Consider the following 109,680-nt stretch of genomic DNA (forward strand, 5'->3'; position numbering starts at 1 on the left):
TCTGGTTGGTCACGGTGTTGTGGTCCGGGTCCTCACCCGAGGCGGAGGCCACGTTCACCACGGCGCCGGTGTCCATGTCGAACTGGGTGATGACGTAGGGGTTGGTGGCCGCGCAGCTGGTGCTGTCGTTCGGGAGCAGCTTCGTGGCCGGGCAGGTCACGGCACCGGCCTTCGGGTCACTGATGGCCAGGTTGTCGATGGTGACGGTGCCGGTGTTGGTGACGGTGAAGGTGTAGTCGATGGTGTCCCCGGCATCGTGGCCGTTGCCRTCGAGGTCGTTGACSGCGCTGGCCTGCTTGAGCARGGACAGGGAGGGTGCSGGGGTCAGGACCGTGTGCGTGGTGTCTGCTGGGGAGGTGACCGGGTTGTTCTTCGAGTCCTGACCGGTGGCGGTGGCGGTGTTGTCGACCTTGCCGGTGTCCATGTCGGGCTGGGTGATGACGTAGGGGTTGGTGGCCGCGCAGCTGGTGCTGTCGTTCGGGASCAGCTTCGYGGCCTGGCAGGTCACGGCACCGGCCTTCGGGTCACTGATGGCCAGGTTGTCGATGGTGACGGTGCCGGTGTTGGTGACGGTGAAGGTGTAGTCGATGGTGTCCCCGGCATCGGTCCTACCGGTGCCGTTGGCATCGTTCACGGGCGAGGCCTTCTTCACAAGCCCCAGGCTGGCGGCCGGAGTCAACGGGGTCGTGGTGCGGTCTCCGGTGCCTGCAGGGTTGGTCACCGTGTTCCCCGCCAGGTCCTCACCGGTCACGGACGCGATGTTGACGACAGCTCCGGCGTCCATGTCGGTCTGCTGGATCACATACGGATTGGTAGCCGCACACGACGTGGACGCGGTGGCTGCGAGCGTCGTCGCCAGGCAGGTGACCGGACCGGCCAGGGTGTCGGTGATCGCCAAGCCGTTGATCGTCGTCGTGCCGGTGTTGGTGACCTTGAAGGTGTAGTCGATGGTGTCGCCGGCATCGGTCTTGCCGTTGCCGTTGGCATCGTTCACGGGCGAGGCGGTCTTCAGCAGCGCCAGCAGGGTCGTCCGCGAAGTCGCGGTGACTGTCGAGTCGGAGTTCGACTGGACCGGGGCGGAGAACGGGTCGGTCGCGGAAGCGGTGGCGGTGTTCATCACCGCGCCGGCGTCGACGTCTCCCTGCTGGATCACGTAGGGGTTGTTCGCGGTACAGGTCGTCGTGGCGGTGGACAGGAGGACCGACACCGGACATGTGACCGGACCGGCGAGCGAGTCGGTCACCGCGAGGTTCGACAACGTCGCCGCACCGGTGTTCTCGAGGTCGAATGCGTACAGGAGCTGGTCACCGGTATCGGTCAGACCGTTTCCGTTCACGTCGACCCAGGAGGCGACGCGCTTGTCGAGCGCGAGGCTGGCCGTCTGCGAGAGCGGGACGTCGGTGTCGCTGGCCGAGCTGTTCGAGGAGTCCGGGTCGGGCACGTTCGCCGGGGTGGTGGCGGTCGCGGTGTTGGTGAGGTTGCCGTTCGCGGTCCCGGAGACGGAGCCGGTGATCGTGAAGGTCACCGAACCGCCGCTCGGCAGCGACGGGATCACGATGCCGCTGCCCTGCATCTGGGGGACGGTGGTGGTGAGCGGCGTCGAGCAGGTGGCACCACCGCTGGCGCCCCCGCAGCTGACGTTCGTGGCGAGGAAGTTGGCGATCGCGGGGTCCTTGAAGACCGCGTTGAAGACCGCCGAGGGACCGTTGTTCGTGACGACGACCGTGTAGGTGAGCACCTGGCCGGGCAGGTAGGCGGACTTGCCGTCGGTCTTCGTGACGACGAGGTCGGCCGGCCCGGGCGTGTTGCTGAAGGTGCAGGTCAGGGTGTCGCCGCTCGCAGGCACGACGGAGAACGACGTGCCCGTACCGCTCGGGGTCTGACCGCCGGGAAGGGCGTTCGTGCAGCTCCACGTGGTGGCGTAGTTGCCGAGGCTCGCCCCCAGGGCGCCGGCCTCGGTGAAGGTGTAGGTGCTGCCGGGGAGCGCGTTGGCCATCGTGGCCGAACCGCTCGCGGTGGTTCCGGAGCCCGTGGTGACGGCGCTCTGGCTGCCGCTGGGACCGGCGATGGAGAGTGCGAACTGGTCGCCGGAAGCGGCGCGCCCGTTCGGCAGCGCCTTGTTGACCGTGAGCGTCGCCGGCACGTCGATGGTCAGTCGGTAGTCCTCGACCTCACCCGAGTCGGCGGCGCCGGTGGGGGACTGGGTCTGGGCCGCGTTGTACCCGATCCGGAAGCGCGCGTAGGTCACGCCGTTGGTCAGGCCGCTGAGGCCGGCCCAGTTCAGGGTGGCCGAGGTCGCACCGGCAGCGAACGCCGAGCAGGCGCGCTCAGCCACGGCGAACGTGCCGCCCCGGTTGAAGTCCACCCAGCCGCACACGGTGCCGGCCTTGCTCGCGCCGCTGATCGCGACGGTCGTCGAGTACGTCGTCGCGTTGGTGAGCAGGGTGCCCAGGGTCACGCCGTCGTCGGAGCCGTCGTTCGCCGCGGTCGCGCCGGCCAGGGGAGAGGTGGCGCTGTTCGACACGCTGGTGTTGTCCTCGCTGACGCCGGATCCGAGGGTCACGTCCGAGAGCACCGCGCGGGCGGCGTTGCCGGCGTCGTACGTCGCAGGAGCGTCCCCGAAGTCCTCGGGGACGGTCACGACCACGGCGAACCCGTCGCCGCTGCCCGGCGTGTTGTACGGCGCGACGCCCGCCTGGGTCTGGGTGAACATGGCGCTGACGTTGAACGTGGCGCTCGTGACGGTGCCGTTGATCCGGAAGCTGCCGCACACGGCGGTGGCCTGGGACGCCAGCGAGCCTGCGATCGTGGTGCTGTCGCAGGCGGTTCCGGTGCTGTCGTTGGTCGCGCCGACGGTCGTCCCGCCGGTGACGGCGAGGTTGCCGCCGCTGACCTTCGAGACGGTGAGGCCGGCGGTCGCGAGCGTCAGCACGGCGTGGAGCTGGGACTGTCCGTCGATCACTCCGGCGGTCGTCCGGGTCGACGCGCCGCCCATCCCGGAGATGTGCAGCACGGGATTGCGCACGGGCTGGTTGAAGGTGACGGTCATCGTGCCGCGTCCGGCGCACGGGCCGGTGGTCGGGCACGATCCGGTGTCCACCAGCATGTTCGCGCCGGGCGTCGCCGACGGGACCGTCGGGGTGAAGTCGCTCGCGACGTACCCGCGGGAACCGAGCGTCGTGCCCGCGGCCTGCGCACTGGTGAGGCCGGTGCCGCCGACCGCGACAGTTAGCCCGGAGCCCGGGAAGGTCGAGGTCGCCGCACCGCCGGCCACCGTCGGAGCGGCGGTCGGGAGCTGGTAGCCGTCCGCCGGGCTCAGCGTGATCGCGGGCAGCAGCACGACGTTGGCGGCGAGGAGGAGGCCGGCCAGCGCGATGCGCGCGATCCGTCCCGCGTTCGAGGGCGATGGGCGTCGGCCCGCCCGGTGCTCCGGCTGGTACTTGGTCTCGAGCACTGGGGCTCCCCTTCGTGGCTGGTGGTGCGTCGTGAGGAGGACGTCACCGGATACGGCCCTGTTACGGGTGAGGCGCCTTGACATAGGCAGGTAATTACCTGCATATTGAGGTCATGGTGGACGACAAGGGGATGGATGCGGTGTTCAAGGCACTGGCCGATCCGACCCGTCGTCTGCTGCTCGACCGGCTGCGGGAGCAGAACGGGCAGACCCTGAGCGAGCTCTGCGGTCGGCTCTCGATGACCCGGCAGTCGGCGACGCAGCACCTGGACCTGCTCCGGGACGCCACGTTGGTGACCGTCGTACGACGGGGGAGGGAGCGGTTGCACTACCTCAACCCCGCCCCGATCCACGAGATCCGCGAACGCTGGATCTCGGAGTTCGACAGTCCCCGGCTGGAAGCCCTCAGTGCCGTCAAGCGCCAGGCAGAGGAGTACGCCATGAGCATCAACGAGGTCGAGACCGTTCCCGACTACGTCTACGTCACCTACATCCGGGCCACCGCGCCCGACGTCTGGAAGGCGCTGACCGACGCCGACCTGACCGCCCGCTACTGGGGCCACCGCAACGTCTCGGACTGGCAGCCGGGATCGGCGTGGGAGCACCACAACGTCGAGTCCGGCAACCTCGACATCGTCGGCACCGTCCTGGAGGCGGACGAGCCGCGCCGCCTGGTGGTCACGTTCGCCGACCCGGCGAACCTGGACCCGCCCGGCGGCCAGTCCGTGGTCACGTTCCTCCTGGAGGAGGACACCGACGTCGTCCGGCTGACGGTGACCCACGAGAACCTGCCCTCGATGGGCATGTACGGCGGCATCTCGCAGGGGTGGCCGGCTGTGCTGGCCAACCTCAAGTCGCTGCTGGAGACCGGCGACGTGCTCCCGCGCAGCCCGTGGGGGATGGTGCAGTCATGAGCACCATCCGCCACCGGATCGGTGTCCGGAACGCCGCCCCGCAGACGGTGTACGACGCCCTCGCCACGATCGACGGGCTGGCCGGCTGGTGGGCGGTCGACACCAGCGGCGACCCGGCGGTCGACGGGGTGATCGCCTTCCGGTTCAGCACCGGCGGCTTCGACATGCTGGTCCGCGAGCTGGTGCCGGCGAAGTCCGTGCGCTGGGAGGTCGTCGACGGACCGGAGGAGTGGATCGGTACGGAGGTGTCGTTCGAGCTGCGTCAGGAGGACGGGTTCACGGTCGTGCTGTTCGAGCACCGCGGCTGGACCGAGCCGGTCGAGTTCATGTACCACTGCAGCACCAAGTGGGCGTCCTTCCTGCTCAGCCTCAAGGAGCTGCTCGAGACCGGCGCGGGGCGACCCGACCCGCACGACCTGCGGATCAGCGACTGGCACTGAACCGCCGGCGTCAGCCTCCCGGCGGCGGCACCTGATCGCGCACCGGGAGGCCCATCGCCCTGGCCGCCCGCGCGATCCCGGGGGAGGCCCGCTCAGCCAGGGCCGCGATCGTCAGCGACGGGTTCACGGTCAGCGAGGTCGGCACCGCGCTGCCGTCGGTGACGAAGAGTCCCGGCAGGCCGCGCACCTGGTGGTCGGCCTGGAGCGCGGACGTCGCCGGGTCGTCGCCGAGGCGGCAGGAGGCCAGCGGGTGCGCCGAGAGCACCGGCTGACCTCCGGTCCAGTCGAGGTGCTTGCCGAGGCCGTCCTTCTCGACGATCGACCGGAGGGCGGCGTCCGAGGCGGCGAACCCGCGCAGCGTGTTCGCGTTCGGTCGGTAGGTCAAGGAGCTGACCACCGCGGACGACGCGATCCGGAGGAAGTTGCCGGTCGGCGGCAGCGCACCCCAGGACCCTTCGTTGTCGTCCTCGGTGAGGGCGAGCAGCGTCAGCCAGGAACGCCACCTCTTCGCCAGCAGCTTCTTGTCGACGCCGAACCAGTCCGGTGCGCCCGGGGTGCCGTCCTCGGGAAGGATGTTCGTGATCGCCGGGAAGTAGATCTGCTGCAGCCCGAAGCGCTCGAACTCCGGTCGGGCCGGGTCCAGGTAGTCGTAGCTCATCGAGCCGATCGGCTTCCCGATCGGGAACGCGTCGTACGCCGTCCCGGGCGAGCGCTGCAGGCCGAGCACGTCGCGGATCCGGGCCTCGTCCATCACTGCCATCGAGACACGGTCGCCGTTGGGGGAGAAGTACTTGCCGACCGCGCCCGGCATCGTCCCCAGGGCGAGCCGCGAGCGCCGCAGGATCACGGGCGTGCCCATCGTGCCGGCCGCGACGACGACGATCTTCGCCTCGATCGCACCGGTCCCGGTGGTCTGCCGGTAGTCGTTCTCGTTCACGACCGTGTAGTCGACCCGGTAGCGGTACCCGGGCGTGAGCGAGGGGGAGATGCACTGGACCTCGTGCAGCGGCCGCACCTGGGCGCCGTACGCGCGGGCGGCGGGCAGGTAGTTGAGCAGCATCGAGCGCTTCGCGTCGAACCGGCAGCCGTTGAGCATCCAGTTGCAGTTCGTGCAGCGGTCCAGGTCGACGGCGACGGGGACCGGGTTGCAGGTGTGGCCGGCGTTCGAGCAGGCGGCGGCGAACAAGCCGCCCGGGTACGGGACGTCGTTCCAGTCCTGCTGCGCGACCGGGATCGTCGCCTCGACGCGGTCGTACCAGGGGTCGAGGGCCTGGCGCGTGAGGGCGCCGGGCCAGAGCCGGCGGCCGGTCGACCCGCGGCGCTCGAAGACGAACGACGGCGCCCGCAGCGAAGCCGCGAAGTAGACGACGCTGGAGCCGCCGACGCAGTTCCCGGCGACGACCTGGACGCCGGTGCCGGTGATGAGGTCGACGATCCGGGTGTACCCGCCGATCTCGAGACTCTGGGTGAAGTCGCTCGCCCCGAGCTCCGGGCCGCGCTCCAGCATGATCACCTTGGCGCCGCCGGCGGCGAGGTTGTACGCCGGGATGGCACCCCCGAAGCCGGTGCCGATCACCAGGACGTCGGTGCGCTCGACGCTCATGCCGGGTTCCCGCTCGCGGTCGTGGCCGGGTGGGCAGGCGCGAGGGCGCGACGGTAGCTGAACTCGGGGAACCGCCAGATCTCGTCCGGGTCGGGATCCGGGAACCCGAGCCAGGCCAGGCCGGGGTGACGGTTGCGGACGGCGGTCGCGGTGTCGAGGTGCGCGGCCGTGTGGAAGGCGAGGGTGGCCATCGCGGCCAGGGCGTACCAGAGCAGCTGGACCACGCCCTCGCCCTGGACGAGCTGCTGGACGACGGCGGTGCGGCCCTTGAGGTCGAGGTTGACGAACGCCGGCTCGGTCACGTCGAGCAGACGACCCGCCTGCCCGTGCAGCGTCGCCCAGGTGGTCGCCTCCACGTTGATCAGGGTGGCCAGTGCCGGGAGAACTCCGGCGAGTCCGATGTCCGGGTCCTGGTAGAGCGCCCAGGCGCCGGCCTGGACCGCGCCCGGACCGGGGGCGGCGCCGAGGACGACCTTGTCGCCGGGGTAGCGCTTCTCGCCGGGAACGATCGTGTCCGCCCAGGCCTCCATGGTCGCCCGGGTGAAGTCGGCACTCGCGCCGGCATCGCCAGGCGTGGCGACCGGGAGGACCACGGCCGCCGCGGCGACGGCTTGGAGCAAGCGGCGGCGGCTGAGCCCGGGGACCTGGAGTGCGGTCATCGGAGGCAGAGCGGGTTGAGCGGCAGGCCAAGGCTGGCAGCTGCCCCGTCTCCGCCCTGGCCGTACTGGAGGAGGGCGTCGGCCAGCGCAGGCAGGAGCGGGCGCAGGAACTTCGCCGCCTCGGCCAGGGTCGCGGGCTGACCGAGGACGGTGAGACCAGTGATCCGCGCGCCGGCCTTCCCGCTGCCGAGGTCGAACCAGTAGCTGCCGTCCCAGCGGACGATGGGCGTCATACCGGGGGCGAGCTGAACGCTCCAGTGGTCCTTCTGCCAGTACTGGCAGGCGCCGCCAGCGATGAGGAGGCGGGCCGGCTCGGCGACGGCGAAGCTCACGGCACCGCCGGTGAGGACGGTGATGTCCCGCTTGGCGTACTCGACGCACAGCGGCTGGTCCTTCAGCGTCAGCGGCGGGGCCACGCCTTCGCCGTACTGGCGGAACGTGCAGCTGGCCGCGAAGGGCGGGTCGGCGTACGGCGTCACACCAGGGGAGTCGGCCACGGCCGGCACGGGCAGGACCAGGGCGACGACCAGGGAGAGGACCACGGCGGCGAGGGCGGCGATCTTGGTCACGAGCATCGGGCACACTCCTGGGAGGGGGCTGTGTACCTTCTGAGTATGCAAAGTAATCGGACGTGACACAAGAGTCCTCGCGAGTACAGTAAGGACCATGACCACCGACGTCGTCTCCGTGGACCTGTCGGCGCTGATCGCCAACGGGGAGGCCTTCGGGCTGTCGCCCGAGGACTTCCTGACCCGTTCGAGCGCCACTCAGCGGGGACGACTCCTGGTCGCGGCGACACTGGTGGTCGCCGAGCGCGGGTACGCCAAGGCGAGCGTGAGCGACATCGTCACCGCCGCGGGGGTGTCCCGGTCGACCTTCTACGAGAACTTCCAGGGCAAGGACGACTGCCTGGTCGCGGCGTACCAGGCTGCGATCACCGTCACGATGAGCCGGATGGCGGAGGTGGCCACCGCGGCGGCCGCGGACGGGTGGCACGCGGCACTGGTGGCCGGGGTCCACTCGGTGTTCGACGACGTCAGGGCGCGGCCGGCGGTGGCCCGGGCGATCTACGTCGAGCTGGGTGCCGCCGGAGCGGGCGTCCTGGTGAGCCGGCGTGAGGGCAACGACAGGTTCGCCGAGCACGTGCACGCGCTGGCCGCGCTGGTGCGGCAGGTGAACCCGGAGATGCCTGAGATCAGCGTCGGCCGGATCCAGCTGCTGATCTCCGGGCTGGATCTGCGGATCGCGTACGCGATCAACGAAGGCTCGGACGATCAGCTCGATGCGGTGGCCGACCTGGCGATCGAGTCGATCGATGCGATGTACAGCCCGGTGCTGGCCGCGAGCGGGGGTTAGGAACCGGGGCGGGGCCGCTCAGGGAACTCTCCTTTGATTGACATAATGTTCCTTATCGGCGACATGAGCACGCGGCGGCGTAAGTCAGGCCGGCAGCCGGAAGAGCGTTCGGACCGAGAGATTCCACCAGGCTGAAGTTCTCGAGGTCGTCCGAGTTCCTGCTCGCGGATCTGCGGCAACCACCGGAACCGCTGTGCCAGGTGGTCGTAGGCGGCACGGAACAGCACGCTGCTCGACGAGGGCCCGAATCCGGCCGGCGCGAGCAGGCCTGTCAGCTGCTCCTCCACGGCGACCCGGAAGTCCTCGTAAGTTGACATAATCCAACTCGGGAACAGCGTCTCAGCCGCACACGCTGATCGCGAGCACCGAGTACGTCCGAGACGTCGACGGGACCGAGGTCCAGGTCGTCGACCCGAAGTTGCGTTCGGTCGTCACCCAAGCGGTTCCCCCGGTGACGGCCGCGGTGAGGGTGGCGCTGGTCCCCGACACGGTCGCGGTGGACGCTCCCCCGGTGCCGTAGTGCAGCGTGTACGACGTCGCTCCCGGGACCGCCGTCCAGGTGAAGCTGACGCTGAAGAAGCCGATCGCGCCACAGGTGAAGGGCGCCGGCGCCGGGATCACCGCGGCTGTGAACGTCGAGCCGGTGGTGCCCACGCTGTCGACCCACGCAGCGCTGGTCGGACTGCTGCTCCCGGCGACCGCACCCGCTGCGCCGACGCCGACCACGACGGCGAGGGCCGACGCCGAGACCCGCCTGCGGCCGGCAGGGTGCACGGGCCGCCGGAGCAGCAGCACGCAGAGGAAAGCGGCGTACAGGCCGAGGAGGAACAGGCCGATCGGGCTGGCCAGCGCCGCCGCGGCGTACCCGAGGAGCGGGACGGCGAACCAGACCCGATCCGCCTTCGCCACTTGGTAGGGCTGGGCGTCCGCGACCCGGTTGCCGTCCCCGCGGAGCACCAGCCGCGCCCGCGCGYCCTCGTGGTCGACGGCGACGATCCGGTGCGTCACCCGGCTGCCGGTGTCCGTCCGCACCGACACGACATCGCCGACCCGCAGCTCGCCCGCCGGGACCGGACGAGCGACCGCGAGTGCTCCGGTGTCGATCGCCGGCGACATCGATCCCGAGCGGAAGGTGAGCAGCCGCAGGTCCAGGACAACTGTGAGGACTGCCAGGAGAACGGCCAGCGTGCCCGCGACGGCGGCCAGGTTGAGTGCGAGCCTGCCGACGCCCCCGACAAAGCGCTTTCCGGGACCCGTCATGAGAGGTCGGACGTCCCGGAGAAGGTGAGTGTCGCGCTCGTCGTCCCGCCCTGCAGCGCCGAGGCCGCCGTCGCGGGCAGGGTGACCTGGACGCAGAGCGTCTCGGAGGCCCCGGCCGTCAGCAACCGCCCGGTGCCGACGAGGCTCCCGGTGAGCGAGGTGCCGGTCCCGGCCAGCGCTGAACCCGCACAGGTCCGGCTCGGCGGGGCCCCGGTGGTGGCGCTGTCCGCGGTCACCTTGACGACCAGTGCACCGGCCAGGTTCTTGCCGTCCGCGTTGGTCGCCGCCGACGTCGCGGTGTACTTCAGCGGCGCCGTGCCCGCGTTCTTGACGGTCAGCACTCCTGCGGCGGTGTTGCCCGGCACCATCCCGCTGAGGCTGATCGTGCTGAAGTCGGCGGCGGAGTCGACGTTGTTCACCTTGAGATCGATCGTGCCGGCGCTGAACGTGGCGCCGGTGACGGTGACCGCGTCGGTCCAGAACGCGTGCGTGCTGATCGTGCCGGTGCCGAGCAGCACGCCCAGCCCGAGGGCAGCACGGAGCCGGACGGGTACCCGAGTGCGACGTGGAGCGCGGTGCTCACCGGGTCGGGTGCGAGGCGCGGTCATCATGAATCGTCCTTTCGGAGAGTCGAGGAGCGCGCGTTGCGCAGGACGGTCGTGCCGGCCACGACCAGCGCGATCCCGGCCAGCAGGACCCAGCGTTCGAAGCCGCCGGTGTCGGGCAGCAGACCAGGTCCGCCACCGCCACCGCCGTCCTCGCCGGGCGCCGCGACCGGGATCACCTGACTGAGCAGCACCTGGAAGTCGAACAGCAGCTGCCGGCTCTGCGAGATGTTGGCCGACGCCGCCCTGAAGGTGGCGCGGACGGTGATCCGATCCTCGGCGCCGGCGGCCAGCACGGCGGTACCGAGGCGGTGGGGTGCCCCGTCCGCGGCGACGGTGTTCCACCCGCTGCTCCCCCGTCGCACCTCGAGCGCGACGTCGCCGCGCGCCAGCAGCCCACCGAGGTCCCGTGCGTGGGCGGCCAAGGTCAGGGTGCCGGCGTCGGCAGAGTGGTTGGCGACGAAGAACGAGGCCGAGCGCACGTCGCCGGGGACCCAGCGCTCCCCCGGGGTGAACAGCGGCTGGTCGAGGGCCGTGGACCAGGTGACGCCGTCGGTGCTGACCAGGATCCGGCCGGTGGCGTTGGCCGTACCGGCCGGGGTCAGGATAACCAGGAGGACCGGCAGGAGTGCCAGCACGAGGCGGCACCTCATCGGCGCGCCCGCCGGTCCATCAGGGTCCCGGCCAGCATCAGGGCGGCGTACGCGAAGAGCCCGAGCGCCACCACGACGGTGGCGCGGTGGCGCTGCTCGCCCGAGATCCAGGAGTTCGCCCGGCCGAGGTACGGCACCGCGTACCAGACCCGTCCCTTCACCTGGACGGGCCGGACCCACAGGGCGTCCGGCACCGGGTTGGCGTCCCCCTGGGTGCGCCAGCGCGCGGTGCCGTCCGTCGCCGTGCCGACCTCGACCACCCGGTGGGTGACGACCGGTCTTTCACCCGACGCGAGCTGGTAGGTGATCACCGTGCCGACGTGGACGTCCGCGGGACGGACCGGCTTGGCCACGACCAAAGTCCCGGGGGGCAGGTGTGGCCGCATCGATCCCGTCAGGATCGTGTACGGCGTCGCCCCGCCGATCCGGGGTACCAGCACGGCGACCGTGACGGCCGCCGTGCTGACGACGATGACCGCCCACGCGACCACCTGCCCGAACCGGCGCATGCCGCTGTCAGCCGTGGATCTGGTTCAACGTCACGGCGTAGCTGCTCAGCGAGGCCGCCTGCAGCTGCGTCGTGTTGCCCGACGTCGGCACGAACGCGACCGAGATCTTGGCGGTCAGCGTCTTCCCGTCGTCCGCCGCGGTGATCGAGGTGACCGGTGCACCCGCGACGTCGAAGGTGCCCCCCACGGTCAGGGCCGGTGCCAGGGAGCCGGATGCGGCCCCGCCGGACGCGGTGACGTTCGCCCGCAGGTGCGTGCCGACCGCGCCGATCGTGTAGGTGCAGCTCTTCGTGAGCACGTCGCCCGGGACGAGGGTGTCCGTGACCGGGTCGAAGGCGGCGCCGGCGGGGCTCTCCGCGCCGTCCAGGGTCCAGGATGCGGCAGCACACCCACCGGTGGTGGTGTCGGTCAGGGTCAGCTTGCCGCTGTTGAGCGCTCCGCCGGCGACGGTGGCGGCGTCGGTCCAGTAGGCAAGCGAGCCGGCACCGCCCAGCAGCAGCACGGCGCCGGCAGCGGCGGCCAGTGCGCCCTTCGTCGACTTGTTCATCTTCTCCCCCTCGGGTCACGCCGGGAGCGCGAGTCACCCCGGTCACAGGGATAGACCTGCCGGAAACGCGCGCCATTACGGACCGCGAGCAGATCGTTTCCGAAAGCGCGTAAGCCCGGTCACGGCCGCGGAGTCATATCCACGAACAGTCGATCGAGGAGGCCACTCATGCACGACACGTCCACGCAAGTGCTCGGCCTCGTCCTGATGGTCGTCATGTTCGGCCTGGGGCTGCACCTCCGCGTGCACGACTTCACGCGCGTCGCCCGCACCCCGCGCGTCGTCGCGGTCGCCCTGGGACTCCAGCTGGTCGTCCTGCCCGGGATCTGCATCGGGATCGTCACCCTCCTCTCGCTCCCGTCGTCGCTCGCCGTGGGCATGGTCCTGCTGGCGGCGTCGCCGGGCGGGACGACCGCAAACCTCTTCAGCCACCTGTTCCGCGGCGACGTGGCGCTGAACATCACCCTCACCGCGGTCAACTCGGTGGTCGCGGTGGTGAGCCTGCCGGCAGCGGTCAACCTGGCCGCGCGGCTGTTCGGACCGCAGGGGGCCGACCCGGTCAGCCTCGACCTCGCCGAGACGGTCAAGGTGTTCGTGCTGATCCTGGTGCCGACAGCCCTCGGCATGGTCGTACGGCGAGCGGCGCCGGGGTTCGCGGACCGGATGGAGCGCCCGGTGCGGGTGCTCTCCGCGGTCGCCCTGTTCGCGGTCATCACCGCGTCGGTGCTCGCGCAGCACGACGTGGTCCTGGACCACCTCGGCAGTGTCGGGCTCGCGGCCGTGCTCTTCTGCCTGACGAGCCTCGGCCTGGGCTACCTGGTGCCCCGGCTGTTCCGGATCGAGCGGGCGCAGGCGGTCGCTTCGATGTTCGAGATCGGAATCCACAACGCGACGCTCGCGATGACGATCGCCCTCACGGTGCTCGACGACGACGAGCTCGCGATCCCGGCCGCCGTCTACGGCCTGGTCATGTTCCCGTGCGCGGTCCTGTTCGGCCGCGCCGTCGCGCGACGCACCGCCGACCGCGAGCTCTCCTCGCTCCCCCACTGAAGAAGGGTGTTGCCCGTGTTCAACCTCGCCGTCCTCCTCCGCGAGTCCGCCGGCTCGTTCCCCGACAAGGTCGTCGCCCGCTTCCCCGGCGGGGCCCTGACCTACGCGGACCTCGACCGGCGCAGCGACTCCCTCGCCGCCGGTCTGGCCCGTCGTGGGATCGAGCCCGGCGACGCGGTCGGTCTGCACCTCCCGAACGTCCCGGAGTTCCTGGTCGCGTACTTCGGCATCCTCAAGGCCGGCGCCGTCGTCGTCCCGATGAACCCGTTGCTGAAATCGGCCGAGGTCGCGCACCAGCTCGGCGACTCGGGTGCCCGCGCCGTGATCACCTGGGCGACCTTCGCCGAGGAGGCAGCAGCCGCGGCGGCCGCGGTCGACGTCGACCAGGTCTTCGTCGCCGGCGGCGAACCGGGAGGACCGGGGATCCCGTTCCAGGACCTGTACGCCGGCCCGGACGGCGCCCGTCCGTTCGCTGCTCGCGGGCTCGAGGACACCGCCGTGATCATCTACACCTCCGGAACGACCGGGGTGCCCAAGGGCGCCGAGCTGACCCACGGCCAGCTGTACCTCAACTGCGACATCCCGGGCCGGCTCTTCGGGATCTCCCCGGACGACGTGATGCTCGCCGTCCTGCCGCTGTTCCACGTCTTCGCGCTGTCCTCGGTGCTGAACCTGGTGGTGCGTGCCGGGGCGTCGTTGTCTCTGGTGCCGCGCTTCGAGCCAGGCGTCGTCCTCGACACCATCGGCCGGGACCGGGTGAGCATCGTGKCGGGGGTGCCGACGATGTTCGTCGCGCTGCTCGGCCAGCTCGACCAGGGCGCGTACGACGTGAGCTCGCTGAGGGTGGCGATCTCCGGCGGCGCAGCGATCCCGGCCGAGGTGATGGACGCGTTCGAGAGCCGGTTCGGCGTGACGGTGCTCGAGGGCTACGGCCTGACCGAGACCGCGGCCACGACGACGTTCAACCGGTCCGCGACGGAGCGGCGGGCCTACTCGGTGGGCAAGCCGATCTGGGGCACCGAGCTGGAGATCTGGGACGAGACCGGGTCCGCGCTCCCCCGCGGGCGGGAGCACGTCGGCGAGATCGTGACCCGCGGCTTCCACGTCATGAAGGGGTACCACCGCCAGCCCGAGGCCACGGCCGAGGCGTTCCAGGGCGGGTGGTTCCACACCGGCGACCTGGGCTACGTCGACGACGACGGGTTCGTCTTCGTCGTGGACCGCAAGAAGGAGCTCGTCATCCGCGGCGGCTACAACGTCTACCCGCGCGAGGTCGAGGAAGCGCTCTACGGGCATCCCGCCGTGGCCGAGGCGGCGGTCGTCGGCGTCCCCCACGAGCGGCTCGGCGAGGAGGTGAAGGCGTACGTCGCCCTCAAGCCGGGCCACGCTGTCACGCCCGACGAGCTGGTCGGCTACTGCCGCGACCGGCTGGCGGCGTACAAGTACCCGCGGAGCGTCGAGGTCCTCGACGAGCTCCCGAAGAACGCGACCGGAAAGATCAGCAAGCGGGAGCTGCCCCGATGATGCAGCTCAGCGGCCTGGACGCCACCTTCCTGTCCATGGAGACGGCGACGACCACCGGTCATGTCGGCAGCGTGCAGGTGCTCGACCCGGCGACCGCGTCGGAGCCGTTGACCCTCGATTCCTTCACCCGCGCGATCGCGCCGCGGATCGACCTGGTCCCGATGTGCCGGCGCAAGCTCGTCACGGTGCCGCTCGGCCTGGACAACCCGTACTGGATCGACGACCCGGACTTCGACATCGAGTTCCACGTGCGCGAGCTCGCGCTGCCGGCGCCGGGCAGCGAGAAGCAGCTGACCGAGCAGGTCGCCCGGCTGCACGCGCGTCCGCTGGACCGCAACCACCCGCTCTGGGAGATGTACCTGATCACCGGTCTCGCGGAGGGCCGGGCGGCGATCTACACGAAGATCCACCACGCGGCGATCGACGGGGTCTCGGGCAACGAGATCCTCGAGGTGCTGCTCGACACCACGCCGGCGGGTCGCGTGGTCGGACCTCCCCCGGACCGGGCAACGGGTTCCCAGCTCGGGCCGGCACGACTCCTGCTGCGCGGCGCCGTCGCGCTGTCGCGGCAACCGGCGCGGGTCCTCCGGCTGTCGGGCGCGCTGGCGCGCAGTGCGCCGTCGTTCGCCGCCGCGCACCTGCCTGACGTCCCGGTGGTGAGCCGGCTGCTGGCCCCGCTCGCCCCGGAGGACCGTCCCGGAGCCCTGCGGGCCCCGGAGACTCCGTTCAACGGTCCCATCTCCCGGCACCGCAAGGTCGCCTTCGGCAGCGTCCCCCTCGCCGGGGTGAAGTCGATCCGGGCCGCGGGCGGTGCGACGCTCAACGACGTGGTGCTGGCGATGTGCGCCGGCGGCCTGCGGACCTGGCTGGCCGATCAGCGCGCGCTGCCGATGGTGCCGCTGATCGGCGGTGTGCCGGTCTCGGTCCGGTCCGACGACGAGCGCGGCGCCGGGGGGAACCGGGTCTCGATGATGTTCACCCCGCTCCCGACGCACCTGTCGGACCCCGTCGAGCGGTTGACCAGCACCCGGGACGCCACCGCGGCGGCCAAGGAGCGGTTCGAAGCCGTCCCGGCGACGCTGCTGATGGAGATGACGGCGCTCACCTTCCCGAGCCTGGCCAACCAGGCGTTCCGTCTCGGCGCTCAGCTGCGGGTGCTGGAGCGGGTCCGGCCGTTCAACGTGATCATCTCGAACGTCCCCGGCCCCCGGGTGCCGCTGTACATCGCCGGGGCCGAGCTCGTCGCCTACTATCCCGTCTCGGCGATCGCCGACGGGCAGGGCCTGAACATCACGGTGTTCAGCTATCGCGACACCCTCGCCTTCGGGCTCGTCGCCTGCCGTGAGCTGGTCCCGGACCTGGACGCACTCGTGGCCTGCATCGTCGCGGAGTTCCACACCCTGCTCGACGCGGTGGGTCCGTCGTGACCGTCGAGACCGACCCGGCGATGCGCCGCCGGATGCCGTCGCTGGCCCGCGGGCTCGGCGAACCTTTCCGCACCGCCGGCCGGGTCGCCACGCTCCCGCTCGCCGCGCCGGTCGCGGCGTGCGCTCCCCGCGGCGACGGGCACACGGTGGTCGTGCTCCCGGGTCTGCTCGGGGGCGACGGCAGCACCCGCCCGCTGCGGTCGTTCCTGCAGGCTGCCGGCTACCGGGCGCGCCCGTGGGAGCTCGGCCGCAACATCGGCCCGACCCCGGAGATCCTGGACGGCATCCGGGAGCTGCTCCTGGCCGCCGCGGAGCCGACCGCGCCGGTCTCGCTGATCGGCTGGAGCCTGGGCGGCATCTACGCCCGCGAGCTGGCCCGCGAGCACCCCGCGCTGGTGCGTCAGGTGATCACGCTGGTCAGTCCGTTCGCGCTCCGTGCCGAGAGCCGGAGCCGCGCGCACTGGGCGTACCGCCGGTTCGAGCACCGGCACGCGAGGCCGGGCCTCGACCCGGACGGCATCAACCGCCCGATCCCGGTGCCGTCCACGTCGGTCTACTCCCGGGCCGACGGAATCGTCGACTGGCGCGACTGCATCGGTGCCGCCGGGCCGCACCACGAGAACATCGCGGTCCGCTCCGGGCACTTCGGCGCCGGCGTCGACCCGCTGGTGATGTGGTTGGTGGCGGACCGTCTCGCCCAGCCGCTCGGGACGTGGCGCCCGTTCGTCCCGCCGCGCGCACTCCGGCTCGGGTACCGGGTCGGGCCGTAGGAATCCGTCAGCGCGCCAGCATCATCGGCATCAGGCCGTGCACCTGGGCGTCGAGCTCGTCGAGCACCTCGGTGCGGCCGCAGAGGTTCCCGAAGAGCGCCTGCTGGAACAGCCCGTCCAGGATCCCGTACGCCGACCGCGGATCGATTCCCGGCTCGGCACCGGACAGCTCGGCGTACCGGGTGATCACCCGCCAGACCATCTGCTCCAGGGTCTTGTCGATCGCCAGTGCCGCGGCACGCAGCTCGGGCTCGAACATCGCCTGGGTCCGGAAGTCGTACCAGAGCCGGTGCATCGCCGCGTCCTCGGTGATCGTCTGCCGCAGCTTCGCGGAGAATCCGTCGAGCAGCTCGGCCGGCGTCGTCGAGGTCGCGACGACGCCGTCGTACCGGGTCACGCAGGTGGCCTTGTAGTGCCGGACGCAGTGGATGATCAGCTCGAGCTTGTCGCGGAAGTAGTAGTGCACGACGCCGTGGGAGAACTCGGAGTTGTTGGCGATCTCGCGCAGGCTCGACCTCGCGTACCCGAGCTCGCCCAACGTCACCAGTGCTGCCTCGGCAAGTGCGCGCCGCCGGTCCTCGTGCTTGTCCGCGGAGCTGCGACGCGCTGCGGTGGTCGTCATCTCGACTCCTCCCGACCGTCCTTCGGTCGAGTGTCAAGTTTTCTCTGGCCAACCGTCAAGGGAACTGGCCAGGATCGGAACGAAAAGCGTGAAATTCGTGCCGGAACGTGCGGTTCGCCTCACATCTTCCGGGTGATCTCCCCGGCGCCGTGGGTCCCGGACCCCGTGGGGCGGCGCCAGCTCACCAGGTGGAAGTACCCGATCACCATGATCGTGCCGAGCGCGATCCCGCTCAGCTCGAAGTTGTCGGTGATGGTGAGCGTGACCCCGCCGATGCCGGCGACCAGACCGGCAGCGAGACCGACCAGGTTGACCGGGTCGCCGAAATCGACCCGGTTCTCGACCCAGATCTTCGCGCCGACCAGGCCGATCATGCCGTAGAGGACGATGGTGATCCCGCCCAGTACGCCGCCGGGGGTCGCGCTCACGACGGCGCCGAATTTCGGACAGAGGCCGAGCATGATCGCCACCAGGCCGGCCACGTAGTACGCGGCGGTCGAGTACACCTTGGTCGCGCTCATCACGCCGATGTTCTCGGCGTACGTCGTCGTCGGGGACCCGCCGAACGCACTGGCGAACGCCGTCGCGGCGCCGTCGGCGGTGATCGCGCGGCCGAGGTACCCGTCGAGGTCGTCCCCGGTCATCTCGGCCACCGCCTTGACGTGGCCGGTGTTCTCGGCGATCAGCGCGATCACGCCCGGCAGGACCAGGAGCACGAAGGTGAGCGAGACCGACGGTCCGTGCACGACCGAGACGCCGTCGGGAAGCTTGCCGCTCGGGAACCCGAACCAGCTCGCGCTGCTGACCTGGTCCCAGCTGATCCGCGGGTGCTCGACGGGCTTGCCACCGCTCGTCGGCGTCACCGAGTAGATGTCGCCGAAGAGCAGGTCGGCGATCCAGGAGACCAGGTAGCCGAAGACCAGGCCGAGGAAGATCGAGATCCGGCCCCAGAAGCCGGGCAGCAGGACCGCGGCGCAGACCACGAAGGTGGCGGTCATCAGGGCGATCCACTGATCCTGCGGCCAGTAGATGCCGGCGACGACCGGCGCGAGGTTGAAGCCGATGAGCATGACGACGGCGCCGGTGACCGCGGGCGGCAGCACTTTGTGCACCACCGCTCCCCCGGCGAAGTGGATGAGCAGTCCGATCGCCGCGAGCACGAGACCGGCGACCATGATCGCCCCGGTCACGTCGGCGGAATTACCGCCCTGGGCCCGGATCGCGGCGACGCTGGCCACGAACGACGCGCTCGTGCCGAGGTACGACGGCACCTTGTTGTGGCAGGCCAGCAGGAACCCGATGGTGCAGATCCCGGAGAACATGATCGCCAGGTTGGGGTCCAGGCCCATGACGACCGGGAACACGAAGGTGGCGCCGAACATGGCGACCACGTGCTGGGCGCCGAGCCCGATCGTGCGGCCCCACGGCAGCCGTTGCCGCGGACCGACCGGCTGTCCGGGCGCCGGGTCGACGACCTCCCAGGCGAACATCGACATGGCGTCTCCTCCTCGGTCGGGCGGCTCTCCCCGGCGTCAGCCCAGCATGCCGGTCAGCGCGGGTGCGGCTCCGTCGCCTCGCTGCGCGGGTCGATCAGGATCTTCGCGTGCGTCTCCGGGTCGGCCAGGGCCTGGAAGGCACCGGCGACGCCGCCGAGGCCGACGACACCGGTGACCAGGGGTTTCGGGTCGACCTTGCCTTCACCGAGCAGGCGCAGCGAGTCGCTGAACTCGAGCGGCGTGTAGCCGAGGACGAAGCGGAGGTCGATCTCCTTGTTGATCGCCATCGACGGGCGGATCAGGTCGGGCTCCATGCAGACGCCCACGACGACCACCCGGGCGTAGACCGGGGCGTGGCTGATGATCTCCTCCAGGACGCCGGGGACGCCGACGCACTCGAAGACGACCGGGTGCTTCGGGGTGGCGGCACCGACCTTGTCGGCGGCGCGCCAGACCGACTGCCACGGCACGAACGGGAGCTTGCGGAGCTTCTCGACGGTGGAGACGCCGAGCTCGAAGACGTCCGGCGCGTGGTCGAGGTGGCCGTGGCCCTGGGCCGCCGACCACGGCGAATCCACGGCCGGGTCGACCACCACGTCGGCGCCGCAGGTCGCGGCGAGCGCCCGGCGGCCGGGCGAGTAGTCGCTGGCGATGACGGTCCGCACGCCCTGGGCCTTGAGCATCGAGACGACCGCGAGGCCGACGGGGCCGCACCCGATCACGATGGCGACCTGACCCTTGGACACCTCGCCGCGGTTCACCGCGTGCAGGCCGACAGCCATCGGTTCGTTGAGCGCGGCCAGGTCTGCGGGCAGCCCGTTCGGGATCGGCAGGGTGAGCGCGTCCTCGACCAGGACCTGCTCGGCGTAGCCGCCGGGCGCGTGCGGTGAGAGGCCGGTGGTGTGCACGCCGCCGTCGGCGCGCAGCAGCGGGAACGAGACGACCGGCGTGCCCTCGGCGAGCTTGCTGCCCTTGCCGCGCTCGGTGACCACGCCGGAGAACTCGTGACCGAGCACGATCCGGTCGGAGGTGCGCATCAGGCCGTCGTACCCGATCTCGGCGGCGACGTCGGCGAGTGCGTCCGCGTGCACCCGCGAGTGCAGGTCCGAGCCGCAGATGCCGCACCGGGTGACGTCCAGGACGAGCTGTCCCTTGCCGGGGCGCGGAGCCGGCACGTCCTCGACGGTGAGCGCGGTGTCCGCGCAGATGACTGCCTTCATGGTCGGGTTCCTGTCTGTGTGGTCGTCAGGACGCGTCGGCGGACTCGGCGATCGCCTTGATCCGCTCGAGGGTCTGCCGCATGCCGCGCTCGTTGGTGCGCCCGCGCGCCCAGCCCAGCAGCGTCCAGTAGAGCTTCGACCAGGCCTGGGTCTCCAGGGCGAAGGACTCGGTGACCTCGGTCCCGCCGGGGACCGCCTTGAGCCGGTAGCGCCAGTGGTTGACGTCGCGGTCGCCGACGACGACGGTGAAGCCGAAGTCCTCCAGCGGCACGCACTGGTCGACCCGGCACTTCGTCCAGTAGACGGGTCCGACGCCGTTCCGCTTCACGTGCCCCTTGAAGTAGGCCCCCACCGCGGGGCCGGTGGCACCGCCGCTCCACCGCGCCTCGAAGGTCTCCGGGGAGAACTCCCCGATCCGGGTCACGTCGCTGACGAGGTCCCAGACGACCTCGGGCGGGGCGGCCATAGTCACGGTCACGGATCCACGCATGCCGGGAAACCTAGCAGCGATCAGGCCCGGTTCACCGGGGCCGCCAGCGCTTCCAGATGGCGGTCACCTCGGCGCGCGGCTTGCCGTCCCACTCCAGACGGACCGCGGCGGTCATCTCGGCCTCGCTGGCCGCGGTGACCTCCGCGACCAGCCCGACCTCCTCGGCGAGCGGGGCCGGGCGCAGGTAGCGCACGTCGAGGCCCGCGGTCACGTACGGCAGCGCCGCACCCGGGAGCGGCGGCCACCCGCGCCGGAACGCCTCGTGCGTGACGGCCGCGGCGCTGTGGCAGTCGAGCAGGGTCGCGATGATCCCGCCGTTCAGGTAGCCGAGCCCGTTGTCGTGCTCCGGCCAGGGCAGGAACCGGGCCCGCACCAGACCGTCCTCCGCCACGTGGCTACGCAACCGCAGGCCGCGCTCGTTGGCGGGCCCGCAGCCGAAGCACGGGAGATCGGGGAAGTACTGCTCCTGGAGGCTGAGGTCGGTCATGTCCCCATCATCACGCGAGGCAGGGACGTGATCTCGAGCGGGCACCTCAGGCTGCGTCGAGCACGCTCGCGATCAGCTCCATCAGCTCGCTCATCGGCGCACCCTTGACCACGTAGCGGTCCGCGCCGGCGGCCAGCGCCTCCTGCTCGAGGGTCCCCTGGTTGAAGCCGGAGAGCACGATCACCCGGACGTCGGGCACCGCGTCGCGGATCAGCGGCAACGCCTGCAGGCCGTCCATCCGCGGCATCGCCATGTCCAGCAGAACGAGGTGCGGCTGGAGCTCCCGGGCCTGGTCGACCGCGTCGACCCCGTCGACCGCCTCCCCCACGACGTCGTACGACGACTGCGCGCTGAGCTTCATCCGCAGCAGCATCCGGATGTCCTCGGCGTCGTCGACGATGAGGATCCGGTGGGCGGGGGCCGGAGGACCCGAGGGCTCCTCCTCGGGGAGGACCGTGCGCGCCGGCCCGATCGCCGTCGCCGTGCTGCGAACCAGGTCGCCGGGGCGGAGGTTCTGCCCGCTCGGTTCCAGGAGGTCGTCCATCATGTCGCGCGCGGCACCGAGGGTCCGGGACAGGTAGGAGTGCGCCGAGGGGCCGTCGTCCTGGTCGAGGGCGTACAGCGCCGAGGTGAGTCCCTGGACGACGTTGTCGTTGATCTCCAGCGCCTGCCGGCGGCGCTGGTGGACCTCGCCGAGGCGTTCCGCCATCGCCTCGCGCTCGAGGCGGGGGGCGGCGTCGCTGAGGAAGACGGCCGTCCGGGGCTCGCCGTCGTCCTGGCTGAGCCCGGTCCGGACGACGTCCAGGACCAGATCCTCACCGTCCAGCCGGACCGCGGGCACCGCCTGCCCGGTCTCGTGGCCACCGGGGAGGATCTCGCCGACGTGGCGCCCGGTCGGGTCGGCGCCCAGGAGCTCCGCCGCGCGCGGGTTGCCGAGCAGGACGCGGCCCTCGGCGCCGAAGACCAGGATGGCCTGCGGCGCGGACTCGACCAGCCCGCGGAACTGCCCGTCGACCCGTTCGCGCTCGCGCTCCGCGAGGACCCGCTCGGTGATGTCGATGCAGGTTCCGCGCATCCGGACCGGGGTTCCCTGGGCGTCCATGATCACCTCGCCGTTGGAGGACAGGTAGCGGGTCTCGCCGTCGGGCCGGACGATCCGCTCGATCATCTGGTACGGCTCACCGGTCGCGTAGGCCTGCTGGTGCAAGGCCTGGATCCGCTCCCGGTCGTCGGGGTGGATGGCGGACAGGAACCGCTCGTAGCTCGCGTTGAACGACTGCGGCTCGTGCCCGTAGATCCGGTAGAGCTGGTCGCTCCACCGGTTGGTGTCGGTCGGGATGTGCCAGTCGTAGTCGCCCATCGAGGCGAGGTGCTGGGCGTTGTCGACGCGCTGGCTGAGGTCGGCCAGCTCCCGGGCCGTCTCCAGCCGGACGGTCGCGGCCGTGAACGTGTCCAGCGCGGCCTCGAGCACGGGATCGGTGTCCGGGGCGTGCTCGGTCCAGGCGACCAGCAGGGTGCCGCACCGGCCGGCCAGCGGCTGTGCCAGGACCCGGGTGACGCCGAGCGCGGACCAGGAGGCCGGGACGGGCACGTCGCCACCCGGAACCTCGACGGGTTCCGGCGGCAGGGCCGTGCCGTCGCTGTAGGCGACGACCGGTCCCTCGGTCGTGCGCGCGACGACCTGGGCCGTGCTCGCGCCGGCCAGTGACCGGAGCGCCGGCAGCACGCCGGCGTACAACGACCCGATGTCCTGGGCGAGCGCCGCCTCGCGTACGACGTCGACCAGCAGCACGTTCCCGACGATCTCCGTCATCCGACCGCTCCCTCGATCTCTTCCGGACAGGCCTGCACCCGCGTCCCGGGACCTGCGCCGGGGCTCCCCTCCCCCGCGTTCTCGCATCGTATGCCCGGACCTGCCGGGTTCGTGGCGTCTCCGCTAGACCGGTCCGTACCCGTGTGCCCGGGGCCTACGCTGGCCCGCATGAGCGAGCCCGCAGCCGTCGTCCGGCAGTTCCTGACCCTCCTGGAGGACGGCCGGGCCGACGCCGCGGCCGACCTGCTCGACCCTGCGGTGGAGTGGCGCAACACGTCGATGCCGACGTTCCGGGGCAAGAAGGTGGCCGGGATGCTGCGCGACATGGAGCGCCGCGGGATCGGCTTCGAGGCGCGGTTGCACCACCTGGCCGCGGACGGGCCGGTCGTGCTCACCGAGCGCACCGATTACCTGCGCTACGGACGCTGGGAGTCGGCGTTCTGGGTGTGCGGCACCTTCGAGGTCCGCGACGGCCGGATCGCGCTGTGGGACGACCACTTCTCGATGGGAAACGTCGTCGCTGCCTCGCTGAAGGGCCTCCTGCGCCTGGTACGACGCTGACCGTCACCGCCAGCGGTCGAGCCACTCCGCGGAGACGTTGGCGAGCATCATCTGCCAGATCGGTCCGAAGCTGATCCGTCCGGCTCCGGCGCGGGCGTACATCGCCAGGTCGCCGTCGACCGGGTTGGCGATCGCGTTGACCGGGAGCGGCAGGGCAGCGCAGATCCGGGCGAGCGTCGGCCCGTCGTGGAAACCGACCGGGTAGAGCGAGCTCGCGCCGGCGTCGGCGCAGGCCCGCATCCGCGCGATCGCGAGGTCGACCCGCTCCTCGTCGGCACCGAGCTTGTTCTTGAAGGTGTCGGTACGCGCGTTGATGACGAACGGGACGCCGGCCGCGTCCGCCGCGGCACGCAGCTCGCCGATGAGCGCGGCGTGCTCCTCCGAGCTGCGCATCCGGCCGCCCTCACCGTGCACGGTGTCCTCGATGTTGAGCCCGACCGCGCCGGCGCCGAGGAGACCGTCGATCAGTGCCGACGCGCCCAGCCCGTACCCGGACTCGACGTCCACCGACACCGGGATCGAGACCGCCCGGGTGATCTGCGCGACCCGATCGGTCACCTCGGCGAACGACATCCCCTCGCCGTCGGGGCGCCCGAGCGAGCTCGCCAACGGGTGGCTGCCGATCGTGACGCCGCCGAAGCCGGCGGCCTCGGCCACCTGCGCCGACCAGGCGTCCCAGGCGGTCGGCAGGACGCCCGGGTCGCCGGGGACGTGCAGGGCGAGCAGGCGCTCGGCGAGGGTGCGCAGCTCGGCGGTCTCGGTCATCGGGTCTCCTCCGGTCGGCTCGTACGGAATCAGGGCTGCAGCAGGACCTTGATCGCCCGGCGCTCGTCCATCGCCCGGTAGCCCTCGGCGACCTCGCTGAGCGGCAGCACCGAGTCGAAGACAAGTCCGGGGTTCACCGTTCCGGAGGTGACCAGGTCGAGCAGCTCGGGCAGGTAGCGGCGCACCGGGGCGATGCCGCCGGCGAGGCCGATGTTCTCGGCGAACATCTTGCGGACCGGGAGCTCCACGCCGTGCGGCACGCCGACGAAGCCGACCATCGAACCCGGCCGGGCGCTGCTGAAGGCCGTCCGCATCGCGTCGTTGGTGCCGACGCACTCCAGCACCGCGTCGGCGCCGACGCCGTCGGTGATCTCCTTGACCGCGGTCACGCCCTCCTTGCCGCGCTCGGCGACGACGTGGGTGGCCCCGAAGGCGCGGGCGATCTCCTGCCGGGGCTCGTGGCGCGACATCGCGACGACCTTCTCGGCGCCCATCTGGACCGCGGCCAGGACGGCGCAGAGGCCGACCGCGCCGTCGCCGACGACGACGACCGTGTCGCCCTTCTTGACCCCGGCGGCGACCGCGCAGTGCCAGCCGGTGGGGAACACGTCGGAGAGGGTCAGCAGCGACGGGATCATCGAGGCGTCCGGCATGCCGTCGGTCTTGATCAGGCTCCCCTCGGCCTGCTGGACCAGGCCGTACTCGCCCTGCCCGCCGGTGGTGAAACCGCTGTTCACGCAGGCCGAGTGGGCGCCGTTGCGGCAGCGCGAGCAGGTGTTGTCGCAGGTGCAGAACGGGACGACGACGAAGTCGCCGGGCGCGAACGAAGTGACCTCCGCGCCGACCTCCTCGATGACGCCGACCATCTCGTGGCCGATGGTGTCGCCCGGGGTGATGGGGTTCTCGCCGCGGTACGGCCACAGGTCGGAGCCGCAGATGCAGCCGGCGGTGATCTTGATGATCGCGTCCGTCGGCGCGGTGATCACCGGGTCGGGGCGCTCTTCGAGGCGGATGTCACGGGCAGCATGGATGGTCGTCACGCGCATGTCCCCGATCTTCCACCAGGCGCGCCTGATTGGCTTCATCTCATATCTGAGATAACGTCGCTGCCCGTGACCACCGACTACCTGAGCCAGATCGGGACGCTCATCCGCAGCGCCCGTCAGCACCGCGGCTGGACGCAGCAGCAGCTCGCCGACGCGCTCAGCACCAGCCAGAGCGCGGTCAACCGGATCGAGCGCGGCCACCAGAACGTCTCCCTGGAGATGCTCGCCCGGATCGGCGAGGCGCTCGACGAGCAGCTGGTCAGCATCGGCAGCGGGCCGACCCACCTGCGGGTCACCGGGCCGACGACGCTCTCGGGCAGCATCGACGTGAAGACCTCCAAGAACGCCGGCGTCGCCCTGCTCTGCGCCGCTCTCCTCAACCGCGGCCGCACGACGCTGCGCAAAGTCGCCCGGATCGAGGAGGTCAACCGCCTCCTCGAGGTGCTCGACAGCATCGGCGTGCGCACCCGGTGGCTCAACGACGACAACGACCTCGAGATCATCGGCCCCGACGAGCTCGACCTGGCCGGGATCAACGCCGAGGCCGCTCGTCGTACGCGGTCGATCATCATGTTCCTCGGTCCGCTGATGCACCGCAGCACCGACTTCGAGCTCCCGTACGCCGGCGGCTGCGACCTCGGCACCCGGACCGTCGAGCCGCACCTGACCGCCCTGCGCCCGTTCGGGCTGGAGGTCAAGGCGACCGAGGGCAGCTACCACGCGACCGTCGCCGAGCGGGTCTCCCCCCGCCGGCCGATCGTCCTCACCGAGCGCGGGGACACCGTCACCGAGAACGCCCTGATGGCGGCTGCGCTGCACGACGGCACYACCGTGATCCGCAACGCGAGCCCGAACTACATGGTCCAGGACCTGTGCTTCTTCCTCGTCGAGCTCGGTGTCCGCATCGAGGGCATCGGGACGACCACGCTGACGGTGACCGGCTGCAGCAGCATCGACGTCGACGTCGAGTACTCCCCCAGCGAGGACCCGATCGAGGCGATGTCGCTGCTCGCCGCCGCGATCGTCACCGGGTCCGAGATCACCATCCGGCGCGCCCCGATCGAGTTCCTCGAGATCGAGCTGGCGCTGCTGGAGGAGATGGGCTTCCGCTACCAGCGCTCGGAGGAGTACACCGCAGCGAACGGCCAGACCCGGCTGGTGGACATCACCACCGAGATATCGGTGCTGCACTCCCCGATCGACAAGATCCACCCGATGCCGTTCCCCGGGCTGAACATCGACAACCTGCCGTTCTTCGCGGTGATCGCCGCGGTCGCGCAGGGCAAGACCCTGCTGCACGACTGGGTCTACGAGAACCGGGCGATCTACCTGACCGAGCTCACCAAGCTCGGCGGCCGGGTCACCCTCCTCGACCCGCACCGGGTGATGATCGAGGGCCCGACGCACTGGTCCGGCGCCGAGATCGTCTGCCCGCCGGCCCTGCGCCCGGCCGTGGTGATCCTGCTCGCGATGCTCGCGTCCAAGGGCACCTCGGTGCTGCGCTCGGTCTACGTGATCAACCGCGGCTACGAGGATCTCGCCGAGCGGCTCAACGAGCTCGGCGCCCGCATCGAGACGTTCAGCGACCTGCGCTGAGCCCCCGGCCGGCTCAGGCCTTGAAGAGCGCCTCGACGAAGGCGCGGGACCGCTCCCGGGCGACGGGCGCCTCGGTCATGTCCGCGGTGATCCGCGGCAGGGTCGCGGTGTTGGTGGACTGGTGGGCGTGCCAGTCGTTCTCCGCCTCGATCAGCGCACCGAGGTCGGCACGCGCCAGGAACACGCCGGCGCAGTCCGAGCAGCGTCGTACGGTCACGTGCCCGTAGGCGGCCGCGTCCATCGAACCGCCGCACTGGGGACAGGTCATCTCATCCACGTCTGCGACGGTACTCCTCCCGGTCGGCGACCTGAGTAGCAACCCGGATGCCGGTGTGCTCGTGTCGGGGCATTCTGGGCGCGGAGCGGTGTTTACTGCTCCTGGGAGCGAGGGGCGGGGTCGATGGACACACCGGTGACGGGATACGCGTACCTGGACGCGGTACGGGAGGGCGGCAGCCGCACCGTGCTCGGGATGGCGCACCGCGGCGGTGCCGAGCACCCCGAGCTGGTCGGGCTGGAGAACACCGCGCACGCCTTCCGGCACGCCTACGCGCTCGGCTACCGGTACTTCGAGACAGACGTCCACCTCACCCGCGACGGCGTGCTGGTCGCGCTCCACGACGGGGTGCTGGACCGTGTCGCCGACAGCCCCGGCGCGGTCGCGGAGATGACGGCGGCCGAGGTCGCCGAGGTCCTGGTCGGCGGCGCGCACGCCGTCCCGCTGCTGGCCGACCTGCTCGCCGAGTTCCCCGACTGCCGGTTCAACATCGACCTGAAGGCGCGCGGCACCGCCGCGCCGCTGGCCGACCTGCTCCGCCGGACCGGAGCCGAGGACCGGGTCCTGGTGGGGTCCTTCTCCCGTGCCGAGCTCGGCCGGTTCCGGCGCACCACCGCGGGCCGGGTGCCGACGTCGGCCCACCCGCTCGAGGTGGTCGCGTTCGTGCTCAGCCCGTCCGCCCGGCTGGCCCGGCTGCTGACCCGGGACCAGGTCCGCGCCCTCCAGGTCCCCGTGCGCCGCGGTCCGCTGCCGGTCGTCACCCGGTCGCTCGTGCGCCGCGCGCACGCCGTCGGCGTCCACGTCCACCCGTGGACGGTCGACGACCCGGACGAGATGGTGCGGCTGGTCGACCTCGGCGTCGACGGGATCTTCACCGACCGCACCGACACGTTGAAGGAAGTCCTCGTCAGCCGGGGACTGTGGAGGGAGTACGCATGAGCGACACACCGGCCGCCGCGATCGCGGACCTGGCGCCGCTCGACCGGCTCCGCCAGCAGAAGGCCTGGAACTGGTACGACTGGGCGAACTCGGCCTTCTACACGACCGTGCTGTCGGTGATGTTCGCGCCGTACATGATCACGGTGGCCGGCGAGGCGGCCGGCTGCGCCGATCCCGACGAGACCTGCGACAAGACCGTCAACGTGCTCGGGCTGCACCTCGCCGCCGGCGCGCTGCCGAGCTACCTGATCAGCTTCGCGACCATCTCCAGCGTGCTGGTCCTGCCGGTGGTCGGCGCGTTCGTCGACCGGTCGCCGTACAAGAAGAGGTACATGGCCGGGTTCGCCTGGGCCGGTGCCGCCGTCGGGTCGCAGCTGTTCTTCCTGCGCGGTGAGCAGTGGCAGCTCGGCGCGATCTCCGTGGTCGTCGCCAGCATCCTGGCCGGCTGCTCGCTGGTGGCGTACTACGCGATCCTGGTCGACATCTCCACCGAGGACGAGCGCGACCGGGCCTCCTCGCGCGGCTGGGCCTGGGGCTACCTCGGCGGCGGCGTCCTGCTCGCCCTCAACCTGGTGCTGTTCCTCGGCCACGACACGTTCGGGCTCTCCAAGGGCATGTCCGTGCGGCTCTCGTTGCTCTCGGCCTCCGTCTGGTGGGCGGCGTTCACGATCATCCCGTTCGTGAAGCTGCACGACTACGCGCCGCGCTCGGTGCTGCCGGAGACCGGCAACATCTGGAAGCGCAGCTTCGGCCAGCTCGTCGTCACGCTCAAGGACCTGCCGAACTACCCCATGACGCTGACGTTCCTGCTCGCGTACATCTTCTACAACGACGGCATCCAGACGGTGATCTACGCGGCCTCGACGTACGGCGAGAAGCAGCTCGGGTTCGGCACCTCGGTGCTGATCGGCACGATCCTGCTCATCCAGTTCGTCGCCTTCGGCGGTGCGCTCTTCTTCGGCCGGCTGGCCGCGAGGTACGGCGCCTACCGGTCGATCCTGGGCGGCACCTTCGCCTGGATGGGGGTCGTGGTCGCCGCGCTGCTCCTGCCGGAGAAGAACGTCGCGCTGTTCCTGCTGGTGGCGGTCGCCATCGGGATCGTGCTGGGCGGCACCCAGGCGCTGTCGCGGTCGTTCTACAGCCTGCTGATCCCCCGGGGCCGGGAGGGCGAGTACTTCGCGCTCTACAACGCCGCCGAGCGCGGCACCTCCTGGTTCGGCACGCTCCTGTTCGGCATCATGTTCCAGGCCACCGGCTCCTACCGGCCCGCGATCCTGGCGCTGATCGTCTTCTTCGTCCTCGGCGCCTACTTCCTGCTCCGGCTCGACCCCGAGCGCGGGATCCGCGAGGCCGGGAACCGGCTGCCGGCGGTCGTGTGAGCCTGCTCTCCCGGGGTGCACCGGGGAATCTTGGGAGGTCCCCGTACGTTTGAAGGGTGTCAGACGTCGCCTGGGTGATCCCCGGCGCCCGAGATCGGTCGATCAGCGTCACGTTCGGCTTGCCCGATCGTCTCGGAAGGTAGTACGCATGAGGGGTGGCCACGACCTGGCCGCCCACAGATCCTGGAGGAACCCATGGGAGACCGCACTCTGCGAGGCGCACGCCTCGGCGGACAGAGCTTCGAGGACGAGCGGGGCATCGAGTTCGCCGCCCGTCAGCAGGTCGGCTACCAGTGCAAGCGGGGCCACCAGTTCGAGATCACCATGTCGGTGGAGGCGGACGTCCCTGCCACGTGGGAGTGCCCGCGCTGTGGCGAGGAGGCGTTGAGCGTCGACGGCATCCTGCCGGAGGCCAAGGTCGAGAAGCCGGCCCGTACGCACTGGGACATGCTGCTCGAGCGTCGCTCGATCAGCGAGCTCGAGGACATCCTGACCGAACGGCTGGAGCTGCTCCGCGGCGGGGAGATCGGCCCGGCGCACCTGCACCGGCCGGCCGGCCGCAAGAAGAAGGCCAACGCCTGAGCCACGACCTACGGGTCGATCACTTCGCCCTGGACCACATCGCCTGGTCCGGGGCGTCGTGCTTTTCCGGTGCTGCTTCCGGGGCCGCTTCCGGTGCTGCTTCCGGGGCCCGCGGCCCCGCCGTAGGTTGTGGTGGCGAACGTCGCGCCCGTCAGCCGGCGGGAGATGAACCCGGCCAGCAGGATCCGGCCGATCGGCCGGGTGAACGGCAGGATCGCGAGCAGCCCGAAGATGTCGGTGACGAAGCCCGGGCTGATCATCAGGGTGCCGCCGATCACGATCAGCACTCCGTCGGCCAGCTCCTTCGCCGGCATCCGCCCTTCGGTGAGCGCGATCCGCAGCGCGTCCCAGGCCCGGGTGCCCTCGCGCTTGAGGAGCCAGGAACCGAAGATGCTGTCCGCGACCAGCAGCGCGATCGTCCACCACGGCCCGATGGCCTGGCCGACCTGGATGATGAAGTAGATCTCGATGATCGGGATCAGGATGAAGGCGAGCAGCACCAGTCCCCACGGGAACCGGCGGCGCGCACGAGCGTTCATGCGACCACGCTAACGGTCACGCCCAACTGCTGGCGCCGCTCGACCTCCCCGCAGCTGCGCCCTCCGCTCGGCGAGCCCCCAGCGGGTGATCCGCGCCAGGGATTCGCGCGCCACCTCCGGGGTCATCTTCGAGTCGCCGCGGACGCGTTCGACGAACTCGATCGGCACCTCGGTGACCCGCATCCCGGCGCGGAGCGTGCGGTAGGCGAGCTCGACCTGGAAGACGTAGCCGAGCGCCTGGATGCTCTCCAGCCCGATCGCCTCGAGCGTGCTGCGCCGGAAGATCCGGAAGCCCGCGGTCGCGTCCTTGACCCGGATGCCGAGCAGCAGGCGGGTGTAGAGGTTGCCGCCGCGCGACAGCAGCACCCGCGGCCACGGCCAGTTCACGACGCTGCCGCCGGGGATCCAGCGCGAGCCGATCACGAGGTCGGCGTCCGCCGTCGCGGCGAGCAGCCGGGGCAGCTCCTCGGGCTGGTGGGAGCCGTCGGCGTCCATCTCGCCGATCAGGTCGTAGCCGGCGTCGAGGGCGACCCGGAAGCCGTGGATGTAGGCCGCGCCGAGGCCCTCCTTGGTCCCGCGGTGCAGCACGGAAACCTGCGGATCGGCCGCCGCGAGCTCGTCGGCGATCGTGCCGGTCCCGTCGGGCGAGGAGTCGTCGACGACCAGGATGTCGACGTCGGGAGCGGCGGTGCGGACCCGGGCCACCACGTCGGAGAGGTTCTGCGCCTCGTTGTAGGTCGGGATGACCATGACCGTCCTCGTCACCCGAACAACCTAGGGCATCGGACGGGGCGCGCGCTGAACGGGCGCTGAACGGGCGCTGAACGGGCGCTGGGCAGGCGGCGGGGGGAGGGACRCAACCTTCGGACCGCCCGCACGATGACTGGGTGTCACCGGGCGGCCGTTGTCTACTGGCTGCGCTCTCCCCCCGTGTTCTCCCGTCAGGCGCACGCGCCCACGACTCGCCGGAAGGTTCTGCCCACACCGCGGCGGCCGGTGAGGCTTCAACTTCATGTCGGGGGCTCGCAGGCCGAACGTTCTGCCTGGAGGAACGAGCCAACAAAACCGATCCGGCGGCGTCCTGTCAACCATGCGTTGACCTGCGTGGACGGAACGAAACCGCAGGTCAGCGGAGTGGAGTCGGCACCAACATTCGGTGAAAGAAAAATTGGCTTCGCGGCGTGTCGCAGTGGACACGCCGGGCGCTTGAACTCTGTTCAACCAGAGGTCAGATCGGGACGACGCAGACGCCGGTCGCCCGGGTCGCCACCAGCGGTTCGTCGAGCAGCCGCGCGGCCGACGCGGAGACCTCCGGCTCGCCCCGCGCGACCACGGTCGCGGCGAACGCGATCTCCCGCGAGCGGGTCCCGACCCGGACCAGCTCGGCGGTCACCTCGAGCACGTCTCCGGCCCGGACCGGCGCCAGGAACTGCACGTCCGAGTACGACGCGAACAGGCCCTCGTCGCCGTCGCTGGTGATGCAGAGCTCGGTCGCCGCGTCGCCGAACAGGCCCAGGCTGTACGCGCCGTCGACGAGGTTGCCGGCGTAGTGCGCGTGCGAGAAGGGCACGTAGCGCCGGTGGGTGATCCGCAGTCCGGGCTCGCAGGCCGGGGTTCGGGTCATGATGCTGCCGCCTTCTGGTCGATGAGCCGGTGGACGAGGAAGCTGGCGACCTCCCCGGGGGTGGTGCCCTTGCCGAAGACGCGGTCGACGCCGAGCTCGCCGGCCGTCGACTCGTCGAAACGTGGCCCGCCGACCACCAGCAGCGGCCGGCGTGCGGGTGGGAACGCCTCCCGGAACGCGGCCGACATCTCGCGGGTGTTGAGCAGGTGGGCGTCACGCTGGGTGACGACCTGGGAGACCAGGACCGCGTCGGCCTTCTCCGCGACGGCGCGGGCGACCAGGTCGGGGACCGAGACCTGGGCACCGAGGTTCACCACCCGGAGCTCCCGGTAGTACTCCAGGCCCTTCTCCCCCGCGAACCCCTTGATGTTGAGGATCGCGTCGATCCCGACGGTGTGGGCATCGGTGCCGATGCAGGCACCGATCACGACCAGGCGGCGGCGCATCCCGGCCTTCACGGTCGCGTTCACCTCCTTGGGCGTGAGCAGCGGGTAGTCGCGCTCGACGACCTCGACCGCGTCCACGTCGACGAGGTGCCGGACCGGGCCGTAGACGACGAAGAAGGTGAAGTCGGGGCCCATCGGCTTGGCGTGGACGACGAGCGCGGGTTCGATCCCCATCTTCCGGGCCAGCTGGGCGGCCGCTCCCTCGGCGACCTTGGAGTGCGGCACGGGCAGGGTGAACGACACCTGGACCATGCCGTCGCCGGTGGTGTCGCCGTACGGGCGGATCAGGCTCATCCGGTGCCCTCCTCGAGGAGCTCGCTGGCGGGGTTGTAGTACGCCGCCGACTTCTTCGCCACGCCGTCCAGACCGCGGCCGGCGTCGGCCGGGCGCTTCATCAGGCCGAAGGTCCCGTCCGCGATCGCGTCCAGCAGGCCACCCTGGTGCGCCTTGATCTGCTCAAGCAGGTCGATGCTCTCGCCGAGCACCTGGTGCGCCCGCTCCACGATCACCCCGCCCGGAGCCGGGCGGAAGTCCTCGTGCAACCGACCAGCGGCTTCCATGACGTAGCGGACGTTCTGGAGCGCCAGGTCCCGGTCGGAGAGCCACGGGGTCACGACGGCCTCGGTCATCATGCCGACCAGCAGGATCCCCTGCCCGGTGAGTGCGCCCGCCAGGTTGAAGAAGCCGTCGAGCAGGTAGCCGCGGAAGACGTCCCCGGTCATGTGCCGGGTCGGGGGCATCCACTTCAGCGGCGCGTCGGGGAAGAGCTCGCGGGCCAGCAGCGCGTGCGCGAGCTCGAGCCGGAAGGAGTCCGGGACGGCGGGATCGATCTCGAACGCGTGCCCGAGTCCGAGCTGCCAGTCCTCGAGCCCCGCCTCCTTGGCGAAGTACTCGTTGAGCAGCTGGCTCGTGGTCACCGTGTGCGCGGCCTCGACGGCGTCCGCGGTGGTCAGGTAGTTGTCCTCGCCGGTGTTGATCACGATGCCCGCGCGCGCGTGCACCTGGCGGCTGAACCGCTGGTCCACGAAGGTGCGGACCGGGTTGATGTCGCGGAAGAGGATCCCGTACATCGAGTCGTTGAGCATCATGTCCAGGCGCTCCATCCCGGCGAGCGCGGCGATCTCGGGCATGCAGAGCCCGGAGGCGTAGTTCGTGAGCCGGACGTACCGGCCGAGCTCGCGGCTGGTCTCGTCGAGAGCCGCGCGCATCAGCCGGAAGTTCTCCTGGGTGGCGTAGGTGCCGGCGTAGCCCTCGCGGGTGGCACCCTCCGGGACGTAGTCGAGCAGCGACTGGCCGGTGGACCGGATCACCGCGATCACGTCGGCGCCCTCGCGCGCGGCCGCCTGCGCCTGCGGGATGTCCTCGTAGATGTCCCCCGTCGCCACGATCAGGTAGATCCACGGCTGCCGGGGCGCGTCGCCGATCCGGCTGATCAACCGCTCGCGCTCGCGGCGGCGCTGGTCGATCCGCTTGATCCCGGAGCCGACCTGCTTGCGCGCCGCCGTGCGCGCCCGGGCGGCGTCGCGCCCCTCCGGCAACCGGAACCGGATCGACCCGGCCGCGGCCTTCTGCGCCAGCGTGAGCAGGTCGTCCGCCTCACCGCGGACCAGCGCGTCCCAGATCGGCAGCGCGATGCCGTGCTCCAGGCCGATACCGGCACGGACCGCGTCGGCGACCCGGTTGACCCAGGGCGTGCCCTCGGCGTCGGCGCCGGCGAGTCCGGCCAGCCGGAGGGTGGCGCGCTCGACCGACACGGTGGTGTGCTGCTGGGCCAGCCGGACGATCGGGCGACCGACCTGGCGGGCCAGCGTCCGCGCCTGCCGGACCGTAGCCCGGTCGAGGTCCAGCTTCGAGGCCGCGCGGGGACTCATCCGAGCCGCCGCTCGAAGAGGCCGCGGACGCCCGCGTCGGTGCGGACCAGGCCGACCGCGTACTCGGCGTGACCGGGCACGTAGCCGTTGCCGATCAGCATGGTGACGTCGGCCGCGATGCCCTCGGCGCCGAGCGCGGCCGCGCTGAACGAGGTGGCCATCGAGAAGAAGATGACGGTGCCGCCGGGGGCGGTGGCGAGGACCGCTCCCTGCTCGCACCCGGGGACGTCGACGCAGACGACGGTCACGTCCGCCAGGTCCCCGGTGGAGACCACCGCGTCGCGCAGGGCGAGCGGGTCCCGGGCGTCGGCCAGGACGACGTCGTCGGCGAGGGCCGCGTCGCGGAGCAGGTCGGCCTCCGCGCTGTTCGGGACGACCCCGACGACCCGGCGCGCACCCGCCCGGCGGGCGGCGGCGAGGCTCAGCGATCCTGACTTCCCGGCTCCGCCGACGACGGCGACGACCGGGGCGTCGTACTCGGCGACGACGCGGCGGGTCAGCGCGGGCGCGCCGCAGACGTCCATCACGGCCAGTCCCAGGTCGGCGGGCAGGTCCTCGGGAAGCCGGGCGGCGATGCTGCGGCCGAAGAGGACGGCGTACCCGTCTGCGGGCACCTGCTCGGAGCGCCCGTCCCAGCCGGCCAGGCCGTCCTCGAGGACCAGCGGGGTCAGGGTCAGCGAGACGAGCGTGGCGACCCGGTCCCCCGGCACCAGGCCGAGCGGCGACTCCGGGCCGACCTCCTCGACGGTGCCGATCAGCATCCCGCCGGAGCCGGTGACCGGGTTCTGCATCTTGCCGCGCGCCGCGACGATCTCGAGGACCTCGGCGCGGACGGCGTCGCCGTCGCCGTCGTGCTTCTCGGCCAGCTGGCGGAACGAGGCCGCATCCAGGTTGAGCCGCTCGACGCGGATGCGGACCTCGTCGGGCCAGAGCTCCCGACGCGTGTCCAGCCGAGCGGCCGCCTGGGGCAGCGCACCGGCAGGTTCCAGCACGCGGTGCGTGCCGACGGGATCACTCTCGATGACTACGCGGTTCACAGAAGACTTTCCCCTGAATCTCTCCTCCGACCGCAGGAATTCTTGTGTCGGATTGGATTTGTGCGGATATCTGCTCCTACTCTGGCACTGGTGGCCCGCGTCACACAAACGCCACGCGGTCCCGGGAGCAGGAGGAGACAGATGAGCATCGAGACGTCGATCGGCCTCGAGACGGGCCAGCCGTACCCCTACCAGCGAGTCGAGCTGGTCGAACCCGACTGGCGCCGGTTCCCGGGGTGGCGGGACGTGACCGACGCCGAGTGGCGCAGCTCCCAGTGGCAGCGGTCGCACTGCGTCAAGAACGTCCGCCAGCTCCGCGACCTGCTCGGCGACCTGGTCGACGAGCGCTTCTACGCCGACCTCGAGCGCGACCAGGCCGAGCGGGCGACGATGTCGATGCTGGTCCCGCCGCAGATGATGAGCACGATGGTGCCGCACGCCGCCGTGGCAGGCCCGGGCTCGCTGACCGACGCCTTCTACGCCGACCCGGTCCGGCACTACATGCTCCCGGTGTTCTCCGACCGGCGCACCGACTGGCCCTCGCACCCGCACGCCACCCGCGACTCGCTGCACGAGCACGACATGTGGGTCGCCGAGGGGCTCACCCACCGCTACCCGACCAAGGTGCTCGCCGAGCTGCTGCCCACCTGCCCGCAGTACTGCGGCCACTGCACCCGGATGGACCTGGTCGGCAACTCCACGCCCCAGGTCGACAAGCTCAAGTTCGTCGGCAAGCCGAACGACCGGCTCGGCTCGATGCTGGAGTACCTGCGCCGGTCCCCGCAGGTCCGGGACGTCGTCGTCTCCGGCGGCGACGTGGCCAACATGCCGATCGCCCGGCTGGAGGAGTTCCTCACCGCGCTGCTGGAGATCGAGAACATCCGTGACATCCGCCTGGCCACCAAGGCACTGATGGGCCTGCCGCAGCACTGGCTGCAGGACGACGTCCGCGCCGGCGTCGAGCGGGTGGCCACGCTGGCCCGGGCCCGCGGCGTCTCGCTGGCGATCCACACCCACGTCAACCACGCGAACTCGGTGACCCCGCTGGTCGCCGAGGCGTCCCGGGCGATGATGGAGGCGGGCGTCCGCGACGTCCGCAACCAGGGCGTCATCCTGAACGGCGTCAACGCCGACCCGCACGCCCTGCTCGACCTGTGCTTCCGGCTGCTCGACGGCGCCGGGATCATGCCTTACTACTTCTACATGTGCGACCTGATCCCGTTCGCCGAGCACTGGCGGATCTCGGTCGCCGACGCCCAGCGGCTGCAGCACCACATCATGGGCTACCTGCCCGGCTTCGCGACACCGCGGATCGTCTGCGACGTCCCGTTCGTCGGCAAGCGCTGGGTGCACCAGCTCGCCGGCTACGACACCGAGCGCGGCATCTCGGAGTGGACGAAGAACTACCGGACCTCGATCGAGGCGGCCGACCCCGACGCCCTGAACCGGACCTACCAGTACTACGACCCGATCCACACCCTGCCGGTGGCCGGCCAGGCCTGGTGGGCGCAGCACGCCGACCTCGACGAGTCCGCGCTGCGGGCCGCCGAGGTGGCCGAGGCGTCCCGGCGTACCGCGGCGCTGCAGTCCTACTGAGCGGCCTACTGAACGGCGCCGGCCGTCAGCGTCTGGACCAGCTTCGCGATCGGCGTCTCGAGGTTCCACCGCGCCGCAAGCGCGATCAGTGCGTCGGGATCGGCGGGGGTGGCCGGCAGGCGCAGGTCCCGCTCGCCGAGGTCGATGTCGCGCGTGACCAGGGTGACGTCGAGCGCGACGTCGAGGTAGTCCGCGGCGTCCAGGATCTTCCGGCGCGGCCCCGGAGCCAGCTCGGACGCGGGATCGAGCGCCGCCGCCCTGATCCCGGCGATGCTGTCGAAGCGCTGCAGCAGCGTCGCGGCGGTCTTCTCCCCCACGCCGGCGACACCCGGCAGCCCGTCGGAGGTGTCACCGCGCAGGCTGGCGAACTCGGCGTACTGGTCGGCGCGGACGGCGTACTTCTCCAGCACCACGTCCTCGGTGATCCGCTCGTGCCTGCCCACCCCGCGGCCGGTGTAGAGCACCCGGACGCCGGCCGCGTCGTCGACCAGCTGGAACAGGTCGCGGTCACCGGTGACCACCTCGACGGGCATCCCGGCTCCGGTGGCCAGCGTGCCGATGACGTCGTCGGCCTCGTAGCCGTCGGCGCCGATGATCGCGATCCCGAAGGCGTCGAGCACCTCGACGATCACCGGGATCTGCGCCTCCAGCGGGTCCGGCACCTCCTCGATGTCCGAACCGCCCGGGACGACCTGCTCGACCCGGTGCGCCTTGTACGACGGAATCAGGTCGACGCGCCACTGCGGCCGCCAGTCGTTGTCCCAGCAGCAGACCAGGTGCGTCGGCCGGTACTCGTCGACGAGCCGGTTGATGAACTCGAGCAGACCCCGCACGGCGTTGACCGGCGTGCCGTCCGGCGCGCGGACCGTGTCCGGGACGCCGTAGAAGGCGCGGAAGTAGAGCGAGGCGGTGTCCAGCAGCATCAGACGGTCGGGCCGGTCGGTCATGGCGACGACCCTAGCCGTCGGCGGGGACGGGAGCGCGGCAGGTCGGTCCGCTGCGGCACGCACGAGGGTGGTTCTTGCTCACCGGCTAACCTCAACACTGTGTTGACATCGACGTCTAGTTCTCGGAGGCCGCAGTGACCGGCACGGAGGCACCCGTCCTGGACCGCCTGCTCGACCGCAGCATCGTCGGCGGCTACACCAACATCGGCTACGCCCTGCGCCGCGGCCACTGGCCCGCAGATCCGGCGGAGGGGGCGCTGGCGGGCAGGCGCGCGCTCGTCACCGGCGCCGGGTCCGGTCTCGGCGAGGCGACCGCCCTCGGTCTGGCCAGGCTCGGCGCAACCGTGCACCTGCTGGGTCGCGACCCCGACCGGGTCCGTCCGGCGATGGCGCGGATCACCGACCGGCTCCGGCAGGAAGGCCGCGAAGCCGTGCTGCACGCCGAGGGGTGCGACGTGGCCGACCTCGCGCAGGTGCACCGCTTCGCGACCGCCTTCGCGGCGAGGCTGGCCGAGAACGGCGACGCGCTCGACGTCGTCGTGCACAACGCCGGCGTCCTGCCGTCCACCCGGACCACCTCGCCGGACGGTCACGAGCTGAGCCTGGCCACGCACGTGCTCGGACCGGTGCTGATGACCGACCTGCTGGCACCCGCCCTGCGCCGCAGCGCCACAGGTGCCCGCGTGATCCTGGTGAGCTCCGGCGGCATGTACACCCAGCCGCTGCCGCTGGCCGATCCCGAGTACCGGCAGGGCAGCTACCGGGGCGCCGTCGCCTACGCGCGCTCCAAGCGGGTCCAGGTCGAGATCGTGCCGCACCTGGCGCACCACCTCGAGGCCGAGAACGTCAGCGTCCACGTGATGCACCCGGGGTGGGCCGACACTCCGGGGGTCGCGGCGTCGCTGCCGGCGTTCCGCCTGCTGACCCGGCCGTTCCTGCGCACGAGCGCGCAGGGCGCCGACACCATCGTCTGGTTGGCCGCCGCACAACCGCCGCCGCCGGGCGGACTGCTCTGGCACGACCGCAGGCCCCGCCCGTTCAGCTACACCACCGCGACGACGGCGACCGAGGCCGACCGCGACGAGATCTGGTCCTGGGTGCGCGCCGCAGTCGCCGGCACGCCCGCGGCCTGACCGCGAGCCCACCGTCCGGAAAGACCGGGGCGCCTCTCCACCCAGACAGTAGGCTCGGCGCCGTGGAGAAGATCGACCGACAGATCCTGCGGCTGCTCACGGCAGACGGCCGGATGTCCTACACCGATCTCGGCAAGGCGACCGGACTGTCGACCTCGGCCGTGCACCAGCGCGTCAAGCGGCTCGAGGAGCGCGGCCTAATCATCGGCTACGGCGCCTCCGTGGACCACGCCAAGGCTGGCCGGCCGCTCACCGCGTTCGTGTCGATCACCCCGTTCGACCCGGCCGCGCCCGACGACTACCCCGAGCGGCTGCGTGGGATGCCCGAGGTCGAGAGCTGCTGGTCGGTGGCCGGCGAGGAGTCCTACATCCTCAAGATCCGGGTCGCGACGCCGGCCGACCTGGAGGTCCTGCTGGGCCGGATCCGCAATGCCGCGAACGTCTCGACCCGGACCACGATCGTGCTCTCCACGGCCTTCGAGAACCGTCCGATCGACTGACGGCCGCGCTCGAGATTGAGCGCGTGAGCAATTAGTTACGTCACGGCAACACGGTGACGTAACCGGGAAACATCCCCTCCCTAGCGTCCGGCGCAACCGCGGAGCACAGCGTCGTGCCCGGCCCGCACCGGCCCTCGGGGGCGCTCACGAGAGGGATCTCCCACCTTGAAGAAACTTCCCGCACGCACACTCATCGCGACCTCCGTCGCCCTGGCTGCTGCCCTCACCCTCGCCGGGTGCGGTGGCTCGAAGTCGGACTCGGCCACGGCGGCCAAGTCCTGCGTCGACACCTCCGGCGACTCGGTCAAGCTCGGCTTCCTGAACTCCACGAGCGGCGCGATGTCGATCAGCGAGCAGACGGTGCGCGACTCGCTGAAGCTGGCCGCGGAGGAGATCAACGCCGACGGCGGCATCCTCGGCAAGAAGATCGTCCCCGTCGAGGAGGACGGTGCCTCCGACCCGGCCGTCTTCGCGGAGAAGATCGGCAAGCTGCTGACCAGCGACTGCGTCGCGGCGGTCTTCGGCGGCTGGACCTCCGCGTCGCGCAAGGCGATGCTCCCGGTCGTCGAGGCCAACAACGGCCTGCTCTTCTACCCGGTCCAGTACGAGGGCCTGGAGGCGTCGAAGAACATCTACTACACCGGCGCCACCACCAACCAGCAGATCATCCCGGCGATGGACTTCCTCAAGTCCAAGGGCGTGAAGACGCTGTTCCTGGCCGGCTCGGACTACGTGTTCCCGCGGACCGCGAACAAGATCATCAAGCAGTACGCCAAGGAGCTCGGCATCGAGATCGTCGGCGAGGAGTACGTCCCGCTGGACAAGGACGACTGGTCGACCCAGGTCGCGAAGATCGTCAAGGCGAAGCCGGACTTCGTGTTCAACACCATCAACGGCTCCTCGAACGTGGGCTTCATCAAGGCCTACTACGACCAGGGCCTGAGCCCGAAGACCAGCCCGATCATCTCGGTCTCGATCGCCGAGGAGGAGGCGCCGGCCATGGGCAAGAACGTCACCGGCCAGTACGCCGCCTGGAACTACTTCCAGTCCGTGAAGTCGCCGACCAACGACACCTTCATCAAGGCTTTCCAGGCCAAGTACCCGGGCCGGCCCACGTCGGACCCGATGGAGGCGGCGTACACGTCGCTCTACCTCTACAAGAACATCGTGGAGAAGGCCGGCTCGTTCGACGTCGACAAGGTGAACGCGGCCTCCGGCGGGGTCACCTTCGACGCTCCCGAGGGCACGGTCACGATCAACGGCGAGAACCACCACATCGCCAAGACCGCGCTGATCGGCAAGATCAACTCCGACAACCAGTTCGACATCGTCTGGTCGTCGGGCAAGCCGATCGAGCCCGACCCGTTCCTGAAGAACTACCCCTGGTGGGACCCGAGCGCGTCCTGACCCGATGACGGGGACCGTCCCGCCACCTCCGTGGTGGCGGGACGGTGCCCGGTCCACTCACCCCCTCCAGGAGCCTGCATGGAATCGATCACCACTCCCCTGCTCACCGGCACCTCCACCGGCGCGATCCTGCTCATCGCCGCGCTCGGACTCGCCCTCACCTTCGGACAGATGGGCGTCATCAACATGGCGCACGGCGAGTTCCTGATGGCCGGCGCCTACGCGACGTACCTGACCCAGCAGGTGGTCCCCAGCACGGGCGCGTCGCTCCTCGTCGCGATCCCGGTCGCGTTCCTCATCGGTGGCGCGCTCGGACTGCTCGTCGAGGGGGCCGTCATCCGCTGGATGTACCACCGGCCGCTGGACACGCTGCTCGCGACCGTCGGCGTCGGCATGGTGCTCCAGCAGCTCGCCAAGGACGTCTTCGGCGCGCAGGGCGACTCGGTCTTCACCCCGGGCTGGCTCGACGGGCACCTCACCGTGTTCGGGTACAACTGGCCCTACGTCAGCATGTTCACCATCGCGCTGTCGCTGGCCGGGCTCGGGGCGCTCGCGGCGCTGCTGCGCTACACCGCGTTCGGCCGCCGGATCCGGGCGACCGTGCAGAACCGCGACCTCGCCGAGACCGTCGGCGTGGCCACCCGCGGCGTCGACCGGATGACGTTCTTCGTCGGCTCCGGCCTCGCCGGTGTCGGCGGCGTCGCCATCGCGCTGAGCGGCGGCACCAACCCGAACCTCGGCTCCACGTACATCATCCCGGCGTTCCTGGTGGTCGTCGTCGGCGGCCTCGGCCAGCTCCGCGGCACCGTGATCGCCGCCTTCTCGATCGGGATCCTGATGGCCTACCTGACCCGCTGGTCCAGCGCGAGCATGGCGCAGGTCGTGATGCTCCTGCTCATCGTCGTCTTCCTCCAGATCAGGCCGCAGGGCCTGTTCACGGTCCGCACCCGGGGGCTGGCATGAGTCCGCAGAAGCTCCGTCCGTACCTCCCGCTGCTCGGTATCGCCGTCCTGGCCGTGCTCCTGCTCGTCGTCGCGCCCGCGGTGCTGAGCCCCTTCCGGCTCGGCAACCTCGGCAAGTACTGCGCCTGGGCGATCGCCGCGGTCGGCATCGGCCTCGCCTGGGGCCGCGGCGGCATGCTCGTCATGGGGCAGGGCCTCTTCTTCGGGCTCGGCGGCTACGCGATGGCGATGCACCTCAAGCTGGAGGCGGCGATGGCCACCGGCGGACCGCACGCCATCCCCGACTTCATGACCCTGTACGGCGACGCCACCATGCCCGGCTGGTGGGAGCCGTTCCGCAGCTCGGCGTTCACGCTGGCCGTGATCGTGCTGCTCCCGGCGGTGATCGCCGGCGCGCTCGGTTTCGCCATCTTCAAGCGCCGCGTCAAGGGCGCCTACTTCGCGATCCTGAGCCAGGCCCTGGCGGTCGCGTTCGCGACCCTGCTGATCGCCACCATCAAGCAGACCGGCGGGTTCAACGGCCTCAACAACTTCACCTCGTTCTTCGGCTACAACCTCTACGACCCGGCGAACAAGCAGTTCCTCTTCACCATCGCCGCGGGTCTGCTGATCGGGTGCCTGCTGGTCGCCTGGCAGCTGTACCGCAGCCGGTTCGGCGAGCTGCTGATCGCGACCCGGGACGCCGAGGAACGGGTCCGGTTCCTCGGCCACGACCCGGCGAACATCAAGCTGGTCGCGTTCGTGGTCGCGGCGGTGATGGCCAGCATGGGCGGAGCGATGTTCGCCCCGATCGCCGGCATCATCTCGCCCTCGGACGTGGACGCCACCGCCTCGATCATGCTCATCGCCGGTGTCGCGCTCGGTGGTCGCGCCTCGCTCTTCGGGCCGGCGCTCGGGGCGCTGGCCGTCGGCTACGGCCGGTCCGCACTGTCGGAGTCCTTCCCGAACCAGTGGAGCTACTTCCAGGGGGCGCTGTTCATCCTGGTGATGCTCCTGGTCCCGGCCGGACTCACCTCGCTCCTCCCCCGGCTCTGGGGTGCCCTGACCCGACTCAGGCCCGGAAAGCGGGCGATGGAGGTGCAGACCGCATGACGGCACCGGACGAGCTCGGCGTCGACTACCTGGAGGTCCGCGGACTCACGGTCGACTTCGACGGCTTCAAGGCGGTCGACGACGTCGACCTGACGCTCCTCCAGGGGCGGCTGCACTTCCTGATCGGGCCGAACGGGGCCGGCAAGACGACCCTGGTGGACGCCCTCACCGGGCTGGTGCCGGCGACCGGGCTGGCCCGGTACCGCAACCGGGACCTCCTCGCCCTGAAGTCGCACCAGATCGTGCGCGCCGGGATCGGGCGCACCTTCCAGACGGCGACGGTGTTCGAGCAGCTCAGCGTGCTGCAGAACCTCGACATCGCCGGGGGCGTGCACCGCAAGGCCTGGCGGATGCCGTTCGCGCGGCGGGGCGTCCCGGACTACGTGGAGCACGCGCTGGAGACGATCGGCCTCACCGACCTCCGGGACCGGCCCGCGGGGATCCTCGCGCACGGGCAGAAGCAGTGGCTCGAGATCGGGATGCTGCTGGTCCAGGACGCCAAGGTGATGTTCCTCGACGAGACCGTCGCCGGGATGAGCCAGGAGGAGCGCGAGGCGACCGGCGAGCTGCTGCGCCGGATCGGACAGGAGCGGACCACGGTGATCATCGAGCACGACATGAACTTCGTCCGCAGCTTCGCCGACGTGGTCACCGTGATGCACGCCGGCAAGGTCCTCGCGGAGGGATCCCTCGCCGAGATCCAGGCCGACGCCCGGGTCCAGGAGGTCTACCTCGGCCGGGCCGCCACGGCGATCGAGGAGGGGGTCTGATGCTCGAGCTGCGCAATGTCACCGCCGGGTACTCCCGGGCCGCGGTGCTGCACGACGTCACCATCACCGTGCCCGCCGGCCAGGCGGTCGCGATCACCGGGCACAACGGCGCCGGCAAGACCACGCTGCTGCGCACCGCGGTCGGGCTGCTCCCGGCGAAGAAGGGCCGGATCCTGCTCGACGGGGAGGACGTCACCCGGGTGCCGACCAACAAGCGGGTCCGCGCCGGTATCGGCTACGTCCCGCAGGGGCAGCTCTGCTTCGGGCAGATGACGACGCTGGAGAACCTCCAGCTCGTCGACACCGCGCCCGCCGCGATCGAGGAGGTGCTCGACATCTTCCCGGCGCTGAAGGACCTGCTCGGCCGGCGCGCCGGTCTGCTCTCCGGCGGTCAGCGCCAGCAGCTCTCCATCGCCCGGACGTTGCTCACCAAGCCGCGGATGCTGATCCTCGACGAGCCCACCGAGGGCATCCAGCCCAACGTCGTCGCCGAGATCGAGCGGGTCATCACCGAGCTCACCCGGCGCGGAGACCTGTCGGTGCTCCTGGTCGAGCAGCACGTCGGGTTCGCCCTCCGGGCCACCGACCGGTACTACGTCCTGGAGTCCGGCCGGATCACGGCGACCGGCGAGGGCGGCGCCGGTGCGGTCGACGCCGTGCGCTCGGCGATGGCGGTCTGAGCATGCACCTGACCCCCGCCGACACCGAGAAGCTGCTCCTCGCCGTGGCCGGGATGGTCGCCCGCGACCGGCTGTCCCGGGGCGTGCGGCTCAACTACCCCGAGGCCGTCGCGCTGCTCAGCACCTGGGTGATCGAACGCGCCCGCGACGGCATCGGGGTGGCCGACCTGATGGAGCTGGGCCGGGAGGTGCTCACCCGCGACCAGGTGATGCCGGACGTCGCCGCGATGCTCACCGACGTCCAGGTCGAGGCCACCTTCCCCGACGGCCGCAAGCTCGTCACCATCCACCAACCGATCGTCTGAGGAGCGCCCATGGCTCACCTGTCCTCCGGCCCCGGCGAGATCCGGTGCGGACCCGGGACCGTCGTCCTGAACGCCGACCGCTCCCCCGAGGAGCGCCGCACCTTGGTGATCGTGAACACCGGCGACCGGCCGGTGCAGATCGGCTCGCACGTGCACCTCGCCGACGTGAACGCGGCGCTCTCCTTCGACCGCGACGCGGCCGCGGGGTTCCGCCTCGACATCCCGTCGGGGACGAGCCGCCGGTTCGAGCCGGGCGCTTCTCGCGAGGTCGACACCGTCGCCCTGCGCGGGCGTCGCATCGTCCCGGGGATCCAGGTCCGGGCCGATGGTTGAGATCACCCGCGGCGAGTACGCCGCCCTCTACGGCCCGACCACCGGCGACCAGGTCCGTCTCGGCGACACCGATCTCTGGATCGAGGTCACCGAGGACCTCACCTTCGGCGGCGAGGAGGCGGTCTTCGGCGGCGGCAAGTCGATCCGCGAGTCGATGGCCCAGTCCACCCTGTCGCGGGCCGGCGGCGCCCTCGACAGCGTGATCACGAACGTGGTCGTGCTCGACCACACCGGGATCGTCCGCGCCGACGTCGGCATCCGGGACGGCCGGATCGTCGCCCTCGGCCGAGCCGGCAACCCGGACATCGCCGACGGCGTGCACCCGGCCCTGGTGATCGGCCCGTCCACCGACGTCATCTCCGGGGAGGGGAAGATCCTCACCGCCGGCGGGATCGACGTGCACGTGCACTTCCTCTCCCGCTCGCAGATCCACGAGGCGCTGGCGACCGGGATCACGACGGTCGGCGGGGGCGGGACCGGTCCCTCGGAAGGCTCGAAGGCCACCACGGTGACGCCCGGCGCCTGGCACCTCCGGACGGTGCACCGGGCGCTGGACCCGCTGCCGGTCAACGTCCTCCTCATGGGCAAGGGCAACACCGTCTCGGCCGAGGGGCTGGCCGAGCAGGCGCTGGCCGGCGCGGCGGCGTACAAGGTGCACGAGGACTGGGGCTCGACGCCGGCGGCGATCGACGCCGCCCTCCGCGCGGCCGACGAGTTCGGGCTCCAGGTCGCGCTGCACTCCGACAGCCTCAACGAGGCCGGGTTCCTGGAGTCCACCCTGGCCGCGATCGGCGGGCGCTCGATCCACGCCTTCCACGCCGAGGGGGCGGGCGGCGGTCACGCGCCGGACATCGTCCGGGTCGCCGGGCAGCCGCACGTGATCCCGGGGTCGACCAACCCGACCCTGCCGCACACGGTCAACACCGTGGCCGAGCACCTCGACATGCTGATGGTCTGCCACCACCTGAACCCGCGGGTCCCCGAGGACCTGGCCTTCGCCGAGTCCCGGATCCGGGCCACGACGATCGCGGCCGAGGACGTCCTGCACGACCTGGGCGCGATGTCGATCACCTCCTCCGACGCCCAGGCGATGGGCCGGATCGGCGAGGTGATCACCCGAACCTGGCAGGTCGCGCACGTGATGAAGCACCGCCGCGGCCCGCTCGGCACCGGGCCGGCCGACAACGACCGGGCGCTGCGCTACGTCGCCAAGTACACGATCAACCCGGCGATCGCCCACGGGATCGATCACGAGGTCGGCTCCGTCGAGCCCGGCAAGCTCGCCGACCTGGTGCTCTGGGACCCGCGGTTCTTCGGCGTGCGCCCGTCCGTCGTCCTCAAGGGCGGCGCGCTCGTGTACGCCGCCCTCGGCGACCCGAACGCGTCCATCCCGACGCCGCAGCCGGTGCTGATGCGACCCACCCTGGTGGACGCCGACGGGGCCGACCACGCGGTCACCTTCGTGGCTCCCGCCGCCCTGGACGACGGGCTCGCCGGCCGGCTGGGGCTGCGACGCCGRCTCGCCGCGGTGCGCCCGACCCGCGACGTCGGGAAGGCCGACATGGTCCACAACGACGCCCTGCCGAGGATCGACGTCAACCCCTCCACGTTCGCGATCAGGATCGACGGCGAGCTCGTCGTCCCGTCGCCGGCCGAGGAGCTCCCGCTGGCCCGGCTCTACGCGATGTTCTGAGGCCGCCGTGGATCCTGTCGACCCGCTCACCCGCCTGCTGCTGCTCGCCGACGCCCGGCTCCCGGTGGCCGGCCACACCCAGTCGGGGAACCTCGAACCAGCGCTGCGCGACGGGCTCCGCCCCGCGGACATCCCCGGCTACCTGGTGACCCGGCTGCGCACGGTCACCCGGGTGGAGGCGGCCACAGCGGTGGTCACGCTGCACCGGCTGCGCGGCGGTGAGCCGCTGGACGCGGTGGTCGCGGCCTGGGCGGCCCGCACGCCGAGCCCGGCGATGCGGGCCAACGCGCACGCGATGGGCGCGGCCCAGCTGCGGCTCGCCCGGTCGCTGTGGCCGGGCTGCGCCGGCCTGCGGGCGGTCACGGACCTGGCCGTGGTGCCTCGGGCGGTCGCCGTCGGGGTGGTCGCCGACGCCGCGACGCTCCCACCGGGCGCCCTCGCCCGGCTGGTCGGCTACGACGACGTCCAGACGGTCGCCGCGGCCGCCCTGAAGCTCGCCCCGCTGGACCCCRCCGAGACCACCCGCTGGGTCCTCGGCGCCCTCCCGGAGGTCGAGCGGCTCGCCGCCGCGGTCGCCGGGCTCACCGACCCCGAGGACATCCCGGCCTCGGGCGCACCCCAGATCGAGGCGTGGGCCGAAGCCCATTCCCGACAGACCAGGAGGTTGTTCAGTGCCTGAGAACCCTGCCCCCTTCGCCGGCCCCATCCCCGGCACCTTCCCCGGCCCCCTCCCCGGCCCCGCCCGTTCACTCCGGCTCGGCGTCTGCGGTCCGGTCGGCACCGGCAAGAGCTCGATCATCGGGCTGCTCTGCCGCGAGCTCTCCGCCGAGCTCGCGATGGCCGTCGTCACCAACGACATCTACACCGACGAGGACGCCCGGATGCTCCGCGCCGCGGGCGTGCTCGCCGAGGACCGGATCAGGGCCGTCGAGACCGGGGCCTGCCCGCACACCGCGATCCGCGACGACATCACGGCCAACCTGATGGCGGTCGAGGCGCTCGAGGCCGAGTACGACCCGCTCGACCTGGTCCTGGTCGAATCCGGCGGCGACAACCTCACGGCCACGTTCTCCCCCGCGCTCGTCGACGCCCAGCTCTTCGTCCTCGACGTGGCCGGCGGCGGCGACGTGGCCCGCAAGGGCGGTCCCGGGATCGAGCGGGCCGACCTGCTCGTCATCAACAAGACCGACCTGGCGCCGTACGTCGGGGTCGACCGGGACGCGATGGTGGCCGACGCGAGCCGGGCCCGCGAGGGCGCGTCCGTGGTCGCGCTCTCCCGGCACGACCCGGACTCCGTCGCCGCCCTGGTCGGCTGGGTGCGCGACCGGCTCACCGCGTTCCGCGCCGGCGACCTCGTCCCGGTCGACCCGGGTCCGATGGCCCCGCACTTCCACGCCGAGGACCACGACCACCCGCACACCCACACCCATGACCACGACCGCGCATCCGTCTGAGCCCGCCCTGGCCGGCCTGGCCCGCACCGAGGTCGAGGTACGGCGCGACCCCGACGGCGGCCGGGTCCGGGTCCGCCTGCGCAGTGGCCGGGACGGCCCGTCCGTCCGCCCGGTGCTGACCGGGTCCGACCACCGGTCGGCCAGCGTGGCCCTGGTCCCGGACGGCGCCCTGCTGCTGGCCGGCGACGAGGTCGAGATCGCGGTCGACGTGGGCCCCGGGGTCGTGCTCACGCTCACCGAGCCCGGCGGGACGGTCGCCTACCCGATGGCCGGCGGCCGGGCCCGGTGGTCGGTCGAGGTCCGGGTCGCCGACGGAGCCTGCCTGCGCTGGCACGGGATGCCCTTCGTCTCCACCGCCGCTTCCGACACGCGACGCACGCTGGACGTCGCGCTGACCGGGACGGCGGTTCTCGTCCTGCGCGAGACCCTCGTCCTCGGGCGGCACCGGGAACCGGGCGGGCGGATCGACAGCCGGACGTCGGTGCTCCGGGACGGCGTACCGGTCCTCCGCGAGGACCTGCTCCTCGACGCCGACGCCCACCAGCCCGGGATCCTCGGCCCGGGCCGGGTGCTCGACCAGGTGCTGGCGATCGGCGTCCCGGACCTGCCGGCGACGCCGCAGCGCCTCGACCTCGCCGGCACCGGGGTGCTGTACCGGGCGATCGGGCCGGAGACGCACGCGACCAGGTTCGACGGGCTCTGGGGGCCCGTCGAGCAGGCGTGGCGTCAGTCGGTCACCGAGGAGTAGGCGACGACACCGCGACGCAGCCGCGCGGCCGTCTCGTGCGCCTTCTCGCGGAAGGCGGGGTCGCCCGAGGCCGTCCCGATCTGGCCCGCCAGGTCGAGCAGCTGCTTGACCCAGCGGACGAAGTCGCCCGCCGCGAGACCGGTCGCGTCCAGGACCTCGTCCAGGTCGTCTCCCTCGGCCCACCGGTACGCCGCCCAGCAGAACCCGAAGTCCGGCTCGCGGAGCTTGTCCAGCTTGTGCTCGCGCTCGAGCGCGTCCAGGTCCGCCCAGAGGGTCGTCATCTCCTTGAGCACGTCGCGGACCGGACCGCCCGGGAGCCGCGGCGAGTCGGCGTCGTCGGCGCGGCGGGCCTCGAAGACCAGCGCGGAGAGGACGGCGGCGAGCTGGCTCGGGTCCAGGTCGTCCCAGAGCCCGAGCCGGAGCGACTCGGCGGTGACCAGGTCCATCTCGTTGTAGATCCGCATCAGCGTCCGGCCGCGCGCGGTGACGGTGTCCCCGTCCAGGTAGTCCAGCGCGGTGAGCACCTCGCAGACCCGGTCGAACTGGCGCGCGATGGTGTTGGTCCGCTGCTCGATGCGGCGCCGCAGCGTGCGGGAGTCCCGGTCGAGCTTGTACCAGCGCTCCATCCAGCGGGCGTGGTCCTCGCGGTCCGGGCAGGCGTGGCACGGGTGCTGGCGGAGCTGGGCGCGGAGCGCGTCGATCCGCTCCGAGCCGTCGGCCGGAGCGGGCCCGCGACCGTGCCCTCGACCGTCCCCGGTCCGGCTGCTCTCCGGCGGCGGCGTCAGGTTGTGCGTCCGGATCTTCAGGGTGGTCGCCAGGTCGCGCCGTGCCTGGGCGTTGCGGCCGTTGAAGTTCTTCGGCACCTTCATCCGGGTCCACGGCACCACCGGGACCGGGAAGTCCGTGATCGAGAGCCGGCGGGCGTGCCGGTCGGCGGTGAGGACGTAGGGGCGCGGTCCCTCACGGTCGGTGGCCTGGCCCGGGTCGAGCACCACGGCGACGCCTGCGAACCGGCCGCCCGGCACCTCGATGACGTCACCGGGGCGCAACGCCTCCAGCGAGGCGATCACCTCGGAGCGGCGGTCCTGCCGGCGCGCCTTCGCCAGGCCCGCCTCGGTGTCGGAGAGCTCGCGGCGCAGGCGCGCGTACTCGGCGAAGTCGCCGAGGTCGCAGGCGGCTGCCTCGGCGTACCCGGCGAGGGCCTCGTCGCTCTTGCGCAGCTGGCGGGCGAGCCCGACGACGGCCTTGTCGGCCTGGAACTGGGCGAAGGACGACTCCAGCAGCTCGCGGGCCCGCTCGCGGCCGAACTGGTGCACCAGGTTGACCGCCATGTTGTACGACGGCGCGAACGACGAGCGCAGCGGGTAGGTCCGCGTCGAGGCCAGACCGGCGACCGACTTGGGCTCCAGGCCGGGCTGGTAGAGCACCACGCCGTGGCCCTCGACGTCGATGCCGCGGCGACCGGCGCGGCCGGTGAGCTGGGTGTACTCCCCCGGCGTGATGTCGGCGTGCGTCTCGCCGTTCCACTTGGACAGCTTCTCGATGACCACGGACCGGGCCGGCATGTTGATGCCGAGCGCGAGGGTCTCGGTGGCGAAGACGACGCGGCACAGCCCGCGCAGGAACAGCTCCTCGACGCACTCCTTGAACGTCGGCAGCATGCCGGCGTGGTGGGCGGCGATGCCGCGGGTGAGCCCGTCGAGGAACTCGTGGTAGCCGAGGACCTGGAGGTCCTCCTCGGGCAGGTTCGCACAGCGCTCCTGCACGAACGCGAAGATCTCGTCGCGCTCGGCCGGCGTGGTCAACCGCAGGTTCGCGTTCAGGCACTGCTGCACCGCGGCGTCGCAGCCGACCCGGCTGAAGATGAAGTAGATCGCCGGCAGCAGGCCCGCGCGCTCCAGCTGGACCACGACGTCGGCGCGGCTCGGGACCCAGACCCGCCGGCCGTTGCCGGACTGCCGCGACCGGTCGGGACGGCGCTGCCCCTTCGGCGAGCGACGGTCCCGCATCCGGCCGCTCGCGAAGTCGTCCCGCGCCACCCGGAGCAGCTGCGGGTTCACCTTCTCCTCACCGGGGGCGGACGGGCGCTCGTCGGAGAACAGGTCGAACAGCTTCCGGCCGACCAGGACGTGCTGGTACAGCGGAACCGGCCGCTTCTCCTCTACGATCGTGGTGGTCTCGCCACGGACGGTGCCCAGCCACTCGCCGAACTCCTCGGCGTTGCTGACGGTCGCGGAGAGCGAGACCAGGGCCACCGACTCGGGCAGGTGGATGATCACCTCCTCCCAGACGGCGCCGCGGGCGCGGTCGGCCAGGTAGTGCACCTCGTCCATCACGACGTAGCCGAGTCCGACGAGCGTCCGGGAGCCGGCGTAGAGCATGTTGCGGAGCACCTCGGTGGTCATCACCACCACGGGCGCGTCGCCGTTGATGCTGTTGTCGCCGGTGAGCAGGCCGACGTTCTCGGCGCCGTACCGGTCGACGAGGTCGTTGAACTTCTGGTTCGACAGCGCCTTGATCGGGGTCGTGTAGAAGCACTTGCGCCCGGACTCCAGGGCGAGGTGCACGGCGAACTCGCCGACGATCGTCTTGCCGGACCCGGTGGGCGCCGCGACCAGGACGGACTGCCCCTCCTCGAGAACCTGGCAGGCGCGGACCTGGAAGTCGTCCAGGCCGAACTCGTAGTGCGAGGCGAAGTCGGCCAGGCGCGGGTGCCCCTGGTTCCGGCGGAACCGCGCGTACTGCTCCGCCGGGGACGTCACGGGACCAGGACCTTCAGGGCGTTCGGCGCCACTTCGACGGTCAGCGGGAGCGCGGCGATCCGTTCGCCGTCCGCGTAGGCGACGATGCCGGGCGCCGCGACCGTGATCGTCCGGCCCGTGTACCGGTGCACCTTCGGGTGGCCGAGGTGGCTCCCGGTCCGCAGCTTCGGGAAGGTCCGGATCAGCTCGGTCCTGCTCATCGGGTCGATGGCGATCACGTCGAGCAGCCCGTCGTCCATCAGGGCGCCGTCGGTGATCCGCATCCCGCCACCGAAGGACGGCCCGTTGCCGACCGCGACCATCATCGCGTCGAACCGGTGCTGCACCCCGTCGACCTCGAGCACGTAGGGCAGCGGCTTGAAGGTCCGCAGCTCGGCGAGGGTGGCCAGGTTGTAGCGCATCTGGCCCTTCGGCCAGGTCATCGCGTTGGCGCGCTCGTTGACGACCGCGTCGAAGCCCGCGGCGAGCACGGTCACGTAGTAGCGGTGCCCGATCCGGGCCAGGTCGATGCTGCGCTCCCGACCGCCGATGATGACGTCGGTCGCGGCGAGCGGGTCGGTGCGGGGCAGGTCGAGGTTGCGGGCCACGTCGTTGCCGGTGCCGGCCGGTACGACGCCGAGCCGGGTCTGCGTCCCCGCGAGCACCTGGACGGCCAGGTGGATCATCCCGTCGCCGCCGATCACGACCAGCGTGTCGACCCCGTCGGCCACGCACGCCCGGGCCAGGTCGGAGGCTTCGTCGGCGTTGCGGCCCTGCAGCTCGCGGACGGCGTACCCGGCGTCGCGCAGGCGCGGCGCGACGACGTCGCTGACACGTCCCCCCTTGCCCTTGCCGGACGTCGGGTTCGTCAGCAGGGCGATCTCCTTGCGCACACCCGAACCCTATCGGGCCGCCGTCGCGGTCAGAGCGGCGACGCGGCGTCGTCGTCCCAGCCGGCGGTCGCGGCGGCCGCGCGGTGGCGCCGGCGGTCGATGAACCGGGCGATGATCTCGGAGAGCAGGAAGAGCACCGTCATCGGAACGGCGAGGAACAGCATCGAGATCGGGTCGGTCGACGGGGTCGCGACCGCGGCGAAGATGAAGGTGCCGATCACGATCCAGGAGCGGTACTGGCCGAGCTGCTTGCCGGTGACCACGCCGGCCAGGCTCAGCAGGATCACGAAGAGCGGGATCTCGAAGGCGATGCCGAAGACGAGCAGCATCCGGATCAGGAAGCTGTAGTACTCGTTGAACTCGATCAGGTTGGCCAGCCCCGACGGGGTGAAGCCGATCAGGACCTCCAGGCCCTTCGGCAGCACGTAGTAGCCGACCAGGACCCCGAAGAGGAACAGTGGTCCCGCGGTGCCGACGAAGACCATCGTCCAGCGCTTCTCGTGCGGGTGCAGCCCCGGCAGGATGAACGCCCAGATCTGGTAGAGCCAGTACGGGCTGGACACCAGCAGCGCTGCGGTCGCGCAGAGCTTCAGGTTGAGCATCAGCGGCCCGGCGGCGCCGCGGATGTAGGCCTCGGACTGGACCGACTCGCCGAGCGCCTTGCGCGCCTCGTTGTAGGGGTCCATCACCAGCGCGAGCAGCTGGTCGTAGAAGAAGAACGCCACCACCAGCAGGACGGTGAAGACGAGCAGCGAGCGCAGCAAGCGGGCGCGCAGCTCGCGGAAGTGGTCGGCGAGCGCCATCCGGCCGCCCTCGCCGACGGGGGTCGCGGGCTTGATCCGGAACAGGCCGACGACGCCCGTCAGGGTGGACATGGTGGGGTGGCTCTGGCCGTTCAGTCGGTGGGCTTGGTCTGGCGCTCGGGCTCGGTCAGCCCGGTCTGCTCAGCCTGTCCCTGCTCCAGCGGCTTCGGGGCCGCGGTCGTCGCGGTGGTGGTCTCGTCCTCGTCGTCGTCCATCAGGCCCTTGGTCTCGGCCTTGAAGATCCGCAGCGCACGGCCGGAACCACGGGCGAGCTCGGGGAGCTTCTTGCCGCCGAAGAGGAGGATGACGACCGCGAGAATGATGATGATCTCGGTGGGGCCGATTTGCCTGAACACAGCGTTCCTCATTCCGTCCGGGTGGAGCTGTCGTCGTCATCGTACGCCGTGGCCTGTTGCAACCGGAGCGCATCCAGGGCGACCGCGCGCACCCGGTCGGCGAGCTCGGCCGGCGCCAGCACGGTCATCCCGTTCCCGAACCGGAGCGCCAGCCGGAGCAGCCAGCGCTCGTCGGCGACCGCGAGGGTGACCTCCAGCGCCCCGCCGGCGGCCTCCGTCGCCGAGGTCACCGGGTAGTACTCGGCGAACCAGCGCATCGGCGGAGCCAGCAGCAGCCGGACCTCCAGGTCGTCCGGGCCCGCCTCGAAGAGGCCCTCGGCCAGGTCGCGCGGCTCCAGGTCGTTGGTGGCGCGTGCCGTGTCGAGCATCCGGGCGGTGGCGATCCGGTCGACCCGGAACAGCCTACGGCCGCCGGCCAGGTGGCACCACGCGTCCAGGTAGGTGCGGCCGTCGCGGCGCAGGACCGCGATCGGGTCCACGACCCGTTGGGTGGTCTCGTCCCGGGTCGGGACGTAGTAGTCCAGCAGCACCTGCCGGTCGGCGTCGATCGCCCGGTCCAGCTCCGAGCGCGCGGCCAGCACCGCCGGGCGCGCCTCGGGGAGCTGCACCTCCACGAGCGGCGTGGAACCCTCCTCGGCGGCGGCCTCGAGCTTGCCGAGGGTGCGTTCGACGACCTCGCGGGAGGCCGCCGGGCTGGCGTCGAGCAGGGCCCGGAGCGCGACGATGAGCGCGGAGGCCTCGTTGCTGCCCAGTCGCAGCGGGCGCGCCAGGAAGTCGGCGTTGTCGATCCGGACCAGTCCGTCCGGGTCGTCGAGGAGCGACTCGACGTTGATGTCGATGAGCTCGGCCGGCCCGAAGCCGGGCAGGCCGCACATGTAGAGCACCCGGAGGTCCTTGAGCATCTGCTCCGGGGTGACGCCGAAGTCGGCGGCCACCTCCTGGAGCGGGACCTCGCCCCGGGTCTGCAGGTACGGCGCCAGCGCGAGCAGGCGCGCCAGCTGATCCTTCGTCGACGCGCCGCTCACGAGGCCTCCCCGACGTGCTCGAGCCGGGCGAGCACCGCGTCGCGCAGCGCCGCCGGGGCGACCGCGACCACGTCGCCGAGGTGGGAGACCACGTCGCCGGCGAGCTCGTCGGCGGAGTACATCGCCACGGTGAGCCGGTCCCACCCTTCGGTGCCGTCGGGTCCGGTGACCGGGCCGTCGACCGCGGCGGCCCGCCGCCGGAGCATGCCCGCGCTGTCCTTCCGGGCGAGCACGACCGCCTCGGTCTCCGGCCGGGTCGGCGCGAGGCTGGCGGTCAGCGCCCGGACGTCGGTGCCCGCCGGGACCTCGAACGAGCCGGGCTTCCCGGCAGCCACGACCGCGCCCTCGATCCGGCTCAGCCGGAACATCCGCGGGCCCTGCCGGTCGCGGTCGAACCCGATCACGTACCAGCGCTCCCGGGACGTGACGACTCCCCAGGGCTCCAGGGTGCGCTCGGTGGCCGTCTCGTCGCCCGGGCGGCGGTAGCCGAAACGCACCGGGGTCCGGCTCATCGTCATCGCCCACATCGCGTCGAACGCGGGCTCGTCCACCTCGACGCGGGGCTGGAGGACGTCCAGGGCGTCGCGGTCGACGTCGTACCCGGCGGCGCGCAGCTTCACCAGCGCGTTCGAGGTCGCCGAGGCCAGGCCGGCGTGCTGCCAGACCCGGGCGGCCAGGCCGAGCACGGCCACCTCGTCGGGCTCCAGGTCCAGCTCGGGGAGCTCGAAGGCGTCCCGGCCGATCCGGTAGCCCTGCTCGTCCTCGAAGAACTTGTCCACGAACCCGAGCTCGATCGGGATGCCGAGCGCGCGCAGCTCGGCCTTGTCGCGCTCGAACATCTTCTCGAAGGCCTCGTCGGAGGCCTCCTGGTAGCCCTCGATGACCTCGCGGATGCGTTCCTTGGTCACGTAGGTGCGCGAGACGAGCAGCATGATCACCAGGTTCATCAGCCGCTCGGACTTGGTCGCGGTCATCAGCTCACCCCCAGCACGTCGATCACGTAGGCGATGGTCGCACTCCCCGGGATCGCGGGCGGACTCCCGGCCGCCTTGAACGAGAGCCGCGGCGGTGCGAGCACCAGCAGCCGGCTCCCCCGGCGTACGCCGACCAGGGCCCGGTCCCAGGCCTCGGTGACCGCGTCCACCCCGATCGGCACCAGCGCGGGCTCCTTGGTGAACGTGTCCTCGAACGGGTACGCCGCGCCCCAGACCTGCCCCAGGTAGTCGACGGTCACCAGGCTGTCGTCGCGGACCGCCGGCCCCGTGCCGGTCACCAGGGGGACCACCACGAGCCGGCCGGGCTTCGCCACCCCGCTGGTGTCGATCCGGTCCGGGAGCCCGTCGCGCTCGACGACCCGCGGGAGCGCACGCCCGGCCGGGTCTGCGCCCAGGCCCTGGGAGCCGAGCGCGGGCAGCACCTCGGTGGGCGGGACGGCGACCACGTCCGCCACGAGGACCACCGGGTCGCCCGGGTCGATCCCGTACTGCGGCGCGCCGGCGTCGCCGTAGGCGTCGTCGCCGGTGACGGTCAGCACCAGCCGGCTGCCCTGCCGCTGGCCGACCAGCGCCTTGCTCAGCGCCGGGAACAGCGTGTCGTCGGTGTTCTTGACCGCCATCGGCACCTGGCCGGGGTCGTAGGTCGAGATCGCCTTCTTGCCGGTACGGGCGTCGTACATGGTGAGCTGGAGCACGAAGAGCTGGTCGACCTGGACCGGGGCGCCGGTGCCGGCCACGACGGTCTCGGTCCGGGTCCCGGTCACCTTCAGCGGCGCGGCCATCCGCACGGCCGGCGCGGCGCCCGGCTCACCGGTGACCGTGAGCCCGGTGATCGTGCCCTCCGCGGCCCGCACGTCGTCGCGGTCCACGCTGCCGCTGCAGGCGCTGACCCCGGCCGCCAGCGCGAGCGCGAGGACGGCCGACAGCACGGCGGGGGCGGGACGGGGCGGCACAGGCACGCGCACAGGCTAGCGACCGGCGGGGGCCGGTTTCACATGCCGTCGATGAGTCGCTCGACGCGCTCGTCGTGGGAGCGGAACGGGTCCTTGCACAGCACGGTCCGCTGCGCCTGGTCGTTGAGCTTGAGGTGGACCCAGTCGACGGTGAAGTCGCGGCGCCGCTCCTGGGCGCGCTTGATGAAGTTGCCGCGCAGGCGGGCCCGGGTGGACTGCGGCGGGACCGACTTGGCGCCGAAGACCGCCAGGTCGTTGGTGACCCGGCTGACCGCGCCGCGCTTCTCCAGCAGGTAGTAGAGCCCGCGGTCGCGGTGGATGTCGTGGTACGCCAGGTCCAGCTGGGCGATCCGCGGGTGCCCGAGGGTCAGGTCGTTCTGCATCCGGTACCGCTCGATCAGCTTCCACTTGATGACCCAGTCGATCTCGCGCTCGACCAGCGACAGATCACCGGACTCGACCGCCTTGAGCCCGCGTTCCCAGAGGTCCAGGCTGCGCTCGATCACCGGGGTGTGCAGCTCGCGCCGGTCGACGAAGTCCCGCGCCCGGCTCAGGTACTCCATCTGGATGTCCAGCACGCTGGCCTCGCGGCCGTTGGCGAGCAGCACCTTGCGGCGCCCGGTCATGTCGTGGGAGATCTCCCGGATGGCACGGATCGGGTTCTCCATCGTGAGGTCGCGCATCACCACGCCCTCCTCGATCATCCGGAGGACCAGGTCGCAGCTGGCCACCTTGAGCATCGTGGTGGTCTCGCTCATGTTCGAGTCGCCCACGATGACGTGCAGCCGGCGGAACCGCTCGGCGTCCGCGTGCGGCTCGTCCCGGGTGTTGATGATGGGCCGCGACCGGGTGGTCGCGCTGGAGACGCCCTCCCAGATGTGCTCGGCGCGCTGGCTCAGCGAGTACGACGCCCCGCGCGGCGTCTGGATCACCTTGCCGGCGCCGACGATGACCTGGCGGGTCACCAGGAACGGGATCAGCACGTCGGCGAGCTTGCTGAACTCCCCGTTGCGGCTGACCAGGTAGTTCTCGTGGCAGCCGTAGGAGTTGCCGGCCGAGTCGGTGTTGTTCTTGAACAGGTAGACGTCCCCGGAGATGCCCTCGTCGTGCAGCCGGCGCTCGGCGTCGATGAGGAGGCCCTCGAGGATCCGCTCCCCGGCCTTGTCGTGGGTGACCAGGTCGACGATGTCGTCGCACTCGGGCGTCGCGTACTCGGGGTGGCTGCCCACGTCCAGGTACAGGCGGGCACCGTTGCGGAGGAAGACGTTGCTGCTGCGGCCCCAGCTCACGACCTTGCGGAACAGGTAGCGGGCGACCTCGTCCGGCGAGAGACGCCGCTGCCCCTTGAAGGTGCAGGTGACGCCGTACTCGTTCTCGATCCCGAAGATCCGCCGGTCCACACCTCCAGCCTAGGGGCTGGCACCCCAAACGTCAGCGACTCGCTCAGGCGAGCATGCCCTCCAGGGCCTCCGCCCGGAGGCGCCGGAACTTCCGCGGGAGCACCCGGGTCCGGTCCAGGACGGCCACTTCGAGGTCCTTCGCGGGGATCGAGCGCTGGTCCGTCTCGGTGTGCCCGAGGGCGGTGACCGCCAGCCGGAGCGCTCCGTTCAGGTCCAGACCAGGGGTGAAGTGCTCCTGCAGGTACGACGCCACCGAGTCCGCATCACCGCCCATGGCCGCGAAGTCGTGCTCGTCGGCGACCTGGCCGTCGTAGGTGAGCCGGTAGATCTGGTCGTCCTCGATGCTGTCGCCGACCTCGGCCACGAAGATCTCGACCTCGTAGGGCTTCTCGCCGCCGGAGGAGAAGATCGTGCCCAGCGTCTGCGCGTAGGCGTTCGCCAGCCCGCGGCCGGTGACGTCGCGCCGGTCGTAGGAGTACCCGCGCAGGTCGGCGAGCCGGACGCCCGCGATCCGCAGGTTCTCGAACTCGTTGTAGCGGCCGACCGCCGCGAACGCGATCCGGTCGTAGATCTCGGAGACCTTGTGCAGCGCCTGGGACGGGTTCTCGCTGACGAACAGCACGCCGTCGGCGTACTGGACGACCGCGACCGAGCGGCCCCGGGCGATCCCCTTCCGGGCGAAGTCCGCCCGGTCCTTCATCAGCTGCTCGGGGGACACGTAGAACGGCATGCTCATCGGGAGTGGCCTCTCAGTTCAGGGCCGCGGCCGGGCCGTCGGGACGGATCATCCGGCCGGCGACGATCGTGTCGGCGATCGCGGCCACCTCGCCGTCGGGCATCCGCTCCTGACCCTCGGCGGTGATCACGTGCACCACCGGGAAGATCCGCCGGGTCAGGTCGGGCCCTCCCGTGGCGGAGTCGTCGTCGGCGGCGTCGTACAGGGCCTGCACGACCGCGGTGACGCAGCCCTGCACGTCGAGGTCCTCGCGGTACAGCTTCTTCAGCGCGCCGCGGGCGAACATCGAGCCCGAGCCGACCGAGTGGAACGCGGTCTCCTCGTAGCGCCCGCCGGTGACGTCGTAGCTGAAGATCCGGCCCTGCTCGGCCCGCAGGTCGTAGCCGGCGAAGAGCGGCACCACGGCCAGGCCCTGCATCGCCAGCGCGAGGTTGTTGCGGATCAGCGCCGAGAGCCGGTTCGCCTTGCCGTCCATCGAGAGCGTGGTGCCCTCGATCTTCTCGTAGTGCTCGAGCTCGGTCTGGAACAGCCGGACCATCTCGACCGCGAGGCCCGCGGTGCCCGCGATCCCGACGCAGGAGAACTCGTCGGCCGGGAAGACCTTCTCGATGTCGCGCTGGGCGATGATGTTGCCCATCGTGGCCCGCCGGTCACCGGCCATCACCACGCCGCCCGGGAAGGTCGCCGCGACGATCGTGGTGGCGTGCGGTGCCATCTCGGCGGCACTGCCCTGCGGGAGCGTGCGGCGCGCCGGCAGCAGCTCGGGGGCAACCTCGCCGAGGAAGTCCGCGAAGGAGGAGGAGCCCGGGGTCAGGAAGGCGTTCGGGAGGCGGGCGTCGTCGCCGCGCCGGGAGTCGGGGCTCACTGGCCGCCCTTCTGGATGAACGACTTCACGAAGTCCTCGGCGTTCGTCTCCAGGACGTCGTCGATCTCGTCCAGGATCGCGTCGATGTCCTCGTCGAGCTGTTCCTTGCGCTCGGCGACGGCGTCCTGGGAGGCCTTGGTCTCCTCGATCTGCTCGTCCGCCTCGGACGACTTGCGCGGCTGCTTCTGTTCCTGTGCCATGCGCTCGTTCCCTCCACTCGCCGTCGGTCGCTTCTCCGGCCGTCACTCCGACCCTAGCGAGTCAGGGCAGAGAAAAGGGCCAGAGCCGTCTCACTCGCGTCGATGAGCTCGCCGACGTGCGCCTTGCTGCCGCGCATCGGGTCGATCGTGGGCACCCGCTGGAGCGAGTCGTGGCCCGGCAGGTCGAAGATCACCGAGTCCCAGGACGCGGCCGCGATGCTGTCGGGGTACTTGTCCAGGCAGCGACCGCGGAAGTAGGCGCGGGTGTCCGACGGCGGGTCGTGCATCGCGGCGGTGATCGCGTCGTCGTCGAGCAGGCGCTTCATCCGGCCCATCCCGACCAGCCGGTGGTAGAGCCCCTTCTCGGGACGCAGGTCGGCGTACTGCAGGTCGACCAGGTGGAGCTTGGCGTTGTCCCAGTCCAGGCCGTCGCGGTCCCGGTAGGACTCCAGCAGCTTGAGCTTGGCCACCCAGTCCAGCTCGTCGGCGCACTCGAACGGGTCGCGCTCCAGCCGGGTGAGCACCGACTCCCAGAGGTCCATCACCGCGCGGGTCTCTGCGGGCACGTCGTCGCCGTGCCGGTCGGCCAGGTACGCCGCGACCAGGTGCAGGTACTCCCACTGGAGCTGGACCGCGGTGAGCGTGCTGCCGTCGTCCCGGGTCAGCAGGTACGACAGCGAGGGGTCGTGGGAGACCGCGCGCAGCGACGCCACCGAGTGCTGCACGGTCAGGTCGTGGGTGATCCAGCGGTTCTCGATCATGTCGAGCACCAGGGCCGTGGTGCCCACCTTGAGGTAGGTGGAGATCTCCGACAGGTTGGCGTCGCCGATGATCACGTGCAGCCGGCGGTACTTCTCCGGGTCGGCGTGCGGCTCGTCGCGGGTGTTGATGATCGGCCGCTTCAGGGTCGTCTCGAGGCCGACCTCGACCTCGAAGAAGTCCGAGCGCTGCGCGATCTGGAAGCCGTGCTCGCGGCCGTCCTGGCCGATCCCGACCCGGCCGGCGCCGCAGACGACCTGGCGGGAGACGAAGAACGGGATCAGGTGGCGGACGATGTCGCCGAACGGGGTCGAGCGCTGCATGAGGTAGTTCTCGTGCGCGCCGTACGACGCTCCCTTGTTGTCGGTGTTGTTCTTGTAGAGCACCAGGTCGGGCTCCCCGGCCACCGAGGCGAACCGGCAGGCGTCCAGCGCGATCTGCTCCCCCGCCTTGTCCCAGAGCACCGCGTCGAGGGGGTTGGTGACCTCCGGCGTCGAGTACTCCGGGTGGGCGTGGTCGACGTACAGACGGGCGCCGTTGGTCAGGATCACGTTGGCCAGCCCGAGGTCCTCGTCGGTGAGCTGGCTGGGGTCGGCGGCCTCCCGCGCCAGGTCGAAGCCGCGGGCGTCCCGCAGCGGCGACTCCTCCTCGAAGTCCCACCGGGCCCGGCGGACGTGGAGCTCGGCGCTGGCGTAGGCGTTCACCAGGCGCGTGCTCGCGACCATCGGGTTGGCGTGCGGCTGCCCGACCACCGAGATGCCGAACTCGGTCTCGGTCCCCATGATGCGTCGCACCGTCATGTCGCGAAGGGTACGCGGCAGGCTCGAAAACGCGCGCCGACCGGCTCGGAACGCCCGGAATCGGTTGGTGCTGCGTGTTAGCCTGCCGAGCAGTCCAACGGGGAAACCACCCGTCACCCAGGGGGAATCCAATGCTTGGCCACGTCATGACTCGGCATGCACGCCACGCCACCGTCCTCGCTCTCGTCCTCTCCGGCAGCCTGCTGTTCGGCGCTCTCGGCGACGTCGCCGGCGCCGCTCGTTCCGAGGACGGGACGACCCCGCCCCCGGCCTCCAGCAGCACGTCCCCGACCGCGCCGGGAGGCGAGTCCGTCACCGCGGACGACCCGACCCCGCCCCCGCCCAGCACTCCCGTCGCCGCCGGAGACAGCGTCGTGGTGGCCCGCGGCCGGTCGACGACGGTCGACGTGCTGGCCAACGACACCTGCGGCGGCGTCACCCCGTGCCCGCGCGCCTCGCTGACCGCCATGGCGGTGGTCGTGAAGCCGCCGTCGGGGATGGCGGTGTCGCTCAACCCGACGACCGGCGCGCTCAACCTGGCGATCGCCTCGAACGCCGCGATCGGCGTGAAGTCGGTCACCTACCGGATCACCGACGCCAACGGCTCCGCGGACGGCGCCGTCTCGATCCGCGTCGTCTACCCGCCGCTGGACAGCTACAACCCGCCGGCCGGGACCAAGTTCAGCCACCCGTTCCGGAAGAGCTACCGGAACCGGATCTACAACCAGATCATCCGGACGATCAACAGCGTGCCGTACGGCGGCCAGATCCGGATCGCGAGCTGGTCGTTCTCCAGCAAGAGGTACCTGACGGCGCTGCGCCAGGCGCACAACCGCGGCGTGAGCGTCCAGATCGTGCTCGCCCAGCGCAACGTGCCGGGGATCTCGGACTGGACCTCGCTGCGCTCGACCTTCGGCACCAACCGCAGCTCCCGCAGCTGGGTCTTCAAGTGCAGCTACTCCTGCCGGGGCGGCGCCGGCACGATGCACTCCAAGATCTTCCTGTTCAGCCAGGCCGCCGGCACCCGCTACATCACGATGACCGGCTCCGCGAACCTCACCGACTTCGCGATCAGCGGCCAGTGGAACCAGATGAACACGGTCACGAACAACCCGACCGTCTACAACCAGGCGGTCGCGGTCTTCGAGCAGATGCGCCTGGACCGGCCGGCGCCGTACGTCGAGCAGCGCACGCCCTCGATGTGGATGTACTACTACCCGCGCGGCAAGGCTGCCCCCGGCTACGACTTCGCGATGAAAGCCCTCGAGGACGTCAGGTGCACCGGTGCCGTCGACGCCGGCCCCGGCGGCCGCACCCAGATCCGGATCGCGATGTACGCCTGGTACGAGAACCGCGGCCGCTGGCTGGCCAAGCGGGTCCGGGCGCTCTGGGACCAGGGCTGCGACGTCCGGATCATCTACGGCATCGCCGGGAACACCGTGAAGAACACGCTGTACTCCCCCAAGGGCCGCGGCCGGATCCCGATGCGGCAGATCCTCCTCACCAACAAGGACGAGGATCCGATCTACTACATCCACGACAAGTTCGTCGCGGTCAACGGCCACGTCGGCGCGGTCCGGAACTCCACGTTCGCGCTCCAGGGGTCCTTCAACTTCTCCGACCTGGGTTTCCGGTCCGATGAGAACTTCCAGCGACTCATCGGTAGGGTGCACTACAACCAGTACCGCGATGACTTCAACCTGCTGTGGCGGGACCCGCAGGCGCGGGCTCCCTCGCCGACCAGCGTCATCAAGAACGTGCAGCGGACCGCTCCTGCGGAACCGGCGCTCGGAACGGGCCGGTACGCATACATGGAGGCCGACTAGCAGTGCACGGGGTAACGATGGACCAGCGACGCGCGCGGACGATCCGAGCGGTCGTCGGGACGGTGGCGATGGCGCTCGCGTGCACCCTCGTCCCCGACCTGGCGCTCGCCGCCGAACCGGTCCCGGCCCAGGTCCGGGCTCCCGTCGTCGCCACCCCGGCGTTCGCCGCCGCCCCCGTGGTCGCCGCGGCCGCTGGTGCGGTCAGCACGCTGCGCACGCCGGACCACTTCACCCCGCCGCAGGGCGTGAAGTTCAACCACTGGAACATCAAGCGCTACCGCTACGTGATCCGCCGTCACATGCTGCGCACGATCAACTCGGTGCCGAGCGGCGGCACGATCCGCTGGATCGTCTTCTCCTTCGGCGAGACCAAGATCTACAACGCGCTCAACGAGGCCCGCAAGCGCGGCGTGAGCGTGCAGATCCTGGGCAACTTCCACAACCGTGAGACGTGGGAGCCGTGGCGGAGGATGGAGCGGACCTTCGGCACGTCCAAGGTCCGCAAGGGCAAGAACCCCGAGCGGATCAGCTGGGCGCGGATGTGCAGCAAGTCCTGCCGCGGCTGGGGCGGCCACGTCCACCTCAAGCTCTTCCTCTTCAGCAAGGTGGGCAACGCCACCGGCGTGACCATGTACGGCTCCTGGAACCCCACCTGGGTCGCCAACGACCGGCAGTGGAACCACCTCGAGACCACCTGGGACCCGACCACCTACGCGCAGTACCTGCGGATCTTCCGGCAGGCCAAGCGCGACAAGCCGGTTCCGGCCGCTCACTTCGTCGCCGGCGGCAACGAGCACTGGGTCTTCCCGAAGACCGGGACCCGCGCATCGAACGACCCGGTCAACGTCGACCTGGCCAAGGTCCGGTGCACCGGCGTCACGAACGGCACCGGCAACGGCGGCCGGACGATGATCCGGATCGGGATGTACGCCTGGTACGCCGCGCGCGGCGACTGGCTCGCCCGCCGGGTCCGTGCGCTCTGGAACCAGGGCTGCGACGTGGCGATCATCTACGGGATCATGAGCGACCGGGCCCGCCGGACGCTGTACAGCCCGTCGGGCCGCGGCCGGATCCCGATGAAGCAGGCGATGGTCCCCGACGCGAACGGCGTCCCCTACCGCTACCTGCACGACAAGTTCGTCGTCCTCAGCGGCGTCTACGGCACGCAGACCGACGCCCGGGTCACCTGGGCCGGGTCGACGAACTTCTCCAACCTCGGCTTCTCCGCGGACGACATGACGGTGCGGACGATGAACCCGGCCGTCGCGGGCGGTTACTTCGCCGACTGGCGGATCACCTGGAACGGCCCGAACGTGCACGCCCCGCACCCCGGCGGTGTCATCCACGCCGAGGGCCGCACCGCGGACGGCCGCTACTCCAACCAGCTGCCGACGCCGCTGGGCACCGGGATCTACCGGAACCTCGAAGCAGACTGAGCGCCGGGTTTCGAGACGGTCGCTGCGCGACCTCCTCAACCACCGGTGGTGCAGCAGCGCCGCGACCCCGCTGGTCGAGGAGCGCCTCGACCCCCTGGTTGAGGAGCGCCGCCAAGGCGCGTCTCGAAACCCCGGACGTCAGAGGTACTGACCCGTATTCGCCACGGTGTCGATCGACCGCCCCGGCTCGGTGCCCTGCTTGCCGGTGATGAGCGTGCGGATGAAGACGATCCGCTCGCCCTTCTTGCCGGAGATCCGGGCCCAGTCGTCCGGGTTGGTCGTGTTCGGGAGGTCCTCGTTCTCCTTGAACTCGTCGACGCAGGCCTGGAGCATGTGCTGGACGCGCAGCCCCTTCTGGTCGTTGTCCAGGAGGTCCTTGATCGCCATCTTCTTGGCCCGGTCGACGATGTTCTGGATCATCGCGCCGGAGTTGAAGTCCTTGAAGTACAGAACTTCCTTGTCACCGTTGGCGTAGGTGACCTCCAGGAAGCGGTTCTCGTCGGTCTCGGTGTACATCCGCTCGACGGTCGCGGTGATCATGCCGGCCACGGTCGCGTTCCGGTCCCCGCCGAACTCGGCGAGGTCGTCGGCGTGCAGCGGCAGCTCCGCGGTCAGGTACTTGGAGAAGATGTCCCGCGCCGACTCCGCGTCCGGCCGCTCGATCTTGATCTTCACGTCGAGGCGCCCGGGACGCAGGATCGCCGGGTCGATCATGTCCTCGCGGTTCGAGGCGCCGATGACCAGGACGTTCTCGAGGAGCTCGACGCCGTCGATCTCGCTGAGCAGCTGCGGCACGATCGTGTTCTCGACGTCGGAGGAGACCCCGGAACCGCGGGTGCGGAACAGCGAGTCCATCTCGTCGAAGAACACGATCACCGGGGTGCCCTCGCTGGCCTTCTCACGGGCCCGCTGGAAGACGAGCCGGATGTGCCGCTCGGTCTCGCCGACGTACTTGTTGAGCAGCTCGGGGCCCTTGATGTTGAGGAAGTAGCTCTTCCCCTCCTGCCCGGTCTTCGCGGCGACCTTCTTGGCCAACGAGTTCGCGACCGCCTTGGCGATCAGCGTCTTGCCGCAGCCCGGGGGGCCGTACAGGAGCACGCCCTTCGGTGGCTTGAGCTGGTGCTCCTTGAACAGGTCGGGGTGCAGGTACGGCAGCTCGACCGCGTCGCGGATGGCGTCGATCTGGCTGCTGAGGCCGCCGATCGCGTTGTAGTCGATGTCGGGGACCTCTTCGAGGACGAGCTCCTCGACCTCGGACTTCGGGACCTTCTCGTAGACGTAGCCGGAGCGGCCGTCCAGGAGCAGGGAGTCTCCCGCCCGCAGCTTCTCGTGGCGCAGCGGCTCGGCGAGACGGACGACCCGCTCCTCGTCGGCGTTGGCGATGACCAGCGCGCGCTCGCCGTCGGCGAGCAGCTCCTTGAACATCACCACCTCGCCGATCTCCTCGAACTCGAGGGCGGCGACGACGTTGAGCGCCTCGTTGAGCATGACCTCCTGGCCCTTGGTGAGGCCGTCGAGGTCGACGTTCGGGCTGACCGTCACGCGCAGCTTGCGGCCGCCGGTGAACACGTCCACCGAGTCGTCCTCGTTGCGGGCCAGGAAGGTGCCGAAGCCGGTCGGCGGCTGGGCGAGCCGGTCGACCTCCTCCTTGAGCGTCATGATCTGGTCACGGGCGTCCCGGAGCGTGCCGGCGAGCCGTTCGTTCTGGGCCGTGACGGCCGCGAGCGACCGCTGGGTGTCGATGAGCCGCTGCTCCAGGAGCCGCGAGCCCTCGGGCGTCCCGGGTGCATCCGCGAGCCTGCGTCGCAGCTCCCCGACCTCGGCCTCGAGGTACGAGACCTGGCTGAGCAACTGCGCGGTGTCCTGTCCTTCAGCGCCAAAGCCTGTCATCGGACCTCACCTCCACTGGAGCGTTCTCTGTTTCGACCCTACCCGCGTGCGACACCCCTTGTTCAACAGATTCGTCACGTGTTGGCCACCCTGTAGGAGAAACGGCCGACGAATCCCGCCATGACGCGGAACGGCCCGGCCGGGGCTCAACCCGGGGTGTGCTCGCCGTTCTCCCCCACGCCGACGGGCCGCGGGCCGCTGTAGTCCTCGCCGTAGGCGCCCGGGGCCGGACGGCGCTTCTTCCGGGGGGCGGGGTTGCCCGGCGCCATCCGCCGGGCGGTCACCAGGAAGCCGGTGTGGCCGTTCATCTTGTGGCTCGGCCGGACGGCCAGCCCCTCGACGTGCCACTCCCGGACCAGCGTCTCCCAGGGCTGCGGCTCGGTGAACTCGCCGTGCGCGCGCAACGTCTCGACCGTGCGTCCGAGCTGCGTCGTGGTGGCGACGTACGCGACGACGACACCGCCCGGCGCGAGCGCGTCGGCCACCACGTCCACGCACTCCCACGGCGCCAGCATGTCCAGCACGACCCGGTCCACGGTGCCGGGGCCCTCGACCCCCGGGAGCGCCTCGACGAGGTCGCCCACGGTCAGCTGCCAGGCCGGGTGGTCGCCGTCGAAGAACTGGGTGACGTTCTTGCGGGCGACGTCGGCGAACTCCTCCCGGCGCTCGAACGACGAGACCCGTCCGGTCGGCCCGACCGCGCGCAGCAGCGAGCAGGTGAGCGCCCCGGACCCGACGCCGGCCTCGACCACGGTCGCGCCGGGGAAGATGTCGGCCATCGCGACGATCTGGGCGGCGTCCTTCGGGTAGACGACGGCGGCGCCGCGCGGCATCGAGACCACGAACTCGTTGAGCAGCGGCCGGAAGACCAGGTACTCACCGCCCGACGTCGAGGTGATCGTGAATCCCTCGTCCCGGCCGATCAGGTCGTCGTGCTCGATCCCGCCGCGGTTGGTGTGGAACGACTTGCCGGCCTCCAGGCAGATGTTGTGCCGGCGGCCCTTGGCGTCGACGAGCCGGACCCACTCCCCGGGGCGCAGCGGTCCGCGACTCACGCCGGACCAGGAGTGCGCTGCAGGGTCGGTCACGGGGTTCTCCTCGTCATCGGGGGTTCTGGTGGTCAGGCTGGTGCTGTCAGGGTGGTTCACCGGCGCGAGGCCGCCTCGAAGGCGGCGTCGACGTCGGCCGTGGCCAGGAGACCATAGATCGCGCCGTCCGGTTCGACCAGCAGGTACTCCGAGGCGGGCGTACGGGCCATCGCCCGGACCAGGTCCTCGCCGCTCAGGTCGGCGGGCAGCACCAGGCCGTCCTGCAGCGACCGGGCGATCGTGCTGACCGGGACCCAGGCGCGCCGGTCCTCGGGCGTCGAGGTCAGCGCCGCCTCGCTGACGATCCCGGTCGCCTCGCCGGCCGAGGAGAGCACGAGCAGTCCGCCCGCGCCGGCCTCCTGCGCCCGGCGCACCGCCTCCGCGGTCGGGAGGTCCTCCGGTACGGCGACCACGCGCCGCGCGAGCGGTCGGGCACGCAGCGCCGGGAGCCGGCGGCGGATCTTGGCGCTCGTCATCGAGGCGGTCGCCCCCGCCCACAGGAATCCGGCGATGATGCAGGCGAAGAGGTAGTCGACGACGGTGGTCTGCACGTCGAAGACCGAGCGTGCGACCGCCGGCCACAGCAGCGCCAGCAGTGCCGCGACCCGGCCGCCCCAGGCCGCCACCACGGTGCCGTCGTGGACGTTCCCGCTGATCCGCCAGACGGCCGCCCGGAGCACCCGCCCGCCGTCCAGCGGAAGCCCGGGAACCAGGTTCAGCACCCCCAGGAGGAGGTTCGCCGCGGCCAGGCCCTCGAAGGCCATCCGGGTGAGCCCCTCGCGGAAGACGACCAGGGACGCGAGCGCCACGATGCCGAGGGCGATCGAGGTCAGTGGGCCGACGACGGCGACCTTGAACTCCTGCCCCGGGGTGGCCGGCTCGGTCTCGATCTCCGTCGAACCGCCCAGGAACTCCAGGCTGATCGAGCGCACCGGGAGCCCGAACCGGCGGGCCATCAGGGCGTGCGACATCTCGTGGAAGAGGATCGAGAGGTAGAGGAGCACGGCGAACGCCAGGCCGGCGACGTACTTGAGCGGGCCGAGGCCGGGCTCGACCTGCTCGACCCGCGGCGCGAGCAGGAAGGCGATCATCGCGGCGACCAGGAACCACGAGGCCTTGACGTAGACGTCCACGCCCCCGATGGAGCCCACCCGGAAGCTGCCCGGCGGGTGCGACGGGGGTCGGTTCTGGTCGGCGGCCACGGTGAAAACCTAGCGCGTCACCGGGACTGTCCCCGCCGCCGCCTAGGGTGGCGGACATGGTCAGGGCGCTGGACGAACGCACCCGCGGCACCGAGGTCGACGGGGTCGCGGTGCTGGGCGCGCTCTCCCCCAGCCGCGCCGGCGACTTCAAGACCTGTCCGCTGCTCTACCGGTTCCGCACCGTCGACCGGCTCCCGGAGCCGCCGTCGCGGGACGCGGCCCGCGGCACGGTGGTCCACAAGGTCCTGGAGGACCTGTTCGACCTGCCCGCGACCGACCGCACCCCCGAGCGCGCCGAGGAGCTGGTCGCCGCCGCGTGGGCGCAGGTCCAGGAGCTCGAGCCGCAGCTCGCGTCGCTGTTCGGCGCCCCTCAGGCGGAGCCCGGCGAGGAGCTGGCGGCCTGGCTGCAGAGCTGCCGGACGGTGCTGCGGCGCTACTTCGACCTCGAGGACCCCCGCAGGCTGGAGCCGGCCGAGCGCGAGCAGTACGTCGAGACGGTGCTCGACTCTCGGCTGCTGCTCCGCGGCTACGTCGACCGGGTCGACGTCGCGGCCGACGGGGCGATCCGGATCGCCGACTACAAGACCTCCCGGGCCCCTGCCGCCGGGTTCGAGGCGCGGGCGCTCTTCCAGATGCGGTTCTACGCGCTCGTGCTCTGGCGCACCCGCGGGGTCGTGCCTGCCGTCCTGCGGCTGCTCTACCTCGGCGACGGCCAGATCGTGGAGTACGCGCCGGACGAGCAGGACCTGCGCGCCACCGAGCGTCAGCTCGAGGCGCTCTGGGCCGCGATCGCGCTCGCGCGCGAGACGGGAGACTGGCAGCCGCACCGGTCGCCGCTGTGCGGCTGGTGCAGCTTCCAGGCGCTCTGCCCCGAGTTCGGCGGCACTCCTCCCCCGCTGCCCGCCTCACCCCGGACGGCTCGGTCAGAAGGTGACGACGCCGCGGCAGACCTGGCCGGTGGCGGGACGGACGGCCCGGAAGACGATCCGGTCGGCCCCTGAGGCGTTCGGGACGACCCGCCTGACCTCGAAGGAGCCGCTCCGGCCGGCCGTGCGGCGGACGCCGTCGTCGACGAGCACCCCGTTGTGCCGCAGCGTCCAGGTCCAGCGCTGGCCGACCCGGTTGCTGTCGACCTCGCCCTCGACCTCGAGGCGGCCGTTCTCGGGCGCGACCTTGACCTTCCAGTCGGCGCGTCCRCTGCAGTCGCCGCGCCGGACGACGCCGTCCTTGGCCTCGGCCGGCAACGCCAGGGTTCCGACCAGTGCAGCGGTGAGCAGCACGGTCCCGGTGGTGGCGATGGTCCTCATGGTTTCCCTCCCAGGTTGGGTCGCCCGGGATCCCCGAGCTACTCCAGGCTCTCCGGGAGCGGGTCCGAACCGCCATCGGGCAATGGTGCTAGTACCGCCAGGTCCGCCGGGCCGAGCCCGGCCAGGGTGTCGGCGAAGACGCGCCGCTCACCCTCCAGGACGGGGACGTGGTTGGGCACCACCAGGACCGTGCAGCCGGCGGCCTCGGCTGACTTCGCACCCGTGTTGGAGTCCTCGATAGCGACGCAGTCCTGAGGCGCCACGCCGAGCAGGCTCGCCGCCCGCAGGTACGGCTCAGGGTGCGGTTTGCCGACCCTCACCCGGTCACCGGTCACCACCGTGCGGAACGAGCCCTCCGGCAACGCCCGCAGCACCGGGTCGACGAAGCGCTGGTACGACATCGTGACCAGGCCGCACGGCACGCCCGCGGCGTTGAGGGCGGCGAGGAGCTCGACCGCGCCGGGCCGCCACGGCACCCGCTCCTCGACCCGCGCGATCACGCCGTCGAGCAACCGGTCCACCACCTCCGACGCCGGGAGCGGCACGCCCCCGTGCGTGCGGATGTACTCCGCGGACACGAGCAGGTCGTTGCCGACCAGGTTGAGCGCGTGCTCCATGCTCCAGGTGCCGCCGAACTCGGCGACGAGCGCGAACTCGGTCTCGATCCAGTAGGGCTCGGTGTCGACCAGGGTGCCGTCCATGTCCCAGAGGACGGCTGCCAGGTTTCGAGACGGGCCGTGCCGGCCCTCCTCAACCACCATGACGTCAGTCCTCCGGGTTGTAGCCCAGGTTCGGCGCCAGCCAGCGCTCGGCCTCCTGCATCGTCCAACCCTTGCGGGAGGCGTACTCGGCGACCTGGTCCTGAGCCAGCCGGCCGACGACGAAGTACTGCGACTGCGGGTGCGAGAAGTACCAGCCGCTGACGGCCGCGCCGGGCCACATCGCCATCGACTCGGTGAGCTCGATCCCGGCGTTCTCCGGCACGTCGAGGAGCTGCCACAGGGTCTGCTTCTCGGTGTGGTCCGGGCAGGCCGGGTAGCCGGGCGCGGGCCGGATGCCGACGTAGCGCTCGCCGATCAGGGCTTCGTTGTCGAGCTCCTCGTCGGCCGCGTAGCCCCAGAACTCCTTGCGCACCCGCTCGTGCATCCGCTCGGCGAACGCCTCGGCGAGCCGGTCGGCCAGCGACTCCAGCAGGATGGCGCTGTAGTCGTCGAGGGCGGCCTTGAACTCGGCGATCTTCGTCTGGCTGCCGAGGCCGGCGGTGACCGCGAAGGCACCGACGTAGTCGGCCAGCCCGGTCTCCTTCGGCGCGACGAAGTCACCCAGCGACCGGTTGGGGACGCCCTCGCGGTGCTCGCCCTGCTGGCGCAGGTTGCGCAGCACGTGCACGACCTCGGTCCGACTCTCGTCCGCGTAGATCTCGACGTCGTCACCGACGGCACTGGCCGGGAAGAAGCCGATCACGCCGTTGGCGGTCAGCCACTTCTCCTTGATCAGCCGGTCGAGCATGTCCTGCGCGTCGTCGTACAGCTTGCGCGCGGCCTCGCCGGAGGCGGGGTTGTTGAGGATGTCGGGGAACTTGCCCTTCATTTCCCAGGCGTTGAAGAACGGCTGCCAGTCGATGTACTCGCGCAGCTCGGCGAGGTCGTAGTCGCCGAACACGGTGGTGCCGCCGCGCCGGGGCACCGGCGGGACGTAGCCCTCCCAGGTGATCGGCGTCCGGTTGGCCCGGGCGGCGGTCAGGGTGAGCATCGGCCGCTCGTGCTTCTGGGCGTGCCGCTCCCGCAGCGCCGCGTAGTCCTCCTCGGTCGAGGCCAGCAGCGCCGGGCGCTGGGCGTCGGAGAGCAGCGCCGCGGCCACCGGCACGGACCGGGACGCGTCCTTGACCCAGACCACCGGGCCGGTACGACGCGGCGACACCTTGACCGCGGTGTGCGCCCGCGAGGTCGTCGCGCCACCGATGAGCAGCGGGATCTCCAGACCCTGGCGCTCCATCTCGGCCGCGAAGTTGACCATCTCGTCGAGCGACGGGGTGATCAGGCCGGACAGGCCGATGATGTCGGCGTCGACCTCCTTCGCCTTGTCCAGGATCGTCTGCGCCGGGACCATCACGCCGAGGTCGATGACCTCGTAGTTGTTGCACTGGAGCACGACGCCGACGATGTTCTTGCCGATGTCGTGGACGTCGCCCTTCACCGTCGCCATCACGATCGTGCCGTTGGTGCGCGCCGCGTCACCGGGCTGCTTCTCGGCCTCGATGTAGGGCAGCAGGTACGCGACGGCCTTCTTCATCACGCGGGCCGACTTCACGACCTGCGGGAGGAACATCTTGCCGGCGCCGAACAGGTCGCCGACCACGTTCATGCCGTCCATCAGCGGGCCCTCGATCACCTCGATCGGGCGCCCGCCGGCGGCGGAGATCTCGGCGCGCAGCTCCTCGGTGTCGTCCTCGACGAAGGCGTCGAGGCCCTTGACCAGCGCGTGCGTGATCCGCTCGCGGACCGGCAGCGTGCGCCACTCGTCGACCTTGGTCTCGTCGGCCTCGGCGTCGACGTTGAACTTCTCGGCGACCTCCAGCAGCCGCTCGGCCGCGTCCGGGCGGCGGTTCAGCACGACGTCCTCGATCCGCTCGCGCAGCTCGGGGTCGATCTCGTCGTAGACCACCAGCGCACCGGCGTTGACGATGCCCATGTCCAGGCCGGCCTTGATGGCGTGGAACAGGAACACCGCGTGGATCGCCTCGCGCACCGGGTTGTTGCCGCGGAAGGAGAAGGACACGTTGGAGATGCCGCCCGAGATGTGCACCCCGGGCAGGTTCTCCTTGATCCAGCGGCACGCCTCGATGAAGTCGATGCCGTAGGTCGCGTGCTCCTCGATGCCGGTGGCCAGGGCGAAGCAGTTCGGGTCGAAGATGATGTCCTCGGCCGGGAACCCGACCTCCTCGGTGAGGATCCGGTAKGCGCGGCCGCAGATCTCCTTGCGCCGCTCCAGGTTGTCGGCCTGACCGTCCTCGTCGAACGCCATCACGACCACGGCGGCGCCGTACTTGCGGCAGAGGCGGGCCTCGCGGACGAACTTCTCCTCGCCCTCCTTCAGCGAGATCGAGTTCACGATCGGCTTGCCCTGGATGTTCTTCAGGCCGGCCTCGATGACCTCCCACTTCGAGGAGTCCACCATGATCGGCACCCGGCTGATGTCCGGCTCGGCGGCGACCAGCTTGGTGAACCGGTCCATCGCGGCGACGCCGTCGATCATGCCCTCGTCCATGTTGATGTCGATGACCTGGGCACCGACCTCGACCTGCTGGGCGGCGACCGAGAGCGCGGTGTCGTAGTCCTCGGCCTTGATCAGGTTGCGGAACCGCGCCGAGCCGGTGATGTTGGTGCGCTCGCCGACGTTGACGAACAGCGAGTCCGCGGTGATGTTGAGCGGCTCCAGCCCGGAGAGCCGGGTCGCCACCCCGACCGTCGACAGCGCGCGCTGCTGCTTGCCCTCGACCGCCTTGGCGATCTCGGCGATGTGCGCCGGCGTGGTGCCGCAGCAGCCGCCGACCAGGTTGACCAGGCCCGCCTCGGCGAACTCGGCGATGTAGCCGGCCTGGCGCTCCGGGGACTCGTCGTACTCGCCGAAGGCGTTCGGCAGGCCGGCGTTCGGGTACGCGGAGACGTAGGTGTCGGCGATCCGGGAGATCTCGGCCAGGTACGGCCGCATCTCCGGGGCGCCGAGCGCGCAGTTGAGGCCGACGGCGATCGGCTTCGCGTGCCGCACGGAGTTCCAGAACGCCTCGGTGACCTGGCCGGACAAGGTGCGGCCGGACGCGTCGGTGATCGTGCCGGAGATGACGACGGGCCAGCGCCGGCCGCGCTCCTCGAAGAGGGTCTCGACCGCGAAGACGGCGGCCTTCGCGTTGAGGGTGTCGAAGATCGTCTCGATGAAGATGATGTCCGAGCCGCCGTCGACCAGACCGTTCGCGGCCTCCAGGTACGCCGCCACGAGCTGGTCGTAGGACACGTTGCGGGCTCCCGGGTCGTTGACGTCCGGCGAGATCGACGCCGTCCGTGTCGTCGGGCCGAGCGCGCCGGCGACGTACCGGGGCTTCTCGGGGGTGCTCATCTCGTCGCAGAGCTCGCGGGCCAGCCGGGCGCCCTCGTAGTTGAGCTCGTAGGAGAGCTCCTCCATGCCGTAGTCGGCCAGCGAGACCGCGTTGGCGTTGAACGTGTTGGTCTCGAGGATGTCGGCGCCGGCCTCGAGGTACTCGCGGTGGATCCCCGCGATGATGTGCGGCTGGGTCAGTGTCAGCAGGTCGTTGTTGCCGATGACGTCGCTGGGCCAGTCGGCGAAGCGCTCGCCGCGGTAGCCGGCCTCGTCGGGGCGGTCGCGCTGGATCGCCGTGCCCATCGCCCCGTCGATGACCAGGATCCGCTGCTCGAGGGCTGCGGTGAGCTCCTCGGTGCAGTCCGGGCGAAGGCGGGGCTCCCAAGCGTTCACGTACGTTCCTTCCTCAGCGGAAGGCGTCCTTGGATCCGTCGAGCGTGGCGGATCTCCGGACCCGTTGCAACGCCTCTCGACCGCGCAAGTCTACGGGGTGGCAGGTCCCCCGACGCGGAGATTTCTCCAGAACGGACAGCCGGTGCCGCACTAGGCTGAGGGTGTGATCGAGATCGCGGACGTCCGACCGCTGGTGAGCCCGGTGATGCTCTGCGCCTTCGAGGGCTGGAACGACGCGGCCGGTGCCGCGACCGGGGTCCTCGACCACCTGGTCGACACCTGGGACGCCGAGCTCGTCGGCACCCTGGACCCCGAGGACTTCTACGACTTCCAGGTGAACCGGCCGACCGTCGGCACCACCGACGACGGGATGCGGCGGATCACCTGGCCCAGCACCCACCTGTACGTCGCCCGCCCGCCCGGCTCGCACCGCGACGTCGTCCTGATGCGCGGCATCGAGCCGAACATGCGCTGGCGCCAGTTCTGCGCCGAGCTGCTCGCCGCCGGCGACGCGCTGGGCGTCGAGCTGGTCGTGACGCTGGGCGCCCTGCTCGCCGAGACCCCGCACACCCGACCGATCCCGGTCACCGGCACCGCCACCGAGCTCGACCTGGACGACCGGCTCAAGCTCGAGCCGTCGACGTACGAGGGGCCGACGGGGATCATCGGCGTCCTCCAGGACGCCTGCGCCCGGCTCGACCTGCCGGCCGTCTCCTTCTGGGCGGCGATCCCGCACTACCTGCCGCAGCCGCCGTGCCCGAAGGGGACGCTGGCGCTGCTGACCCAGGTCGAGGACGTCCTGGAGATCTCGGTCCCGCTGGGCGACCTGCCCGAGGAGACCCGGGCCTGGGAGCGCGGTGTCGCCGAGCTCGCCGAGGAGGACGAGGACGTCGCCGAGTACGTCCGCAGCCTGGAGGAGTCGAAGGACACCGCCGACCTCCCGGAGGCGAGCGGTGAGGCGATCGCCCGCGAGTTCGAGCGGTTCCTGCGCCGCCGGGAGAACCCCGAGGACTCCTAGAGCCCCTAGAGCCGGAGCCCGAGGGCCGCGTCCGCCACCAGCGCGATCTGCGTCCCGGCCCCGGCCTCGGCGCCGACGCCGTCCAGGGTCGCCTCCGCCCAGGCGTGGATCGCGCGGAGGGCGCGCGGCGCGTCCAGGTCCGCCGCGAGGGCGGCCAGGACCTCCGCGACGACCGGCCCGCTCGGCGCACCGGCGGGGGCCTTCACGGCCGTCCGCAGCCGGGGAAGAAGCGCCTCCGCACGCTCCAGGTCGGCAGCGGTCCACTCCCAGTCGGAGCGGTAGTGGTGGCCGAGGAGGGCGAGCCGGATCGCGTCCGGCTCGGCGTTCTCCTGGCGCAGCCGCGAGACCAGCTCGAGGTTGCCCTTGGACTTCGACATCTTCTCGCCGTCCAGCGCGACCATGCCCGCGTGCACGTACGCCCGCGCGAACCGGTGCTCCGGGTCCGCGACCTGGGCCTCGGCGGCGCTCATCTCGTGGTGCGGGAAGACCAGGTCGCTGCCGCCGCCCTGCACCTCGAAGTCGGCTCCGAGGTGCTCGCGCGCGATCGCCGAGCACTCGATGTGCCAACCCGGGCGGCCGCGGCCCAGGCTGGAGTCCCAGGCCGGGTCGTCGGGACGCTCGCCCTGCCACAGCAGGCAGTCCAGCGGGTCCTTCTTGCCGGGACGGTCCGGGTCCCCGCCGCGTTCGGCGAAGATCCGCAGCATCTGGTCGCGCTCCCAGCCGGAGACGGCGCCGAAGGTCGGGTCGGCGGTCACGGAGAAGTAGAGGTCCTCGCCGCCGGTCTCGTTCGGCACCGGGTAGACGGCGCCGGTGTCCCGGAGCCGCTCGATCATCGCGACGACCAGCGGGATCGACTCCACGGCGCCGACGTACTCGTCCGGCGGGAGCACCCGCAGCGCGGTCATGTCGGTGCGGAACAGCTCGGTCTCGCGCTCGGCCAGCGCGACCCAGTCCTCACCGGTGGCGACGGCGCGCTCCAGCAGCGGGTCGTCCACGTCGGTCACGTTCTGGACGTAGCGGACCCGGTGGCCGGCGCTGCGCCAGGCCCGGTTGAGCAGGTCGAAGGCGAGGTACGTCGAGGCGTGGCCCAGGTGGGTGGCGTCGTACGGCGTGATCCCGCAGACGTACATCCGGGCGGTTCCGTCTGCCGGAACCAGCTCGACCAGCCCACCGGTCGCGGAGTCGTGGACCCTGACCTCCGGCCCGCGCACGGGCAGGACGGGCACGTCGGGGGCAGGCCAGGCTCGCATGCAGGAACCTTAACCAACCCGGGTCAGAATGCGGGCCACGGGAGGGACGGCCAGCCCGGGCCGGGCTCCGGGAACCGGCCCGCGGACAGCAGCCGCTCGGTACGCCGCCGGGTCGCGGCGATCTCGTACCGGTCCAGCAGGTCGCCGAGGGTGTCGCCGGTCGGGCCGTCCAGACCCACGAGGAGACCCTCCAGCGCGGTCCGTTCCTCGGCGGTGAAGCGGCGCCCGTGGAAGCCCCAGAGCACGGTGCGGAGCTTGTCGTCGACGTGGAAGCAGACCCCGTGGTCGACGCCGTACCGGTGCCCGTCGGCCATCGCGAGCACGTGACCGCCCTTGCGGTCGGTGTTGTTGACCACGACGTCGAACAGGGCCATCCGACGCAGCGGTGCGGAGTCCTCGTGGAGCAGCATGATCAGGCGGTCGTGGTTGTCGTAGGCGTCCAGGACGTGCAGCATCCCGTCCGGGACCGGGCCCTCGGGGAGCAGGTCGACGGCGTCCTGCTCGGGGTCGGGCTCGCACCAGAGCTGGACCATCCCGGGGCCGGCGGGCCCGTCTCGGAGCACGGTCGGCGGCACGACCGACCACCCGAGCGCGTCGGACACGACCCAGGCGGCGTACTCCCGGGCCGCCAGCGTGCCGTCCGCGAAGTCCCAGAGCGGCCGCTCCCCCGATGTCGGCTTGTAGACGGCCTGCGGGCCGTCCGGGTCGTCGCCCAGCCGGGCCAGGTAGGTGTGGTTGGACGCCGGCATGATCCGGCCCAGGACGGTGAGCGGCGCACCGGCCAGCAGGTCGGTGGCGGACCCGGTCGTCACGACGCCGACCCGCTCACCGCCGGGCTCATCCCTGGGCTCATCCCTGGGCTCATCCCTGGGTGCGCCGGTAGCCGTTGGCGCGGGGGCAGAGGTGGCCGGACGCGTCCACGGGACCGCCGCAGAACTGGCAGGAGGGGCGGCCGGCCTGGACGACCGAGGCGGCGCGGGTCGCGAACACGCGGGCCAGCACCGGAGTGAGCCGGACCACGAACAGCTCCTCGGGCTCGGGCTCCGCGATGTCGAGCTCGACGAGCTCGTCCTCCTCGGCCTCGATCGGCTCGACGACCTCGACGACCGGGAAGACCTCGATCACCACCCGCTCGTCGTCGGCGTCCCAGGAGAGCGTGATCGTGCCGGCCCGGAACTCCTCGACGATCGGCTGGTCCAGCGGCCCGGTGTCGACCTGGTCGACCGGGGTCATCGCCGGGATCACCGTGGCGTTGCCGCCGACGCCGATCAGCTCGTCCAGCAGCTCGTCGATCCGTTCGCCGAGGATGGCGACCTGCTGCTTCTCCAGCGCGACGCTGGTGACCCTGGCGCCGGAGCGGGCCTGGAGGAAGAAGGTGCGCTGGCCTGGCTCGCCCACGGTCCCGGCGATGAACCGGTCCGGTGGGTCGAATCGGTGGACGAGCGGCATGAGCCCGAGCCTACGGCCTGCGCCCACGCGCCCGGCGCGGGGCCGGTCCGGCTCCGCCACCGAGCTTCTCCTCGGGCTTCTCGGCCTGCGCGGCGAGGTGCGCCAGCGATCCGTCGACGGTGTTCATCGCGAGCACGTAGGAGCGCCGCGGGGTGTACCGGACCACCGACAGGCTGGCCGGATCGACCACGATCCGCTGGAACGCGTCCAGGTGCATGCCGAGGGCGTCGGCCAGGACGGACTTGATCACGTCGCCGTGGGCGACCGCCAGCCAGACGGCGCCGTCGCCGTGCTCGGCGGTGACCCGGGCGTCCCAGTCGCGGACCGCGCGCACCGAGCGCGCCGACATCTCCGCCATCGACTCGCCGTTCGGGAACCGCACCCCGGCCGGGTGCGCCTGGACGACCTTCCAGAGGTCCTCCTTGACCAGCGTCTTCATCGGCTTGCCGGACCAGTCGCCGTAGTCGCACTCGGTCAGGCCGCGCTCGACCCGCGCCCGGACCCCGGTGCCGCGGAGCAGCGTCGCCGCGGTCTCCTTGCAACGCTCCAGCGGGCTGGTCACGGCCGCCGCGATCGGGAGCCCGTCGAGCCGGGCGGCGGCGCGCTGCGCCTGCTCCAGGCCGACCTCGTCGAGCCGGATCCCCGGCAGTCTGCCCGCCAGGACACCGGTCGCGTTCGCCTGGGTGCGGCCGTGCCGCGCAAGGATCACCGTCGCCACGCGCAGAGCCTAGCGACGATCCGGCCCCGCATCCTCCTAACCTGGACGGGTGATCGTCGACAACGCGCTGTACCGCAACGGGCTCCGGGTCGACTGCGGCACCAACGTCACCGACCTCGCGGGGGTGCGTGCGCGCGCTTCCGACGCCGCGGACTTCGTCTGGGTGGGCCTGCACGAGCCGACCCCGACCGAGATGCACACCGTCGCGGAGCTCTACGACCTGCACCCGCTCGCCGTCGAGGACGCGCTGATGGCGCACCAGCGGCCCAAGCTGGAGCGGTACGCCGACTCGCTGTTCCTCAGCCTCAAGACGCTCTGGTACGTCGACGAGGAGGACGCCGTCGAGACCGGCGAGATCAACATCTTCGTCGGCGACGACTTCGTGGTCACCGTCCGGCACGGGGCCGGCGGCAGCCTGCACGACGCCCGGATGGAGCTCGAGGGCATGCAGAAGGTCCTCGCCCACGGCCCGTCCGCGGTCGTCTACGCGGTCTGCGACCAGGTGGTCGACCGGTACCAGGACGTCGCCGAGTCGCTGGTCGAGGACGTGGACGAGGTCGAGGCGTCGGTCTTCAACACCGAGCGGACCAACGACTCCGAGCGGATCTACGTCCTCAAGCGCGAGCTCGCCGAGATGCGCCGCGCGGTCCAGCCGCTGCGCGACCCCGTCAACCGGTTCGCCGCCGGGGCGGTCCGCGGAATCGACTCCGAGGCGGCGCCGTACTTCCGCGACGTGGCCGACCACCTCGCGCGCGTCGCCGAGATCCTCGACGGACTCGACTCGCTGCTCGCGGACGCCTTCCAGGCCCACCTGGCGCAGATCAGCATCCAGCAGAACGACGACATGCGGAAGATCTCAGCGGCGGTCGGCCTGGTCGCCGCTCCGACGCTGGTGGCCGGCATCTACGGGATGAACTTCGTGCACATGCCCGAGCTCGGCTGGGTGATCGGCTACCCGCTCTCGCTCGCGCTGATGGCCGGCAGCTCGCTGGCGATCTGGATCGTGGCGCGGCGGTCCGGCTGGCTGTAGGCGGATCTCGGTTTCGAGGCGGGCCTTGACGGCCCGCACCTCAACCAGCGGGGGCTGGGTGGACGCAGAACTCGTGCCCGTCCGGGTCGGCGAGCACGACCCATCCGACGTCCCCTTGGCCGATGTCGGCGCGGCGTGCGCCGAGGGCGAGGAGAGCGTCCACCGTGGCGACCAGGTCTGCGCCGTCGGCCGGGACCAGGTCAAGGTGCCAGCGCTCCTTGCCGGTCCGCGCGCGGTACGGCGGCCCGCCCCAGGTGATCTTCGGGCCGCCGGTGGGCGCCTGGACGGCCGTCTCCTCGTCCTGGTCCCAGACCAGCGGCCAGCCCAGCGCCCGGCTCCAGAACCGGCCGACCGCGGGCGAGCCGTCGCCGGAGAGGGCACCGATCAGGCCGCAGCCCTCGAGGAACCGGTTGCCTGGTTCGATGACGCAGAGCTCGTTGCCCTCCGGATCGGCAAGCACGACGTGCAGGGCGTCGGGCCCCTGACCGACGTCGTGGTGCCGTCCGCCCAGGTCCAGCGCACGCTCGACGCGCTGCCGCTGGTCCGCCGGCGAGGTGCTGGTCAGGTCGAAGTGGTACTGGTTCGGGCCGGACTTCGGCCCGGCGGCTGCCGCGAACCGCATCCGGAAGCCGGGCTCGCCGGCGGGAAGGACCGCCGGGAGCCCGGAGGGATCGTCGACGACCGTGCCGTCGAGCAGCCCGGCCCAGAAGGCCGCCAACCGCGCGGGGTCTTCCGCGTCGACCGTCAGCGCGACGAGGCGAGCGGGTCCCGGGACGGTCATGCGGAGGTCCTCCCTCAGGTCGCGGTCATCACCCCGGAGGCCAGCAGGGCCAGCACGACCAGGCCCAGGCCGATCCGGTACGGCACGAACTTGCCGATGCTGTGGTGGGCGACGAACTTGAGCAGCCAGGCGATGGAGGCGTACGCGACCACGAAGCTCACGGCGGTGCCCACGAGCGTAGGCCCGACGCCGACGCCGTGCACGTCCTTGAGCTCGTAGAGCCCGGCCGCGGTGAGCGACGGGATGCCGAGGAAGAAGGCCATCCGGGTCGCGGCGACGCGGTCGAGGCCGCGGAGCAGGCCGGCCGAGATGGTGGCGCCCGAGCGCGAGACGCCCGGGATCAGCGCGATGCACTGCCACAGGCCCATCACGACGGCGTCGCGCATGGTCAGCTGCTGCTCGGGGCGCTCCCGGGTGCCCTTGCGCTCGGCGTACAGCATCACGAAGCTCCACAGGATCAGGGCGATGCCGACCACCCACAGCGAACGCAGCGGGCCGGTGATGAAGTCCTTCAGCGCGAACCCGACGATGCCGATCGGCACCGAGCCGACGATGATGTACCAGCCCATCCGGTGGTCGAAGGTGCCGCGGACCTCGGGCTTGACCAGGCCGGTCAACCAGGCGACCGCGATCCGCCAGATGTCGCGGAAGAAGTAGAGCAGCACCGCCGCGATGGCGCCCATCTGGATCACCGCGGTGAACGCGGTCACGGCCGGGTCGTCGATCTGCAGGCCGAGGAGCTTCTCAGCGATCGTGAGGTGTCCCGTGCTCGAGATCGGCAGGAACTCGGTCAGGCCTTCGACGATGCCCAGGATGATGGCGTCCAGGTAGGTCACGGGCGAGCAGCCTACGCGGGTCGACCTGAACGATTCCTGTCAGCGTCCGTGCGGCGAGCCGACTCCGATCGCCGGGTCCCGCTGACTACCCTTGCCGCCATGCAGCAGCGGTACCTCGGAAACAGCGGCCTGAAGGTCTCCCGGCTGGGCCTGGGCACGATGACCTGGGGCCGCGACACCGACGAGCACGAGGCCCGCGACCAGCTGACCTCGTTCGTCTCCGCGGGCGGCACCCTGATCGACACCGCCGCCGGCTACGGGTACGGCGACTCCGAGCGCGTGATCGGGTCGCTGCTCGGGGACGTGGTCCCCCGCGACGACATCGTCCTGGCGACCAAGGCCGGGATCGGCAGCCGTCGTCGCGAGCGGGTCACGAACGCCTCCCGCGGATTCCTCGTCGCCGAGCTGGACGCGTCGCTCAAGCGGCTCGGCGTGGACCACGTCGACCTGTGGCAGGTGCACACCTGGGTCGACGACGCCCCGCTGGAGGAGACGCTGACCGCCCTCGACTACGCCGTGAGCAGCGGGCGGGCGTCGTACGTGGGGATCTCGAACTACACCGGCTGGCAGAGCGCGCAGGCCGCCACCTGGCAGCGGGCCGTCCCGGGCCGCGCCGTGATCTCCTCCAACCAGGTCGAGTACTCGCTGCTCGCCCGTGGGGTCGAGGCCGAGGTGCTCCCGGCCGCGCAGGCGCTGGGCCTGGGCGTGCTGCCGTGGTCGCCGCTCGGCCGCGGCGTCCTCACCGGCAAGTACCGGATGGGCACGCCCGCGGACTCGCGGGCGGCCTCGCCGCACTTCTCCACCTTCGTCGGCAAGCACCTCAACGCCCGCTCGCAGCGGATCGTGGAGGCCGTCGCGCGCGCCGGCGAGGGTCTGGGCATGTCACCCTTGGAAGTGGCACTGGCCTGGGTGCGCGACCGGCCCGGGGTGACCGCACCGATCATCGGTGCGCGGACCGCCGAGCAGCTCAAGGCCTCGCTGGTGGTCGAGGAGTGCGAGCTTCCTGCAGAGATCGTCCAGGCGCTGGACGACGTATCCGGAGCGGAGAGCGAGGCGGTGTGACGTCGGCGAAGCAGCGGAAGCTGGAGACCAGGCCACGACGGGCGCTACGACCCGGTGTCGAGTACGAGTTCGACCAGATGGTGATCGCCCGGGACCACTCCCGCAGCTTCGTCACGCAGCTGCTCGTGGAGCGTGCCGAGAACGGCGGCTGGGAGCTCGACCGCGTCCGCATCGGCACTGACGGCGTACGCCGCGTGGTGCTGCGCCGCAAGATCATCCGGCAGCCGCAGCCGCTGTTCTGGTACGCGAGCTAGAGACCGCCCGAGCTCTGCTCAGAGGTTCCCGAGGAACCGGTCGAAGACCCGCGCCCCGAACTGCAGGGAGTCCACCGGCACCCGCTCGTCGACGCCGTGGAAGAGCGCCGTGAAGTCGAGGTCCTCGGGCAGCCGCAGCGGGGCGAACCCGAAGCTCTTCATCCCCAGGTCGGTCCAGTACTTCGCGTCGGTGCCCCCGCTCATCAGGTACGGCGCCACCACCGCGTCGGGGTCCTCGGCGAGCAGGGACGCCGTCATCGCCCGCGCGACGTCGCCGTCGAAGGTCGTCTCGGTGGCCCTCATGCTCACCTCCCGGGTGATCTCGATGTCCGGGCCCGCCAGTGCCGCCAGGGTGTCCCAGAACTCGTCCCCGTAGCCGGGAAGGAAGCGCCCGTCGATCCGCGCGGTGGCGTCGCCTGGGACGACGTTCACCTTGTAGCCGGCCTCGAGCATGGTCGGGTTCGTGGTGTTGCGGATGACCGCGCCGAGCATCCGGGCCGCGGGTCCGAACTCCTCGACCAGCGCCTCGGCGTTCTCCGGGGTCGCCTCGGTCCCGGCGAGCTCGGCGACCGCGGCGAGGAGCACCTCCATCGTCGGGGTGAGCTGGACCGGCCAGGTGTGCTGGCCGATCCGGGCGACCGCGYCGGCCAGCCGGGTGACGGCGTTGTCGGGGTGCCGCATCGAGCCGTGGCCGGCCGAGCCGCGGGCGGTGAGGCGGGTCCAGGCCATCCCCTTCTCGGCTGCCTGGATCAGGTACAGCCGGCGACCGCGGACCGTCGTGCTGAAGCCGCCGACCTCGCCGACGGCGACCGTGCAGTCGTCGAGCAGGTCGCGGTGCTCGCGGGCGAGGAACCCGGCTCCCTTGGCGCCCCCGGCCTCCTCGTCGGCGGTGAAGCAGAGCACCAGCGGCCGGTCCGGGACCGCGCCGGCCTTCGCCCGCGCCCGGACCACGGAGAGCAGCATCGCGTCGAAGTCCTTCATATCGACCGCGCCGCGCCCCCACACGCAGGGCCCACTGGTTCCTGGGCCGTCGGCGACCTCACCGGCGAACGGCGGCACCTGCCAGTCCTCGGCCGCGGCGGGCACGACGTCCAGGTGCCCGTGCAGCAGGACCGGGTCGCCGGTACTCCCGCCCCAGCGGCCGATCAGCGAGGTCCGACCCTGCTCGGACTCGAACGCCTCGACCCGGATGCCGACCTCGTCGAGCAGCGCGGCGACGTGCTCGGCCGCCTTGCGCTCCCCCGGTCCGGGCTGGTCGCCGTAGTTGCTGGTGTCGATCGCGATCAGGTCGCTGCAGATCTCGACGACCTCACCTGCCGGGTCGTACGCCGGTCCTCCCGCGCTCGCGCTCATGCCCACATCCTGCCCCAGGCAGGCGGAGGAAACCCGCCGACGAGCGACCTGCCCGCAGGGGCGGCCCCCCGATTCGAAACCCGGCCGGTGCTTTGCTATGGTTACGCCCGCTCGTCCGAGTGGCGGAATGGCAGACGCGCTAGCTTGAGGTGCTAGTGTCCTTCAACGGACGTGGGGGTTCAAGTCCCCCCTCGGACACCACGAGTTCTTCGGAAAACCCCAGGTCAGCGGCCTGGGGTTCTTTCGTTTTCGAAAGAACCGGGGTCCGTGATCACACAGTGATCACAAGGAATCGGCGGAGCCTTCGATCAGGGTGTCGAAACGGTCCGCCGCCGCTCGTCCCATTGATGCGTTGACGTGCTGGTACACCGTGAGCGTGATCATCGGGGTCGAGTGCCCCAGGAGTTCACTGACGACCTTCACCGGCTCGCCGTCGGCCAGCAGGATGGATCCGAAGGTGTGCCGGAGGTCGTGGAGCCGGATCGGCTTCAACCCGGTGGGCAGCTTCCGCATCCTCCGGAGCCACTCCCGAGAGAACCGCTCCGGATGGTGTGGCCCGTTCATCGTGGGATCCCGCAGGATCGGCGCATCGGCCACCGTGGCCGACAGATCGAACGTCGTGGCCAGGGCCGACTTGTGCCGCCGCAGGTCCGCGACCAGGGACGCACCGATCGGAACGACCCGTGAGTGCCCTGTCTTCGGGAGCCGGGTCACGATCTGCTCGCCCTCACCGAACGTCTTGACCACACCCACGGAGCGCCGGATCGCGATCTGCCCACGTTCGAGGTCGATGTCGCCCCAGCGCAGGCCCAGAGCCTCACCCCGTCGCATGCCGGTACGGGCCAGCAGCGACCACGCCAGCAGCAGCGGATCCTGTTCAGCTCGCGACCAGTCCAGGAACCGGGTCAGCTCGTCGGCGGTCCAGGCGTTCATCTCCGGTGCCTTCGCTGCCCTGGCCGACGGCGGGTTCGCTGCCTTCGACCTGGCCGGGTTGGTCGGGATCTTCCCGTCCTCCACCGCAGCTTCCAGCGCCGAGCCGAGGATCGTGCCGCAGTAGCGCGTCGTCCTGGCCGACAGAGGCCCGTTGCCTCCGGGGCTGCCCTCAGCTTCGAGGATCCGGAACCATGCCGCCAACGTCGAGGGCTTGATCGCCGTCAGCCGCATCTGCCCCAGGTGAGGCTTGATGTGGAGCCGGACGTTCTTCCGGTAGGACGCCAGGGTCGAGGGCTCGCGCTGGATGCCATCGAGCCACTGATCAAGCCACGCGCCGAGGACCATCTTCGAGGGCTCGATGATGCCGCCCTCACCGGCCTTGACCGTGAACTCCTGCCGGGCCTTGTTCGCGGCCTTCGCGTTCGGGAACCCGCGCTTGACCTTCTGGACTCGGTTGTCGTTCACGTCGCGGTAGCTCGCGACGAACATCCACAGGGTGCCCTGGCTCGTCTCGTACGAGCGCACGGACCCGTCGCCCGGCTTCCGCCGTTGCTTGGCCTTGGGCGCTGATCGAGCTGGTGGCGATGTGCCTTGGTCGGTCATCTCTTTCTCCGTTCCCCGGACTGCCCCTGTGGCGTGCCGGTGGTCTCTGTGGTGGTCGGCCATCGCCTGCCGCGACGGCCATGCGGAACTTCCTCCGGGCCGCGCTCAGCGCGGATGTCATCGAGCCGTGCTCTGAACGTGGACACAGCCATCCCGAGGCGGCGTGCCGCGTCGTCCTGTGTTGTCCCGGCGGCGAGCGACGCGTTCCAGACCGCGACCAGCTCGTCATCGGTTGCCCGGAGCCGCTTGAGCCGAGGCAGGACCACAGCGCCGACCAGACGGGCTCGGTCCTCAGCGTTGACGGGATCGCCGTAGCGGCCCCCTCGATACACCTTCACGAACGCGGTGCACCTCGCAACGACATCGCGAGCGAGCGGCGCGATGTCGATCTCGGGAGGGATCCCGTCGTCGGCGTGAAGGTCGATCAGCAAAGGCTCGGTGTCAGGCCCGCGATACTCGGCGGTCGCCGTCACCACGACGTTGTCGATCCGGAACTCGGCCCAGAGAACCGGCGGCAGTCCGCCGACGATCTCCCCAGCTTCGTTCCTGATCGAGACCGGCATGGTGAGTGCGTCGTATCCGATCTTGAGTTTCGCCATGACCCTCCCTCGTTGTTATTCACCGGAGATTACCTTGTGGTGCGGTGAATAACAACGACGATTGTCGTCATGGAGACACAGACACCTGCTAAGCGAACCGAGCGGCCAGCGATCACGACCCCCGCCGACCTGGCCGGTCAGCAGACCACTCGGGTCTGGCACGACGCATTGCCGAACGCGGCTGGTCTGTTCGATCCCCCGCTGATGAAGGGCCCCGCGTACAGGGCTGCCGCTGCTGGCGATCTCCCGGTGATCAAGGTGGGCGGTCGCTATTACTGCGTTGTCGCTGACCTGTTCGCCATGCTCGGGATCGAGGCCCCAGCATGAAGCCGCTCACCATGCCGGTCCCGGTCAGTGCCCGGATCCTCGGGATCAGCGAGCGGTCGTTCCGGCGGCAGGCCGAGCCTGGTGGCGACTTGGCGGACGTTGTCCTGCGGATCGGTGGCAGGGTCGTGGTGAAGGTCGCCGCGTTCGAAGCTCTGCTGGGTGCCGAGATCCCCGAGGTTGTGATCACGGGTGTGATCACGGACCCCGAACAGGGCTCAGAACCCGCCCGGCTAGGCGTGATCAGCAGCCGTCCGGCGGGTGACCCTGAGTCCCCCGTCACCGGATCTGGTGCGGCATGACCGCGTTCGACCGGGTGCTCGTCGCGCTCGACCAAGCTGGCGCTCGGACATGGGGCTCCGGCGGCAAGATCCGCGCCCAGTGTCCCGGACACCAGGAACTCGGGCAGCGCACCCAGCTCTCGCTCATGGTCGATCGGAAGGACGATCGAGCCGGGCTGCACTGCTTCGCCGGATGCCGAGCCGAGGACGTGCTGGCCGCTCTCGGGCTACGACTGGCTGACCTGTACGACCAGCCCCTCGATCCGTCGGTGCCGTACGTGCCGCGCCGGGAGCCGTCGCCGTGGGACCAGCTCGGAGACATCGAGCACTTCTGCGACCGGATCCTCCAGCACCAGGCCGACTGTGCGACGTGCGCCGCTGGCGGGCACTGCGACCCGCGTCCGGCGTCACCGAACGAGACCGAGATCCGCGCCGAGGTCTCTCGTCGCCTGGCCGGTGATGCCCGATGAGGACCAGGGCGATGAGCTGGCACCCGGCAGTCTTGGCCGACGCTGCGACCGACGCCGGGCCGGAGAACGTCAAGAACCTCGCCGCCATCGGCTGCTCGCTCGGAGTGTGGGCGATGTGCGGGGATCCCGATGGGTCGAACATCCGGCGCGGTTACCTCCGTGTCGCCGCCGACTGCGGGATCTCGCCCGAGATGGCCCGGCGCGTTCTCCGCTGGCTCGTCACACGTGGATGGCTGCACGAGGACAAGGCCGCGAAGTGGTCAGAGAACGGCGAGAAGTCAGCTCGGGAGTTCCACCTCGCGTGGCCCAACACGACCTGCCGGACCGGCTCGTGCGCTTCCGATTTGACCCAGAAAAGTTGTCCACACGGAGACGAGTTCGACCCCGATCCACACGAAACCAACTTTTCGAGCATCGAAAGTTACCCCCACGGCGAGGCGGATTCCGGCTCGATTCGCGCACAAATCCCGGTCGAAAGTTACCCCCACGACCAGGCGGATTGCGACCAGGAAGTTGTCCACACGGACCCGCCGGTGTGGACAACCAAAGACAAGAACATCCTCACGCCGCCCGCCGAGTCCTTCGACCTCACCGCTGGTGCGACTACAGATCAAGGCGATGGCCAGAACGAAGGTGATGGGGTCTCTGCCTCAACTACAGACCGCGCACGCGAGGACAACAGCCCGCCGACCTTGGTCTGGCCGTCCATCACGGTGCTGCGGCCCGTACTGCCCGAGCAGACCTACACCGACGCCGACCGACTCGGCCACACCTGCCTCCGGACCGACGCCCCACCAGCTCCCCCAGAGCCGACGGTCCCGTCCCCACTGGTCGCCGCGCTCGACGCCGTCCTCGACCAAGCCAACGCCGACCACCTGGCAGGCACTGGATGAYCCAACGACATTCGCCGGTATTCCGCCAAGAAACCTCACCCGCAGGAGTCCAACCATGACGAACCGCCCGCTGTCGCCCAAGGCGCTGCTGTTCTGCGGCGCTGTCGCGTCCGGCCACCCGATCGGATCGGCTGCTCTGCTCGTCGGCTACAGCTCGACGGACTACGCGGCCCAGCTGATGCGCGACCCCAGAGTGAAGGCTCAGATCGCCGCCGAGCGTGAGGTGATCCTGGACCGGCTTCGGGACAAGGTCACTGGTGTCGCGAGCCTGGCGCTGGAAGTCATCGATGAGAACCTCCGAGCTGCCCGCGAACCCGGCTACGCGATCGATGCCGCCAGGACTGTCGGGATCGCGTCGTTGATGCGTGCTGGTGTCGATGCTGGCCCGTCGCACGACCCGGAGGTGTGGCACCGGACCCTCGCCGCACTGCTGCTGGCGCTGGAGGCGTTCCCGGAGGCCCGTGCCGCTGTCGCTGCCGCCCTCGACTCTGGCGACCTGGAGCTAGTCGGATGAAGTCCTCAGACCTGGCCGTCGCCTTGGACCGGCCTCTGCTGATGCGCCGGATGGGTCTCGAACCTGATCCGTGGCAGATCGACTTCCTGCGCTCGACCTCGAAGCGTCTCGCGCTGTTGAAGGCCAGGCAGGTCGGCGGCACCTCGGTCCTGGTGGCCCGTGGCCTGCACCGGGCCGCGTTCTTCGAGGGCTCCACCATCGGAGTCCTGTCGCCGTCGTTGCGGCAGTCGTGCCGGTTGCTGCGCCGGATCCGCCGAGCTGTCGCGCACGTCCCGCACATCGAGGCGACCAACTCCGCTGTCGAGACGCTGACGTTGTCGAACGGGTCCGAGCTGTTCGCATGGCCAGGTCAACAGCCCGACCTGATCCGAGGCGACTCGATCGACCTGCTGCTCGCTGACGAGTCGGCCTGGATCAGTGACGCTGCGTTCCAGACCGTCCTGCCGATGCTGGCCGTCACGAACGGCGACGCGGTCCTCGCGTCTTCGCCGGGAGGTCCGACGGGCCTGATGTTCGAGGCCTGGCACGACACCGAAGGCGAATGGGATCGGGTCGTTGTGAAGGCCTCCGACTGCCCGAGGTACTCCCCCGAGGCGCTCGCCGGGATGCGCCGATCGCTCGGTGAGTCCGGGTACGCCCAGGAGTTCGAGTGCGAGTGGCGCGAGGGCAACGACGCCGTGTTCACCAGCCGCGAGATCGCGGAAATGCTCGGCCTCACCTTCGACCCTGACCAGCTGCCCGGTGAATCCGAGCTGCCCGATGACCAACCTGCGGATCTCCCGACCCAGGTTGTCCTGCCCGACCTCTCCGACCTGATTGCGAGCTACGAATGACCATCTGGACCATCGGCGTTGACCCTGCCTCACGCCGCGATCGATACGCCGTCTCCGTGATCCGTAAGGACTCCGCCGACCACGCCGAGGTGATCAAGGCGACCTGGGTGCGCGGGGTCGAGTCCGACCACATCACCAGAACGGTCTGCGACCTTGTCGCTGCCCTGGACAAGCAGATCCCATCCGGTGATCGCATCGCCGTCGCGGTTGACCGTGGTGGCCTTGGTCTCGGCCCTGCCGAGGCGATCCAGAAGCGTCTCCGGGCCGAGCACCGCGACGGCGCTCTGAAGCGCAGGCCTGGGTTCCGTGCCGTGGCCATCGTCGCGGGCGACCGTTCACGGCCCGATGAGGACCGACGTCAGCGCGACTTCTGGTCTGTCGGGCGTGACCTGCTCACCGAGCGCAGCATCACGGCGATGAGGACTCAGGCTCTCGGCCTTCGCGAAGCCACCGGCAACGGCGCTGCGGTGTTCCAGGAGGAGCTGACCGCCCTGGTGAACAAGCGGATGCCGTCCGGGCGGACTCGTGTCGATCACAAGGCTGGCGCGAACGACGACGTGCTGATGTCGTGCCACCTGGCGTACTGGCTGGCCCAGGAGATCCGGCAAGGCGGGTACGTCGAGACCTCGCTCCACCTGCTCCGAACCCACATCGGTGGCGGCACCGGTCCGTCCCGGAGCACACCGGACCTTCCCATCGGTGCCCCGGCCAGCAGCTCGTCGGCGTCGGCGTCGGTGGCCGGTCGCATGAGCCCTGAGCAACTCAAGCGTCTCGACGCTCAGCGGGAGTCCAAGCCAGCCACTCACTACCAAGGTCACCGGAAGCCCGGATGGGGCCGGGAAGACCTGAGGTGAAATCTCATGTCCCCCCTCAGCGGGCTGGATCCCCGCGTAAATCGGGTCCGATCCGGCTGTTTCAAGCCCCCGTGATCACAACGGCGATCACAACACGTCCGATCAACCCACCCTCAAGCAAGGAATCCACATGAGCACGATCACCCCCGAGCACGCCGCGATCCTGCGGGACCAGACCACGTTCGAGTACCCGGCTCTGATCACCGGCGCTGATAGCGCGGAGTTGGTCGATGGCACCGATCTCGCCCTCGCCAGCGCGATCCAGAATGTCCTGGACGGATGCTGCCGAGCCGAGCAGCCCGAAGTCCTCCAGCACGTCGCGGAGCACCTGGTTCGCGCTGCTGGCCTCGCCGCCGCCCGCGAGCTGATCGAGGACATGAAGGGCTGGGGCGAATGACCGCTGACTGGAGCATTCCTCCGCCGGACCTAACGCCCCCGCCGAGCGCAGAGAACCCGTTGTGCGACAACGACTGCCACGTGCTGTTCGAGCCTGTCGCTGACGGGCTCGCGGCGATGCTCGCCCACTACCAGCGCGGAGGTGTCTCGCGGACTGTCGCGCTCGGAGAGCTGGAGATCCACCTCCGCGACTTCCTGGACGGGTTCCGCGATGCCTGAGTACGACGAGCACGGTCTCCGTGTCCGGGCCGTTTCCCGACTCCCTGAGTCGATAGACGAATGGGTCGATTCGTTCCAACGTCATGCCGTGCCCCGGCACGTGAAGTTCGCCATGTGGGTCACATCGAAACGACGGGTTCGTGCCGGTCGAGGGTACGAGTTCCCGATGCGCCCCGAGACCGTCGCGAAGCACATGGATCTGTCTCCGGCGCTGACTCACAAGATGCTTCAGAAGCTGCGCCTCCACGGGTTTCTGGTGCTGCTGTCTGGCCCTCTTCGCCCGGTGTCGGAGGCTGCAACTCCGATCTGGCAGTTGTCGATGCCGATCGACTATGAGCCTGCGTGGACCCGTGAGACCCCGTTGAACAGGAACGGTCGTCCACGTCAGCCGCTGGTCGAGACGACGACCACGACGACCACGACGACGACCCGGACCGTCGAGATCTACCGGGACAACCCGAAGCGCGTCGAGCTAGTCGCCCGGATGCGCCGCGCCACCACCCCAACGAGAGAGGACTGACCGATGACCCGAGACCGTTCCCACCTGGAGCTCTTCAATGCCCGTCAGAAGCAACGTGAGCAGCTGACCACGAAGATGGCGGGCCACAGGTCCGACCTTGTTCGCCGTGACGCCTTGGACCTGCGCCAGTCCTGTGCTGCGTTCGTCGCGGTGTTTACCGAGGCCACGCTCGTCGGGGAAGCAACGCCGTCGGAGACTCAGGCGACTCAGAGCCTGGCGCGGGCTCTCGCGGTCACCGAGTCCGACCCGCTCGCGCCGGAGTCGATCACCAGGGTCGAGGCCGCTGCGAAGGTCGCCCTCGGGATGGCCCGCCGATGAGCCGCCGAACCAAGTCAGCCACCACGATCATCGAGGAGACCACAGTGACCGAGACCGTCACCGAGACGACCCATGAGGCTCGGGCGCTGCTCGCCACCGAGCCGACCTTGCTCGACGCTCTGGACCGCGCCGAGGTTCTCGGGTGGGTTGCACCGGACCTGGCCGACGTACCCGCGTACCGGCGGCTGGCTGTGCTGGACGAGCTGCTCTCCACGTTCCACGCCGCCCGCGAGGGTGGCCCTTGCTGGTGCTGTGGGTGCGCGGTCCCGAGGTTCGGACGAGAGCCACGGTCCGCGCTCTCCACGAGCGAGATCCCCGGCTGGACCACCGCCAAGGTCAACGGGGACACCCGAACCGTCTGCGCCTGGTGTTCCTCCGCGATCAGCGAGCGCGGGACCGCGTACCTCCGCGTCCTCGCGTTCCGTGCCGCCGCCGGTGTCGTGTCGCTGCTGGAGAACGTCGAGGAGGCCGAGCTGATCCCGGTGACCCCGTTCTGGTTCGAGCTGACCGAGGACCAGCAGCGCGGGCACCTTTCGACGCCGTGGCCGTGGCGGCACATCGACGTAGCGCGAGCTCGGAAGCACGCCCGGACAGTGATCGACTCTCCGCGCCAGTACGCCCGCACTGATGGGCAGGCAGCTCAGGTCTCGATCCCCGGTCTCCGCCCGGTCCCGTGGGAACCGCACGAGGTGGCTTGCCGGTCCGATGATGCACCGAAAGCCGTGACGGTGGCCAGCAACACCGCCCGTCGGCTGGCAGAGCAGAACGCCGCCTGGAGGGCTCAGCGGGCCGAGGAGCGGGCGAAGGTCCGGAGGAAGGAAGCCGAGCGCCTGGAGGCGTTCCGGAAGCGCGATCAGGAGTGGGCCGACCTGGCCGACGACCCTGTGGCGCTGGAGGCGTCCAAGCAGAAGTGGGCGTTCCACCTGGAGCGCGAGGAACGCCGATACAAGGTGCTGGGCCGCTGATGTCCGCGATCATCACCCAGCAGCTCGGTGCCGCCCGGCTGATCGTGAGGGTGCTGGAGGCTGCTCGCCGTTGCGAGGAAGCCGAAGCCGTCCTGGACGTGCCGAGGTGGGAGGCGGCTGCGGGTGACCTGCTCGGGCTGCTGCACGTCGTGGCCCACGGCTACGAACCGGGAGGTGTCCGGGAACGAGCTGCCCGGCGGCTGGAACTCGACCGGTTCGAGCGGGCGCTGCACGCGGGACGGCTAGGCCCACGGTTCGGTGTGCTCACCGACGCTGACCGCTGAACCCACGATCACCGTCCGGTCCCGACACCTAGCGCGGCGACGGGACCGGACGGGTTACGTACCGTATGGGCGTCACGAACCCTTGCCGCCGTTCTTCTCCGGTCTGTTCTCAACAGCGATGAGCTTGCGCATCGAGGTCATCGGTCCCTTCCGAGGGAACCCGGACACGACCTTGTCCATCGCCTGATCGTTCGCGATGACCACCGTCCCCGGATCCGCCCCGAGGTGGTGCATCCTCGCGACCTGCCAGAGCGCCGCGATCTGATCGATCACGAGCTGGGTGAAGAACACGACCTGGTGAGGGTTGATCCACTGGGTCGTCTCGAACCACTTGTCGGCGTCCTTCGTACCGTATGCGCCCCGTTCGATGAAGATCACCGAAGTCCCGTCAGCCCCCAGTATCGGCTCGCTGCCCTCAGCGGCAAGCGTCATCGAGACCTCGGTCCCGATGGCGGTCAGCCCGTGCTTGGTGGCGTTGTAGAGGTTCTTGTCGGCATGGAGCCGCTGGGCAACCATGCGCAGGAACCGGACGGCCTGGTCCCGCGCTTCGAGCCACTTCTCATCCGGGTCCGGGCGGCTGCCGCCGAAGAACACGAACGCCACGTCGTCGATCTGGTCCTGGGTCCACACCGGTCGAGCCAGTGCGTCCAGCTCGTCGCGGAACGCGCCGGGTCTCTGGAACGACGCTGCCTCCAGCCACGGGCACTGATAACCGTGGCGGTGGGCTAGGAACAGGCGGACCAGGGTCTCCCCGGCGTGATGGAACAGGTTCTGCGACTCGGTCATGATGTACGCGGTCTTGGCCCGTTCCTCTTCAGCAAGATCACGCGGACTGTCGCCTGGTCGTCGCTGCTGGAGCCGGAGTTCGCCCCACTCCAGATCGGTCGTGAGTTCCCCAAGTTGTTCGGCCTTGGTCGCCCGGAGCGCGAGCAGGATGAGGCGATCCTGGAGGACATCCATCGGAGGCTGCGAGTAGTAGAACTCGTTCATCCGGGCGATGTAGTCGAACGGCTCGGGCTCGTCAGTCACCCGCCCAGCCTGGCAGACCCGTGATCACAGCCGTGATCACAAGCGTGATCACACCGCCAGATACTCTGGTGTCCGTGGTGACCGCCAATGACCCGGTCCCCGCGTAAAGCTGACCGTGGGGAACCTGAAACGCCCACCCTGGCCGTCGTTACAACGGTCAACGTGGGCGTTCAAGTCCCCCCTCGGACACCACGAAAAGGCCCCTGAACTGCAGGAATGCAGAGCAGGGGCCTTTCGCTTCGGTCGCTCCCGTGCTCGTCGCCGAGGTTCGGCCAGGTTCGACTTCCGAGGGAAAACCGAGCCCGCTGCCGTGCCCGCGTGGTTGAATCCCGCGCCGGGCCGAACCGGCCCTTCCTCGCCGCAGACAGGGACACCGATGAGCGCCAACTGCGACCGCGCAGCCGAACGGATCACCGACGCCCTCGGCTTCGACTGCCACGGCGCGCACGCCGTGGTCACGATCCGCGACCCGTTCGACCTCGCGAGCTGGACGCAGCCGGTCCTCGAGCTGCTCATCGTCGTCGGCGCCGTGCTGGCCCTGCTGCACGCGATCCGCCGCCACCGCGACGGCGACCCGACCAACCTCGCGCTCTGGTTCGGGTCGCTGGTGTACCTGTTCCTCGTCGAGCCGCTGCTCTACTTCCCGGAGTGGTTCGGCATCAAGGACTACGTCGGCTTCAACTTCGCCCACAACGTCTTCACGGTGCAGTTCATGTACGACCGGCTGCCGCTCTACATCGTCGCGTTCTACCCGGCGATGTCCCAGCTGGCCTACGAGCTGGTCCGGAGGTTCGGCGTCTTCGTGCGCCGCGGCGCTCTGGCCGGCGGTGTCTGCGTGGCCTTCGTCTACCAGGTCTTCTACGAGATCTTCGACCAGCTCGGGCCGCAGCTGCGCTGGTGGGCCTGGAACCTCGACAACCCCGACAACCACCCGTTGTTCGCGTCCGTCCCGATGAACAGCATCTGGATCTTCGCCTCGGTGACGTTCGGCGTGATGACGTTCCTGCTCCACCGGCTGGTCGGGGCGCCCACCGGCCGGGGCGCTGCGCCGCGCGGCCGGTCGCTGGTCTGGCGCGTGGTGGTGGTCGGCCTCGGTTCCGCCGTCGCGATGCCGGTCTTCGCCGCGACCACCGCGGTGTTCGGGCGCGAGCACGCCAACGTCAGCGCCAAGGCGGTCGTGCTCACCGTCGAGATCGTCGCGCTCTGGGTCGCCGGTACGGCGCTGCTCTGGCGGGAGTGGCGCGCCGGCCGGCCCTCGTCGGGCGCGCACGAGCCGCGGACGCCGTTCAGCTGGTTCCCGCTCGCCTACCTGGTCGTGCTCGGCGTCCTCTGGGTCGGCTCGCTCCCCGCGTTCCTCGACGCCGTCGACGGACGGACGGACGACGGGACCATGACCGGGAACCTGCCCTACGTGCTGGCCTGCTTCGTCGCCGCCACGCTGGTCCTGGTCGGTTCCCGCACCCTCACCGCGTCGCCGGCGACCGAGGACACCACCCCGTCGTCGCGCCCGGCAGGACCTGACAGAGGACCTTCGGCGCCAGCGCGGGACCTTCGGCCGTAGCGTGCCCCTGCGCCGAACGGTTCACTGAGATCGGGACGACGGGGATCGCAGCTGGCGGAAGAGCGGCGTCCGAGGACCCGAGACCTCGTTCATCGTTCGGCCCCAGCGGGCCCCCGTCGTCTCTTCGACGCGTCAGGGGCGCGGACCGACCTGGTTCGCCAGCTCCTCCGGCATCGGCTCGTAGTGCGCGAACGTCCGGGTGAACGTCCCGGCCCCCTTCGTGGCCGCACGCAGCTCGATCGCGTAGCGGACCAGCTCGCGCTGCGGCACGTGGGCGCGCACCAGGGTGCGGTCCTCGCCGACGTTCTCGTTCCCGAGCAGGCGGGCCCGCCGGGACGAGAGGTCGCTCATCGCCGCGCCGACGAGCTCGCTCGGCACGAGCACCCCGACCTCGTCGTACGGCTCCAGCATCGCCACGCTCGCAGCGGCCGCCGCCTCCCGCAGGGCGAGCGCACCCGCGCTCTGGAACGCCATGTCCGAGGAGTCGACGCTGTGCGACTTGCCGTCGGTCAGGGTGACCCGGAGGTCGACCACGGGGTAGCCGTTCCGGACGCCGCGCTCCATCTGGGCGCGCACCCCCTTCTCGACGCTGGTGATGAACTGGCGCGGGACGGCGCCGCCGACGACCTTGTCGACGAACTCGAAGCCGCTCCCCTCCGGCAACGGCTCCACCTCGATGTCGCAGATCGCGTACTGGCCGTGCCCGCCGGACTGCTTGACGTGCCGGCCGTGCCCCTTGGAGGTCCCGCCGAAGCACTCGCGCAGGCCGATCACGAGCTCGCGCTGCTCCACGGAGACGCCGTGCTTGCTGCGCAGCCGGTCCAGGACCACGTCGGCGTGCGCCTCCCCCATCACCCAGAGCACGAGCTGGCCGGTCTCGCCGTTGTTCTCCACCCGCAGGCTCGGGTCCTCCGCGGACAGCCGGCCGAGGGCCTGCACGAGCTTGTCCTCGTCCGAGCGCGAGGACGCCTCGATCGCCACCGGCAGCAGCGGATCGGGCATCGACCACGGCTTCAGCACGAGCGGCTTGTCGACCGCCGAGAGGGTGTCCCCGGTCTCGGCGCGGGACAGCCGGGCCACCGTCGCCAGGTCCCCCGCGATCACCCGCCCGGCGTGCACCTGCTGGTTGCCGAAGGGGTGCCCGAGCGCGCCGATCCGTTCGTCCTCGTCGTGGTCGACGTGGCCCGCCTCGGAGCCGAAGAACGCGGAGAAGTGCCCGGACACGTGCACCGGTGTGTCCGGGTCGAGGGTGCCGGAGAAGACCCGGACCAGACTGATCCGGCCCACGTAGGGGTCGCCGGCGGTCTTCACGACCTCGGCCACCAGCGGGCCCGCCGGGTCGCAGGCCACCGTGCCGGCCGGCGCGCCGTCCGGCGTGAAGACCTCCGGGGCCGCGTGCTCGAGCGGCGACGGGAACGCCCGGACGCAGAGGTCGAGCAGCTCGCCGAGGCCGGTGCCCGTCGTCGAGCAGACCGGGATCACCGGATGGAAGGTGGCGTGCGCGATCGCCGTCTCCAGGTCCTCGACCAGGGTCTTCTCGTCGACCGCCTCGCCGCCGAGGTAGCGGTCCATCAGGGTCTCGTCCTCGGACTCCTCGATCACCGCCTCGATGAGCTCTCCGCGGCGCGGGTCGTCGGTCCCGCCGGTGATCAGCCCGGTCAGCCCGGCGCCGTCGACGACGTACGCCGGCAGCACCTTGTCCCCGAACAGCGCCCGGGCCTGCGCGACGACGCCGTCCGGGTCGGCACGGGGGTGGTCGAGCTTGCTGACCACCACGGCACGGGGCATCCCGACCTGGGCGCACTCGCGCCACAGCTGCCGGGTGCCGTCGTCGACCTCCTCGTTGGCCGCGAGGACGAACAGGGCGCAGTCCGCGGCGCGCAGCCCGGCCCGCAGCTCACCGACGAAGTCGGCGTATCCGGGGGTGTCGATCAGGTTGACCTTCACCCCCTCGTGGACGAGCGGGGCGACGGCGAGCGAGACCGACCTGCCGTGGGCGCGCTCGGCGTCATCGGTGTCGCAGACCGTGGTGCCGTCGGCGGTGGTCCCCGGACGCAGGATCGCGCCGGTGCGGGCGAGGAGAGCCTCCACGAGGGTGGTCTTCCCCGAGTGGGTGGGCCCGACCAGGACGACGTTGCGGATCCGGTCGGGCCCGGGGGCCGCTAGGTCGTGCTCGGTCACCTCGCGTCTCTGCTTCTCGGCCATGGGACCACGAAACGCCTCAATCGGCCGCGAGGCAAGAGCCCGCCAGCGCGGTACTGTCACCGGAAGTCGCCGGGTGACGGGAGCCCGGGGCTCGACCACGACCTCAGGGGGTTGAGCGTGCCGGAGGAGTCCAGCGCCGACCCGTCGCTCAGCGTCAACCGCGACGTCTTCGCGGACGAGGACGACTACCGGGCGTTCTGCGAGGCGATCATCACCGTCGCCGACGTCGGCCTCCTCGTCCTGGACAAGCACGGCGAGTTCGTCCTCCTCAACCCGACGGTGCGCAAGCTCCTCAGCAGCGCCTTCCGGGACGGTCACGACGGCCGGGCCGGCCAGACCGGCGACCTCTACCAGGCCGACGGCGTCACCGAGGTCCCGCAGGAGATGCTGCCCTCGACCCGGGCCGCGCGCGGCGAGGAGTTCAACGACTACTTCCTGTGGATGGGGCGGGACCCCGAGCTGCGCCGGGCGCTGTCGATCTCGGCACGGCTGATGCGCGACAAGGACGGGGAGCCCAGCGGGGCGGTCCTGGTCACCCGCGACGTCACCGAGGTCACCCGGGCGGTCCGGGCCCGCGAGGACTTCCTGGCCACCATCTCCCACGAGCTCCGCACGCCGCTGACCTCCCTGCTCGGCTACCTCGAGCTGGCCGCGGAGGAGACTGCCGCCGGCCGCACCGACGCCGTCCAGGCGCACCTGACGATCGCACAGCGCAACGGCGGCCGCCTGCTGCGCCTGGTGGACGAGCTGCTCAACGCGGCGACGCTCACGTCGGGCCTCGAACTGGTCCGGAAGCCCGTGGACCTCCCCGGGCTGGTCAGCCGCTCGGTCGAGTCGATGATCCCGGCCGCCGGACATGCCGGGATCGACCTGTCCTACCTGCCCGAACCGGTACCGGTGCTGCGGCTCGACGAGGACCGCATGACCGAGGTGCTGGAGAACCTGCTCACCAACGCCATCAAGTTCACCCCGCGCGGCGGCTCCGTGGAGGTCATCTGCACGACCGAGGGACCTGACGCGGTCCTCACCGTCCGCGACACCGGCATCGGCTTCCCGGCCGGCGACGGCGCCGCGATCTTCGAACGGTTCTTCCGTGCTCCCGGGGTCCAGCAGCACGCGATCCCGGGCGTCGGGCTCGGGCTGCACATCGTCAAGGTGATCGTCGAGGCGCACGGCGGCCGGATCTCGGCCGGCCCCAACGCCGACGGCCCGGGCACCGCGGTCGTCGTACGGCTGCCGCTGGCGCGGCTCGGCGCCTGACCCGACTCAGTCGAGGAGCGCGTCGATCGCTGCGACGACGGTCGGGTCCTCGGGCTCGACGCCCGGGCTGAACCGCGCCGCCACGCCGCCCTCGGCGTCGACGAGGAACTTCTCGAAGTTCCAGGTGACGTCACCGGCGTCGCCCTTCTCGTTCGGCGTCCCGACCAGACTGCCGAAGATCTCGTGCCGGTCCTCGCCGTTGACGTCGATCTTCTCGGTCAGCGGGAAGGTCACCCCGTACGTCGCCGAGCAGAACTCCGCGATCTCCTCGCTGGTCCCCGGCTCCTGGCCGAGGAACTGGTTACACGGGAAGCCGATGACGGTGAACCGGTCACCGTAGGTCTCCTGGAGTCGCTCCAGGCCGGCGTACTGGGGCGTGAGGCCGCACCGGCTGGCCACGTTGACCAGGAGGGCGGGGCGGCCGCGGGTGAGGTCGCCGAGCGAGGACGGGGTGCCGTCGAGGCGGGCGATCTTGGCGTCGAGGATGCTCATGCACCGAGTCTAGGAACTGCGTCCCAGTCGGCGTACCCGGTTCGAGATGAGTACCTGCACGGATACCCGCGCCCGGTCCCGGGCCGCAGGCTGGTGCCATGCCCACCACACCAGCCCCGTCCAAGAACACCTCCGCCTTCTTCGCCCAGGCCGGCGTCTCCTTCGCGATCGCGCTCGCGGGCCTGCTCTTCGCGCTCCTCTACCTCCCGGTCGACCCGTGGATCCGTGCCTTCCTGGCGATGACCACGCTCTTCCTGGTCTCCTCCTCGTTCACCCTCGCCAAGGTGATCCGGGACGCCCAGGACGACCGGTACGTCGTCTCCCGGATCGACCAGGCCCGGTTCGACAAGCTGCTCGCCGACCACGACCTCACCAAGCACGTTTCCTGAGCACGTTTCCTGGGCACATCTCCTGGGCACGTCTCCTGACCGCTACACCCGGGGGCCGGGCGTCGCAAGGCTGTTCCGCCCGGCCCTCCCGGTCTACGGTCGCCCCATGACCGCCGTCGCCGAGGCGCCCGCCCCTCCGGACCCCGTCGCGCCGGCCCTGAGCCGGCGGCAGATCAACCTGGTCTTCGCGACGATCATGCTCGGGATGCTGCTGGCCGCGCTCGACCAGACGATCGTCTCGACCGCGCTCCCGACCATCGTGGGCGACCTGGGCGGAGCCCAGCACGTCTCCTGGGTGGTCACCGCCTACCTGCTCACCGACACGATCGCAACCGTGCTGGCCGGCAAGTTCGGCGACCTCTTCGGCCGCAAACTCGTCTTCCAGCTCGGCGCCGCGATCTTCGTCGGGGCGTCGCTGATGTGCGCGCTCGCCGGGTCGATGGGCTGGCTGGTCGCGTGGCGGGCGGTCCAGGGGGTCGGCGCCGGCGCGCTGATGGTGACCTCGACGGCGCTGATCGCCGACGTGATCCCGCTCCGCGAGCGCGGCAAGTACCAGGGCGCGCTCGGCGCGGTCTTCGGCGTCACGACGGTGATCGGGCCGCTGCTCGGCGGCCTGTTCACCGACCACCTGTCCTGGCACTGGTGCTTCCTGGTGAACATCCCGATCGGCATCATCGTGATCGCGGTCGCCGCCAGGACCATGCCCTCGGTCCGGGCGCGGTCGCGCCCGACGATCGACTACGCGGGCATCGCCGCCATCTCGGTGGTCGCGGGCGGACTGGTGCTGGCCACCAGCCTCGGCGGGACCGAGTACGACTGGAGCTCGCCGCTGATCATCGGCCTGTTCGCCGCGGCGATCCTGGCGATCCCGGTCTTCATCTACGCCGAGCAGCGCGCCGTCGAGCCGATGCTGCCGCTGCGGCTGTTCCGCAACCGGGTGTTCTCGATGTCCTCGATCATCTCGCTGGTCGTCGGGTTCGCGATGCTCGGCGCGATGACCTTCCTGCCGACGTACCTGCAGTACGTGCAGGGCGTCTCGGCGACGCAGTCGGGGCTGCGGATGCTGCCGATGGTCTTCGGCCTGCTCGTCGCGTCGATCGGAGCGGGGGTCGCGGTCTCCCGCACCGGGCGCTACAAGGTGTTCCCGATCGCGGGCTCGGCACTGATGACGCTCGGCCTGTGGCTGCTCTCCACGATGGACGCCGGCACCGGCTTCTGGGTGATCTCCGCCTTCATGCTGGTCCTCGGCGTCGGCATCGGGCTGTGCATGCAGGTGCTGACGATCATCGTGCAGAACACCGCCGAGTACCGCGACCTCGGCGTGGCCACCTCCGGCGTCACCTTCTTCCGCGCCCTCGGGTCCTCGTTCGGGGCGGCCGTCTTCGGCGCCGTCTACTCGGCGCGGCTCAGCGACCTGCTCCCCCGCGCGATCGCCTCCGCCCCGGGGATCGACCCGCGGGCGGTCACGACGCCGGCCGCCCTGCACAGCCAGCCCGCGGCCGTGATCGCGCCGGTCGTCGACGCCTACGCCGAGGTGTTGCACGCCGTCTTCCTGTACGCCGCCCCGGTGGGCCTGCTCGCCTTCGTGCTCAGCCTCTTCCTGCCCGAGGTGCCGCTGCGTGACGCCGCCCGGGCCGGGGCCACCGATGTCGGCGAGGGCTTCGGGATGGCCGAGAACTCCGATCCGGAGCGGGCCCTGGAGGTCCAGCTGGCCCGGCTGATGGAGCGGGACGGGCGGCGGATGCTGCCGCAGATCCGGATCGCCTCGGGTACCGCGCTCGGCGGCGCCGAGACCTGGTGCGTCGCCCAGGTGCTGCTCCGCGAGCGGCACGGGGTCCCCGCCGACCTCGAGACGGTGGCACTGCCGACCAACGTGCCCGCCAGCGTGCTGGTGCCGGCGTTCCGCCAGACCGTCGAGGCCGGCTACCTGACCGGCGGTCCGGACGGCTGGCGGACCACGGCGTCGGCGCGCGAGCAGTGGGCCCTGTTCAGCGCCGAGCTGAAGTCCTGGCTGCTGGTCCGGCTGGGGACCAGCGGGCCGGAGACCGAGGAGACCGGACCCGACCTGGCCGCGCTCGAGGAGGCGCTGCACCGGATGGTCGGCCGGCTGCTCGACGAGGAGGCCGGTGCGACCCGCGGCCCGGAGGACCTGGTCCTCACGGCCTGAACGGCCCGGGAGGCGCCGGGAGGTGTCCCTCGGAGGTCGCTCAGGCGTGCAGGTGGTGCATGTGGAGCCACTGGTCGGGGTCGACCGGGTCGTCCTCGTGCGGACGGACCTCGAGATGCAGGTGCGGACCGGTGACGTTCCCGGTCGAGCCGACGGCGCCGATGACCTGGCCGGCCTTGACCCGCTGGCCCGCGCGGACCTCGATCGAGGACTGGTGGCAGTACCAGAGCTCGGTACCGGTCCTCAGCCGCACCACGGTCTTGTTGCCGTAGCTGCCGTCGTAGCCGGCCGAGACGACGACGCCGCCGGCGACCGCGCGGACCGGCGTACCCGAGGCGGCGGCGAAGTCGAGGCCGGTGTGGACGGTGCGCCACAGCGAGCTGGTGTTCCCGAAGCGGCCGGTCAGGTGGTAGCCGCGGACCGGGAGCACGAACCGGGGCTCCGGCCGCGGACGCAGCACCTCGCCCGGCAGGACCTTGCGGGGCAGCACGGACTCTTCCGCGGTGGGCGCGCCGAGCGTCGGCGTCACCAGGACCGAGGAGACTTCAGTCGTCCCGTGCGGGCCGCTGTCGGCCTCGGCGGCCGTGGCGCCGGCGCCGAGCACGACGGTCACGGCGACAGCGAGGCGGACGAAGATCCGCCCGGGCCGGTGGTGACGGTGTCGGGGGTGGCGTGCGTTCATGCTGGTCGGGCTCCTGGATGTGGCAAACGTGCTTGCATTTGCAAGCACGCCCGTCCAGTGAGCATGCGAAAAGATCCGAAATCAAAATTCGCCGTGACCCCGGTCACCGCAGGAATTCCCAGCCCCGCGTGGCCGGAGAGCAGCGTCACACGCCCGGAGCGACCTGGGTCACAGGGTGTTCGCGTCGATCGCGCAGGGCTAGATTGGGCGCTCCCGGTCGATCCGCGAGCCCCTGGAGGCCCCCATGGCCAGCGTCGAGAACAAGGTCGTCCTGATCACCGGAGGCGCCCGCGGGATCGGGGCCGGTACGGCGACCGAGCTGGTCGCCCGCGGCGCGAACGTGGTCCTCGTCGACGTCGACCAGCCGCCCCTGGACGCCCTGGTCGCCTCGCTGCCCGAGGGCCGGGCCGTCGGCGTCCTCGGCGACGTCACCGAGCTCGCCTCGATGGAGAAGGCCGCCGCCGTCGCGATCGAGACCTTCGGCCGGATCGACGTCGTCGTCGCCAACGCCGGCATCGCCAGCTACGGATCGGTCCTCGGCGTCGACCCCGCGACCTTCAAGCGAGTCATCGACATCAACATCACCGGCGTCTTCCACACCGTCCGGGCCACGCTGCCCGCCGTGATCGAGCAGCGCGGCTACGTGCTGGTGGTCTCGTCACTGGCCGCGTTCGCGCCCGCGCCGGGGCTGGCGGCGTACAACGCGAGCAAGGCGGGCGTCGAGCACTTCGCCAACGCGCTGCGCCTGGAGACCGCCCACCTCGGCGTCCAGGTCGGGTGCGCGCACATGTCGTGGATCGACACGCCGCTGGTCCAGGACGCCCGCGAGGACCTGCACGCGTTCGACGAGATGATCGCCTCGATGCCGGGGCCGCTGAGCAGGACCACGTCGGTCGAGGAGTGCGTGCAGGCGTTCGCCGACGGGATCGAGAAGCGTAGGCGGCACATCTACGTGCCCGGCTGGGTCGGCGCGATCGCGAGCGGTCGCGGCCTGGTCACCTCGCCGCTCGGCTCGCGGGCGACCCTCAAGGAGGTCCCGCGGCTGCTGCCGATGCTGGACGCGGAGGTCCGCAAGCTCGGGCGCTCGACCAGCGCCCGGAACCAGTAGGCCTCAGGAGGCCATGAAGAGGATGGCCTCACGGTCGTACTCGCGACCTTCGTGCTCGGCCTTCAGGTGCGCCTGGACGAGCTCGACCAGGGTGTCCTCGTCGGGCGCGGTGATGTACTCGCCGCAGGGGCAGTTGAGTCGGGTCTTCATGGCGTCAGGCTAGCCTTCCGACCCGTTCGCGGACCCAGGAACCCAGCACCCGGGCGCTCGCGTCCACCAGCGCCGGCCAGTCGAGGGCGGACTCGTCGGCGTTGTCGGAGACGTGCTTGACCAGCTCGACCCGGGCGCCGAGCTCGGCGCACGCGTAGGCGACCGCGTAGCCCTCCATGTCGACCAGCTGGGCCCGCTTCGCCAGCTCGGCGCGGACGGCGGGGTCGGAGACGAAGACGTCGCCGGAGGCCAGCACCGTCTCGTCGCCGCCGGGCACGGTCAGCAGCTCGCGGGGGTCGTGGCCGAGCGCCCGGATCGCGGCGGCGCTGATGTCGTGGTTGAGCACCGAGCCGGGGAGGTGCAGTCCCTCCAGGCCGTCGTGCAGCGCGCCCGCGGTCCCCACGTTGAGCACGGTCAGCGAGGACGCGTCGGGATCGGCGGCCAGCGCCCGGACCGTCGCCGTGGCCGCCGCGGTCTTGCCGATGCCGGTGATCACGACCGGTACGCCGTCCGGCAGGTGTGCGGCCTCCGCCCGGGTCGCCGAGACGACCAGGAACCGCTCGCTCACCCGGTCACCAACCCGCCGGCAGCGGGCGGCCCTCGGCGTAGCCGGCCGCCGACTGGACGCCGACGACGGCCCGGTCGGCGAACTCGGCCAGGTCGTGCGCGCCCGCGTAGGTGGCGGCCGAGCGGACGCCGGAGCAGATCTCGTCGAGCAGGTCCTCGACCCCGGGGCGGTCCGGGTCCAGGAACATCCGCGACGAGGAGATCCCCTCCTCGTACAGGCCCTTCCGGGCCCGCTCGAACGCGTCGTCGGCGGCGGTCCGGTTCGCGACCGCGCGCGCCGAGGCCATCCCGAAGCTCTCCTTGTAGGCGCGCCCGTCGGCGCTGCGCTGCAGGTCGCCGGGCGACTCGTAGGTGCCGGCGAACCAGGAGCCGATCATCACCTGGGAGGCACCGGCGGCGAGCGCCAGCGCCACGTCGCGCGGGTGCCGGACGCCCCCGTCGGCCCAGACGTGCTTGCCGTGCTCGCGGGCCGCCGCGGCGCACTCCAGCACGGCGCTGAACTGCGGCCGGCCGACCCCGGTCATCATCCGGGTGGTGCACATCGCGCCCGGGCCGACCCCGACCTTGAGGATGTCCGCACCGGCCTCGACCAGGTCGTGCACGCCCTCGGCGGAGACGACGTTCCCCGCCACCACCGGGACCGTGATCCCGGTGCTGCGCACTGCGCGCAGGGCGTCGATCATCCGTTCCTGGTGGCCGTGGGCGGTGTCCACGACGAGCGTGTCGACCCCCATCGCGGCCAGCCGCTCGGCCTTCGCGCCGACGTCACCGTTCACCCCGAGGGCCGCGGCCACCCGGAGCCGGCCGTCGGCGTCCAGCGCCGGGGCGTAGATCGTGGAGCGCAGCGCGCCGGTCCGGGTGAGCAGCCCGACGAGCTGGCCGCCGGTGCCGACGACCGGGGCGAGCCGGTGCCGGGTGCTGGCGAGCACGTCGAACGCCGCCCGCGGGTCGACGTCGTCGTTGAGCGTCACCATGTCGGTCGTCATCACGTCGCCGACCTGGCTGAACCGGTCCACGCCCAGGCAGTCCGCCTCGGTCACGATCCCGACCGGCTTGCCGTCCTCGACGACGACCGCGGCCAGGTGCGCCCGCTTCGGCAGCAGCGCGATCGCGTCGCTGACCGTCTGGTGCGGCTCCAGGGTGATCGGGGTCTCGAAGACCGGGTGCCGTCCCTTCACCCAGGTCACCACGTCCTCGACGATCTCCAGCGGGATGTCCTGCGGCAGCACCGCCAGGCCGCCGCGGCGGGCCATCGTCTCCGCCATCCGGCGCCCGGCCACGGCGGTCATGTTCGCGACCACCAGCGGGATCGTCGTCCCGGTCCCGTCGGCGGCAGCCAGGTCGACGTCGTACCGGCTGGCGACGCCGGACCGGCGCGGCACCATGAAGACGTCGTCGTAGGTCAGGTCGTGGGACGGGGTGTTGTCGTGGAGGAACTGCACCCGACGAATCTACCCGCGATGATGGGCCGGTGACCTCCCACCCGCTCCCCCTCGTCCGGGCGGCCGCACCCGGCCGCGTCAACCTGATCGGCGAGCACCTCGACTACAACGGCGGCCGCTGCCTGCCGATCGCGCTGGACCGCCGCACGGTCGCGACGGTGGCGGCTTCGCCCGACGGCCGCCACCACCTGCACAGCGGCGAGCTCGCCTGGCACGGCGCGGTCGGCGAGCGCGCAGACGGGTGGGCGTCGTACGTGGTGGGCGTGCTGGAGGCGCTCGGTGTGCGCGACCCGTTGGCAGTCACGATCCGCTCGGACGTGCCTGTCGGTTCCGGGCTGTCGAGCTCCGCGGCGCTGGAGTGCGCGGTCGCGGTCGCCGTGAACGCCTGCCTGGCGCTGGGCCGCAGCGACGAGGAGCTGGTCGCCGCGTGCATCGCGGCCGAGACGTCCTACGTCGGCGCGCCGACCGGCGGGCTCGACCAGACCACGGCCCTCTTCGGCCGCCCCGGGCACGCCCTCCTCCTCGACTTCGCCGACGGCAGCAGGACGCCGGTCCCCTGGCGCCCGGAGCCGGCCGGCCTGCGGCTGCTCGTCATCGACACGAAGGTCGCGCACCGGCTCGCGCTGGGCGCTCTTCGGGGCGCTCCTGCGGGCGCTCTTGCGGGCGCCTCGTCGGGCGACGGCGGGTACGCCGCCCGGCGCGCGGAATGCGAGGCGGCCGCCCGCACCCTCGGGCTCGACCGCCTGGCCGATGCCTCCCCCGACGACCTCGCCCGGCTGACCGGGAACGAGCTCCGCCGGGCCCGGCACGTCGTCACCGAGCAGGCCCGGGTCGCCGAGTTCGTCGACGCGCTGGTCGAGGACGACTGGGCGACCGTCGGCCACCTGATGACCGCTTCGCACGCCTCGCTCCGCGACGACTTCGACGTGTCCTGCGCCGAGCTCGACGCCGCCGTCGAGGCCGCTCGCGACGCCGGGGCAGCCGGTGCCCGGATGACCGGCGGCGGCTTCGGAGGCTCGGCGATCGCACTGGTGCCCGTGGGCCGGGCCGACGCCGTCGAGGCCGCCGTACGGGAACGCTTCGCCGAGGACGGTTACGAGTCCCCGGCGGTGTTCCCGGTCGAGGCCGCGGGGGCGGCCGAGGTCGTCCAGATCAGCTGACGCTGGGACAGGCAAGGTGGCGCTGTCGCGGAACAGCCGCTTCGCCCGGGTCCGCCGTGACTAGTGGTGGACAACAGGGTGATCCGAGGCAGTCTCGCGGGCTCCGAACAGGCGCACCGCGAGGTAGGCCAAGGCGGGCACCACGGCGATCGTGATCATGAAGACGACTGCGAACAACTCCGAGTGCATGGAGCCCATGGGGGCCTCCTCTGAAAGGGGAGCCGTCTGGCTCCACCTGTGATTCGGAGCACATCCCTCGGCCGGATGGCGCAGGTCCAGATCTGCAGAACCGCGAGCCTGCTGGCAAGCATCTCCGAATCGATCGCTGGGGGTAGGGATTGCTCGTAATCAGCGCGCGATCTCTGGCCTCGGCACGGGGCGACGACCTACCTTGATGTTCGAGGTTGCAGGAGGCGCCGTCGCAACAAGACGCCGCCGGTCGTTCTTTTGGGGGGAAGCGCATGTCTGCTCGGGACCTGTCCAAGCAATCCACCTCCACGCGCATTCAGACCGAACATGCGCTCCAGCGCGCGGTCGACGAACAGATGGAGCGGCTCCGCGAGCGTCAGCCCGACGACTCGGTCGACAAGCCCCCGGAGGCTTGATCGCCGGCGCTGGTCCGTCGCCCGCGCCCCCGCCCCGCCGGTGGTTGAGGAAGGCGCGCAGCGCCTGTCTCGAAACCCACCCCCGCCGGTTGAGGAAGGCGCGCAGCGCCTGTCTCGAAACCCACCCCCCGCCGGTTGAGGAAGGCGCGCAGCGCCTGTCTCGAAACCGGCTGTGGACAACGCGAGAACCGGCACGAAACTGTCGGCGCTCGTTCCTAATCTGTATCCATGACCTCGGGCTCTCTGACTACCGCGCCACCGCATCCGGTGGCGCAGCTGGTCTCTGCTCTGGGTGGGTTGATCGACGAACACGGTGCCGCGCCGACCTGGTCCCTGACCCCCGCCGACCTCACCGATCTCCTGCCTGCGCTCGCAGTCGCTAAGCGCCGTCTGGACGCCCTGGAACTGCGGCTGCTGGCCGAGGCGGACCGGCACCAGGTCGGTGACCCGTTGGGTGCGGCGAACACCGCGGGCTGGTGGGCCAACGCGACCCGGACGACGAAGCCCGCCGCGCACCGGGCCGTGAAGCTGGCCGGTCGCCTGGACTCTCACGACACCACCGCCAACGCGATGAGCGCCGGGACGGTCTCGGTCGAGCAGGCAGCCGTGATCCTCGATGCGGTTGACGCGCTCCCGAGCGCGAAGGCCGAGGCCGAGGCACATCTGGTGGCGCTGGCCGAGCACCACGACCCCAAAGAGCTGCGGTTCCTGGGGCGTCGGATCCTGGAGGTCGTGGCCCCCGAGGTCGCCGAAGACCACGAACGCAAGCTCCTGGAGGACGAGGAGCGCCGCGCCCGGGAGACGGCCTCGTTCACGATGAACCCCGACGGGCACGGCTCCATGGTGGGCCGGTTCAAGATCCCGGTCCTGGTCGGGCAGATGCTGGCCCGCCACCTCGAAGCCCTGGCCGCCCCCAAGCACCGGGCCGCGGTGGAAGGCACCGCCGGGGAGAAGGTCGCCCGCCCGATCCGCCTGGGCCAGGCGTTCATCGAGTACGTCGAGACCCGCCGCGACGCCCCGAAAGCAGGCGGCATCGCTGCCACGGTCGTGGTCACGATGACGATGGAAGCCCTCCTGGGCGCCGACACGGCTGGGACGCTCGACACCGGGGACCGGATCACCGCCGGCGAGGCCCGGAGGCTGGCCTGCGAGGCCGGGATCA

The 109,680-nt window shown here is 71.0% G+C and carries 114 protein-coding genes and 1 tRNA gene (1 of these 115 only partly in view); 55 read left to right on the forward strand and 60 right to left on the reverse strand.

What is annotated here, in order from left to right; genetic code table 11:
• Nucleotides 1-3,454: beta strand repeat-containing protein (locus AB4Y76_RS10800; RefSeq protein WP_441925025.1), on the reverse strand; the 3,454-nt coding region annotated here is incomplete at its 3' end.
• A gap of 113 nt (nucleotides 3,455-3,567) precedes the next feature.
• On the opposite strand from AB4Y76_RS10800, the gene AB4Y76_RS10805 reads away from it, so the two are divergent.
• The gene (locus tag AB4Y76_RS10805; RefSeq protein WP_441925027.1) at nucleotides 3,568-4,368 is read left to right on the forward strand and encodes an ArsR/SmtB family transcription factor; all 801 of its coding nucleotides are present in this window, start codon (nucleotides 3,568-3,570) and stop codon (nucleotides 4,366-4,368) included.
• Complete coding sequence (locus AB4Y76_RS10810) at nucleotides 4,365-4,808, forward strand: SRPBCC family protein (protein WP_441925029.1); 444 nt, start codon at nucleotides 4,365-4,367, stop codon at nucleotides 4,806-4,808. Before AB4Y76_RS10805 ends, AB4Y76_RS10810 begins: the two co-directional genes overlap by 4 nt.
• A gap of 10 nt (nucleotides 4,809-4,818) precedes the next feature.
• Here AB4Y76_RS10810 and AB4Y76_RS10815 read toward each other — a convergent pair whose 3' ends face one another.
• Genes AB4Y76_RS10815 through AB4Y76_RS10825 form a run of 3 tightly spaced genes read right to left on the reverse strand, consistent with a single transcriptional unit; the run spans nucleotide 4,819 to nucleotide 7,645 of the window.
• Nucleotides 4,819-6,411, reverse strand: coding sequence for a GMC family oxidoreductase N-terminal domain-containing protein (locus AB4Y76_RS10815; protein ID WP_441925031.1), 1,593 nt, complete (start codon nucleotides 6,409-6,411; stop codon nucleotides 4,819-4,821).
• A complete protein-coding gene (locus AB4Y76_RS10820) occupies nucleotides 6,408-7,070 on the reverse strand; it encodes a DUF5987 family protein (RefSeq protein WP_441925033.1) in 663 nt (220 codons plus the stop codon). The genes AB4Y76_RS10815 and AB4Y76_RS10820 overlap by 4 nt, the downstream gene beginning before the upstream one ends.
• Nucleotides 7,067-7,645 carry a hypothetical protein gene (locus AB4Y76_RS10825; protein WP_441925035.1) on the reverse strand — a complete coding sequence of 193 codons (579 nt, stop codon included), beginning with the start codon at nucleotides 7,643-7,645 and terminating at the stop codon, nucleotides 7,067-7,069. Before AB4Y76_RS10825 ends, AB4Y76_RS10820 begins: the two co-directional genes overlap by 4 nt.
• Before the next feature lie 91 nt (nucleotides 7,646-7,736).
• Here AB4Y76_RS10825 and AB4Y76_RS10830 point away from each other — a divergent pair, with 91 nt between their 5' ends.
• Nucleotides 7,737-8,426, forward strand: a complete 690-nt coding sequence (locus AB4Y76_RS10830; protein ID WP_441925037.1) for a TetR/AcrR family transcriptional regulator — start codon at nucleotides 7,737-7,739, stop codon at nucleotides 8,424-8,426.
• A gap of 339 nt (nucleotides 8,427-8,765) precedes the next feature.
• On the opposite strand, the gene AB4Y76_RS10835 is transcribed toward AB4Y76_RS10830, so the two are convergent.
• From AB4Y76_RS10835 to AB4Y76_RS10855, 5 genes are read right to left on the reverse strand one after another with little or no spacing between them, the layout of a single operon-like run.
• Nucleotides 8,766-9,686 carry a signal peptidase I gene (locus AB4Y76_RS10835; protein ID WP_441925038.1) on the reverse strand — a complete coding sequence of 307 codons (921 nt, stop codon included), beginning with the start codon at nucleotides 9,684-9,686 and terminating at the stop codon, nucleotides 8,766-8,768.
• The gene (locus AB4Y76_RS10840) at nucleotides 9,683-10,297 is read right to left on the reverse strand and encodes a TasA family protein (protein WP_441925040.1); all 615 of its coding nucleotides are present in this window, start codon (nucleotides 10,295-10,297) and stop codon (nucleotides 9,683-9,685) included. The genes AB4Y76_RS10835 and AB4Y76_RS10840 overlap by 4 nt, the downstream gene beginning before the upstream one ends.
• On the reverse strand, nucleotides 10,294-10,929 hold the full coding sequence (locus tag AB4Y76_RS10845; protein WP_441925042.1) for a hypothetical protein: 636 nt from the start codon (nucleotides 10,927-10,929) through the stop codon (nucleotides 10,294-10,296). Before AB4Y76_RS10845 ends, AB4Y76_RS10840 begins: the two co-directional genes overlap by 4 nt.
• An 11-nt stretch (nucleotides 10,930-10,940) precedes the next feature.
• Nucleotides 10,941-11,453: a signal peptidase I gene (locus AB4Y76_RS10850; RefSeq protein WP_441925043.1), complete on the reverse strand. Its 513-nt coding sequence runs from the start codon at nucleotides 11,451-11,453 to the stop codon at nucleotides 10,941-10,943.
• A gap of 7 nt (nucleotides 11,454-11,460) precedes the next feature.
• On the reverse strand, nucleotides 11,461-12,000 hold the full coding sequence (locus AB4Y76_RS10855; protein WP_441925045.1) for an alternate-type signal peptide domain-containing protein: 540 nt from the start codon (nucleotides 11,998-12,000) through the stop codon (nucleotides 11,461-11,463).
• Between the two features lie 168 nt (nucleotides 12,001-12,168).
• Here AB4Y76_RS10855 and AB4Y76_RS10860 point away from each other — a divergent pair, with 168 nt between their 5' ends.
• From AB4Y76_RS10860 to AB4Y76_RS10875, 4 genes are read left to right on the forward strand one after another with little or no spacing between them, the layout of a single operon-like run.
• Entirely contained in the window at nucleotides 12,169-13,050 is an 882-nt protein-coding gene (locus tag AB4Y76_RS10860) for a bile acid:sodium symporter family protein (protein WP_441925047.1), read from the forward strand.
• 15 nt (nucleotides 13,051-13,065) lie between these two features.
• Nucleotides 13,066-14,574 carry a long-chain-fatty-acid--CoA ligase gene (locus AB4Y76_RS10865; protein ID WP_441925049.1) on the forward strand — a complete coding sequence of 503 codons (1,509 nt, stop codon included), beginning with the start codon at nucleotides 13,066-13,068 and terminating at the stop codon, nucleotides 14,572-14,574.
• On the forward strand, nucleotides 14,571-16,001 hold the full coding sequence (locus AB4Y76_RS10870; protein WP_441925051.1) for a WS/DGAT/MGAT family O-acyltransferase: 1,431 nt from the start codon (nucleotides 14,571-14,573) through the stop codon (nucleotides 15,999-16,001). Before AB4Y76_RS10865 ends, AB4Y76_RS10870 begins: the two co-directional genes overlap by 4 nt.
• Entirely contained in the window at nucleotides 15,998-16,771 is a 774-nt protein-coding gene (locus AB4Y76_RS10875) for an esterase/lipase family protein (RefSeq protein WP_441925053.1), read from the forward strand. Before AB4Y76_RS10870 ends, AB4Y76_RS10875 begins: the two co-directional genes overlap by 4 nt.
• 7 nt (nucleotides 16,772-16,778) lie before the next feature.
• On the opposite strand, the gene AB4Y76_RS10880 is transcribed toward AB4Y76_RS10875, so the two are convergent.
• The 6 genes from AB4Y76_RS10880 to AB4Y76_RS10905 form a co-directional block, all read right to left on the reverse strand.
• Nucleotides 16,779-17,393, reverse strand: a complete 615-nt coding sequence (locus tag AB4Y76_RS10880) for a TetR/AcrR family transcriptional regulator (RefSeq protein WP_441925055.1) — start codon at nucleotides 17,391-17,393, stop codon at nucleotides 16,779-16,781.
• Nucleotides 17,394-17,512: 119 nt separating this feature from the next.
• Nucleotides 17,513-18,889 (reverse strand): uracil-xanthine permease family protein, encoded by a 1,377-nt coding sequence (locus AB4Y76_RS10885; RefSeq protein ID WP_441925057.1) that lies wholly within the window; start codon nucleotides 18,887-18,889, stop codon nucleotides 17,513-17,515.
• Between the two features lie 53 nt (nucleotides 18,890-18,942).
• Complete coding sequence (locus AB4Y76_RS10890) at nucleotides 18,943-20,109, reverse strand: zinc-binding dehydrogenase (protein WP_441925059.1); 1,167 nt, start codon at nucleotides 20,107-20,109, stop codon at nucleotides 18,943-18,945.
• 25 nt (nucleotides 20,110-20,134) lie between these two features.
• Nucleotides 20,135-20,599 carry an SRPBCC family protein gene (locus AB4Y76_RS10895; protein WP_441925061.1) on the reverse strand — a complete coding sequence of 155 codons (465 nt, stop codon included), beginning with the start codon at nucleotides 20,597-20,599 and terminating at the stop codon, nucleotides 20,135-20,137.
• Nucleotides 20,600-20,630: 31 nt separating this feature from the next.
• A complete protein-coding gene (locus AB4Y76_RS10900) occupies nucleotides 20,631-21,086 on the reverse strand; it encodes a PaaI family thioesterase (protein WP_441925063.1) in 456 nt (151 codons plus the stop codon).
• Nucleotides 21,087-21,132: 46 nt separating this feature from the next.
• A complete protein-coding gene (locus AB4Y76_RS10905; protein ID WP_441925065.1) occupies nucleotides 21,133-22,899 on the reverse strand; it encodes a response regulator in 1,767 nt (588 codons plus the stop codon).
• A 168-nt stretch (nucleotides 22,900-23,067) separates the two neighbouring features.
• On the opposite strand from AB4Y76_RS10905, the gene AB4Y76_RS10910 reads away from it, so the two are divergent.
• Nucleotides 23,068-23,460, forward strand: coding sequence for a limonene-1,2-epoxide hydrolase family protein (locus AB4Y76_RS10910; RefSeq protein WP_441925067.1), 393 nt, complete (start codon nucleotides 23,068-23,070; stop codon nucleotides 23,458-23,460).
• Between the two features lie 3 nt (nucleotides 23,461-23,463).
• On the opposite strand, the gene AB4Y76_RS10915 is transcribed toward AB4Y76_RS10910, so the two are convergent.
• Together AB4Y76_RS10915 and AB4Y76_RS10920 are read right to left on the reverse strand one after the other, a co-directional pair.
• Nucleotides 23,464-24,225: an isocitrate lyase/PEP mutase family protein gene (locus tag AB4Y76_RS10915; protein WP_441925069.1), complete on the reverse strand. Its 762-nt coding sequence runs from the start codon at nucleotides 24,223-24,225 to the stop codon at nucleotides 23,464-23,466.
• Between the two features lie 29 nt (nucleotides 24,226-24,254).
• Entirely contained in the window at nucleotides 24,255-25,271 is a 1,017-nt protein-coding gene (locus tag AB4Y76_RS10920) for a zinc-dependent alcohol dehydrogenase family protein (protein ID WP_441925071.1), read from the reverse strand.
• Between the two features lie 66 nt (nucleotides 25,272-25,337).
• On the opposite strand from AB4Y76_RS10920, the gene AB4Y76_RS10925 reads away from it, so the two are divergent.
• The gene (locus tag AB4Y76_RS10925) at nucleotides 25,338-26,867 is read left to right on the forward strand and encodes a helix-turn-helix domain-containing protein (RefSeq protein ID WP_441925073.1); all 1,530 of its coding nucleotides are present in this window, start codon (nucleotides 25,338-25,340) and stop codon (nucleotides 26,865-26,867) included.
• Nucleotides 26,868-26,880: 13 nt separating this feature from the next.
• On the opposite strand, the gene AB4Y76_RS10930 is transcribed toward AB4Y76_RS10925, so the two are convergent.
• Nucleotides 26,881-27,135, reverse strand: a complete 255-nt coding sequence (locus AB4Y76_RS10930) for a zf-TFIIB domain-containing protein (RefSeq protein ID WP_441925314.1) — start codon at nucleotides 27,133-27,135, stop codon at nucleotides 26,881-26,883.
• A 132-nt stretch (nucleotides 27,136-27,267) separates the two neighbouring features.
• On the opposite strand from AB4Y76_RS10930, the gene AB4Y76_RS10935 reads away from it, so the two are divergent.
• The 3 genes from AB4Y76_RS10935 to AB4Y76_RS10945 all read left to right on the forward strand — a co-directional run bounded on the left by AB4Y76_RS10935 (nucleotide 27,268) and on the right by AB4Y76_RS10945 (nucleotide 30,044).
• A complete protein-coding gene (locus tag AB4Y76_RS10935) occupies nucleotides 27,268-28,083 on the forward strand; it encodes a glycerophosphodiester phosphodiesterase (protein ID WP_441925075.1) in 816 nt (271 codons plus the stop codon).
• The gene (locus AB4Y76_RS10940; RefSeq protein WP_441925077.1) at nucleotides 28,080-29,462 is read left to right on the forward strand and encodes an MFS transporter; all 1,383 of its coding nucleotides are present in this window, start codon (nucleotides 28,080-28,082) and stop codon (nucleotides 29,460-29,462) included. The genes AB4Y76_RS10935 and AB4Y76_RS10940 overlap by 4 nt, the downstream gene beginning before the upstream one ends.
• Nucleotides 29,463-29,657: 195 nt before the next feature.
• The gene (locus AB4Y76_RS10945) at nucleotides 29,658-30,044 is read left to right on the forward strand and encodes an RNA polymerase-binding protein RbpA (protein WP_441925079.1); all 387 of its coding nucleotides are present in this window, start codon (nucleotides 29,658-29,660) and stop codon (nucleotides 30,042-30,044) included.
• Nucleotides 30,045-30,052: 8 nt separating this feature from the next.
• Here the strand turns inward: AB4Y76_RS10945 and AB4Y76_RS10950 are convergent, their stop codons facing one another.
• The 6 genes from AB4Y76_RS10950 to AB4Y76_RS10975 form a co-directional block, all read right to left on the reverse strand.
• Nucleotides 30,053-30,583, reverse strand: a complete 531-nt coding sequence (locus tag AB4Y76_RS10950; RefSeq protein WP_441925081.1) for an FxsA family protein — start codon at nucleotides 30,581-30,583, stop codon at nucleotides 30,053-30,055.
• A 9-nt stretch (nucleotides 30,584-30,592) separates the two neighbouring features.
• Complete coding sequence (locus AB4Y76_RS10955; protein ID WP_441925082.1) at nucleotides 30,593-31,348, reverse strand: polyprenol monophosphomannose synthase; 756 nt, start codon at nucleotides 31,346-31,348, stop codon at nucleotides 30,593-30,595.
• A gap of 463 nt (nucleotides 31,349-31,811) precedes the next feature.
• Complete coding sequence (locus AB4Y76_RS10960) at nucleotides 31,812-32,207, reverse strand: hotdog domain-containing protein (RefSeq protein WP_441925084.1); 396 nt, start codon at nucleotides 32,205-32,207, stop codon at nucleotides 31,812-31,814.
• Nucleotides 32,204-32,947, reverse strand: coding sequence for an OAM dimerization domain-containing protein (locus AB4Y76_RS10965; RefSeq protein ID WP_441925086.1), 744 nt, complete (start codon nucleotides 32,945-32,947; stop codon nucleotides 32,204-32,206). The genes AB4Y76_RS10960 and AB4Y76_RS10965 overlap by 4 nt, the downstream gene beginning before the upstream one ends.
• Entirely contained in the window at nucleotides 32,944-34,524 is a 1,581-nt protein-coding gene (locus tag AB4Y76_RS10970; RefSeq protein WP_441925088.1) for a lysine 5,6-aminomutase subunit alpha, read from the reverse strand. Before AB4Y76_RS10970 ends, AB4Y76_RS10965 begins: the two co-directional genes overlap by 4 nt.
• Nucleotides 34,521-35,516 (reverse strand): L-erythro-3,5-diaminohexanoate dehydrogenase, encoded by a 996-nt coding sequence (locus AB4Y76_RS10975; protein ID WP_441925090.1) that lies wholly within the window; start codon nucleotides 35,514-35,516, stop codon nucleotides 34,521-34,523. Before AB4Y76_RS10975 ends, AB4Y76_RS10970 begins: the two co-directional genes overlap by 4 nt.
• 186 nt (nucleotides 35,517-35,702) lie before the next feature.
• Here AB4Y76_RS10975 and AB4Y76_RS10980 point away from each other — a divergent pair, with 186 nt between their 5' ends.
• Entirely contained in the window at nucleotides 35,703-37,157 is a 1,455-nt protein-coding gene (locus tag AB4Y76_RS10980; protein WP_441925092.1) for a KamA family radical SAM protein, read from the forward strand.
• A gap of 5 nt (nucleotides 37,158-37,162) precedes the next feature.
• On the opposite strand, the gene AB4Y76_RS10985 is transcribed toward AB4Y76_RS10980, so the two are convergent.
• Complete coding sequence (locus AB4Y76_RS10985) at nucleotides 37,163-38,104, reverse strand: 5'-3' exonuclease (RefSeq protein ID WP_441925094.1); 942 nt, start codon at nucleotides 38,102-38,104, stop codon at nucleotides 37,163-37,165.
• A gap of 134 nt (nucleotides 38,105-38,238) precedes the next feature.
• Here AB4Y76_RS10985 and AB4Y76_RS10990 point away from each other — a divergent pair, with 134 nt between their 5' ends.
• The 13 genes from AB4Y76_RS10990 (at nucleotide 38,239) to AB4Y76_RS11050 (ending at nucleotide 49,181) form a co-directional block, all read left to right on the forward strand.
• Nucleotides 38,239-39,237, forward strand: coding sequence for an SDR family NAD(P)-dependent oxidoreductase (locus AB4Y76_RS10990; RefSeq protein ID WP_441925096.1), 999 nt, complete (start codon nucleotides 38,239-38,241; stop codon nucleotides 39,235-39,237).
• 62 nt (nucleotides 39,238-39,299) lie between these two features.
• Entirely contained in the window at nucleotides 39,300-39,737 is a 438-nt protein-coding gene (locus AB4Y76_RS10995) for an Lrp/AsnC family transcriptional regulator (protein WP_441925098.1), read from the forward strand.
• A 165-nt stretch (nucleotides 39,738-39,902) separates the two neighbouring features.
• Nucleotides 39,903-41,144, forward strand: a complete 1,242-nt coding sequence (gene urtA, locus AB4Y76_RS11000) for an urea ABC transporter substrate-binding protein (RefSeq protein ID WP_441925100.1) — start codon at nucleotides 39,903-39,905, stop codon at nucleotides 41,142-41,144.
• 78 nt (nucleotides 41,145-41,222) lie between these two features.
• Nucleotides 41,223-42,107 carry an urea ABC transporter permease subunit UrtB gene (gene urtB, locus AB4Y76_RS11005; protein ID WP_441925102.1) on the forward strand — a complete coding sequence of 295 codons (885 nt, stop codon included), beginning with the start codon at nucleotides 41,223-41,225 and terminating at the stop codon, nucleotides 42,105-42,107.
• Complete coding sequence (gene urtC, locus AB4Y76_RS11010; RefSeq protein WP_441925104.1) at nucleotides 42,104-43,198, forward strand: urea ABC transporter permease subunit UrtC; 1,095 nt, start codon at nucleotides 42,104-42,106, stop codon at nucleotides 43,196-43,198. The genes urtB and urtC overlap by 4 nt, the downstream gene beginning before the upstream one ends.
• Nucleotides 43,195-43,968, forward strand: a complete 774-nt coding sequence (gene urtD, locus AB4Y76_RS11015) for an urea ABC transporter ATP-binding protein UrtD (protein ID WP_441925106.1) — start codon at nucleotides 43,195-43,197, stop codon at nucleotides 43,966-43,968. Before urtC ends, urtD begins: the two co-directional genes overlap by 4 nt.
• The gene (locus AB4Y76_RS11020; RefSeq protein ID WP_441925108.1) at nucleotides 43,968-44,648 is read left to right on the forward strand and encodes an ATP-binding cassette domain-containing protein; all 681 of its coding nucleotides are present in this window, start codon (nucleotides 43,968-43,970) and stop codon (nucleotides 44,646-44,648) included. Before urtD ends, AB4Y76_RS11020 begins: the two co-directional genes overlap by 1 nt.
• A gap of 2 nt (nucleotides 44,649-44,650) precedes the next feature.
• Nucleotides 44,651-44,953, forward strand: a complete 303-nt coding sequence (locus AB4Y76_RS11025) for an urease subunit gamma (RefSeq protein ID WP_441925110.1) — start codon at nucleotides 44,651-44,653, stop codon at nucleotides 44,951-44,953.
• A gap of 9 nt (nucleotides 44,954-44,962) precedes the next feature.
• Nucleotides 44,963-45,286: an urease subunit beta gene (gene ureB / locus AB4Y76_RS11030; RefSeq protein WP_441925112.1), complete on the forward strand. Its 324-nt coding sequence runs from the start codon at nucleotides 44,963-44,965 to the stop codon at nucleotides 45,284-45,286.
• Entirely contained in the window at nucleotides 45,279-46,979 is a 1,701-nt protein-coding gene (locus tag AB4Y76_RS11035) for an urease subunit alpha (RefSeq protein ID WP_441925114.1), read from the forward strand. Before ureB ends, AB4Y76_RS11035 begins: the two co-directional genes overlap by 8 nt.
• Nucleotides 46,980-46,986: 7 nt before the next feature.
• Nucleotides 46,987-47,658, forward strand: coding sequence for an urease accessory UreF family protein (locus AB4Y76_RS11040; protein WP_441925116.1), 672 nt, complete (start codon nucleotides 46,987-46,989; stop codon nucleotides 47,656-47,658).
• Complete coding sequence (gene ureG / locus AB4Y76_RS11045) at nucleotides 47,651-48,433, forward strand: urease accessory protein UreG (RefSeq protein ID WP_441925118.1); 783 nt, start codon at nucleotides 47,651-47,653, stop codon at nucleotides 48,431-48,433. Before AB4Y76_RS11040 ends, ureG begins: the two co-directional genes overlap by 8 nt.
• A complete protein-coding gene (locus AB4Y76_RS11050) occupies nucleotides 48,408-49,181 on the forward strand; it encodes an urease accessory protein UreD (RefSeq protein WP_441925120.1) in 774 nt (257 codons plus the stop codon). The genes ureG and AB4Y76_RS11050 overlap by 26 nt, the downstream gene beginning before the upstream one ends.
• On the opposite strand, the gene AB4Y76_RS11055 is transcribed toward AB4Y76_RS11050, so the two are convergent.
• The 12 genes from AB4Y76_RS11055 to dop are packed head-to-tail and all read right to left on the reverse strand — an operon-like array spanning nucleotide 49,160 to nucleotide 61,707.
• Nucleotides 49,160-51,943 carry a DEAD/DEAH box helicase gene (locus AB4Y76_RS11055; RefSeq protein ID WP_441925122.1) on the reverse strand — a complete coding sequence of 928 codons (2,784 nt, stop codon included), beginning with the start codon at nucleotides 51,941-51,943 and terminating at the stop codon, nucleotides 49,160-49,162. The two genes, AB4Y76_RS11050 and AB4Y76_RS11055, sit on opposite strands and share 22 nt — an antisense overlap.
• Complete coding sequence (locus AB4Y76_RS11060; RefSeq protein WP_441925124.1) at nucleotides 51,940-52,815, reverse strand: diacylglycerol kinase; 876 nt, start codon at nucleotides 52,813-52,815, stop codon at nucleotides 51,940-51,942. The genes AB4Y76_RS11055 and AB4Y76_RS11060 overlap by 4 nt, the downstream gene beginning before the upstream one ends.
• 29 nt (nucleotides 52,816-52,844) lie before the next feature.
• A complete protein-coding gene (gene tatC / locus AB4Y76_RS11065) occupies nucleotides 52,845-53,690 on the reverse strand; it encodes a twin-arginine translocase subunit TatC (RefSeq protein WP_441925126.1) in 846 nt (281 codons plus the stop codon).
• Between the two features lie 20 nt (nucleotides 53,691-53,710).
• Entirely contained in the window at nucleotides 53,711-53,974 is a 264-nt protein-coding gene (gene tatA / locus AB4Y76_RS11070; RefSeq protein WP_441925128.1) for a Sec-independent protein translocase subunit TatA, read from the reverse strand.
• Nucleotides 53,975-53,982: 8 nt separating this feature from the next.
• A complete protein-coding gene (locus AB4Y76_RS11075) occupies nucleotides 53,983-54,999 on the reverse strand; it encodes a helix-turn-helix transcriptional regulator (protein WP_441925130.1) in 1,017 nt (338 codons plus the stop codon).
• Nucleotides 54,996-55,973 carry a helix-turn-helix transcriptional regulator gene (locus AB4Y76_RS11080; RefSeq protein ID WP_441925132.1) on the reverse strand — a complete coding sequence of 326 codons (978 nt, stop codon included), beginning with the start codon at nucleotides 55,971-55,973 and terminating at the stop codon, nucleotides 54,996-54,998. The genes AB4Y76_RS11075 and AB4Y76_RS11080 overlap by 4 nt, the downstream gene beginning before the upstream one ends.
• Nucleotides 55,973-56,953, reverse strand: a complete 981-nt coding sequence (locus AB4Y76_RS11085; RefSeq protein ID WP_441925134.1) for an FKBP-type peptidyl-prolyl cis-trans isomerase — start codon at nucleotides 56,951-56,953, stop codon at nucleotides 55,973-55,975. The genes AB4Y76_RS11080 and AB4Y76_RS11085 overlap by 1 nt, the downstream gene beginning before the upstream one ends.
• A 32-nt stretch (nucleotides 56,954-56,985) precedes the next feature.
• A complete protein-coding gene (gene pafA, locus AB4Y76_RS11090) occupies nucleotides 56,986-58,347 on the reverse strand; it encodes a Pup--protein ligase (protein WP_441925136.1) in 1,362 nt (453 codons plus the stop codon).
• Between the two features lie 43 nt (nucleotides 58,348-58,390).
• Nucleotides 58,391-59,083, reverse strand: a complete 693-nt coding sequence (gene prcA, locus AB4Y76_RS11095; RefSeq protein WP_441925138.1) for a proteasome subunit alpha — start codon at nucleotides 59,081-59,083, stop codon at nucleotides 58,391-58,393.
• Between the two features lie 13 nt (nucleotides 59,084-59,096).
• Nucleotides 59,097-59,948, reverse strand: coding sequence for a proteasome subunit beta (gene prcB, locus AB4Y76_RS11100; RefSeq protein WP_441925140.1), 852 nt, complete (start codon nucleotides 59,946-59,948; stop codon nucleotides 59,097-59,099).
• On the reverse strand, nucleotides 59,945-60,148 hold the full coding sequence (locus tag AB4Y76_RS11105; protein ID WP_441925142.1) for a ubiquitin-like protein Pup: 204 nt from the start codon (nucleotides 60,146-60,148) through the stop codon (nucleotides 59,945-59,947). The genes prcB and AB4Y76_RS11105 overlap by 4 nt, the downstream gene beginning before the upstream one ends.
• Nucleotides 60,149-60,201: 53 nt before the next feature.
• Nucleotides 60,202-61,707, reverse strand: coding sequence for a depupylase/deamidase Dop (dop, locus tag AB4Y76_RS11110; protein WP_441925144.1), 1,506 nt, complete (start codon nucleotides 61,705-61,707; stop codon nucleotides 60,202-60,204).
• A gap of 146 nt (nucleotides 61,708-61,853) precedes the next feature.
• Between dop and AB4Y76_RS11115 the strand changes: the two genes are divergently transcribed.
• Complete coding sequence (locus AB4Y76_RS11115) at nucleotides 61,854-63,533, forward strand: phospholipase D-like domain-containing protein (RefSeq protein ID WP_441925146.1); 1,680 nt, start codon at nucleotides 61,854-61,856, stop codon at nucleotides 63,531-63,533.
• A gap of 17 nt (nucleotides 63,534-63,550) precedes the next feature.
• Complete coding sequence (locus tag AB4Y76_RS11120; protein WP_441925148.1) at nucleotides 63,551-64,969, forward strand: phospholipase D-like domain-containing protein; 1,419 nt, start codon at nucleotides 63,551-63,553, stop codon at nucleotides 64,967-64,969.
• Between the two features lie 138 nt (nucleotides 64,970-65,107).
• On the opposite strand, the gene arc is transcribed toward AB4Y76_RS11120, so the two are convergent.
• The 3 genes from arc to AB4Y76_RS11135 form a co-directional block, all read right to left on the reverse strand.
• A complete protein-coding gene (arc, locus tag AB4Y76_RS11125; protein ID WP_441925150.1) occupies nucleotides 65,108-66,859 on the reverse strand; it encodes a proteasome ATPase in 1,752 nt (583 codons plus the stop codon).
• A gap of 146 nt (nucleotides 66,860-67,005) precedes the next feature.
• Entirely contained in the window at nucleotides 67,006-67,947 is a 942-nt protein-coding gene (locus AB4Y76_RS11130) for a tRNA (adenine-N1)-methyltransferase (RefSeq protein WP_441925152.1), read from the reverse strand.
• Nucleotides 67,948-68,003: 56 nt separating this feature from the next.
• A complete protein-coding gene (locus AB4Y76_RS11135) occupies nucleotides 68,004-69,149 on the reverse strand; it encodes a site-2 protease family protein (RefSeq protein WP_441925156.1) in 1,146 nt (381 codons plus the stop codon).
• A gap of 56 nt (nucleotides 69,150-69,205) precedes the next feature.
• Here AB4Y76_RS11135 and AB4Y76_RS11140 point away from each other — a divergent pair, with 56 nt between their 5' ends.
• Nucleotides 69,206-70,150, forward strand: a complete 945-nt coding sequence (locus AB4Y76_RS11140; RefSeq protein ID WP_441925158.1) for a RecB family exonuclease — start codon at nucleotides 69,206-69,208, stop codon at nucleotides 70,148-70,150.
• Here the strand turns inward: AB4Y76_RS11140 and AB4Y76_RS11145 are convergent.
• The 3 genes from AB4Y76_RS11145 to metH are packed head-to-tail and all read right to left on the reverse strand — an operon-like array spanning nucleotide 70,073 to nucleotide 74,944.
• Nucleotides 70,073-70,456 (reverse strand): hypothetical protein, encoded by a 384-nt coding sequence (locus AB4Y76_RS11145; protein WP_441925160.1) that lies wholly within the window; start codon nucleotides 70,454-70,456, stop codon nucleotides 70,073-70,075. The two genes, AB4Y76_RS11140 and AB4Y76_RS11145, sit on opposite strands and share 78 nt — an antisense overlap.
• Nucleotides 70,457-70,494: 38 nt before the next feature.
• Nucleotides 70,495-71,217, reverse strand: a complete 723-nt coding sequence (locus AB4Y76_RS11150; RefSeq protein WP_441925162.1) for an HAD family hydrolase — start codon at nucleotides 71,215-71,217, stop codon at nucleotides 70,495-70,497.
• A gap of 4 nt (nucleotides 71,218-71,221) precedes the next feature.
• A complete protein-coding gene (gene metH / locus AB4Y76_RS11155; RefSeq protein WP_441925164.1) occupies nucleotides 71,222-74,944 on the reverse strand; it encodes a methionine synthase in 3,723 nt (1,240 codons plus the stop codon).
• A gap of 163 nt (nucleotides 74,945-75,107) precedes the next feature.
• Here metH and AB4Y76_RS11160 point away from each other — a divergent pair, with 163 nt between their 5' ends.
• Nucleotides 75,108-75,962, forward strand: a complete 855-nt coding sequence (locus tag AB4Y76_RS11160; RefSeq protein WP_441925166.1) for a PAC2 family protein — start codon at nucleotides 75,108-75,110, stop codon at nucleotides 75,960-75,962.
• A gap of 5 nt (nucleotides 75,963-75,967) precedes the next feature.
• On the opposite strand, the gene mshC is transcribed toward AB4Y76_RS11160, so the two are convergent.
• From mshC to AB4Y76_RS11180, 4 genes are read right to left on the reverse strand one after another with little or no spacing between them, the layout of a single operon-like run.
• Nucleotides 75,968-77,212: a cysteine--1-D-myo-inosityl 2-amino-2-deoxy-alpha-D-glucopyranoside ligase gene (mshC, locus tag AB4Y76_RS11165; protein WP_441925168.1), complete on the reverse strand. Its 1,245-nt coding sequence runs from the start codon at nucleotides 77,210-77,212 to the stop codon at nucleotides 75,968-75,970.
• A 23-nt stretch (nucleotides 77,213-77,235) separates the two neighbouring features.
• Nucleotides 77,236-78,024: an SCO1664 family protein gene (locus AB4Y76_RS11170; protein WP_441925170.1), complete on the reverse strand. Its 789-nt coding sequence runs from the start codon at nucleotides 78,022-78,024 to the stop codon at nucleotides 77,236-77,238.
• 49 nt (nucleotides 78,025-78,073) lie between these two features.
• A complete protein-coding gene (locus tag AB4Y76_RS11175; RefSeq protein ID WP_441925172.1) occupies nucleotides 78,074-78,661 on the reverse strand; it encodes a DUF3090 family protein in 588 nt (195 codons plus the stop codon).
• A 10-nt stretch (nucleotides 78,662-78,671) separates the two neighbouring features.
• Complete coding sequence (locus AB4Y76_RS11180; protein ID WP_441925174.1) at nucleotides 78,672-79,379, reverse strand: histidine phosphatase family protein; 708 nt, start codon at nucleotides 79,377-79,379, stop codon at nucleotides 78,672-78,674.
• Nucleotides 79,380-79,428: 49 nt separating this feature from the next.
• On the opposite strand from AB4Y76_RS11180, the gene corA reads away from it, so the two are divergent.
• The gene (gene corA, locus AB4Y76_RS11185) at nucleotides 79,429-80,409 is read left to right on the forward strand and encodes a magnesium/cobalt transporter CorA (RefSeq protein ID WP_441925176.1); all 981 of its coding nucleotides are present in this window, start codon (nucleotides 79,429-79,431) and stop codon (nucleotides 80,407-80,409) included.
• A gap of 40 nt (nucleotides 80,410-80,449) precedes the next feature.
• Here the strand turns inward: corA and AB4Y76_RS11190 are convergent, their stop codons facing one another.
• Nucleotides 80,450-81,190 carry a VOC family protein gene (locus AB4Y76_RS11190; RefSeq protein WP_441925178.1) on the reverse strand — a complete coding sequence of 247 codons (741 nt, stop codon included), beginning with the start codon at nucleotides 81,188-81,190 and terminating at the stop codon, nucleotides 80,450-80,452.
• A 14-nt stretch (nucleotides 81,191-81,204) separates the two neighbouring features.
• Nucleotides 81,205-82,026, reverse strand: a complete 822-nt coding sequence (locus AB4Y76_RS11195; RefSeq protein ID WP_441925180.1) for an undecaprenyl-diphosphate phosphatase — start codon at nucleotides 82,024-82,026, stop codon at nucleotides 81,205-81,207.
• 99 nt (nucleotides 82,027-82,125) lie between these two features.
• Between AB4Y76_RS11195 and AB4Y76_RS11200 the strand changes: the two genes are divergently transcribed.
• Nucleotides 82,126-83,088, forward strand: a complete 963-nt coding sequence (locus tag AB4Y76_RS11200) for an aldo/keto reductase (protein WP_441925182.1) — start codon at nucleotides 82,126-82,128, stop codon at nucleotides 83,086-83,088.
• Entirely contained in the window at nucleotides 83,085-83,342 is a 258-nt protein-coding gene (locus tag AB4Y76_RS11205) for a DUF5703 family protein (protein ID WP_441925184.1), read from the forward strand. The genes AB4Y76_RS11200 and AB4Y76_RS11205 overlap by 4 nt, the downstream gene beginning before the upstream one ends.
• Before the next feature lie 18 nt (nucleotides 83,343-83,360).
• On the opposite strand, the gene AB4Y76_RS11210 is transcribed toward AB4Y76_RS11205, so the two are convergent.
• Nucleotides 83,361-84,695, reverse strand: a complete 1,335-nt coding sequence (locus tag AB4Y76_RS11210; RefSeq protein WP_441925186.1) for a M20/M25/M40 family metallo-hydrolase — start codon at nucleotides 84,693-84,695, stop codon at nucleotides 83,361-83,363.
• A 113-nt stretch (nucleotides 84,696-84,808) separates the two neighbouring features.
• On the opposite strand from AB4Y76_RS11210, the gene AB4Y76_RS11215 reads away from it, so the two are divergent.
• Nucleotides 84,809-84,896, forward strand: a tRNA-Leu gene (locus AB4Y76_RS11215).
• An 81-nt stretch (nucleotides 84,897-84,977) separates the two neighbouring features.
• Here AB4Y76_RS11215 and AB4Y76_RS11220 read toward each other — a convergent pair.
• Together AB4Y76_RS11220 and AB4Y76_RS11225 are read right to left on the reverse strand one after the other, a co-directional pair.
• Nucleotides 84,978-86,294 (reverse strand): tyrosine-type recombinase/integrase, encoded by a 1,317-nt coding sequence (locus AB4Y76_RS11220; RefSeq protein WP_441925188.1) that lies wholly within the window; start codon nucleotides 86,292-86,294, stop codon nucleotides 84,978-84,980.
• Nucleotides 86,228-86,830: a hypothetical protein gene (locus tag AB4Y76_RS11225; protein ID WP_441925190.1), complete on the reverse strand. Its 603-nt coding sequence runs from the start codon at nucleotides 86,828-86,830 to the stop codon at nucleotides 86,228-86,230. The genes AB4Y76_RS11220 and AB4Y76_RS11225 overlap by 67 nt, the downstream gene beginning before the upstream one ends.
• 69 nt (nucleotides 86,831-86,899) lie before the next feature.
• Here AB4Y76_RS11225 and AB4Y76_RS11230 point away from each other — a divergent pair, with 69 nt between their 5' ends.
• From AB4Y76_RS11230 to AB4Y76_RS11290, 13 genes are all read left to right on the forward strand, one after another.
• Nucleotides 86,900-87,157, forward strand: a complete 258-nt coding sequence (locus AB4Y76_RS11230; RefSeq protein ID WP_441925192.1) for a hypothetical protein — start codon at nucleotides 86,900-86,902, stop codon at nucleotides 87,155-87,157.
• The gene (locus AB4Y76_RS11235; protein ID WP_441925194.1) at nucleotides 87,154-87,456 is read left to right on the forward strand and encodes a hypothetical protein; all 303 of its coding nucleotides are present in this window, start codon (nucleotides 87,154-87,156) and stop codon (nucleotides 87,454-87,456) included. Before AB4Y76_RS11230 ends, AB4Y76_RS11235 begins: the two co-directional genes overlap by 4 nt.
• Nucleotides 87,453-87,905 carry a hypothetical protein gene (locus AB4Y76_RS11240; RefSeq protein ID WP_441925196.1) on the forward strand — a complete coding sequence of 151 codons (453 nt, stop codon included), beginning with the start codon at nucleotides 87,453-87,455 and terminating at the stop codon, nucleotides 87,903-87,905. The genes AB4Y76_RS11235 and AB4Y76_RS11240 overlap by 4 nt, the downstream gene beginning before the upstream one ends.
• Before the next feature lie 11 nt (nucleotides 87,906-87,916).
• The gene (locus AB4Y76_RS11245) at nucleotides 87,917-88,798 is read left to right on the forward strand and encodes a hypothetical protein (RefSeq protein WP_441925198.1); all 882 of its coding nucleotides are present in this window, start codon (nucleotides 87,917-87,919) and stop codon (nucleotides 88,796-88,798) included.
• 55 nt (nucleotides 88,799-88,853) lie between these two features.
• The gene (locus AB4Y76_RS11250; protein WP_441925200.1) at nucleotides 88,854-89,312 is read left to right on the forward strand and encodes a hypothetical protein; all 459 of its coding nucleotides are present in this window, start codon (nucleotides 88,854-88,856) and stop codon (nucleotides 89,310-89,312) included.
• The gene (locus tag AB4Y76_RS11255) at nucleotides 89,309-90,145 is read left to right on the forward strand and encodes a terminase large subunit domain-containing protein (protein ID WP_441925202.1); all 837 of its coding nucleotides are present in this window, start codon (nucleotides 89,309-89,311) and stop codon (nucleotides 90,143-90,145) included. Before AB4Y76_RS11250 ends, AB4Y76_RS11255 begins: the two co-directional genes overlap by 4 nt.
• Nucleotides 90,142-90,999 (forward strand): hypothetical protein, encoded by an 858-nt coding sequence (locus tag AB4Y76_RS11260; RefSeq protein ID WP_441925204.1) that lies wholly within the window; start codon nucleotides 90,142-90,144, stop codon nucleotides 90,997-90,999. Before AB4Y76_RS11255 ends, AB4Y76_RS11260 begins: the two co-directional genes overlap by 4 nt.
• A gap of 130 nt (nucleotides 91,000-91,129) precedes the next feature.
• Nucleotides 91,130-91,396, forward strand: a complete 267-nt coding sequence (locus AB4Y76_RS11265) for a hypothetical protein (protein WP_441925206.1) — start codon at nucleotides 91,130-91,132, stop codon at nucleotides 91,394-91,396.
• An 80-nt stretch (nucleotides 91,397-91,476) separates the two neighbouring features.
• Nucleotides 91,477-91,614: a hypothetical protein gene (locus tag AB4Y76_RS11270; RefSeq protein WP_441925208.1), complete on the forward strand. Its 138-nt coding sequence runs from the start codon at nucleotides 91,477-91,479 to the stop codon at nucleotides 91,612-91,614.
• Nucleotides 91,607-92,134, forward strand: coding sequence for a hypothetical protein (locus AB4Y76_RS11275; protein ID WP_441925210.1), 528 nt, complete (start codon nucleotides 91,607-91,609; stop codon nucleotides 92,132-92,134). Before AB4Y76_RS11270 ends, AB4Y76_RS11275 begins: the two co-directional genes overlap by 8 nt.
• Nucleotides 92,135-92,137: 3 nt before the next feature.
• Nucleotides 92,138-92,452 carry a hypothetical protein gene (locus AB4Y76_RS11280; RefSeq protein ID WP_441925212.1) on the forward strand — a complete coding sequence of 105 codons (315 nt, stop codon included), beginning with the start codon at nucleotides 92,138-92,140 and terminating at the stop codon, nucleotides 92,450-92,452.
• A 44-nt stretch (nucleotides 92,453-92,496) separates the two neighbouring features.
• Nucleotides 92,497-93,417, forward strand: coding sequence for a hypothetical protein (locus AB4Y76_RS11285; protein ID WP_441925214.1), 921 nt, complete (start codon nucleotides 92,497-92,499; stop codon nucleotides 93,415-93,417).
• Complete coding sequence (locus AB4Y76_RS11290; protein ID WP_441925216.1) at nucleotides 93,417-93,701, forward strand: hypothetical protein; 285 nt, start codon at nucleotides 93,417-93,419, stop codon at nucleotides 93,699-93,701. Before AB4Y76_RS11285 ends, AB4Y76_RS11290 begins: the two co-directional genes overlap by 1 nt.
• A gap of 72 nt (nucleotides 93,702-93,773) precedes the next feature.
• Here AB4Y76_RS11290 and AB4Y76_RS11295 read toward each other — a convergent pair whose 3' ends face one another.
• On the reverse strand, nucleotides 93,774-94,730 hold the full coding sequence (locus tag AB4Y76_RS11295; protein WP_441925218.1) for a hypothetical protein: 957 nt from the start codon (nucleotides 94,728-94,730) through the stop codon (nucleotides 93,774-93,776).
• A gap of 376 nt (nucleotides 94,731-95,106) precedes the next feature.
• On the opposite strand from AB4Y76_RS11295, the gene AB4Y76_RS11300 reads away from it, so the two are divergent.
• Nucleotides 95,107-96,291, forward strand: a complete 1,185-nt coding sequence (locus tag AB4Y76_RS11300) for a DUF7802 domain-containing protein (RefSeq protein ID WP_441925220.1) — start codon at nucleotides 95,107-95,109, stop codon at nucleotides 96,289-96,291.
• 132 nt (nucleotides 96,292-96,423) lie between these two features.
• Here the strand turns inward: AB4Y76_RS11300 and AB4Y76_RS11305 are convergent, their stop codons facing one another.
• Complete coding sequence (locus AB4Y76_RS11305; RefSeq protein ID WP_441925222.1) at nucleotides 96,424-98,496, reverse strand: elongation factor G-like protein EF-G2; 2,073 nt, start codon at nucleotides 98,494-98,496, stop codon at nucleotides 96,424-96,426.
• Nucleotides 98,497-98,613: 117 nt separating this feature from the next.
• On the opposite strand from AB4Y76_RS11305, the gene AB4Y76_RS11310 reads away from it, so the two are divergent.
• On the forward strand, nucleotides 98,614-99,756 hold the full coding sequence (locus AB4Y76_RS11310; protein WP_441925224.1) for an ATP-binding protein: 1,143 nt from the start codon (nucleotides 98,614-98,616) through the stop codon (nucleotides 99,754-99,756).
• Between the two features lie 6 nt (nucleotides 99,757-99,762).
• Here AB4Y76_RS11310 and AB4Y76_RS11315 read toward each other — a convergent pair whose 3' ends face one another.
• Nucleotides 99,763-100,248 (reverse strand): glutathione peroxidase, encoded by a 486-nt coding sequence (locus tag AB4Y76_RS11315; RefSeq protein WP_441925226.1) that lies wholly within the window; start codon nucleotides 100,246-100,248, stop codon nucleotides 99,763-99,765.
• A gap of 98 nt (nucleotides 100,249-100,346) precedes the next feature.
• On the opposite strand from AB4Y76_RS11315, the gene AB4Y76_RS11320 reads away from it, so the two are divergent.
• Nucleotides 100,347-100,637 carry a YiaA/YiaB family inner membrane protein gene (locus AB4Y76_RS11320; protein WP_441925228.1) on the forward strand — a complete coding sequence of 97 codons (291 nt, stop codon included), beginning with the start codon at nucleotides 100,347-100,349 and terminating at the stop codon, nucleotides 100,635-100,637.
• A 106-nt stretch (nucleotides 100,638-100,743) separates the two neighbouring features.
• Nucleotides 100,744-102,804 carry an MDR family MFS transporter gene (locus AB4Y76_RS11325; RefSeq protein ID WP_441925230.1) on the forward strand — a complete coding sequence of 687 codons (2,061 nt, stop codon included), beginning with the start codon at nucleotides 100,744-100,746 and terminating at the stop codon, nucleotides 102,802-102,804.
• Nucleotides 102,805-102,844: 40 nt separating this feature from the next.
• Here the strand turns inward: AB4Y76_RS11325 and AB4Y76_RS11330 are convergent, their stop codons facing one another.
• On the reverse strand, nucleotides 102,845-103,486 hold the full coding sequence (locus tag AB4Y76_RS11330; RefSeq protein ID WP_441925232.1) for a M23 family metallopeptidase: 642 nt from the start codon (nucleotides 103,484-103,486) through the stop codon (nucleotides 102,845-102,847).
• 244 nt (nucleotides 103,487-103,730) lie between these two features.
• Between AB4Y76_RS11330 and AB4Y76_RS11335 the strand changes: the two genes are divergently transcribed.
• Complete coding sequence (locus AB4Y76_RS11335) at nucleotides 103,731-104,594, forward strand: SDR family oxidoreductase (protein WP_441925234.1); 864 nt, start codon at nucleotides 103,731-103,733, stop codon at nucleotides 104,592-104,594.
• Nucleotides 104,595-104,597: 3 nt separating this feature from the next.
• On the opposite strand, the gene AB4Y76_RS11340 is transcribed toward AB4Y76_RS11335, so the two are convergent.
• Genes AB4Y76_RS11340 through AB4Y76_RS11350 form a run of 3 tightly spaced genes read right to left on the reverse strand, consistent with a single transcriptional unit; the run spans nucleotide 104,598 to nucleotide 106,753 of the window.
• Nucleotides 104,598-104,744 (reverse strand): hypothetical protein, encoded by a 147-nt coding sequence (locus AB4Y76_RS11340; protein WP_441925236.1) that lies wholly within the window; start codon nucleotides 104,742-104,744, stop codon nucleotides 104,598-104,600.
• A 4-nt stretch (nucleotides 104,745-104,748) separates the two neighbouring features.
• Nucleotides 104,749-105,312: a nucleosidase gene (locus tag AB4Y76_RS11345; RefSeq protein ID WP_441925238.1), complete on the reverse strand. Its 564-nt coding sequence runs from the start codon at nucleotides 105,310-105,312 to the stop codon at nucleotides 104,749-104,751.
• 4 nt (nucleotides 105,313-105,316) lie between these two features.
• Nucleotides 105,317-106,753: a GuaB1 family IMP dehydrogenase-related protein gene (locus AB4Y76_RS11350; protein WP_441925240.1), complete on the reverse strand. Its 1,437-nt coding sequence runs from the start codon at nucleotides 106,751-106,753 to the stop codon at nucleotides 105,317-105,319.
• Between the two features lie 29 nt (nucleotides 106,754-106,782).
• Here AB4Y76_RS11350 and galK point away from each other — a divergent pair, with 29 nt between their 5' ends.
• Nucleotides 106,783-107,913, forward strand: coding sequence for a galactokinase (galK, locus tag AB4Y76_RS11355; RefSeq protein ID WP_441925242.1), 1,131 nt, complete (start codon nucleotides 106,783-106,785; stop codon nucleotides 107,911-107,913).
• A 60-nt stretch (nucleotides 107,914-107,973) separates the two neighbouring features.
• Here the strand turns inward: galK and AB4Y76_RS11360 are convergent, their stop codons facing one another.
• Nucleotides 107,974-108,111, reverse strand: a complete 138-nt coding sequence (locus AB4Y76_RS11360; protein WP_441925244.1) for a hypothetical protein — start codon at nucleotides 108,109-108,111, stop codon at nucleotides 107,974-107,976.
• A gap of 263 nt (nucleotides 108,112-108,374) precedes the next feature.
• Between AB4Y76_RS11360 and AB4Y76_RS11365 the strand changes: the two genes are divergently transcribed.
• A complete protein-coding gene (locus tag AB4Y76_RS11365) occupies nucleotides 108,375-108,518 on the forward strand; it encodes a hypothetical protein (protein WP_441925246.1) in 144 nt (47 codons plus the stop codon).
• A 297-nt stretch (nucleotides 108,519-108,815) separates the two neighbouring features.
• Nucleotides 108,816-109,680: the 5' portion of a DUF222 domain-containing protein gene (locus tag AB4Y76_RS11370; RefSeq protein ID WP_441925248.1), read on the forward strand. Its footprint extends 299 nt past the window's final position; the window shows 865 of its 1,164 coding nt (coding positions 1-865); the start codon lies at nucleotides 108,816-108,818; the stop codon falls past the right edge of the window.

Source organism: Marmoricola sp. RAF53, from assembly GCF_052114005.1.
Lineage (GTDB): Bacteria > Actinomycetota > Actinomycetes > Propionibacteriales > Nocardioidaceae > Marmoricola.

Excerpts from the sequence above, each read along its gene's own strand:
- AB4Y76_RS10805 (WP_441925027.1), top strand. The coding sequence starts at position 3,568 with ATGGTGGACGACAAGGGGATGGATGCGGTGTTCAAGGCACTGGCCGAT.
- AB4Y76_RS10810 (WP_441925029.1), top strand. The coding sequence starts at position 4,365 with ATGAGCACCATCCGCCACCGGATCGGTGTCCGGAACGCCGCCCCGCAG.
- AB4Y76_RS10815 (WP_441925031.1), bottom strand. The coding sequence starts at position 6,411 with ATGAGCGTCGAGCGCACCGACGTCCTGGTGATCGGCACCGGCTTCGGG.
- AB4Y76_RS10820 (WP_441925033.1), bottom strand. The coding sequence starts at position 7,070 with ATGACCGCACTCCAGGTCCCCGGGCTCAGCCGCCGCCGCTTGCTCCAA.
- AB4Y76_RS10825 (WP_441925035.1), bottom strand. The coding sequence starts at position 7,645 with ATGCTCGTGACCAAGATCGCCGCCCTCGCCGCCGTGGTCCTCTCCCTG.
- AB4Y76_RS10830 (WP_441925037.1), top strand. The coding sequence starts at position 7,737 with ATGACCACCGACGTCGTCTCCGTGGACCTGTCGGCGCTGATCGCCAAC.
- AB4Y76_RS10840 (WP_441925040.1), bottom strand. The coding sequence starts at position 10,297 with ATGATGACCGCGCCTCGCACCCGACCCGGTGAGCACCGCGCTCCACGT.
- AB4Y76_RS10850 (WP_441925043.1), bottom strand. The coding sequence starts at position 11,453 with ATGCGCCGGTTCGGGCAGGTGGTCGCGTGGGCGGTCATCGTCGTCAGC.
- AB4Y76_RS10855 (WP_441925045.1), bottom strand. The coding sequence starts at position 12,000 with ATGAACAAGTCGACGAAGGGCGCACTGGCCGCCGCTGCCGGCGCCGTG.
- AB4Y76_RS10860 (WP_441925047.1), top strand. The coding sequence starts at position 12,169 with ATGCACGACACGTCCACGCAAGTGCTCGGCCTCGTCCTGATGGTCGTC.
- AB4Y76_RS10870 (WP_441925051.1), top strand. The coding sequence starts at position 14,571 with ATGATGCAGCTCAGCGGCCTGGACGCCACCTTCCTGTCCATGGAGACG.
- AB4Y76_RS10880 (WP_441925055.1), bottom strand. The coding sequence starts at position 17,393 with ATGACGACCACCGCAGCGCGTCGCAGCTCCGCGGACAAGCACGAGGAC.
- AB4Y76_RS10885 (WP_441925057.1), bottom strand. The coding sequence starts at position 18,889 with ATGTCGATGTTCGCCTGGGAGGTCGTCGACCCGGCGCCCGGACAGCCG.
- AB4Y76_RS10890 (WP_441925059.1), bottom strand. The coding sequence starts at position 20,109 with ATGAAGGCAGTCATCTGCGCGGACACCGCGCTCACCGTCGAGGACGTG.
- AB4Y76_RS10895 (WP_441925061.1), bottom strand. The coding sequence starts at position 20,599 with ATGCGTGGATCCGTGACCGTGACTATGGCCGCCCCGCCCGAGGTCGTC.
- AB4Y76_RS10900 (WP_441925063.1), bottom strand. The coding sequence starts at position 21,086 with ATGACCGACCTCAGCCTCCAGGAGCAGTACTTCCCCGATCTCCCGTGC.
- AB4Y76_RS10905 (WP_441925065.1), bottom strand. The coding sequence starts at position 22,899 with ATGACGGAGATCGTCGGGAACGTGCTGCTGGTCGACGTCGTACGCGAG.
- AB4Y76_RS10910 (WP_441925067.1), top strand. The coding sequence starts at position 23,068 with ATGAGCGAGCCCGCAGCCGTCGTCCGGCAGTTCCTGACCCTCCTGGAG.
- AB4Y76_RS10915 (WP_441925069.1), bottom strand. The coding sequence starts at position 24,225 with ATGACCGAGACCGCCGAGCTGCGCACCCTCGCCGAGCGCCTGCTCGCC.
- AB4Y76_RS10920 (WP_441925071.1), bottom strand. The coding sequence starts at position 25,271 with ATGCGCGTGACGACCATCCATGCTGCCCGTGACATCCGCCTCGAAGAG.
- AB4Y76_RS10930 (WP_441925314.1), bottom strand. The coding sequence starts at position 27,135 with ATGACCTGTCCCCAGTGCGGCGGTTCGATGGACGCGGCCGCCTACGGG.
- AB4Y76_RS10935 (WP_441925075.1), top strand. The coding sequence starts at position 27,268 with ATGGACACACCGGTGACGGGATACGCGTACCTGGACGCGGTACGGGAG.
- AB4Y76_RS10940 (WP_441925077.1), top strand. The coding sequence starts at position 28,080 with ATGAGCGACACACCGGCCGCCGCGATCGCGGACCTGGCGCCGCTCGAC.
- AB4Y76_RS10945 (WP_441925079.1), top strand. The coding sequence starts at position 29,658 with ATGGGAGACCGCACTCTGCGAGGCGCACGCCTCGGCGGACAGAGCTTC.
- AB4Y76_RS10950 (WP_441925081.1), bottom strand. The coding sequence starts at position 30,583 with ATGAACGCTCGTGCGCGCCGCCGGTTCCCGTGGGGACTGGTGCTGCTC.
- AB4Y76_RS10960 (WP_441925084.1), bottom strand. The coding sequence starts at position 32,207 with ATGACCCGAACCCCGGCCTGCGAGCCCGGACTGCGGATCACCCACCGG.
- AB4Y76_RS10965 (WP_441925086.1), bottom strand. The coding sequence starts at position 32,947 with ATGAGCCTGATCCGCCCGTACGGCGACACCACCGGCGACGGCATGGTC.
- AB4Y76_RS10970 (WP_441925088.1), bottom strand. The coding sequence starts at position 34,524 with ATGAGTCCCCGCGCGGCCTCGAAGCTGGACCTCGACCGGGCTACGGTC.
- AB4Y76_RS10980 (WP_441925092.1), top strand. The coding sequence starts at position 35,703 with ATGAGCATCGAGACGTCGATCGGCCTCGAGACGGGCCAGCCGTACCCC.
- AB4Y76_RS10985 (WP_441925094.1), bottom strand. The coding sequence starts at position 38,104 with ATGACCGACCGGCCCGACCGTCTGATGCTGCTGGACACCGCCTCGCTC.
- urtB (WP_441925102.1), top strand. The coding sequence starts at position 41,223 with ATGGAATCGATCACCACTCCCCTGCTCACCGGCACCTCCACCGGCGCG.
- urtC (WP_441925104.1), top strand. The coding sequence starts at position 42,104 with ATGAGTCCGCAGAAGCTCCGTCCGTACCTCCCGCTGCTCGGTATCGCC.
- urtD (WP_441925106.1), top strand. The coding sequence starts at position 43,195 with ATGACGGCACCGGACGAGCTCGGCGTCGACTACCTGGAGGTCCGCGGA.
- AB4Y76_RS11020 (WP_441925108.1), top strand. The coding sequence starts at position 43,968 with ATGCTCGAGCTGCGCAATGTCACCGCCGGGTACTCCCGGGCCGCGGTG.
- AB4Y76_RS11025 (WP_441925110.1), top strand. The coding sequence starts at position 44,651 with ATGCACCTGACCCCCGCCGACACCGAGAAGCTGCTCCTCGCCGTGGCC.
- ureB (WP_441925112.1), top strand. The coding sequence starts at position 44,963 with ATGGCTCACCTGTCCTCCGGCCCCGGCGAGATCCGGTGCGGACCCGGG.
- AB4Y76_RS11050 (WP_441925120.1), top strand. The coding sequence starts at position 48,408 with ATGACCACGACCGCGCATCCGTCTGAGCCCGCCCTGGCCGGCCTGGCC.
- tatC (WP_441925126.1), bottom strand. The coding sequence starts at position 53,690 with ATGTCCACCCTGACGGGCGTCGTCGGCCTGTTCCGGATCAAGCCCGCG.
- AB4Y76_RS11080 (WP_441925132.1), bottom strand. The coding sequence starts at position 55,973 with ATGACCGCGACCAAGTCCGAGCGGCTGATGAACCTGGTGATCATGCTG.
- prcA (WP_441925138.1), bottom strand. The coding sequence starts at position 59,083 with ATGAGCATGCCGTTCTACGTGTCCCCCGAGCAGCTGATGAAGGACCGG.
- AB4Y76_RS11105 (WP_441925142.1), bottom strand. The coding sequence starts at position 60,148 with ATGGCACAGGAACAGAAGCAGCCGCGCAAGTCGTCCGAGGCGGACGAG.
- dop (WP_441925144.1), bottom strand. The coding sequence starts at position 61,707 with ATGACGGTGCGACGCATCATGGGGACCGAGACCGAGTTCGGCATCTCG.
- AB4Y76_RS11115 (WP_441925146.1), top strand. The coding sequence starts at position 61,854 with ATGACTCGGCATGCACGCCACGCCACCGTCCTCGCTCTCGTCCTCTCC.
- AB4Y76_RS11120 (WP_441925148.1), top strand. The coding sequence starts at position 63,551 with ATGGACCAGCGACGCGCGCGGACGATCCGAGCGGTCGTCGGGACGGTG.
- arc (WP_441925150.1), bottom strand. The coding sequence starts at position 66,859 with ATGACAGGCTTTGGCGCTGAAGGACAGGACACCGCGCAGTTGCTCAGC.
- AB4Y76_RS11140 (WP_441925158.1), top strand. The coding sequence starts at position 69,206 with ATGGTCAGGGCGCTGGACGAACGCACCCGCGGCACCGAGGTCGACGGG.
- AB4Y76_RS11150 (WP_441925162.1), bottom strand. The coding sequence starts at position 71,217 with ATGGTGGTTGAGGAGGGCCGGCACGGCCCGTCTCGAAACCTGGCAGCC.
- mshC (WP_441925168.1), bottom strand. The coding sequence starts at position 77,212 with ATGCGAGCCTGGCCTGCCCCCGACGTGCCCGTCCTGCCCGTGCGCGGG.
- AB4Y76_RS11175 (WP_441925172.1), bottom strand. The coding sequence starts at position 78,661 with ATGCCGCTCGTCCACCGATTCGACCCACCGGACCGGTTCATCGCCGGG.
- AB4Y76_RS11190 (WP_441925178.1), bottom strand. The coding sequence starts at position 81,190 with ATGACCGTCCCGGGACCCGCTCGCCTCGTCGCGCTGACGGTCGACGCG.
- AB4Y76_RS11200 (WP_441925182.1), top strand. The coding sequence starts at position 82,126 with ATGCAGCAGCGGTACCTCGGAAACAGCGGCCTGAAGGTCTCCCGGCTG.
- AB4Y76_RS11220 (WP_441925188.1), bottom strand. The coding sequence starts at position 86,294 with ATGGCCGACCACCACAGAGACCACCGGCACGCCACAGGGGCAGTCCGG.
- AB4Y76_RS11225 (WP_441925190.1), bottom strand. The coding sequence starts at position 86,830 with ATGGCGAAACTCAAGATCGGATACGACGCACTCACCATGCCGGTCTCG.
- AB4Y76_RS11230 (WP_441925192.1), top strand. The coding sequence starts at position 86,900 with ATGGAGACACAGACACCTGCTAAGCGAACCGAGCGGCCAGCGATCACG.
- AB4Y76_RS11235 (WP_441925194.1), top strand. The coding sequence starts at position 87,154 with ATGAAGCCGCTCACCATGCCGGTCCCGGTCAGTGCCCGGATCCTCGGG.
- AB4Y76_RS11240 (WP_441925196.1), top strand. The coding sequence starts at position 87,453 with ATGACCGCGTTCGACCGGGTGCTCGTCGCGCTCGACCAAGCTGGCGCT.
- AB4Y76_RS11245 (WP_441925198.1), top strand. The coding sequence starts at position 87,917 with ATGAGCTGGCACCCGGCAGTCTTGGCCGACGCTGCGACCGACGCCGGG.
- AB4Y76_RS11250 (WP_441925200.1), top strand. The coding sequence starts at position 88,854 with ATGACGAACCGCCCGCTGTCGCCCAAGGCGCTGCTGTTCTGCGGCGCT.
- AB4Y76_RS11255 (WP_441925202.1), top strand. The coding sequence starts at position 89,309 with ATGAAGTCCTCAGACCTGGCCGTCGCCTTGGACCGGCCTCTGCTGATG.
- AB4Y76_RS11260 (WP_441925204.1), top strand. The coding sequence starts at position 90,142 with ATGACCATCTGGACCATCGGCGTTGACCCTGCCTCACGCCGCGATCGA.
- AB4Y76_RS11265 (WP_441925206.1), top strand. The coding sequence starts at position 91,130 with ATGAGCACGATCACCCCCGAGCACGCCGCGATCCTGCGGGACCAGACC.
- AB4Y76_RS11275 (WP_441925210.1), top strand. The coding sequence starts at position 91,607 with ATGCCTGAGTACGACGAGCACGGTCTCCGTGTCCGGGCCGTTTCCCGA.
- AB4Y76_RS11280 (WP_441925212.1), top strand. The coding sequence starts at position 92,138 with ATGACCCGAGACCGTTCCCACCTGGAGCTCTTCAATGCCCGTCAGAAG.
- AB4Y76_RS11290 (WP_441925216.1), top strand. The coding sequence starts at position 93,417 with ATGTCCGCGATCATCACCCAGCAGCTCGGTGCCGCCCGGCTGATCGTG.
- AB4Y76_RS11300 (WP_441925220.1), top strand. The coding sequence starts at position 95,107 with ATGAGCGCCAACTGCGACCGCGCAGCCGAACGGATCACCGACGCCCTC.
- AB4Y76_RS11305 (WP_441925222.1), bottom strand. The coding sequence starts at position 98,496 with ATGGCCGAGAAGCAGAGACGCGAGGTGACCGAGCACGACCTAGCGGCC.
- AB4Y76_RS11315 (WP_441925226.1), bottom strand. The coding sequence starts at position 100,248 with ATGAGCATCCTCGACGCCAAGATCGCCCGCCTCGACGGCACCCCGTCC.
- AB4Y76_RS11320 (WP_441925228.1), top strand. The coding sequence starts at position 100,347 with ATGCCCACCACACCAGCCCCGTCCAAGAACACCTCCGCCTTCTTCGCC.
- AB4Y76_RS11325 (WP_441925230.1), top strand. The coding sequence starts at position 100,744 with ATGACCGCCGTCGCCGAGGCGCCCGCCCCTCCGGACCCCGTCGCGCCG.
- AB4Y76_RS11330 (WP_441925232.1), bottom strand. The coding sequence starts at position 103,486 with ATGAACGCACGCCACCCCCGACACCGTCACCACCGGCCCGGGCGGATC.
- AB4Y76_RS11335 (WP_441925234.1), top strand. The coding sequence starts at position 103,731 with ATGGCCAGCGTCGAGAACAAGGTCGTCCTGATCACCGGAGGCGCCCGC.
- AB4Y76_RS11340 (WP_441925236.1), bottom strand. The coding sequence starts at position 104,744 with ATGAAGACCCGACTCAACTGCCCCTGCGGCGAGTACATCACCGCGCCC.
- AB4Y76_RS11360 (WP_441925244.1), bottom strand. The coding sequence starts at position 108,111 with ATGGGCTCCATGCACTCGGAGTTGTTCGCAGTCGTCTTCATGATCACG.
- AB4Y76_RS11365 (WP_441925246.1), top strand. The coding sequence starts at position 108,375 with ATGTCTGCTCGGGACCTGTCCAAGCAATCCACCTCCACGCGCATTCAG.